Here is a 115,343-nt window from a genome sequence, read left to right on the forward strand (position 1 = left end):
GGGGTCGAGGCGGTCGAGGAACCAGAGCTGCTCCTGGGTGAACGACACCGGCTGCGAGCGGTCGGCGTTGCGCAGCCGCAGGGCCAGCAGCTGGCGCTGCTCCTCGGTCAGTGAGCTGGTCAGGTGGTCTGTCATGACTGGGAGATCTCCTGGGCGTCCCGCTCGCGGTCCAGTTCGGCCCGCAGCTCTTCCGGTGACATGTCGCGGATCTCGGCGAGCAGCCGGGCGAACTCGTCGTCCTGCTCCGGTTCGTGCGCCCGCAGCTGCTCGACCCTGGCGGCGAGCTTCGCCGGCGTGGGCGCCTCGAAGATCGCGCCCGCCGGCAGCACGACGCCGAGGCCGGCCGTGATCCGCGCGAGGATCTGGGTCGCCAGCAGCGAATGCCCGCCCAGCTCGAAGTAGTCGTCGTCCGGGCCGATGCTCGCGATGCCGAGCAGCTCCTGCCAGATCCCGGTGATCACGGCGAGGTCACCCGTCGCGGCCACCTCCCGCTCGCGCGCTCGCTCGACGACGACCTCGGCCTCGGCCTCGCGCGGTGCGGTACCCGGCAGGTCGACCCAGTGCCGCGCCCGCTCGAACGGGTACCCCGGCAGCGGAACCCGGCGGCGGCGCTCGCCGGCCGTCAGCGCGCCGAGGTCCACGTCGGCGCCGGCGATCCACAGCCGGCCCGCCGCGGCCAGCACGGTGTCGAGGTCGTGCCTGTCCTCGCGCGGGTGCCGCAGCGACCCGTAGGCCGCGCTGCCGGTCAGGTCGTGCTGCCGTGCCAGCGTGCTCAGGACGTTGCCCGGTCCGACCTCCAGCAGGTTCGCCGGGCCGTTCGCGAGGATCGTCGTCAGCCCCTCGCTGAACCGGACGGCCGCACGGGCGTGCCGCGCCCAGTAGCCGGGGTCGGTCGCCTCCGCGTTCGTGATCCAGGTGCCGGACACGTTGGAGACGAACGGGATCCGCGGCTCCCGCAGCTCGACCCGGCTCACCAGCGCGGCGAACTCGCCGAGCACCGGGTCGATCATCGAGGAGTGGAAGGCGTGCGAGGTGTGCAGCCTGCGGCTGGTGACCGCGAGGCTCTCCTCGAACCTCCCGACGGCCTCGAACGTGCCGGCGACCGTGCTCAGGTTCGGCGCGTTGCTCGCCGCGAGGCACACGTCCGGCGGCAGGTCCAGGTCCGCGGCGCCCAGCGGCACCGACAGCATGGCGCCGGCGGGCAGCGCGTCCATCAGCGCGCCGCGGGCCGCGACGAGCTCCAGCGCGTCCCGCAGCCCGAACACCCCGGCCAGGCACGCCGCCACGTACTCGCCGACGCTGTGCCCGAGCATCGCGACCGGCCGCACACCCCAGTGCTGCCAGAGCTTCGCGAGCGAGTACTCGACCGCGAACAGCGCCGGCTGGGTGTACTTCGTGCGCGTCAGCAGTTCGGCGTCGGCCAGCACCTCGTGGAGGTCGAACGGCAGGTGGGCGGCGCACTCGTCGAGTGCCGCGCGGAACACCGGCTCCTCGTCGGCGAGCTGGGAGGCCATGCCCGCGTACTGGGAACCCTGGCCGGGGAACAGGAACACCACGTCCCTGCGGTCGCCCGAGCCGGTCCAGGCCGCGGTCAGGTCGGCGCGGTCACCGGCCACGACCGCGAGCCGGTGCCGCAACGCACGACGGCCGGTGCGCAACGTGTGCGACACGTCCGCCAGCTCGTGCCCACCCGCGGCGAGGTGCTCCGCCAGCCTCTTCCTGCTCTGCTCCAACGCCTGCTCGCTCGCCGCCGACAACACCAGCAGGTGCCGCGACCGGCCGGGCGGCATCGGCTCCGGCGACGGCGGCTCCTCCAGCACGGCGTGCGCGTTCGTCCCGCCCATGCCGAACCCGCTGACCCCGGCCCTGCGCGGCCCCTCACCGGGCCAGGGCAGCACCTCGCGGTTGACGAAGAACGGGCTGCCCTCCAGCCCGGTCTCGGGGTTCGGCGCCGTGAAGTACGGGCTGGGCGGCACGACTCCGTGCCCGACCGCGAGCGCCGCCTTGACGAACCCGGCGACACCGGCCGCCGCGTCCAGGTGCCCGATCAGCGCCTTCACCGACCCGAGCGCGCACGCCGAAGGCGGGTGCACGAACGCCTGCGTCAGCGCGGCGACCTCGATCGGGTCGCCCAGCGGCGTGGCGGTGCCGTGCGCCTCGACGTAGCCGATGGTCGATGAGTCCACTTCGGACAGGTCGTGCGCGGCCCTGATGACCCGTGCCTGCCCGTTGACGCTCGGCGCGGTGAAGCCCACCTTGTCGGCGCCGTCGTTGTTGACCGCGGTGCCCTTCACGACGGCGTGGATCGTGTCGCCGTCGGCCATCGCGTCCTCGAGACGCCGCAGCACCACGGCGGCGACCCCGTTGCCCGCGACCACGCCGTGCGCGTTGACGTCGAACGGCAGGCACCGGCCGTCGGCGGCGAGGATGCCGCCCTCGGTGTGCTGGTAGCCCTCGTGCACGGGCGGCCGGATGGACACGCCGCCGGCCAGGGCGATGTCGCAGTCGCGGCCCAGCAGCGCCTGGCAGGCCACGTGGATCGTCACCAGCGACGACGAGCACGCCGTCTGCACGGTGATCGCCGGGCCGGTCAGGTCGAGGTGGTAGGCGACGCGGCTGGCGAGCGTGTCCTTGTCGTTGGCCAGCAGCAGGTCGAGCGGCTGCAGGCCACCGGGCACGGCCGGGTTGTTCCACAGGTGCCGCAGCAGGTACGTGTCGACGCTGGCCGACGCGTAGACGCCGACCTCCGCCTCGCCGCCGAGGTGCCCGGAGTGCTCCAGCGCGTGCCAGGCGCACTCCAGGAACACCCGTTGCTGCGGGTCCAGCACGGCGGCGTCGCGCGGGCTGTAGCCGAACAGCTTGGCGTCGAAGAACTCGATGTCGTCCAGCGCGCCACCCACGGGTACGAAACCCGGCTCCGCACGTCGCTGCGCGGTCACGCCCGCCGCGTCGAGCTCCTCGTCGGTGAAGCGGCGCACGCCGACCTCGCCGGCGAGCACGTTCTGCCAGAACTCCTCCACAGTGGACGATCCCGGGAAGCGGCCGGCCATGCCGACCACCGCGATCTCCAGCCCCGTGTACTCCGTCACGACTTCTTCCCCCTCGCCAGCAAAGCCTTCCTGCCACCGGCGGCACGCGTGCCGGTCTGACCGCCGCCGTCGAAGTGAGCGGCCAGCGCGCGGACGGTCGGGTAGGTGAACAACGTGACCGTCGGCACCTCCCGCGCGAACACCTCGGCCAACCTGCTGCGCGCCTTCACCAGCAACAGCGAGTTGCCGCCGAGGTCGAAGAAGTTGTCGTCCGCGCCGACCCGGTCCGTCCGCAGCACCTCGCGCCACACGTCGGAGATCGCGCGCTCGGTCTGGTTGCCGGCGGGCACCACCACCCGTTCGGAGGCCACCGACTCCGGCTTCGGCAACGCCCGGCGTTCGAGCTTGCCGTTGGGGTTGCGCGGGATGGTCGGCACCTCCACGAACGCCGACGGCACCATGTACTCGGGCAGCCCGCGCCGCAACGACGCCCGCAGCTGCGCCGCGTCGATCCGGCACCCCTCGGCGGCGACCGCGTAGGCGACCAGCCGCACGTCCCCCGGCACGTCCTCGCGGGCGATGACCACCGCCGCGCGCACGGACGGGTGCTGCGCCACCGCGGTCTGGATCTCGCCGAGCTCGATCCGGTAGCCGCGCAGCTTGATCTGGTCGTCCATCCGCCGCAGGAACTCGACCTGCCCGTCCGGCAGGAACCGCGCCAGGTCCCCGGTCCGGTACAGGCGGCCTTCCCCGAACGGGTCGGACACGAACCGCTCGGCGGTGAGCTCCGGCCGGTTCAGGTACCCGCGGGCCACCTGCACGCCACCGAGGTACAGCTCGCCCGGCACGCCGACGGGCAGCGGCTCCCGGTTCTCGTCCAGCACGTAGGCCGTGTTGCCGGTGATCGGCCGCCCGATCGGCAGCGGGCTCTCCGTGCCGTCGCACTCGGACGAGGTGATCCAGATGCTGGCCTCGGTCGGTCCGTAGACGTTGATGAACCGCCGGCCGGGCGCCCACGCGGCGGCGACCTCGTCCGGGCAGGCCTCGCCGCCCGCCATCAGCGTGCGCAGGCCGGGCACGAGCGCGGGGTCGGTCAGCCGCAGCACGGTCGGCGGCAGGCACGCGAAGTCGACGCGCTGCGCGTTGATCGTGCGCGCGAGGTCGGGGCCGGGTTGCAGGTCGTGCTGCGCGGCGAGCACCACCGTGGCGCCGGACCGCAGCGTCACCATGATGTCGGCGACCGACACGTCGAAGCTGAACGACGCGAACTGCAGCATCCGGTTGCCCGGCCCGATGCCGAGCATCCGCGCCAGCTCGTCGGCGAGGTTCACCACGCCCCGGTGCGGCAGCATGGCGCCCTTGGGCCTGCCGGTCGACCCGGACGTGTAGATCACGTACGCCAGGTCGTCCGGCTCGATCGTCCGCTGTGGACGGTCACAGGGCTGGCCGGAGAGGTCGGTCTCGTCCAGCGGCAGCGTGCCGGCACCGGGGAACCTCCCGGCGAGCGCCGCCAGCGTCACGACCAGGCGCAGCCCGGAGTCCTCGACCATGTACGCGAGCCGGTCCGCCGGGTACTCCGGGTCGAGCGGCACGTACGCGGCGCCGGACTTGAGCACGCCCTGCTGCGCCACCACGAGGTCGATCGACCGCGGCAGGCTGATGCCGACGAGGTCACCGCGGCCGATGCCGGACGAGCGCAGCAGGTGCGCGAGCCGGTTCGCCCGCACGTCCAGCTCGCCGTAGGTGAGCCGCTGGTCCTCGAACACCAGCGCCACCGCGTCCGGCGTGCGGTCCGCCGACGCCTCGGTGAGCTCGTGCACCAGCACACCGTCGAGCCGGCAGGTCGCCGGCGGGTTCCACACCTGCAGCAGCCGCACCCGCTCCGCCGGGGTGATCATCGTCAGCCGGCCGATCGGCGTCGACGGGGCGGCGAGACCCGAGCCGAGCAGCGTTTCCAGGTGGCCGAGCATCCTCCGCGCGGTGGCGGGGTCGTACAGCGCGCTGTCGAACTCCAGCAGCCCGGAGATCCCGCCCTCGGTCGAGGTGACGCCGAGCTCGAGGTCCCACTTCGCGGTTCCCGAGTGCGACGCGACCTTCTCGACGACGACACCGGGCAGCGAGAAGATCTCGTGCTGGCTGTCCTCCATGCCGACGACCGTCTGGACGACCGGCTGGTGCGCGGTGCTGCGGGGTGGCGCGAGCGCCTCGACGACCCGTTCGAACGGCAGCTCCTGGTGCTGCTGCGCGGCCAGCGTCGTGTCCCGCACCTGGTGCAGCACCGACAGGAAGCTCGCCCCGGGGTCGAGGCGGGTCCGCAGCGCGACGGTGTTGACGAAGAACCCGATCGCGTTCTCGACCTCGGCACGCCGGTTGCCCACGTTGGTGCCGACCACGACGTCGTCGGCGCCGCAGTAGCGGTGCAGCAGCACGTTCCACGCGGTCAGCAGCACCATGAACGGCGTCACGCGCTCCGCCAGGCAGAACTCGTCGAGCCGCGCCTTCAGCGAGGCGGGCCAGGAGAACTCGACCGCGCCGCCGCGCATCTTCATCACAGCCGGACGCGGGCGGTCCGCCGGCAGTTCGAGCACCGGCGGCACCCCGGCGAGCTGCCCCGTCCAGTAGTCCAGCAGCCGGGCGCCGTCCGGACCGGCGAGCCACTCGGTCTGCCAGCGGCTGAAGTCCAGGTACTGCGTCGGTTCCGGCCCGAGGTCGCGCCCCTCGTAGGCGGCGCGCCACTCGGCGAACAGCAGCTGCGTGCTCCACCCGTCGCAGACGATGTGGTGCATCGACACCAGCAGCAAGGCGTCGGTCTCGTCGAACACCACCAGCTCGGCCCGCAGCAGCGGCCCGTCCGCCAGCGAGAACGGCTCGCGGGCCGCTTCCGCCGCACGGGCCTTCGCGAAGGCGTCGCGGTCGCCGGCGTCGGCGTGCGTCACGACGAGCGAGAACTGCGGCTCCGGCAGGATCACCTGGCGCGGGTCGCCGTCGAGGTCCAGGAACACGGTCCGCAGCACCTCGTGCCGCCGCCCGAGAGCGAGCAGCGCCTCCCCCAGCGCCGTGCTGTCCACGGGTCCGCGCAGCCGGAAGGCGTACGGCACGTTGTAGACGGGGCTGCCGGGGTGCAGCTGGTCGAGCAGCCACAGCCTCCGCTGCCCGGACGACACGGGATGGACGTTGAACTCCTCGCCCCGTTCGGCGAGCCGCGCGAACACCTCCGCGCGCTTGTCGGGATCGAGCGCTCTCAAGCGCCGCAACACGTCCTGCACGAGTCCCCCTCCGGTCACAGGTCGAGCAGGTCGGCGACGGAGAGCGAGGGCCTGGCCCCTGCCCGGATCGCGCCGGCGGATACGGGTGTGGTGTCGCGCAACCGGTCGACCTCGGTCGCGATGCCCGCGACGGTCGGGTGGTCGAACAGCGACCGCATGGGCAGCCGGACCCCCAGCTCGCCCTCGATGCGCGACAGGATCCGGGCGGCCTTGAGCGAATGGCCGCCGAGGTCGAAGAAGTTGGTGTCGCGGCCGATCGACTCGGCGCCGAGCACCTGCCGCCAGAGGTTCGCGACGGCGACCTCGGTGAGCGTCCGCGGCTCGTCCGGCTCCTCGGCGGCGATCTCCGGGTCGGGCAGCGCGCGCAGGTCGAGTTTCCCGTTGCGGGTCAACGGCAACGCCTCCAGCGGCACCAGCGCGGACGGCACGAGGTAGGCGGGCAGCGCGTCGCGCACGTGCCGCATCAGCTCGTCGAGCTGCTCCTCGCCGGCCCGCTCCAGCACGACGTAGCCGACGAGGGCGACGTCACCGGCGGAGTCCTCGCGCGGCACCACCACGGCCTGGCGGACCAGTCCCGATGAGTGCAGGCACGCCTCGACCTCGCCCGGCTCGATCCGGAACCCGCGGATCTTCACCTGCCGGTCGGCGCGGCCCAGGTACTCGAACGTGCCGTCCGGCAGCAGGCGTGCCAGGTCTCCGGTGCGGTACAGCCGCGTCCCCGGCCTGCCGCCGAGGTGGTCGGGCAGGAACTTCTCGGCGGTCAGGGCGGGGTTGCCGACGTAGCCGCGGCCGACTCCGTCCCCGCCGATGCACAGCTCGCCGACGGCCATGGGCGGCACGGGTTCGAGGTACTGGTCCAGCACGTAGAGCTGGGTGTTGCTCAGCGCGCGCCCCAACGGGATGCGACCCTCCGCGCGGTCGCACGCGTGGCTGGACGCGAAGGTCGTCGTCTCGGTCGGGCCGTAGCCGTTCACGACGTGCTCGGGGCCGCCGGGGTGGGCGATCAGCGTCGCGATCGCGTGCTCGTCGGGCTGCTCCCCGCCGAACACGAAGTAGCGCAGGCCGGACAACGCGCCGGGCAGCTCGCGTGCCACGTGCATGGCGACCGAGGTGGTGAGGAAGAGCGTGTCGATCTCGTTGGCGCGCAACCACTCCCCCAGCGCCGCCGGGTCGAGGGCGACGTCCTTGGGCAGCCCGACGAGCCGGCCGCCGTTCAGCAGCGCGCCCCAGATCTCGAACGTCGCCGCGTCGAACGTCGTCGTGGACGCCTGCGCGACCCGGTCACCGGGCGCGAAGTCGACGTAGTTCGTGTCGCGGACGAGCCGGACCACGTTGCGGTGGCTGACGCAGACGCCCTTCGGCATGCCGGTCGAGCCGGACGTGTACATGACGTAGGCGAGGTCGTCCGCGACCGGAGTCCGCTGTGGACGGTCGGCGGGACAGGTGAGCACCATCGCGGACAGGTCGACGAGCTCGACCCCGGTCAGGGCCACCGGGCGGTCGGCGACCACGGCGGTGGCGGAAGCGTCGGCGCACAACGCCTGCAGGCGGTCGAGCGGGTACTCCGGGTCGAGCGGCAGGTAGGCGCCCCCGGCCTTGAGCACGGCGATCGCGGCGACGACCCAGTCCACGCCCCGGTCCGCGAGGAGGCCGACGGGCCTGCCGGCCACGCCGAGGGTGCCGAGGTGCGCGGCGAGGCGGTTGGCCCGCTGGTCCAGCTCCGCGTAGGTGAGCCGCACGTCGCCGAACTCGACGGCGACGTCGCCGGGGTACCGGTCGGCGGTCTGCTCGAACAGCTCGACCACGGTGGCGTCCGCCGGGTACGCCGTCGCAGTGGCGTTGAGGTCGCGGACGATCCGGTCGCGCTCGTCGCCCGACAGCAGCGACAGGTTCGACAGCCGCGCCCGCGGGGCGGTCGTGAGCTGGCCGAGCACGGTGGCGAAGCGCTCGGTCAGGTCGACGACGTCGGCACGGTGGTACAGCGCGGTGCGGAACTTGACCCAGCCGCGCATCTCGCCGCTGCCGGAGTCGGGCAGCTGCAGTTCGAGGTCGTAGAGCCCCTGGTCGCTCGTGCCCTGGGTGAAGGTGAAGACGCAGCCCCCCGCGGCGAGCGGCCCGGCCAGCGGTGGCGGGGAGGCGAAGACGATCTGGAAGACCGGGTGGCGGTCCACGTCGCCGGTCTGCCCGAGCGCCTCGCAGACCTCGTGGAACGGCGCGTCGCGGTGGTCGAGCGCGTCGAGGACGGTGTCGCGCACGGCGTCCATGACCTCGCCGAACGTCGGGTCCCACCCCGGGCGCACCCGCAGCGCGAGCATGTTGACGAAGTAGCCGACCAGGTCGTGGGTGTCGGCGTGCTCGCGACCGGCGGACGGCGAGCCGACCACGATGTCCGAAGAGCCCGTGATCCGGTGCAGCAGCACGGTGAACGCGCTGAGCAGCACCATGAACGACGACGACCGGTGCGTGCTCGCCGTGCGCCGCACCGCGTCCGCGAGCTCCTCCGGCACGACCAGCGGCAGCACCTCGGCGGCGAAGTCGGGCCGGGCCGGGCGGGTGCGGATCGCCGGCAGCTCCAGCGGTTCCGGCAGGTCGGCCAGCTCGGTGCGCCAGTGCTCGACGTCCCCGGCGAGCGGGGCGATGTCGCGGTAGGCGACCGCGGGCCGGGGCAGCGACACGTCCCCGCCGTCGACGGCGGCCTGGTAGCAGCGCGGCAGCTCGTCCTGGACCACCGCGACGGACGCGCCGTCGATCGCGATGTGGTGCACCAGCAGGAGGAGCCGGTGGCGGTCGTCCTCCAGCCGCAGCAGCACGACCCTCAGCGGCAGTCCGCCGGAGATGTCGACGCGGCGGGCGAGCTCACCGGCCACCAGCGCCTCGGCGCGCTCCGACCGCGCGGCGGCGGGGAGGTCGCGCAGGTCGTGCGTGGTGATCGACAGGTGCGCCTCCAGCGCGACCTCGGGCACGAGGTCGGTGCCGTCGAGGCGGTAGCTGGTGCGCAACGGCTCGTGCCGGTCGACCACGGCGGTCAGGGCGGTGGCGAGCGCGTACGGGTCGAGGTCACCGGTGATCTCGACGTGCACCGGCACGGTGTTGAACGTGGCGTCCGGCGCGAGCTGGTCGGAGAACCAGATCTGCTGCTGGCCACGGGTGGCCGCTGGTCGCTGCTGGGTCACTGCACACCTTCCTTGGCGGTCACCGAACGCACGACGCTCGTCACCGCCGCCGGGTCGTCCTTGAGGTAGAAGTGGCCGCCGGGCCGGACCACGAGGTCGAAGCCGGCGGCGGTGTGATGCCGCCACGCGCCGACGTCGGCCACGCTCGCGAGCGGGTCGTCGGTGCCGCAGAACGCGGTGATCGGCACGTCCAGCACGTCACGGGTGCCGTGGAACCCGGCGCACACGGTGAGGTCGGCGCGCAGCGTCGGCAGGAGCAGGCCGAGCACGTCCCTGTGCGCCAGCAGGTCCGCGGGAACGCCCCCGAGCGTGGTCATCCAGCCGAGCAGGCCGTCGTCGTCGAGCAGGTGCGGTTCGCCGCCGAACGGCAGGTGCGGCGCCTTGGCGGCGGACACGACCAGGTGCTCGGCCTGGCCGCCGAGCCTGCGGGCGACGTCGAACGCGATCAGGCCGCCCATGCTGTGGCCGAACAGCACCACCGGTGCCGCGATCTCGGCCCGGATCGCCTCGGCCAGCGGTTCCGAGATCCGCGCGGCCTCGGTGACCGCGGGTTCGGCGAACCGCCGTTCCCTGCCCGGCAGCACCGCGCACCACAGTTCGACGGACTCCCCCAGCAGGTCCGCCCAGTCCCAGAAGGCCGACGCGCCACCGCCCGCGTACGGAACGCACACCACCCGCAGCGCCGCCTCCGGCCGTGGCCGGGGGCGGACCAGCCAGCTGCTTGTCCCTTGTTCCTTCACGCGACGAAGCTACGAACCGGCCCTTAGCGCACCCTTCGGGAAACCTGATGGTGCTCTTATCCCTGGTGCCACCAGGGAAAACACAAGTGGGGCCACCCCGGCGGACTCTCGTCCGCGAAGGTGGCCCCGGTACCGGGAGATCCGGTCTCAGCCCGCCCGAAGAACTTCCGAACCCTTGGCGCCGAACAGGTCAGGCTCGACCGGCAGGACACCGATCTCGCGCATCTGCTCCAGGTAGACCTGGTACCGCCGGCGTGCCTCGCCGTGCCGTCCGGCCGCCCGCAGCGCCTTGACCAGCCGCACGTGCGCGCTTTCGTCGTAGGGGTCGAGCTCGAGCATCCGGACCAGGTAGCCGACCTGCTGATCGGGATCGCGCACCAGCTGCACCAACGCCCGCAGCACGGCCGTGTACCGCCCGCGGACCTCCTCGCGGGCCTGGACGGCCCACTGCTCGTAGGGTTCCTCGGCCAGGAACTCGCCGACGTGCAGCTCGTCCGCGTCGGTCAGCAACGACAACGCGGCCGGGTCCGCCCGCCGGTGTGCCGCCAGCGCCGCGTTCGCCGCGTCGAGGAACTCCGCCACGTCGAGGTCCACGAGGGACAGGTCGAGCGACACCGTGTCGCGGTCGGCGACGAGCGGCTCGGCGTCGGCGGGCAGGCCCGGCGCGGACAGCACGGCCCGCAACGTCGACAGCAGAACGGAGAGCCGGTTGGCGGTGCGGTCCGACAGGTCGTCCGGCCACAGCAGCTCCACCAGCTGCGGCCGCGGCACCGGCCGTCCCCTGTTGGCCGCCAGGATCTTCAGCAGGTCGCGCGCCTTCTTCGACTGCCACGACGCGGACGGCACGGGGGCGCCGTCGCGCAGCACCTGGAACCCGCCGAGCGTCCGCACGACGATCCGCGCGGTCCTCGGGGCGCTGGTCCCGAGCACGTCGGCCATCCGCACGTCCGTGCGCACTCCCCGAGCCCGCAGGGCGTTCTCCCACCGGGACACGTCCACCCCGGTCAGCCGTGCCGCCGCCAGTTCCGCGGCCGCCTCGCCCACCGGGTCCCCCGCCGCCCGCCACACCATCACGGCCTCGGCCAGCAGGGCCTCGCGGTCCGCCGAGGTCGCCGCCGCCAGCTGCAGCGCGTCCGCGAGCCCTGCCCGGTCGCCCCGGCGTCCCGCGAGCGCCCTGGCCGAGGCGGCGTCCGCCCGCGCGGTCTCCCGGTCGCCCGCCAGCACGGCGACCCAGCCCCGGGCGAGCAGCGCGGGCACCTCCCCCGACCGCAGGGCCTGGCTGGTGGCGACGGCGTGCTCCGCGAGCTCGCGCGCCCGGCGGACGTCCTCGCCCGCCACGACCCTCGCGAGCGTCGCCGGCACGAGCGGGTCGGTGCCGGGCAGCGCCAGTGCCTCGTCGAGAAATGCCTGCGCCTGACCGGGTTCGCCCCGCCGGCGGTGCACCTCCGCCTTGGTCACGAGGTCCTTCGCGCACTGCCCGGCGTCCCTCAGCGCGTCGTCGAACCGGCCGAGCCGGACGTTCGCCCGCGCCCGGACGCCGCGGCAGGCGAGCTCGTGCCCGGTGAGCCCCGCCTGCCTGCCGAACACCAGCACCTCGTCGATCTCGGCCACCGCCCTCGCCGGACCGGTCTCCACGAGGAACGACGCCCGTTCGCAGCGGATCGTCAGCTCCAGCACGCGGCAGCCCGCCCGCCGCGCCCGGTCCACGGCCTGCCCGTAGTGCATCTCGAACGGTGCCCGCTCGCCGTCGAACCCGGCGAGCAAGCCGAACGCCCTGCTGCTCCAGGCGAACGCGGCGTGGCCCGTGCACCTGCGCGCCGCCTCCGCGCACCTCTCCGCCAGCTCACGCGCCCTGTCGTGCCGGCCGGTCTCGCGGAACCAGCCCACGGCCAGCGACAGCAGCCGCACCTCGTCGAGCGAGGCGACGTCGTCGAACACCGTGCGTTCGAACAACTCCACGGCTTCACCGGTCTGCCCGGCGAGCGCGTGCAGCTGCCCCATCCGCCACGACAGGCGCACGCCGATCTCGCCCGCCTGCTCGTAGGAGTGCAGCGCCCCGAGCCAGTCACCCCTGTGCTGCAGGGCGAAGCCCCACACGAGGTGCAGGCGGGAGTCGTCGACCTCCAGCTGTTCCAGCGCGGCCAGCACCGCGTCGGCGTCACCGCCCGCGACGATCTGCTCGTCCCTGCGCAACAACAACTGCGCCACCAGGTCCCACCTCCGCACGGCGACCAGGTGCCGCAACGCCTCGGCGGGCGCGCCCGTGCGTTCGCAGAACACCGCGGCCTTGACCCGGACCTCCTCGTCCTCGGTGTCGCGCCGGAGCACCTCGGCGACGGGTTCGAGGACGCTCCACTCCGGTCCGCTGACCAGCCCGCGGCGAGCCAGCCCGGGCAACCGGTCGCGGACGTCGGTGAACCCGAGCGCCAGGCACAGCGCCGTGCTCGCGCTCCCGAGACAGGCGATGGCCCGCAGCAGGTCCCGGTTCTCCTCCGGTTCCGCCGCCAGCACGGCCGACACCAGCTCGGCCGGTTCGCCGCCGCCCAGCACGACCGCCGCGGGCCAGCCGCCGGTGCGCGCCAGCACCTCGGCGGGGTCGTCGTCGACGAGCGCGGCGATCTCCCGCTCGGTGAAGGCGAGCTCCCGCGAGCCGATCTCCGCGGCCGGTCCGGGATCGAACGCGAGCTCGTCACCGGTGACGAGCACCAGCCGCAGCAGGTCAGGGCCGCGGCGGCACAACGCCTCGAGCAGCCGCGCGCACTCGCTGTCCCCGCCGAGCAGCCCGGCGTCGTCCACCACCAGCACGAGGGGCTCGTCGAGGTGCGCGTCCAGCAGGCCGCAGACCAGCGCGGCGACGGTGTCGGCGCCCTGCGCGGTGGTCGTGACCAGTTCGGCGGGCAGGTGCGGCAACCGCTGCCGCAACGCCCGCAACAGCCCGCGCGACAGGCGTTCGAGGGAGGTGTCCGCCCGGTCGACGCCGAGCCAGCAGGCTCGGCGCGTCGCCGCCCACGCGGCCACCGAGGTCGTCTTCCCCCAACCGGGCCCCGCCTTCACGACGACCACCTCGTGGGCGGCCGCCGCGTCGAGCGCCGCGGTCAGCGCGGGCCGATCCACCAGCCTTGCGGGTAACGCGGGCTGCAGCATCTTCGAACACCACTTCCTCGCCGTTCGACCTGACGCGAGCAGTGCACCAGTACCGTGCATCCGTGCCGCATCGGTGACCGATGCACGGATGTCGTGCCTGGTCATCCGACCGAAGCGATCTCGCGCACGACCACCGGCCGCGCGCTCTCCGCGCCGCGGACGCACCGCATGCACAGCGCGCCGGGACGATCCAGGTGGGCGCGCGGGTTCTCCGCGTCCACCGCGCCGTCCGGGTACAGCTCGACGGCCCGTTCCCAGTGCAGGCGCGCCAGGGCGTGGTCACCCCGCCGGGCGGCGACGTGCGCGAGACCCTCGTGGGCCCGTGCCCGCACCATCGGCAGCGCACCGGTCATCGCCAGTTCCTCGGCCTCCCACGACAGCGCCTCGGCCTCGCGGATCCGGCCGGCGGCGAGGCAGGTCTCCGCCAGGCCGTTCAACGCGTCGCCCTCGGGTTCGCGCAGGTCCATGCGACGCGCGGACTCCAGGGCTTCGCGCCCCACCGCGAGAGCGTCGGCGATCCGGCCCTGCCTGCGGTAGGTGACCCCGAGCCACGCCAGGGAGATCCCCTCGCCCCGGCTCATGCCGATCTCGCGGCTCAGCCGCACCGCCCGTTCCAGCGCGACGACCGCCTCGGCGTCGCGGCCGCGCAGCTGCGCGAGCCAGCCCAGGTTGATCAGCACGACGACCTCGCCGCCCACGTAGCCGTCGAGCTGGTGCATCGCCAGCGCCTCGCGGAACCGCGCGTCGGCCTCGGCGTAGCGGCCGAGGTTGCAGTCGACGAACCCCAGGTCGATGGTCGAGTTCACCTCGGCGCGCTGGTCGCCGATCGACCGCGCGAGCGCCACCGCCTCGGTGAAGCTGCGGGCCGCGTCACCGAGCATGCCCGCCTGCACCCTGGCGGCCCCGAGGTCGCGCAGACCTCCCACGACCGCGGGCAGGTCGCCCAGCTCGCGGCTGATCACGATGGCGCGGTCGAGGAACTCCAGCACCTCGCCGTGACGGCCGGCCTCGCGCAGCGCGAACGCGATCGTCGTCAGCGCCATCGACTCGCCGCACCGGTCGCCCAGCGCCTGCGCCGCCCGCAAAGCGTTGCGGGACAGTTCGAGCACACCGGAGCGCTGGCCCACCCGCGTCAGGTAGGGCAGGAGCAGGCACGGCAGCTGCCACGCGTGGACGTGCCAGCCGTGCGCGCTCGCGTACTCGGCCACCGCGACCATGTTCTTGTACTCGGCGCGCAGCTGGCGGACGTCGTCCTCTTCGGACCGCGACGGCGGCAGCTCCGGCTCCCGCGCCAGGTCCGGCTCGAAGCCGCGGCGGCCCGGCAGGCTGCGGCGGCCCCGCACGTCGGCGAGGTGCAGGTAGTAGTCGAACAGCCGCCGCCGCGCACTATCCAGTTCGGACGGTGTGTGCGCCGCGTCGGCGAGGTCGCGGGCGCAGTCGCGGACGAGGTCGTGCAGGCAGTAGCGGTCGGGCCTGCGCTGCAGGAGCAGGTTGCACTCGACCAGTTCCTCCAGCACGTCCCGGGCGTCGGGCACGGGCACGCCCGCGAGCGCCGCCGCGGCGTGCGCGTCGAGGTCGGCGCCGGGGACCAGCGCCAGCAGCCGGAACAGCTCCTGCCGGTCGGAGTCCAGGTGGTGGTACGACAGCGCGAGCACCCCGGCCACGCTCAGGCCGTCGGCGGTGAACGCGCGGGCGCGGCGCTGCCGGTCGCGCAGCTGCCCGGCGAGGTGGGCGACGGTCCACGGCCTGCGGCAGAAGCGCGAGGCGGCGATCCTGATCGCCAGCGGCAGCCTGCCGCACAGCGCGACCACGTCCGCGACCGCCTCCGGCTCGGCGTCCGTGCGCGCCTCCCCGGCGATGCGGCGGAACAACGCGATGGCGTCGCCGGTGGGCAGCACGTCGAGCGACACGGGGACCGCGCCCTCGAGCGCCATGAGGTGGCAACGGCTCACCACCAGCGCCACGGTTCCGGGAGCTCCGGGCAGCAGCGGCCGGATCTGGGCCGCGTCGGCCGCGTTGTCGAGCACCACCAGCACCCGGCGCCCGGAGACCTCGGCCAGCCAGAGGTCCCGGCGCGCGGCGGGGTCGGCCGGGATCTGCTCCGCCGGCACGCCGATCTGGCGCAGCAGCAGCTCGAGCGCGGCCGGAGAGGTCATCGGCGTGGTGTCCGCGGTGAACCCCCGCAGGTCGACGTAGCAGCGCCCGTCCGGGAAGCGGTCCGCCAGCCGGTGCGCGACGTGCACGGCGAGCGCGGTCTTGCCGATGCCGCCCATGCCCTCGACGGTGACGACCGCGTGCTCCCGCGCGCCGACCATGCGCACCAGCCTGTCCACTTCGGACTCACGACCGGTGAAGTCGGGGATGTCGAACGGCAGGCAGGACCGGCCGGGTGCGGCCGGGACCGGTTCGGCGCGCAGGAGCTCGGCGTGCAGCCCGCGCAGCTCCGGACCGGGATCGGTGCCCAGTTCCTCGGCGAGCACCTGCCGCCCCCGCTCGAACACCGCCAGCGCGTCAGCCCGCCGGCCGGCCCTGTCCAGCGCCCGGATCAAGGTGGCGCGCAACGACTCCCGCAGCGGGTGCTCCGCCACCAGGCCCGTCAGCTCGCCGAGCAGCGAGGTGACCTCACCCAGCTCGAGACGCAACCCGGCCAGCCGTTCGACGGCCTGCAGCCGCTGCTCGTGCAGGCCCTGGGCGGCCGCGTCGATCGAGGGCGAGGCCAGTCCGGTCAGCACCGGCCCGCGCCACAGGTCGAGCCCCTTCTGCAACAGCGCCACCGCCTGCTCGGGCACGCCTTGCGCGGCAGCGGTCTCCGCGGCTTCGACGAGCGAGCGGAACACGTCGGCGTCGAGGGCGCCGTCCGGCAGGTCGAGGCGGTAGCCGTGCGTGCTGGTGGTCAGCCGGCCGCCGCCGCGCGTGACGACGCGGCGCACCGCGGCGGCCGCGTTGCACACCTGGCGGCGCGCGGTCTGGGGCGGGTCGTCCCACAGCTCGTCGATCAGCCTGTCGAACCCGACGACCTCGCCCGTGCCGAGCAGCAGGAGCGCCAGCAGCTTCTGCTGGCGTTCTCCCCCGAGTGCGACGGGACGCCTGGCGGACCGCAGTTCCAGAGGGCCCAGAATCCGATATTCCATTCAGCCGCACGCTTCCTTCCGGAGTACGACGGGTGGAGCCGGCGGGGACACCAGTGGCACCGCGACGAGAACATGAGATATCACCTTTAAGAGGACCCGAGCGGCGGAAAGATACGCGGATTCGCCTGTACCGATTCAGCCTGACGTGGAATCACGCAGCGGAACCGCCCGTACACGGCCCGTGACCAGTTGACGAACTGGGCAAACGCTGCGATATTCCCCTCCGCAGCGACGAGGGAGGGAGGTTCCTCGTCGCCTCAGGAGGGGGAAAGAAAAAGATGAGACGGGCCGGATTCTTTGGCGCACTGCTGGCGGCTGCCGCACTTGTCGCCGTCACCATTGCGAGTTCCGCTTCCGATGTGGAACCAGTCGATTCGAACAACGACACGGCACTCGTCATCGGGCCTTGCACGACCGGCGAGTGCTGACCGGCCGGAACAACCGTTCCCATGTCCGAGGAAATGGACGCCCGGACGCGTGCGGCGAAAGGCGTGGCCTTCACCGGTGCCGCACTCGGGGTGCTTCTCCTGGCGACCACGGTCGCGCAGCTCCCCGCCGATGTCGTCGGGCCGCGGGTGACCGCCCATCGGGAGAGTTTCCGGTTGTTCTGGCCGCAGGGAATGCAACTGTTCACCAATGCGGCGGGACGGGAGTTCACCGTCGGGTACCACCACGACGAGGTCGCGGGCACGTTCGTCCCGATCACCCGGACCGCGGGTGACCGGGACTACCTGGCGGGCCTCGACCGCGGGTCCTACGCCGACCTGGTGCGCCTGCTGGCCGCGGTGCGGGAGCTGCCCGCCGGCCACTGGCGGGACTGCGCGGCGGCGACCGTCTCCGGCTGCGCCGCCGTCATCGCCACAGCGCCGAAACTGACTCTGAACAGCTACTTCGGCGCAGAGAAGCCGTGCGGGCGCACCGTGTTCGCGTCCGAGCGACCCAGCCGGGAGACCTCTGTCCGGCACGTCGTCCGCGTCGCCGTCGTGGACCTCCCGTGCGCACCCCGGTAGTCCGCGCCCTGGCGTTCGACCACCGCACGCGCGCCTTCGGCCTCGCCCGCTCACTGGTCGCGCTGGCCGAGCTGACGGTGCTCGTGTTCACCTCGGACGCCGACCTGTTCCCGGCCGTGCCGAATGGCCCGGAAGGGCCGCGGTGCGACGGTCTTCGCGCCCTTTCGCTCTGGTGCGCGAGTTCGTCTCCCGGTTCTCAGACCGTTCTTCGTTTCGTCGTGACGGGCGTGCTGCTGATCGCCGCATCGGGTTATCGGCCTCGCTGGACGTGCATTCCGCACTGGTACGCCACGTTCAGCCTGGCCGCCGTGATGCACGTGCCCAACGGCGGCGAGAACGTCGCCCGTTTCCTCACACTCCTGCTCATCCCCCTGTGCCTCGCCGATGATCGGACATGGCATTGGAAACGGGCCGCGACACCGTTGCCGGCGTGGTGGCGCGGCAGCGCGTACACCACGCATCTGGTGATCCGGCTTCAGGTCGTACTCGTGTACGGGCAGGCGGTCTGGATCAAACTCGCCGAACACGAATGGCGCAACGGCAGCGCGATGCACCATGTGATGCAGGACGCGTATTTCGGAGTCAACGCCGACCTCCTGCCGTTACTCGAATGGAGCATTCTCACCTCCGCGATCACATGGGGGACGATCCTGCTCGAAACGGCGATCGTGGTGTGCGTGTGCGGAAATCCCGGCCTGCGCCGCATCGGGCTCGTGCTCGCCGTCGTGCTGCACGGCGGCATCGTTCTCGCACTCGGCCTGGTGAGCTTCGGGCTGGTGATGATCAGCCTGGTGGCGGCGGCGAGTTGCGGCCGTTCGGCGCACAGCGGCGCACCGGATGCGCCCGCAGCACGGCACGACGCCTTGACCGGCCGCCGGTTTCCCCGGCCGCAGCGGAAGCGGTAGCTCCTTCCGCAGCACTGCCCGGCCTCGGACGTGGTGGTCTAGACGGCTGCCGGCACCGTTGCGGCGACCGGGCGCAGCATCCGGCGCACCGCCGCGGCGATCAGCTCGGAGGGCGAGCCCGTCCCGTACGGCGAAGGGATCAGGCGCAACGCCTCCCGGTGCGCCGGCACGTCGTCCAGCCAGGCCAGCACCGCGCTGACGACCAGCGGGCCGGGCGGGACGAGCGTGCCGAACGTCCCCTCGATCTCCGGCCGTTCCGTGCTCCGCCGGACGACGACCACGGGCCGCTTCAGCACGCTCACCTCCTCCTGGATGCCCCCGGAGTCGGACACGACCACCGCGGACCCGTGCGCCAGGGCCAGGAACGGCCGGTACGGCTGCGGCTGCACGACCTGCAGGCCGTGCAGCAGCCGGCCGAGACCGAAAGCCTCGACGCGGGCGGCGGTCCGGGGGTGCAGGGGCAGCACGACCGGCAGGGGCAGCTCACCGAGCGACCGCAGGATGGTCTCGAGCGCGGCGGCGTCGTCCACGTTCTCCGGCCGGTGGACAGTGGCCAGCACGTAGCGGTCGCGCTTCAGCCCCAGCCCACCCAGCACCGCGTCCTCCTCGTCGGGAGAAGGCAGCGCGTGGGCCAGGGCCTCGACGACGGTGTTGCCCGTGACCGCGATCCGGGTGTGCGCGATCCCCTCGCCGAGGAGGTTGGAGCGGTTCAGCGAGGTGGGCGCGCAGCACAGGTCGGAGAGGTGGTCGATGAGCACCCGGTTGTGCTCCTCGGGCATCGCGCGGTCGTAGCTGCGCAGTCCCGCCTCCACGTGCACCAGGGGCACGTCGCAGGCGTTCGCGGCCAGCGCGCCGGCCAGGGCGGAGGTGGTGTCGCCCTGCACGATCACGACGGACGGGCGTTCGCAGGCGAACACCTCGTCGACGGCGGCCACGGCGCGGCCCAGGCCCTCGCCGCGGCGCAGGCCGCCGAGGCGCAGTTCGTGGAAACCGCCCGGTTCCGGCACATCCCGGCGGATGAGCGAGTACATCGAGCGGTCGTAGTGCTGGCCGGTGTAGATCATGGTGCACGCGCTGCCGAAGTGCTCGACGAGCGGCGCGAGCTTGATCAGTTCAGGTCTGGTGCCGCAGACGATCGTCACGGTGTTCGTTTCCCGCACGGCGGGAAGGTACTGAGCGATCTCGGCACATTCGGCCAATCCCGCCGCTGTTCACCCGAAGGTGTTGTCCGGGACATCGCTCGAAAGTGTTGCGGCACAAGCGTGTCGTACTGTGCGGCCTTCACTTGAAGGCGCGCCATCGCGTGTTCCCGCCGAACCTACGGAGAGTCCTTCGTGTCCGGTCATCTGGCACTTGCGGTGTCCACTGTGCTCTACGGGCTGGGGATAGTCGCGCAGACCATCGCCGCCCGCAGGGCCGACGAACGTCCCGGCGCGGGCGTGGGGCTGCTCGCGCGGCTGGCCGGGGACCGGTTGTACCTGCTGGGGTTCGCGGGGCAGGTCGGCGGGTTCGCGTTCGCGTTCCTGGCCCGCGAGGACCTGCCGCTCTACCTGGTGCAGGCCGGTTCGTCGTGCGCGGTCGGGCTGGCCACGGTGATCGGGGTGCTGCTGCTCGGCTGGCGCATCCGGCGCGTCGAGATCGCGGTGCTGGTGGCGATGGCGTGCGGTCTGCTGCTGCTGACGGGGGCCGCGGCGCCGTCCACGGCCGAGGAGCTGCCCCTGGTGCCCGCACTGGTCGTGCTGGGACTCGTCACGGTCGCGGTGCTCCCGCTGGCGCGGACGTGGAAGGCCGCCACGCCGGTGCTCGCCGGCATCGCGTTCGCGGTGGTCGCGGTGGCCGCGCGCAACGTCGCCGGCAAGCCGGTGCTCGAGCTCCTCCTGCACCCGCTGACGTGGGTGATGGTCATCGGCGCGTTCGTCGGGCAGGCGTGCCTCGCGACGGCGTTGCAGCGCGGGTCGGCGACGTCCGCGGTGGCCTCGATGGACGCGACCACTGTCGTGATCGCCTCGGCCGCCGGGCTCGCGGTGATGGGCGACCGGATCGCGGCCGGGCGCGAGTGGTGGGTCGTGCTGGGCGTGCTGCTGGTGGTGTCCGGGGTGCTGGTGCTCGGCGCCGTCGCCAAGCCCGCGCGGGAGCTCGTCCCCACCGGAGGTGAGCGGTGAAGCCCGTCGCCAGCGTCTCGCTGGACCTCGACAACCTGTGGGCGTACCTGCGGACGCACGGCGATCCGCGGTGGGAGGCCAGGCCGAGCTTCCTGCCGTCCGCGGTGCCGCGCCTGCTCGACGTCTTCGGTGAGCACGGGTTGACCACCACGGTCTTCGTCGTCGGCGCCGACGCGGAACGCGACGACGGCGCCGAGGCGGTCGCACGCGTCGTCGCCGCCGGGCACGAGGTCGCGAACCACTCGTTCTGGCACCAGCCGTGGCTGCACCGCTTCACCGACGAGGAGGTCGAGAAGGAGGTCCTGCGCGCCGAGGAGGCGATCACGGCCGCCGGTGCGCCGAAGCCCGTCGGGTTCCGCGGTCCCGGTTTCAGCGTCACACCCCGGCTGCTCGACGTGCTCGGCAGGCGCGGGTACCGCTACGACGCCAGCGTCCTGCCCACGTGGATCGGGCCGCTCGCCCGCGCGTACCACAACCGGTCGGCGGGCTCGACCGACGGCGGCGAGGACCTGTTCGGCGGGTTCGGCAGGGTGAAGGCGCCCAACACGCCGTTCCGCTGGCGGGGTGGCGGGATCGTCGAGCTGCCGGTGACGACCATGCCGTTGCTCAGGGTGCCGGTCCACGGCGCGTACCTGCTGCAGCTGCACCAGATCTCCCCCAAGCTCGCCCGCGGGTACTTCCGCACGGCGCTGCGGTTGTGCCGCGCCCGCAAAGTGTCCCCGTCGCTGCTGCTGCACCCGACCGACGTGCTCTCCGGCGCCGAGGCGCCCGGCATGGAGTTCTTCCCCGGCATGGCCGTCCCCGGACGCGAGAAGGTCGCGCTGCTCGGCTGGGTGTTGTCGTTGCTGCGCAAGGACTTCGAGGTCGTCGGCACCGGTGAGCACGTCGAGCGCGTGGCGGCGGCCGGTCTGCGTGAACGGGACCCGGTCGCATGGGGCTGACGGTCCTGCTGCGCGTCCTCGCCTGCGCGACGGTGGCCCTGGCGCCGCTGGAGGGCTACCTGCTGCAGGTGCACGGGCAGTCGGCGAAGGTCGTGCCCGCCGCGCTGATCGGCGTGTGGGTGTTCTCGCTGGTCCAGCAACGGCGTCTGCCCGCCCCGCACCCGCTGCACCTCGTGGTCGCGTTGCTGGCGGTGGTTCTTCTCGCGACCTCCGCGGTGCACCTGGCCGAGCCGTTCACGCTGGAGTACCTGGTCCGGTGGGTGCCGTTCCTGGTGGTCACGGTGGTGCTGGCCGACGTGGCCGCGCGGGAGGTGCCGGTCCGCGCGCTGCTCGCCGCGGCGGTCGCCGGCGCGGTCGTGGCGGCGGCCGGGGGGCTGCTCAGCGTCGTCAGCGGCGAACCGCGGGCGGCGGGGCCGCTGGAGGACCCGAACGACCTCGCGTTCTTCCTCGTGGCGGCGTTGCCGTTGCTGGTGGCGCTGCCCACCGGGGGCCGGTCGCGGATCGTGTTGCTGCTGCTGGGCGCCGTGCTGGTGGCCGGTGCGGCGGCGACGTTCTCCCGCGGTGGCGGACTCGCCCTGGCGTGCGCGCTGCTGTGGCTGATCGCCCGGCGCGGCCTGCCGGTCCGCGCGGTGGTCGTCACGGCGGCGGTCACGGGTCTGGCGGCGCTGGTCTTCGCCTCGGCGGCCCAGGCCGAGCTGGCGCGGGCGTTGCAGGAGAAGAGCCACATCGCGGGCACCAACGCCGACACCAGGATGCTGCGCTGGCAGGCCGCGGCGCGGATGCTCGCCGACGACCCGCTCCTCGGCGTGGGGCCGGGAGGGTTCCGCCAGCGGTACGCGGCGGCGGGCCACAACGCGGAGATCGACGAGCAGACCCCGGTGGCGCACAACCTGTTCCTCGAGGTCGCCGCCGAGCTCGGCGTGACCGGGTTCGCGCTGCTGGCCGGGCTCGTCGCGGTCGGCTTCGTCGCGAGCGAACGGGCGTTGCGCGTCGTGGCGGACCGCCGTGAGGCGCTGGCCCTGCAGGCGGCGCTGATCGCCGTGCTGGTCGCCTCGATCTTCCTGTCCGAGCAGTACTACCTGCCGCTGTGGTCGCTCGTCGCCCTCGCGGTGGCGGTCGAACGCCGTGCGCGGGAGGAGAGTGGGCGATGCGCGTCCTGCACGTGATCAGCGAGATGGGTGCCGGTGGGGCGGAGGCGCTCGTGGCCGGCATGGCGCTCGCGGGCGGTGACGTCGGCTGGGAGTCGGCGGTGGCCAGCGGCGGCGGGTTCCGCGCGGACGAGGTGAGCCGGGCCGGGCTGCCGGTGTTCGACGTGCCCGTCGCGCGCCGTTCACCGCTCGGTGTGGCGCGCGCGGCGTGGGCGACTCGTGCCGCTGTGCGCCGGTTCGCCCCGGACGTCGTGGTGGCGCACAACGTCTCCGCGTCGCTCGTGGCCCGGATCGCGGCGCCGCGCCGGCCCGTGGTGACGGTGTTCCACGGCGTGGCCGACGCGGACGTGGCCGGTGCCGTCCGGGTCCTGCGCCGCGTCTCGACCGTCGTCGTCACCGTCGCCGAGGCCGCCGCGCGACGGCTGCGCGACGCCGGGCTGGGCCCCGTCGTGGTGATCCCGAACGCCGTGTTCCCGTCGCCGCCGACCACCGACCGCGCGACCGTGCGGGCGCGGATCGGAACACCGCCCGACGTGCCGGTGGCGCTGTGCCCGGCGCGCCTGGAACCGCAGAAGCGGCACGACGTGCTGCTCGACGCGTGGGAGCAGGTGCCGGGCGACGCCGAGCTGTGGCTGGCCGGGGACGGCAGCCTGCGGGCGGCGCTGGAGGCGGGCGCCCCGCCGCGCGTCCGGTTCCTGGGCACCCGCACCGACGTCCGCGACCTGCTCGAGGCGGCGGACGTCACCGTTCTCACCAGCGACTGGGAGGGCATGCCGATCGCGCTGCTCGAGTCGCTGGCGGCACGCCGCCCGATCGTCGCGTCCGATGTGGACGGTGTGCGGGAGGTCCTGGCCGGTGGCGGCGGGGTCCTCGTGCCCCGCCGGAACCCCGAGCAGACCGCGAAGGCGCTGCGCGCCCTGCTGCACTCCCCCGCCGCCCGCTCGGTGGCGGCCTCGCACGACGGCCCGGCCGACGCGCACACCCTGATGAAGTCCTACGACGAACTGCTCCGTACCGTCCTGGAGGGACGATGAAGGCTTACCGAGCCGTGCTGGAGGGCCTGCTGGCCGCCGTCCTCGTCGGCGCCGCCGTGCTGCTGGCCGTCGCGCTGCGCGACGACGTGACCGAGGGCAGGCTGACCCTGCTCGCCACACCGTCCACACCGGACAGCGGCCAGTTCGGCGAGGTGACCTCCCTCGCCGCACCGGCCGTCGTCCAGCTGGTCCGCAGCCCGTCCGTGCTGGACGCGGCCGCCGAGGCGGCGGGCACCACGCCGGCCGCGCTGGCCGGCGCCATCGCCGTGGAGCTGGTCCCGGCCTCCGGCGTCGCCAGGATCTCGGTCCGCGCCGACTCGGCCGAGCACGCCTCGGCCGCCGTCACCGCGGTCGCGCGGGCCGTCATCGAGGCCGACCTGCTCGCCCCCGCGGCCCGCTTCCGCCTGGTCGACCCGCGCCCCGAGGCGACGCGGGTGACGCCGGACTGGCGCCTCGCCACGGGCCTCGCCCTGGTCGCCGCGGTGATCGCCGGTGCCGCCGTGATGGCGTTCCGGCGGCTGCGCTCCGACGCGGTGAGCCCCGCCCTGTCGTCCGCCGGCATCACCCACCCGGTGGTGGTGGCTTCCGACGACGACCCGGACCTGACCTCGCGGCTCAGTGCGCTCTGCGTGGCGGCCGCACGGCCTGTGCGGGTGCTGCCGGTCGCGCCGGAACTGGTGGACCGGGCCGAGCAACTCGCGCGAGCGTTGCCGGACAAGGCTTCGGAGCCCGCGGAGGGGTCGGCGGTGATCGCCGTCGCTCCCCGGGACCGGAGCCGCCGCCACGACCTCGCGACGGCCCTGGCGGTGCTGCCCGAGTCGGCGGTGCTGGTGGCGGTGGTGCTGGCGTGATCACGACGAAGACCGCGGTGGGTTTCAGCGCCGGGGAGAGGCTGCGCGCCGGTGTGGCGGCGCTGGCGGGTCTCCGGACCACCGTCGCCGCGCGGGCCGGAGTGCGTGCGGCGACGGCCGGGTTCGGCGCCGGGGTGGCCGCGATCGGGAAGTTCGGCACCGGCGGGGCGGAGGAGCCGAAGCCCCGGTCCGGTGAGGCGGACGCGCAGTCCGGTACCGACGTGCCGCGCAGCACCGACGTGCAGTCGGGCACCGACATGCGGTCGGGCACCGACATGCGGCGCAGCACCCACGCGCAGCCAGGCACCGATATGCAGCCGGGCACCACCGCAGAGCCCGGCACCGACGTGCGGCGCGGCACCACTGCGCAGCCCGACATCGACATTCAGCCGAGCACCACCGCACAACCCGGCACCGGCGCGCAGCCCGGCACCGGCGCGCAGCCCGGCACCACCGCACAGCCCCCCAGCGGTGCGGCAACCGACGCCCAGTCCGCCGACGGTGCGGCACCGAACGCGAAGCCCACCTCCACCACGCCCGCGAACGCACAGCCCGGCACCGGCGCGGCAGCGGGAACGACCGACCACGCCGGCGACGCCGCGGAACTGTCAGACCCGCCTGAGACGATAGGAGTGGGGGGCGAATCCCCCCAGGGGGCCTGCCAGTCCGAATCGATCCCGCTGACGGCGGTCCTCACGACCGCGGCCCTCACCGGCCTGATCGCCCTGGCCGTGCTCGTCGCGGTCGCGGCGATCTCGGTCGCCCTGGCGGTGCTGCCGGAATGATCACCACCACGAACCGGGCGGGTCTCGTCCAAGCCGTCCTGGTGGCCCTGACCGCGCTGGCCGGGGCTCTCAGCGCCTTCCGCGCGCTCAAGCCGTCCTGGGAGGTGCCCCTCCCCACCGAGGCGAACCTGCCAGAAGAGCGCATGCAGGACTTCCGCGACGCGCTGTACTTCCCGATCCGCGAGTTCCTCGGCGGCGGCAACCCCTACGACCCGGCGGTCATGTTCGACCACTGGCCGGTGCGGCAGAACTTCAACCTCTACCAGCCGTACCACCTGGTCCTGCACCTGCCGTTCGCGCTGCCGGACTACCGCGTCGGCGCGGTCTCGTTCGCGCTCGCGTGCCTCGTCCTGCTGGTCGTCCTCGCCGTGATGGCGGCGCGGACGTCGAAGCTGCCGCTCGTCGCGGGCACCGTCGTCATCGGCACACTGCTGGTGACGAGCCAGGTCGGCAAGGCGCAGATGTACATCGGCCAGGTCAACCCGCTGATCGCGGTCGCCACGGCCGGTGCGCTCCTGCTGCGCACCACCCACCCCGGCTGGGCGAGCGCGGCCCTCGCGATCGCCTGGCTCAAGCCGCAGTTCGGGCTTCCGCTGGCGCTCGTCCTGTTCGCCAGGGGCGATCGCAGGGTCGCCCTGCAGGGCACCGGCGTGGCGGCGCTGGCCAGCGTGCCCGTCGTGGTGCTGCTGGTCGCCAGGAGCGGCGTCGGCGAGTTCCTCGACGTCATCAAGCGCAACCTGGAGTGGGCCAGCAGCACCGGGTACGGCGCGGTCGACTCCGTGACGGCCCAGCGCGTCGACCTGCCGGCGGTGTTCTTCCGCACGACCGGGTGGCTGCCTCCCGCCGCGGAACCGCTGGCGCTGTGCGGGGTTCTCGCCGTCACCGCGTTCCTGGCGCGCAGGCTCGACCGGACCGCGGCAGGGTCGCGGATCGCGGACCTGCTCATCTGCCTCGGCATCGTGGTGGCGCTGGTGCACCAGCCGGGCGACGTCCTGATCGCGGTCCCGGCCATGACGGCGATGGCGGTGCTCTGCTGGCGGCACCGCCGGGACGGCCACTGGCGGTGGGCCGCGGCGGCGACGCTGCTGGCCGTCGTCCCGTTCGCGCACCTCTACTTCCTCGACACGGCGGTCAGGTCGCTGCTCGGAGCGAGGGCGAGCGTCACGCTGGACGGGGCGGCGCTAGTCGCGGCCTGGGTGGTGCTGGTCGTCTTCGCGGTGCGGCACACGCGGCGGCGCGTCGCATGACGGACGTGGCGGTGCGGGGGTCGCTGTGGCTCTTCGCGGTCAACCTGGTGAGCAAGAGCAGCCAGATCGTGGTGACCCTCGCGCTCGCCCTGTTCCTCGCGGAGGCCGACCTGGGCGCGGTCGCGCTGGTGGTGTCGGTGGTCAACATCGGCCAGGTCGTGCAGGCGATGGGCGTCTACGACATCGTCAGCCGCACGGCCCGCGACCCGCTCACGACGGCGGGGACCGTGCTCACGATGAGCGTCGCGGCGGGAACGGTGCTCGCCGCGGTGATCATCGCCGCCGCGCACCCGATCGCGGCGGTGCTGGGCGCTCCGGACGCCGCCGGGATGCTGCGGCTGGCCGCGCTCACCCTGCCGTTCACGGCGGCGGGCGGGGTGCAGATGGCGTTGATGCACCGCAACCTCGACTTCCGGCGCCGCATGCTCCCCGACGCGGGCGGCATGCTGCTCGGAGCGGTGGTCACGGTGACGCTGGCGGCGAACGGCACCGGTCCCGCGTCGCTCGTGATCGGCCTGCTCTGCACCGCGGTCGCCCAGCCGGTCCTCGCGGCCGTCGCGGGGGCGAGGGTCCGGCCCACCTGGGACCCGGCGTCCGCGGCGGAGGCCGGGAGGTGGCTGGCCGTCGTCGGCCCCGGCGCCCTGATCGCGGTGCTGCTGATCAACGTCGACTACCTCGCCATCGGCCACGTGCTCGGCCCGGAGGCGGTCGGCGGGTACTCGCTCGCGTTCCGCATCGCCTGGGTGCCGTACATCATGGTCGCGGTCGTGCTGGGCGGCGTGCTGTTCCCGCTCTGCGCCGAACTGGTCCGCAGTGGACGGAGCGACCGGCTCGCGGAGACGGCGGGGCGGTTCACCACCGCCACCCTCGTGGTCACCGGCGGCCTGTACGTCGTCGTCGCCCTGACAGCCGATGGGATCGTCGTCCTCGGTGAGCAGTGGGCGGACGCGGCACCGCTCCTCGTCCTGCTGTGCGGCTACGGACTCGGCCTCGGCCTGCTGCACGTCTGGTACCAGGTGATCAGGGCCGCGGGGCACGCCCGCCAGTACCTCGCCCTGGAAGCCGCCCACCTCGTCGCGCTGCTGACCGCGCTCGCCTTCACCACGCGCCACGGCGTGGCCGCGGTGGCGGTCACCCAGCTGGCGGTCGTGTGGCTGCTGGTCCCGGTGACGTGGTTCGTCCTGGCCCGCAACGGCCTCGCGTTCCCGCTGCCGCTGCGAGGCCTGGCCGGGGTCTCGGGGGGCGCCGCGGCGTGTCTCGCACTGAGCACGGTGCTGCCGGACGACGACAGCGTCGTGGCGGTCGTCGCCACCGGCCTGGTCCTCCTCCTCACCTACTGCGCCATCGCCCTGCCACCCACCCGCAGCGTCCTCATCGGACTGAAGGAGCGCGCGTGAAGATCGTCCACGTGACGCAGCCGGTCGAGGCCGGCGTCGCCGCCGTGGTCCTCGACCTGGCCCGTGCCCAGCACCGGCGGGGCTGGGACGTCAGCATCGCCTGCCCACCCCGGGGCCGGCTCCCCGAGGAGGCGCGCGAGGCCGGGATCCCGGTGCACCCCTGGCAGGCGACGCGCACCCCCGGACCGCGGACCGCGGGCGAACTCCGCGCACTGCGCCGGACGCTGCGCGAGCTCCGCCCCGACGTCGTGCACCTGCACAGCTCGAAGGCCGGCCTGGCGAGGCTCGTGCTGCGCGGCCGCACCCCGACGATCTTCCAGCCGCACCTCTGGTCGTTCCGCGTCGCCACGGGGGCGCTGAGCCGCGCCTGCGCCCGCTGGGAGTCCTGGGCGTCCCGCTGGACCCACCTCCTGCTCTGCGTCAGCGACGACGAGGAGGAGGTCGGCCGTGCCGCGAACGTCAGGGCACCGGCGGAAGTCGTCTGCAACGGCGTCGACACCCGGCGCCTGAGCCCGCACGTCAAGCAGAACCACACCCCCACGGCGGTCTGCGTCGGCAGGCTCGCCCACCAGAAGGGCCAGGACCTGCTGCTGCGAGCCTGGCCGCGCGTGCTGGCCCGGGTCCCGGACGCCGAGCTCGTGATCGTCGGCGACGGTCCGATGGCGGCGGAGCTCCGCGCGACCGGCCACCACAACGTCTACTGGTACGGGCACAGCGACGCCGTGGCCGGCTTCTACGCCGAGGCCGACGTGGTCGTCCTGCCGTCCCGCGCCGAGGGCATGGCGCTCGTGCCGCTGGAAGCGATGGCCTGCGGGCGTTCCGTCGTCGCGTTCGACGTCGAGGGCGTGCGGCAGAGCGTCGGCGACGCGGGCGAGGTCGTTCCCGCCGGTGACGTGGAGGCCCTGGCGCAAGCGATTGCGCTGCGGCTCGCGGACCCCGAGCTCGCCGCCGCGGAGGGAAAGCGCGGCCGGGTCAGGGCCGAGACCCTGTTCGACCGCGACCGCATGACCGACCACATCGTGACGCTCACCGAGAAGCTCGTGGAAGGACGACGATGACACGGATCGCCTACCTGCTCACCCAGGACAGCGGTGGCCCGGTGGACGTGACGGTGCGCCTCGCGGCCGCGCTGGCGGAGTCCGACGCCGCCGAGGTGCGGGTGTTCGGTCCGCGGCCCCGGCGCGGCGCGGGCCTCGTCGACCCGTTCTTCGAGGAGACCCTGGTGACGCGCAAGGGCGACATGGCGGCGGCGAGACAGGCCCGTGCCGCGATAAGGGCGTGGCGGCCGGACGTGGTGCACGCCCAGGACCGCAGGGCGGGGCTGGTGAGCGCGGGTCTCGCGACCACCGGCACCAAGATCGTGCACACCTACCACGGCGTGCCCGACGACGTGGCCGAGCCGTGGTTCCGCAACGTCCGCGGCGCCACCCCTCCCCCGGCCTACACCAGGGCCGTTCTGGCCGCGGACGCCGCGGTGGCCCGTGTCGTGCACCGGACCGTCGTCCCCGCCAGGGAGATGGGCAGGTTCCTGCGCGAACGGCTCTACGTGCCGCCGCACCGCATGACCCACATCGACAACTGCGTCGACGTCGGTACCGCGAACCCGCCCACCGGCCCCGTGCGCAAGCTGGTGTTCGTGGGCCTGCTCGTCGAACGCAAGGGACTGCTCGACCTGCTCGACGCCCTGGAGACCACGATGCCGCGGGACGCGACGCTGACGGTCGTCGGCGACGGTCCGCAGAGGACGCAGGCCGAGGGCAGGGCGACCCGGCGCGGCCTCGGCGACCGCGTGCGGTTCCTGGGGTTCCGCAGCGACGTCCCCGAGCTGCTGCTGGAGCACGACGCGCTGGTGCTGCCGTCCACGATGGAGCAGCAGCCGCTCGTCGTCGCGGAGGCCATGGCGGCGGGCAAGCCCGTGGTGGCGACCGACACCGGTGGCGTCGCGGACATGCTCGGCGTCCCGGGCGAGCAGTGCCCGCGGCCCGGTGACGTGGAGGCGCTCGCGGCACGGCTGCGCGCCCTGTTCGCCGACCCCGACCCCGCGAGCACGGGCGCGCTGCTCGCCACGAGGGCGCGGGAGCGGTTCACCGCCGAGGTCTGCGCGCGGCGGCACCTCGACCTCTACGGCAAGCTCATCGCCGGATCGGCCCGTTGACGAGCACCACGGCGTCGGCGGCGGGCAGGTCGAGCTGCAGCGGCACGGCTTCGCCCTTGAGCGTCACGAGGCCGGGCGGAGGGGTGAGCAGCGCGGAGGTCTTCGTCGGGTTCACGGCCACCCAGCCACCCGAGTAGCGGCGGTTCCACACCCCGTTGGGCAGGCGGTTGGCCGTCTCGACCGCCTGGCCGAGCCGTGCGTCCTGGTAGAGCGACCAGTACGGGTTCTTGTAGTCGGGCCGGGCCCTCGTCCAGCACGTGTAGGGGCTCGCGAGGAGCGCGGCGGAGGCGTACCCGACGCGTTCCTCCTTGTCGGACTTCGTGTGCGTGATCAGCAGCAGCCACGACTCGCCGAGCGCGGCCTGGGCGCGCTGCTCCTTGAACTGGTTGCCCTGGAACGTGATCAGCTCGCCGGTGCCGTCGTCGCCCCGCAGGCCGAAGTTCTCCTCCATCGCGCCGGAGTAGCGCGAGTGCGCCGACCACCTGCCCGGTGTCAGCTGCGACTCCGACACGTTGGGGACCAGCATCTTCCCCGCCTTCTCGAGCGCGTCGCCGGCGAGCTGGAGCATGCCGTCGAGCCCTTCGCGCAGCAGCCGGTCCGAGCCCGCGGCGTCGGGGGTGCCCGCGAGCACCGCGGACGAGTAGTACTTGAGCGAGCTGAAGTCGTTGTCCGCCAGGACGCCGTCCCAGCCCTCGCGGACCACCTCGCTCACGACCGCGTCGGCCCAGGCCTTCTGGTAGGCCGGGTCCCACACCGTCATCTGCCAGTGCTTCGGGTAGCCCTTCCACTCGATGCGCTGCCCGAGCGTGTCCTTGGCGAACCACGACGGCTGCCGCTGCTCGGCCGCGAAGTACCCGACGCCGGTGGGCAGGTACTTGGCGTCGCGGTTGCCCTCGACCGCGCCGAAGTAGTTGCGGGTGCTGGAGAAGTCCTTGTAGACCAGCACCTTGACCTCGGGGTTGAGCTCGTGGAGCTTGCGCATGGCCGCCGTCTCCCACGCGTTGAGCACGACGACGTCGTAGTGCTTGGCGGCGGCCTTGATCTCCCACTGCGTCGGCGAGTCGCCGATGCCGTACCACCACGCGCAGGGCGCGAGCGGCTTGGGCACCGGCCCGGTGATGGTCGGATCCGGCTCCGCGGCACTCACCGTGCACGCACTCGACAGGAGTACGAGGGCGATAGCGGCGAATCGACGTATCAGCGATTTCTCCGACAACACAACTCACCCGCCGTCATGAGTAGAATCCTCAGGTCGAGCCACAACGACCAGTTCGCGATGTAATAGTTGTCGTAGCGAGACCTGTCGGCTATTGAAGTGTCACCCCGCAGCCCGTGGACCTGAGCGAGTCCCGTCAAGCCGGTCGGAACGCGGTGGCGAGCCCAATATAGCTCGTGAATTGCGGAAAACTCGCGAACGAAACCCGGACGCTCCGGGCGCGGCCCCACGACGCACATGTCGCCCTTGAGCACGTTCCACAGCTGCGGCAGCTCGTCGAGCGAGGTCCTGCGCAGGAACCGGCCGACGGGACCGACCCTCGAGTCGCCCACCACGGACCACTTCACCTGGGAGTCGTCCTCGCCGGTCTGCCGGACGCTGCGGATCTTGTAGAGGGTGAACGTGCGGTCGTCCATGCCGACGCGGACCTGCCGGAAGAACAGCGGGCGGCCGCTCTCGACCAGCACCGCGAGCGCGCACAGGCCGATCACCGGCGAGAGCACGACCAGCGCGACCGCCGCCAGCACCAGGTCGGCGGCGCGCTTGACCCACCAGGTCGGCCTGCTGGTCGGGGCGGTGCCGAGGCGCATGAGCGGGTAGCTGCGCAGCCGTTCGATGCCGGGGCCGTCGGGGTGCAGCTCGTACATCCGGGGCACGACGAGCGTGGAGCAGCCGAGCCGGTGCGCGGTGATCGCCGCGTCGACCAGCGGGGACTCGCGGGTGTGCGAGAACGCGAGCACCACGGTGCCCGCGCGCAGCCGCACGATCGCGTCGGCCAGGTCGCCGTCGACGACCTCCAGCACGGGCGGCTGCCGGTCCGGGTCGGGACCGGAGTCGGCGAACGCGACGGGCCGCAGGCCGAACTGCGGGTGCTCGAGCATCGTCCTCGCGAGGTTCACGCCGACCTCGCCCGCGCCCACGATGATCGTGCGGTCGCAGCGGTCGAACCGCCGGCGGCACCACCGGCCGAACGCGAACACGCACCACCGCACCGGCTCGATGACCAGCGCGAACGCGATCATCGCCCACTGCGCCGCCGCCAGGTCGGCCGCGGGCGCGCCCCAGAGCAGACCGGCGCCGGACAGCAGCGCGAACGCGAGGGTGGTGCTCGCCGCGGAGCGCGGCAGGTCCTCGAGCCACGACAGCCACAACCGCCGGCGGTAGAGCCGCCAGGTACCCCTGATCGTGAGCACCGCTGCCCCGATCGCGCCGCCCCAGAGCCAGCCGAGGTCGCGGTGGACGCCGACCGCCACGAGCGTCGTGCAGTCCACCAGGACCAGCAGGACCGCGACCGCGTTCACCCGGCTGAGCAGGTCACGGCGGACCGAGGACGGCTTGAGGGGGCGCTGCGCGGGGCTCCGCTGCTCAGCCTCCCGCTCCGGGTGGGGTGCTGCGGGAACGGCAACCGCCGAGAATCGCCTCATTGAAGATCATCCGATCGAAGGAGTTGTGGCCACAAAACTGCACGAAAGGGTGAATGAATGCTGAGAGATCATCTCTTCGGGTATCAACATCCCTCTTCTGTGTTTCTCATGAACGCAGGTGGTGAGCATTCGACGTGGATCACGCCCTGAACTCACCCAGGGCCGCCTCAAAGCTTTAGCACGACCTGTCAATAATTCACGCCACCAACCACGAGCCACCGAAGAGGGGGCGCCAGAGTGAGAGTCGACGAACACGGCATCCGGCATTCGTCCGGTGAACCGGTCGCCATCGTGCAGAAGCCGATCCGCACGTGTGGCGACGTCCACGTCGTCCTGCCCGCCTACAACGAGGCCGTGGCGCTGCCGTCGCTGCTGCGCCGCATCGCCGGCACCGACCTCGCCGACCGGATCACGGTCTGGGTCGTCGACGACGGCTCGTCCGACGGCACCGGCGACTGCGTGGCCGACGTGCGCGGGCTCGACGTCCGCCTGGTGCGCCACCCGGAGAACCTCGGCCTCGGCCAGGCCGTCCAATCAGGACTGCGGGCGGCGCTCGCGGAGGCGGAGCCGGACCACGTCCTGATCGTCATGGACGCCGACGACACGCACGACCCCGACGTGTTCCCCGCGCTGCTGGCCGAGATCGGCGCCGGCGCGGACGTCGTCATCTGCTCCCGGTTCGTCGAGGGCGGCGACGACTCGACGGCGCCGCGCTGGCGCCGGCTGCTCTCCCGCGGCGCCCGCGTCGTGTTCGGCAGGGTGCTGCACTTCGACGGGGTCCGGGATTTCACCAGCGGCTTCCGCGCGTACCGGGTGAGCCTGCTGCGCCGGGCCACCACGCACTGGGGCGAGCGGCTCGTCGAGGAGCGCGGCTTCGCCTGCATGGTCGAGCTCCTGCTCAAGCTGCGGCACTGCGGCCCGGTCGTCTGCGAGATCCCGATGCGGCTGCGCTACGACCGCAAGCCCGGCGCGAGCAAGCTCCGCCTCGGCCGCACGCTGGTGCAGTACACGCTCCTGCTCACGCGTGACCGCCTCGCGCCAGTTCCGTTCCGGAAGCTCTGATGGCCGCACGTGCGGTGGTGGTCGGCGGGGGCATCTGCGGTCTCGCCACGGCGCACCGGCTCGCCCGCGGGGGCATGGCGGTGACGCTGCTCGAGGCGAGCGACCAGCTCGGCGGTCTCGGCACGTTCTTCACGTCGCGCGGCCGGACCGTGGAACGGTTCTACCACTGCGTGATGCCGACCGACGCGGCGCTGCTGGAGCTGCTGGACGAGGTCGGCCTGCGCGAGAGCGTCGACTGGCGGCCGACCAGCATGGGCATGGTCGTCGACGGCACCCGCCACTCGTTCAACTCCGCGCTGGACCTGCTGCGGTTCACGCCGCTGGGCCTCGTGGACCGGCTGCGGTTCGGCGTGGTCTCGTTGCTGCTGCGCAGGCTGGGCAGGGGCAGGGACCTCGACCTGACCCGCACCGAGGACTGGTTGCGCGGCCTGTACGGCGACCGGATCTGGGAGGTGCTGCTCGCCCCGATGTTCGGCGCCAAGTTCGGCGCCGCGTTCGGCGACGTGCCCGCGCTGTACCTGTGGCAGCGCCTGGGCCGCGAGAGCAACGAGTCGGTCCGCGGCTACCCGGCGGGCGGCTACCGGAGCGTGATCGACGCGCTGAGGGCCTCGATCGAGGCGCACGGCGGAGAGGTCCGCACCTCGGCGCCGGTCGCGCGGCTCGAAGCCGGACCGGACCGGGTGGTCGCCACACTGCCCGGCGGCGAGACGATCGAGGCGGACCACGCGGTCTCCACGGTGCCGCTGCCGTCGTTGCGGGCGATCGCCGACGCGGGCCTCGCCCCGCTGCTGCCCGAGGTCGAGCTGCCGTACCAGGGCGTGGTCAACGCGCTCTTCTTCCTCCGCAGGCCGCTGTCCGGTCACTACTGGGCGCCGGTGCTGCGTTCGGGGACGGACTTCGACGGCGTGATCGAGATGACGCCGCTCACCGGTTCGGAGCGCTACGACGACCGGCACCTGGTGTACGTCATGCACTACACCGGCCGGGAGTCCGCGCTGTACCTCGAGGACTCCGACAGCATCGCCCGCCGCTGGACCGAGCAGCTGCTGAACCTCCACGGTGGACTCACCGTGGACGACGTCGACGAGGTGCGCGTCTTCAAGGCGCCGTTCGTCGAACCGGTGTACCCGCTGGGCTACCTCACCCGGCGCCCGGCCGTCGTGGTCCCCGGCACCCGGCTGAGGCTCGCCACCACGGCCCACGTCTACCCCAACGTCACGAGCTGGAACTCGAGCGTCGAGCTCTCCCGCACCGTGACGGACGCGCTCCTGCGCGACGCCAGGAGCTCCCCGAACCAGGAGAACACCGCATGGCCGGCAGAATCGGCGCGGTGATCGCGGCACTCACGATCACCGCAGTCAACCTCGTTTCCTCGCAGCAGGTCCAGGCCGACCCGGCTCCCCTGCTGCCCGACCTCCGCCAGGCGCCCGTCGGCTGTCCGGGAGGCTTCTCCGGCTCGCCGCTGTCGTGCCGCGCCTGGGACGTGTGCCTCGTCGAGGACGCCTCGGCGCCGCGCGGCCAGTGCACGCACCGCGGCGGCCAGGCCAAGGCCGTCCGCCTGCGCTTCACGACGTCGATCGACAACGTCGGCGACGGCCCGCTGCTGCTGCACGCGCACCGCCCCAGCACCTCGACGCCGACGATGCGCGTGCGCCAAGCCGTTCAGTCCGGTGTGGACGGTTCGATCGCCGGCTCGTTCCCCGAGGCGCGGCGGGAGACGACGGCGAGCGCGTACTACGAGCCCGCCGCCACGCACGAGCACTGGCACCTGCTCAGCTTCGAGTACTTCCAGCTGCGCACGCCCGACGGCGGCATCGTCGTGACCGACCGCAAGAACGGTTTCTGCATCGGCGACCGGTACACGGTCGGCGACGTCCTCCTGAACAGGCCGTCGGACCCCGAGAGCCCGGCGGGCAAGCTCGCGCAGCGCCTCAAGGGGCACATGTGCGAGCACCACAACCCGTCCGCCCTGGACGTCATCTTCGGGATCTCGGTCGGTTCCGGCGACGACTACAAGCACGACGTCGACTTCCAGTGGCTCGACCTCACGAACGTGAAGTCCGGGATCTACGACGTCGTCAACGTCGTGAACGCCGACCGCGCGTTGCTGGAGAAGAGCTACGACAACAACGCGTCGGCGATCGCGATCTCCGTGCAGTGGCCGGGAGGGGCCGTGGAGCCTCCCGAGACGATCGAGACCCCGCCCGTGGTCCGCATGATCCGCAGTTGTCCGGGCATGGAGCGGTGCGCCAAGTCGCGCTCCTGACCAGATTCGCACCAAGCCCCGATCGGGGGTGTTCGCGCCCGCGAACACCCCCGTTTTCTTTTGTTCCGGAACAAACGGGCACCAAACGAACTCGATAGCAGACGGCCCCTTATCGCACAACGCTCACTCTGCGAAACCGGAGAAGTCCGCGCATAGCACACTCATACCCGCAGACACAATTGCGCACGTCGACCACCGGAAGCAGTCAAGTCAATAGCCCGAGCGGTGCAACCTTGATCACAGGACAGAGTGTCGCACGCAACCCTCTTGGCTCTTGACCTGGGCATGTGGCTGGTTGAGAGAATTCAGTTTGCGATTCCACCCCGTCAGGGATTGCACCCGACTGATTCCCGGCCGATCAGGAGTGCCCCATCTTGAGCGCGCCAGCCTCGTCTTTGCGTGATTTCGCCATTGGACAACTACACGACCTCCTGCGCGCCGTAGGTTTAGCGGAATCAGCCGAAAGCGCGACAAAACTGCTGGGTGAGGCATTGGGGCCCGGTAGCGGGCTGCCCCTCTCCGAAGCCCCCCATTGGCTCTCTTCCGTGGCCGACGACCACACTCCCGTCGAATTCTCGGTGGCTTTGGCCCGGAACGAGCACCCGGTCGTGCGAATGATCGTCGAGCCGCTCGCCGGGCAACCGGGCAAGCGGGCGAATCTGGGCGCCGCGCTCGACGTCCTCGACGGGCTGGCGGCACGTCACCAGGTGCGACTCGGATTGCTCGACCGGGTGCGCGACCTGTTCCTGCCCGAGGACCCGCAGGGCGAGTTCGCGTTCTGGTACTCGCTGATCGTCGGGCGCGAGGCGGCTCCCGGGGTGAAGGTCTACCTCAACCCGGACGTGCGCGGCCGTGGGAGCGCGACCTCCCTGGTGGCCGAGGCGTTGGCGCGGCTGGGGCTCGACGCGGCGCTGCCGTCCGTCTCCCGGAACGCCCTGCGGCGCGACGGCCTCGACCGGTTCTCCTTCTTCGCCCTCGACCTCACCGACGAGAGCCGGGCGCGGGTGAAGACCTACGTCTCGCACGAAGACGCCGTGATCGCCGACGTGGTGCGCGCGGCGCAGGCCGTGCCGGACGTGGACCCGGCGCTGCTGACCGACGTCTGCGAGATCGCCTGCGGCGGCGACGGTCCCTTCTCCCGCCGCCCGCTGATGTCGAGCTACACGTTCCTGTCCGGCGACACCGACCGGCCGAGCGGCTACTCCCTCTACATCCCGGTGCGGGACTACGTGCAGGACGACCTCGAGGCGTGCGAACGCGTGCTGGCGATCATGGTGAGGTGCGGCTTCGACCCCTCGCCGTTCTTCATGGCGCTGGCGAGCCTCGTCCGGCGGCCGCTCGCTGAGGGCGTCGGCCTGATCGCCCACGTCTCGCTGCGGCTCGGCAGACCCCGGCCGGGAGTCACGGTCTACCTGTCCTCCGAGGCGTACGCCGTGACGCCACCCCGCACCAGAGCACTGTCCGCCTAGAAAGGCAGCACGTGGAGCCGTACCGCATCAAGGTCGTCGAGCCCATTCCCATCACCACCCGCGAGTACCGGGAACGCCGATACGCCGAGGGCGGGTACAACCAGTTCAACCTCACCGCCGAGGACGTGACGATCGACCTGCTGAGCGACTCGGGCACCGGCGCGCTGTCGGCGGAGCAGCAGGCCGCCGGCATGCGCGGCGACGAGACGTACGCGGGAGCCCGGTCGTGGTTCCGGTTCCGCGAGGTCGCCGAGGAGCTGACCGGGTACACGCACATCTTCCCGGTGCACCAGGGCCGTGCCGCGGAACGGATCCTGTTCGGCGTGCTGCTGAAGCCGGGGCAGCTCTCGGTCGGCAACACGCACTTCGACACCACCCGCGCGAACGTGGAGCTGGCGGGCGGCGTCGTGCGCGACCTGCCCTGCCCGGAGGCCGCGGACCTCGACAGCGAGGCGCCGTTCAAGGGCGACATCGACCTCGTGGCACTGGAGCGGACGCTGTCGGGGCCGGAGGACGTCGGCCTGGTGCTCATGACGATCACCAACAACGGCGGCGGCGGGCAGCCGGTGTCGATGGCGAACCTCAAGGCCGCGAGTGCGTTGTGCCGCAAGCACGGCGTGCCGTTCATCCTCGACGCCGCCCGGTTCGCCGAGAACGCCTGGCTCGTGACGCAGCGGGAGGAGGAGTACCGCGGCCACAGCCCGCGCGACGTCGCGAAGCTCGCGTTCCGGCTGGCCGACGGCTGCGTGGCCAGCCTGAAGAAGGACGGCATCGTCCACATCGGAGGGATGCTGGCGCTGCAGGACGCGGACCTCGCCAGGCAGTGCGAGCTCGTGCTGATGGCCACCGAGGGGTTCCGCACGTACGGCGGGCTCTCCGGACGCGACCTGGACATGTGCGCCCAGGGCATGATCGAGGTGACCGACCCGCTGTACCTGCGCGAGCGGGCGGAGGCCACCGCCTACCTGGCGGAGTGCGCGCGGCAGGCCGGTGTCGACAGCGTCCGCCCGGCCGGCGTGCACGCGGTGTACCTCAACGCGGGCAGGCTGCTGCCGCACATCCCGCCGAGCAGGTTCACCGGCCACGCGCTCGCCTCGGAGCTCTACCTCGCGGGCGGGATCCGGTGCGCCGAGCTGGGTTCGCTCTACCTGGGTGAGATCGACGCGTCCGGTGAGCTGGTCACGCCGGCGCCGTTCGAGCTGGTGCGGCTCGCGATCCCCCGCCGGGTCTACACCCGCAGCCACCTGGAGTACGTGGCCGAGACGCTCGCGGGCATCGCCGCGAACGCCGAGGAGGTTCCCGGCTACCGGCTCGTCGAGGCACCGGCGATGCTCAGGCCGTTCCGGTGCCGGCTGGAGCAGGTCAGGCCGTAGCCCCGGAAACGGCTGAAGCCCTCGGTGGACGTCACCGAGGGCTTCAGCCGTCGCGGAGGTCAGGCCATGACGTCGAGCCGGTTCATCGCGTGCTCGATCACGCTGACGAGGACCTTCTTGCACGACTCGCGGTCGCGGGCGTCGCACAGCACCAGCGGCACGTTGTCCGAGACGTCGAGCGCCACGCGCATCTCCTGCGCCGTGTAGGAGTGGCTGCCCTCGAAGCAGTTCACCGCCACGATGAACGGGATCCTCCTGCGCTCGAAGAAGTCGATCGCGCCGAAACCCGCCTCGAGCCTGCGGGTGTCGACGAGGACGACCGCGCCGATCGAGCCGACCGCGAGCTCGTCCCACATGAACCAGAAGCGGTCCTGGCCGGGCGTGCCGAAGAGGTACAGCACGAGCTCGGAGCTGATCGTGATGCGGCCGAAGTCCAGCGCGACGGTGGTCGTGTTCTTGCCCTCGACGCCCGCGAGGTCGTCGATCTCCTCCCCCGCCTCGGTGAGCAGCTCCTCGGTCCGCAGCGGGGTGATCTCGCTGACGGCGCCGACCATCGTGGTCTTGCCGACGCCGAACCCACCGGCGATGACGATCTTGACGGACGAGGGGACGGAGAGGTCCTCCCGCGCCTGCTCAGATTGCACGGACACCATCGAGCACCTTCTGGAGTAGGTTCATGTCCACCGGGACCGCCGTTCTGGACGGGTCGCGGGTGATGACGTCACCGCGCTGGATGAGGTCGCTCAGCAGCACCTTCACGACCACGAGCGGTGCGTGCAGGTAGGCGGCGACCTCCGCGACGGAGAGCGGTTTCCGGCAGAGCTTGATGATCTCCAGGTGCTCGACCGAGAGCGTGCCCTGCTCGGAGTTCGTGCGGAGCGCCCTGACCTGGGTCGTGAGGGTCAGGTCCTCGCCCGCGGGCTTGGGTCTCGTGCGACCGCTCACCATGGCGTAGGGGCGGACCATGGGGCCCGCCGCCTCGTCGTACCACCAGTCGCCGGAGTGCTGGCTCATGACAGGCCAAGCGGGTTGGGCATCCGCGGTGACGCCAGTGTTCGGGGCGCCGACGACAGGTAGGCGCCCACGCGCTTCACGAGCATGTTCATCTCGTAGGCGATCATGCCCATGTCCGCGTCCTCGTCACCGACGACCGCGAGGCAGGCGCCCTGGCCCGCCGCGGTGACGAACAGGTGCGCGCGCTCCATCTCCACGATGGTCTGCCGGACCTGTCCACCCCCGAAGTGCCGTCCGGTGCCCCTGGCGAGGCTCTGGAACGCCGACGCCATCGCCGAGAGGTGGTCGGAGTCGTCCTTGGACAGCTCGGGCGATCGGGCGAGCAGCAGGCCGTCCGCGGAGAGCACCACCGCGTGCCGGGCGCCGACCACTCTCGCGACGAGGTCTTCCAGCAGCCAGTTGAGCTCGGGGTGCCCGCCGGTCAGGTCGTCCACGGAAATAGCCCTTTCAGTGTCGTAATCACGGTTCCACGACGTCGTCCGCCTGGCGGGCGTCACGCGTGCCACGCTGGAAGGCGGACATGCCGTTGCGGGTTCGTTCCGCCCGTTCCTCGGGGTTGAACTCGGCGAGGTCGGGCATCGGCCGGAGGTCGTCGTTGGCCAGCTGGGGCACGAGGTGCTGCTGCCGCCTGCGACGCGGCAGCTCCGGCCTGGTGTCCTGTCGCGTCGTCTTCTCACCTTCCGCCGGGTCGTCGGTCGGCCACGCACCGGCCAGGCGGTCTTCCCGGGGCAGCTCGATGTGACCGCTGCTGCTGTCCAGGTCCCCTTCCGGGCCTGGGTCCCCGCCGTTTCCCACTGCCCTCCCGGACCAGAACTCGTTGAGCTGGAAGGTCTCGGTGGGGCGGGAGTCCTTCGCGAGGTCGCCCTGCATCGGAACCGAGGGCTCCACCGCGGGGACGGTCTCCGCCGGCGCGACGGCCTGCTGGAGCGCCTGCTGCCGGAACGAGGGCTTGGGCATCTGGGTCGTGTCGACCGGTTCCACCACGCCCGCCTCGCCGACGACCAGCTCGGACGGGATGAGCACCAGCGCGATCGTGCCGCCGGACGGGCAGTCCCGCAGCTCGACCCGGACGTGGCGGCGCGCGGCGAGGCGCGCGACGACGAACAGGCCCAGGCGGGACTCGCCGCGCAGGCGCATCGCCTCGAAGTCGGGCGGCGCGGCCAGCATCTTGTTGTGCTGCTCGCGGTCCTCGCTCTTGATGCCGAGACCGTGGTCCTCGATCTCGATCACGAGGCCCTGCGGGACCTCGCTGCTGTGGATCTCGACCTGCGAGCGCGGCGAGGAGAACGAGGTCGCGTTGTCCACGAGCTCGGCGATCAGGTGGATGATGTCCGCGACCGCGGCGCCGACCAGCGCCACCTCGGGCACCGGGTTCACCTTCACGCGGGCGTACTGCTCGGTCTCCGCGACGGCGGCGCGCACGACGTCGAGCATGCGCACGGGCTTGCGCCACTGCCGGCCCGGCTGCTCACCGGTCAGGATGATCAGGTTCTCGGCGTTGCGGCGGGCGCGGGTCGCCAGGTGGTCGAGCTGGAAGAACGCGTCGAGGTGGTCGGGGTTCTCCTCCTCGCGCTCCAGCTTGTCGAGGATCTTGAGCTGGCGGTGCACCAGACCCTGGTTGCGGCGCGCGATGTCGAGGAAGACCCGGTTCACGCCCTCACGCGTCTGGCTCTCCTTCACCGCCGCGGCGACGGCGGTGTACTGCGCGGCGTTGAACGCGTCGGCCACCTGGCCGATCTCGTCGTTGCCGTAGTCGAGCGCGGGGACCTCGGCGGCGACGTCGACGTGCTTGCCGTCGCGCAGCCGTTCGACGATGTCGGGCAGCCGTTCGTGGGCGAGCTTGAGCGAGTCGCTCTTCAGGCTCGTCAGACGCACGATCAACGCCTTGTTGACCAGGCGGTTCGACACGCGGACGGCGACGAGGATGCCGACGATGACGGCGATCAGGGCGACGAGGCTGCCGATCAGCACCGAGGTGAACTTGGCCTTGCCGTTCGCCATGGCGAGGTTCACGGCGCCGTTGGACTGCTCCTCGACCATGGTGGTGAGCTCGGTGGACACCGCCCGGCTCGTGTTCTCCCAGTCGGCCAGCGTGACCTGGTTGCCGATGGGCCGTTCCGCGATCTGCAGCAGGCGGTTCTCCATGGTCGCCAGCTGCTGCCACTGCGGGCTCGCGACGATCCGCTTGTAGTGGTCGCGCACCTCGGGCAGCACGAACGGCTCCATGCCGGCCAGCGCGGACCTGTAGGACCCGACCAGCTGGGAGAACTCGCGGTGCTCCTCGGGCGTGAACCTGCCGGCCGCCAGCGCGGCGGCCGCCACCGAGCCGGACCGCGACATCGAGTCGACGGCCTGGAACGACTGGGGCGCGAGCAGCGCGGCCGTCACGGTCTCGGCGTCCGGCACGATGCGGGCCTGCGTCGTGAACAGCGAGGCGCCGGAGTCCAGCAGGCTGTTGTAGTAGCGGTAGACCTCGTCCTTGGACGCGGCGCCCGACTCGAGGCGCGCCCGCACGTCGGGGAGCTGGTCCAGCAGGCCGTTGAGCTTGCCGATCCCGTCGACGACCTCCTGCGGCGCCTGGGAGGCGAGCTCGCTGAACGCCGTCTTCATCTTCGCGAGGTCGGCGTCGGTCTCCGACTGCTGCTTCGCGAGCGCCGTCGTGCCCGTGCCGGGACGGCTCAGGCTCGTCATGCTGAGCTCGCGTTCCTTCTGCAGCGACGCGAAGGACTGGACGGCCGGGATCGACGCGTCCTTCACACCGGAGGCGACCAGCTGGAGGTACAGCCCCTCGAACACCGTGTAGGACGAGAACAGCGCCCACATGGCCAGGAGGACGATGCTGGGAACCACCACGACACCAGTGAGCCGGGAACGAATTGTCTTGTAATTCGTGTCCGGCACGTTCTTACGCTTCACAACGCTCCACGACCACCCGAATTGGCGACGGAAAGATAGCACTGCAAGATCAGCATGATCAACAGCGATGATCTTGAGGGGTGTGTGCAGACTACTCAGTCCCATGACCACCGCAACACCCCCATGGCGAGGTTCGCTCGGTCCGGGGGAACCGCCGTTGTGGCCCGGGAACGCGCTCCCGCTGGTCAAGGCCGCTCTGACCGAGCGGGCGAACCGGCCTTTCCCGAACCGGTCCCCGGAAACGCGGCGGCTAATCACCGGCAACTTGACAACGACATACTCGGACGTTCCAGCGGGACGCAGCGCGTCCGGGCGTCGCTTTCCGTCACTGCGTCCTATTGGTGAATTCGCGTGCCGGACGCCGCGACTCAGCGTGATCGCCGCAGTTCATTCGCCGGTCGCGATGGGGCGGACCGGCCTCCGGGCGGTGGCGCCGGATGGCCGTGGCGCCACTCGGCGTACGCACGAACGCCGGTCCGCCGCCTGGAGTCCGGCGCGCCACCGGAGAAGGTCGCAGTGGTCTCCGCCACAGACGGTCCGGATTTCGCCGTTTTCGGTCCGATTTTCGTCCGCTCGTGTCATTGACCGGGCGCCGATCATCCGCCCATCCTCGAGCCAGGTGCTGATTCGTCCATTGACGATCGATTTCGTCGATTGTCCTCTTCGAGACAGAATCCGCCGTGTCGCGGCCGCCTTTCCAAGGCACCGATCCACACCGCACTCGTTCTCACCCCGAGTGACCGCGGCAATCCACCGGGGAGGGTGATCACCACCCGTTCGCACAACGGGTGAATCGAGCCGGGCAACCGTGTTCCCACAGTTGAACAGTGCTTTCTCGACGGTCCACAGTGGAAATTCGCGCTGCCCGGCACGGCGATTCGGCTCACCGGGGACCGCAGGTGCCACTACGGTGAGTAGGTGTTCACAGCGTGTGGCTGATCAAGGCCTACGAGGGTCGCACCATCGTCGAGCAACCGGATCAAGGCCGGTCAACCGCGGGGCTGGTTGCCGCGTTCGCGATCCGCAGGGTCATCTGCTGCTGCGTGGCGTCCCGCGCCACCGGCGTGAACGAGTACGCGATCCGCCGCTGCTGGTCCCGCGTCGAGAACAGGCCCGCGTTGTAGCCGTACTGCTCCCCCGTCTTGCCCCACACCTCGACGCCGTTGATCGTGAACGTCTGCAGCCCCGTGCTGTACGCGGCCTCCCGACCATCCACCATGGACACCTTCGGCAACGTGAACATCTTGTCCAGCAACGGCGCAGGCAGCAGTTCGCCGCCGAAGAGCCCTTCGGCGAACCGGGTGAGGTCGCCGGTGGTGGAGATCATGTCGCCCTCGCCGTAGGACTTCGAGGTGTTGAACTCGCTCACGTCGACCAGCCCCCTGCCCGGCACGTCCAGGTAGCCGTGGACGTGGGCTCCGCGGATCCTGGTCTCGTACCGGCCCGGCACGTAGGTCTTGGTGAGTCCCAGCGGACGGGCGATGCGCTTCTCGACCTCGTGGCCGTAGCCGTGGCCGGTGACCTCCTCGACGACCATCGCGGCGAGCACGTAGTTGATGCCCCGGTACTCCTGCTTCGTGCCGGGGGTGAAGATCGGCTCGACGGCGGGGATCATCTTCAGCCGCCGGTCGGGCGCGTACCGGTCCCAGCGGTGCTCGAGCACCTTCTCCGGCGTGCCGAGGTCGGGGAAGCCGACCTCGTACGGGATGCCGCTGGTGTGGTCGAGCAGGTGACCGACCTCCACGTCCCGCAACGTCTCCGGCAACGCGGGCAGGTGCTGCCGGACGGGAGTCCGCAGGTCGAGCCTGCCCTCGGCGACCAGCTGCAGGGCCACCGTCGCGACGAACACCTTGGTGACGCTGCCGATCCGGAACCGGTCGTCCGGCCGGACCGCGCACCGCGTCCGCCGGTCCGCGACCCCCGCGGTGCCGTACCACTCGCCCGCGCTGCCGGACACCCGCAGCTGAGCCGACGTGGCGGCCGGGTTCTCCAGGTCGGAGATGGCCGCCTGCAGCAGCTCCGGCTGTGGCGGCGGTAAGGGCGAGAGCGCGACCACGGCCGCGACGAGGAGTGATTTCATGATCACAAATGTGCCGTGGCCTCCGGGCCGCGGCCATGGTGCCGGCCCCCGCTCGCGCGGTGGGGCCGGCACCAGGAACCACTACCTGACCGCGCGCACGCCGTTCTCGAAGAACGCCAGGCGCACCTCGCGGCCGACCGCCCGCTCGGGGTGGTCCATGAGCCCGAACGCGAGCCCGTCGGCGCTCGTGACCCCCGCGATGTCCTCGAACGACCCGTCGGGGTTCGAGTCCTTCTCGTACCGCAGCGCGACGCGGTAGCCGGAGGTCTCGCTGCCCGGGTCGAACCGGCCCTCGCCGTGCGCGCACGGGAAGGTCAGCGTCTGACCGCCGAGGCCGGTGAGCCACGGGCTGTCGTTGTCGCCGTCGACGACGTGCCGCTGGTTCTCCTCGTTGCGGAACGTGCCGGCGCTGTTGACCTTCAGGCCCACCTTGCCGAAGCAGCCGCCGCGCACCGCGATCTGGAACCCGTTGCAGATGCCGATCAGCGGACGGGTGCGGCACGCCTCGAACTGGTCCGCGAGGTGGCTGCGCAGCAGCACCGACGCGACGGCGCCGCCGCCCAGGTGGTCGCCGAACGAGAACCCCCCGGGGATGCAGAGGATGTCGGCGTCGTCGAGCCGCTCGGCGCCCGCCAGCAGGTCGGCCGCGAACCGCAGCCGCGGCTCCGCACCCACCTCGGCGAACGCTCGGACGGTCTCCTCCTGGCAGTTGGTGCCGGGCAGGTACAGGACGTTGACGGTCGGCTTCATGCGATCCTCGCCGTGAACGAGTTGAGCCAGCCGTCGCGCGCGGCCGGGGCGAACAGGTCGATGCCTTCGAGCACGATCCCGGTGCCCTCCAGCGTGCCTTCGAGCGTGCCGAGGACGACCGGCGAGAGCTCGGCGGGCAGGGCGGCGACGTCGTCGGGGGCGACCTCGACGACGGCGCCGACGCGGTGCTCGGCGAAGAGCGACTCGGTGGTCCCCGACTCCAGCTTCACGCCGATGCCGCTGGCCAGCGCGCCCTGGGCGAGCGTGGCCGCGACGCCGCCGGCGCCGATGCGGGCACCGCTGCGCAGCAGGTTCCTGCTCGCGGCGAGCGCGGTCAGGTAGCTGTCGACGGCGGGGAGCTCGAACTCGTCGAGGGCGCCGGCGGGCAGGCTGAGCTTGCGCGCGGCGACCGTGCCGACCGGGGACGGGGTCTCCAGGCCGACGCGCACGAGCACGTTGCCCGGCGTGGTCCACTGCTCGCGCAGCAGCCGGTCGGTGTGCGGGACCTTGCCGAGAGCGGACAGGAACACCGCGGGCGGAACGCTGACCAGGCCCTCGTCGGTCTGCACCGAGCCCGCGGAGGAGTCCTTGCCCGAGATCAGCGGCACGCCGAAGTGGCGGACCAGGCCGGCCAGCTCGTCGACCATGCCGACGAGCCACTCGCGCCAGTGCGGGGACAGGTGCGGGGTGTAGAAGTTGTCGCACATGCAGATGTCCTTCACCTCGACACCCGCGAGCACCTGGCCCGCGATGGCCGAGCAGAACATCTGGCGCGTGGCGGCGACCGGGTCCGCGTCGAACATCCACGGGTTGAACGCGGTGTTCAGCACGGCGGCGGCGGGCGATCCCGCGACCGGCGTGCCCGCCCAGTAGGCCGTCCGCACCGAGTGCACGGTGCCGTAGTGCGGGCCGTACCAGGTGTTGCCCTGGACCGTGGAGTCGTACTGCGAGTCCGCGTGGTGCTGCGAGGCCACCTCGGCGTCGGCGACGACGTCCTCCAGCAGCCCGGCGAGCTGCGTGGGCGCGAGCTCCGGCCACTCGGGAACGCCAGCCGGGCGCGGCGGCGGGCCGACCTCGACCCGTTCGACCTCGAGGTCGAGCAGGTCGTAGGCCACGTCGAAGCCGGTCTCGCCCCGGTGGGCGGGGACGGCGTCCGGCGCGGAGGCGATGAGGGCCTCCTCGGTCAGGTCCGGGGCGTGGAACACGTGGTAGCGACCCGTGTCCGCGAACCGGCCGATGACCGTCGAGCGCACCATGTGCTTGTCGAGGATCTTCTTCGCCCGCTCCTGGTGCTCCGGCGGCACGGCGAGCAGCATCCGTTCCTGCGACTCCGACAGCAGGATCCGCCACATCGGCAGCGCCGCGGTCTTCAGCGGCACCAGCGCGGTGTTGATCCACACGCCGCACGCCTCGCCGATCTCACCGACGGCGCTGTTCAGGCCCGCGCCACCGACGTCGGTCAGCGCGCTCAGGCAGCCCTCCTCGCGCAGCTCGATCAGCGCCTTGCGGAACTTGACCTGCTCCAGCGGCGCGCCGATCTGCACGGCCGCGGTGTCCATCGTGGCGCCGGCGGAGCTCGCGGACGCGCCGTGGATGCCCTCGTTGCCGGTCAGGCCGCCGATGAGCACGACGAAGTCGCCGGGCTTCGGGGTGCCGCGCTGGGCCGCCGACACCGGCAGCAGGCCGATGCTGCCGCCGAGCGCGAACGGCTTGGCGCGGTACGCCGGGTGGAACGTCATGCGCGACGACATCATCGGCACGCCGAAGGTGTTGCCGTACTCCTTGATCGCGCGGATCGTCTCGCCGGCGAGCCTGCGCGCGTCCGGACGGCCCTTGATCGGCGCGGGCGCCTCGGGCTCGCCGAGCGCCGTGTACTCGAAGCTGCCGATCGGGTCGGCGGACAGGCCCGTGCCGAGGATGTCGCGCAGCACGCCGCCGAGCTTCGTGAGCTGGCCGAAGTAGCCGGAGATCGCCGACGGGCCGTTGTGCGTCTCGGCCTTGATCGCGATGGCGTGGCCCTCGTAGAAGTCCCAGACGCCCGCGTTGTCGTGGAACATGCTCAGCACGTTCGGGTTGTCGACGTCCTTCGCGGCCTGGACCAGCCTGCCGAGGAGGCTGCCCAGCGACTTCCAGGTCGTGTGGGCGCAGTGGTCGCTCCAGCGCGCGTCCAGGGCCTCCAGCAGGACGTCGGTGACGTACTCGTCGCCGAGCGTCACCTGGACGTGCTGCACGTGCTTCATCTGGGCGAGCGAGAGGTTGCGGCCCCCGGCGGTGCCGAGCTCGGCGAGCGCCGCGTCGTCGAGACCGCGCAGGTCGAACTTCGCGGCCGACTCGTAGTGCCCCTGCGGCACGAGGGTGTCGTAGTGCGGTTCCTCGTCGTGCAGCTCTTCGATCGTCGCGTTGAACCGGGTGGCGACGACGAGGTCGCGCAGCCGCGGCGAAGCGGACCTGTAGCTGGTCGCGACCTTGCCCGCGCGCGCCTTGACGCCGAGCAGGGCGCACACGGTGATGATCGAGTCGCTCTCGTTGTCGACGACGCCGCGCTTGTAGGCGACCTGCACGGCGCCGGGCTCGAGCGGCTGGTCCACCGAGACCTCGACGTCGAGCTGGTCACCGAGCACCTGCGCCACGGCGGTCAGCGCGGCGGGCTCGGGCGCACCCTCGAACTCGACGTAGTAGTCGCGCCACACCTCTAGGTCGTCGAGCTCCCACGATCGGCCGAGCTCGCGGATGTCGGGCTCCGCGACACCCGCGGAGCGAACCGAGAACTTGTGGATCAACAATCCTCCTGGAGCTGAACGGTCGGGAGCAATTGTCCTGGGCGGCGACCGCGCCCCTGGAAGCACCCGTGCAACCAGGCGAGGCCGCGCTACGACACATGCAGCACCCTAGGCGTTGACCACAGCACGACTCGAATTCACGGTGAGCGATGAGCGTCACTCACCGGGCCGGGGACCACGTGGACCAGCACGACCTGTCCTGGGCGGACGCCGATCCCGGCCCCGGCCCGTTCCTCGGCGAGATCTTCACGCTCGTGTTCGTCCGCGACCTGGACCCGCTGGAGGCGCTGCGCCGGGCAGGCGGCCTGATGGACACGCTGGAGCCGCGCACCCCCGCGCAGATGCGGCGGTTGCACGACTTCGACTACGGCTACCCGGAGGTGGCGGCCGCCCTGCCGCTCGGCGGGTGGACCGTCCTGTCCCAGCCTGCCTCGTCCTCGCTGGAGTTCCTGGCCGACGCCCTGTCGCGAGGCACGGAGGCCGTCGTGGTCACGCGGCACGACTACGCCTCACCGGGCTTCGTCCACCACGTCGACGGCGAGCTCGCCGCCCACTTCAACCCCACCTGGCTCGACGAGAGCGGCGGCGACGGCCTGGAACGCCTGCTGCCGCTGATGCGCGAGGCCGGCTTCGACACCGGCCCGGCTGACGAGGACGACGACCGCTACGACGAGCCCATCACCCGCTCGCTGCGGCCGGCGGGCCTGCTCACCGGCGTCCTGCCCACGTTCGACCAGCTCACCGCCCCGTTGCCGAGCGCGCACTTCGAGCGCTGGTTCACCCGCACCCGTCCCGAGGTGGTGGACAACCCCCTGGCCACCGCCACCGAGATCGTCGCGGAGCTGTCCCTGGAGGACACCCCGGGCCTGGCGGCGGCACTGACGGCCGCCCGCCGCGGCGACCCGGTGGTCCTCACCCCGGACAGCGACCTGGGCCGGCACGTCCGCGAGTGGTCGGCGCTGTCGCGGCGGGCCGGCTGGTCGCTGAACCACGCCCGCAGCCGGATGACCGACGAGGAGCGTGCCATCGGCCACCGCCACGGGCACCTGCTGCACGCCCTCGCGGCCGCGTTCCGGGCGGACCGGGCCTGACGCGGTCAGCTGTGCGGGGCGGCTGGAACGCCCGGCCGAACTGCGGTGCGACCGGGTCGCCCGCGTCAACGGACCGCGCCGCGCCTTGTGGCTCGATCATGGAACACGCCGGAACCGTCCGGGGGACACGCCGAACGCTCTGCGAAAGGCGTTGGCGAAGGCGAACTCGGACCCGTAACCGACCTGACGCGCGACGAGGGCGAGGGGATCGTCGGTCTCCCGCAACAGCTGGGCGGCCCTGCCCAGCCTCCAGTTCGTCAGGTAGACCAGCGGGGGCTGTCCGACCATGGAGGTGAACCTGCGGGTGAACGCGGTCCGGGAGAGGCCGACCGCCTCACCGAGCTCCTGCACTGTCCACTTGCGACTGAATTCGCGGTGCACGTGCTGGAGTGCCTCGGCGATCGCGGGATCGGCCAGGGCGGCCCACCAGCCGGCGGTGCCGGCCGCGCGTTCGGCCTCGTCCTGCAACCACGCGCGGAGCGTGTAGATCACCACCAGGTCGATGAGCGCGGGCACCGCCGCGTCAGCGCCGGGGAGCGCGTCCGCCACGTCGGCGGCCAGGAGGTCGACCGCAGCACGCAACGCCGGGTGCCGTCCTGCCCGCGCAGGTACGTGGACGACGTCCGGCAGCGCCCGCAGGAACGGGTGCAGCGGTCGAAGTACCAGCTCATAAGCACCGCACACCATGTCCGCGTGCGCCACCGCGGGGTCGATCGGCACTTCCGGCCGCAAGACGGCTCCCGAGGGGAGGCTTGTCTCGCGGGGCAGATCCGCCAGTGGCCGATCCGGTCGCTCGCTCAACCCGTGCCGGGTGCCGTGCGGGAGGAGCACCACGTCGCCCGGACTGAGCGCCAACGGTGTCCGGCCGGGCAGCAGGAGCCAGCACGCTCCGCGCAGCAGCACGTGGAAGCCGGCGCCGGTGAAGTCGTCGAAGCTCCGTCCCCAGGCGCCGCTGCCGGAAGTGCGGCAGAACGCCGGCCGCCCGGCCCGGATGCTGCCGATCACATCACTGAACACGTCCACGCCGGAAAGCATAGGCACAATCACGTATGAATTCGGCGCGTACACGCATGGTATGTGCCAACCGAAGCCTCATACGGTGAAGTCGCGATCCATTCGGACCAGCCCTACCGAGGAGAAACACCGATCATGAAGGCCGTTGTCCTGAAAGCGTTCGGAGGCGCGGAGACCTCGTCCTCACCGATCTCCCCGATCCCCGGCCGCGACCGGGAGAGGTGCTGATCGAAGTCGAGGCGGCCGGGGTGGGACACGTCGACGTCATGTCGCGTCGAGGCGAGTTCGGCGGTTCCCCCTCCCCGGGCCTCGTGCCGGGCATCGAGGTGGCCGGTGTCGTCGTCGGGACCGGTGAGGACGTCGACGACGCGTGGGTCGGCCGGCGCGTCTACGCGATGCTGGACAGGACCGGTGGTGGCTATGCCGAGCTGGTCACGGCAGACGTCGAGGCTGTCGTCGCTCTTCCCGACCAGGTCGGTGCAGCGGAAGCGGTTGCGCTCGGGTTCAACGCGCTGACCGCTTGGACGTCGCTCGAACGTGCCGGGGTGCGCGCAGCGGACGAGGTCCTGGTTCGTGGTGCCGGTGGCGGAGTCGGGCTCATGGCGGTCCTGCTGGGCATCCACCTCGGCACCACCGTGACGGCGGTGACCAGCTCCGCTTCTCGCGGTGAACGGCTGGCAGCGCTGGGGGTGCCGACTGTCGTGAACCGTCTTGCCGTCGCTCAGGCGTACGAGGAATACGACATCATCATCGACCCGGTCGGCCGCCCGGAGTTCGATCACTTCCTGGAGAAGCTGGCTCCCAACGGCCGGTACGTGCTGTGCGGAGGAGCGGCGGGTTTCCCCGCGCCGGACTTCGGCTCGACCCTGCTCGGCCGGTTCCCGGCCTCCCCGGCCCTGCTCGTGCTCAGCCTCTCCTCGATCAGCCGTGCGGAGCTCCGCGCACGCATGGAGAAGCTCCTGGAACTCGTGGCCGGCAAAACCATCGCCAGTCCGGTCGACGGAACGTTCCCACTCGCGGCCGCGGCGCACGCGCATGACAGGCTCGAGTCCGGTGCCGCCTTCGGCAAGATCGTGCTCGTTCCCTGAAACCGCGGCACACCGCCCGCGAGGCGGTGGGGAGGCGGGCAAGGTGCGGGCTGTCGACTTGGCAAACCTCGAGGTGACGACCGAACGCTTCGTGCTGCGGCCGTGGCGGGAGAACGACCTCGGTGCCGGCGGAGGCCGCGACCGACCCCCGCATCACCTCGATCACGACGGTTCCTGCCACGTGCACGACCGAAGCGGGCCGTTCGCCGGCACCTCGTCGCCGGTGCGCGAGTCACCGACCCCGGCCGTGTAGTGGCGGGTCCGGCCGCTCCGGTCCCGGACAGCGCCCAGCGCTCCGGGGTGCCGGTCGACACCCACGAGCTTGTCCATGCCCTGCTGGAACGCATCGCGGCGCGGCTCCGCGGGGGAAGCCGGGACAGCGCCGACGAACACGAGAGTGCCCGCCGCGACCGCCGACGCGGCAGCGACGGTGACCATGCGGCGACACCGCGACGCGAAGGGTCGACGCGGTGTGGAGGAGGGAAGTTCCACGAGAAGGACAACTCCTGGGATTCGCGCGGACATCGGTCCCGCGCACGACGAGTCGCCTGAGCCTCTTGAGGTTCGTCCGGACGGACAATCCAGCCTGCTGGACAGTCGGAGTAGCCCTGGCGCCCCATGTTCCGGAGAGGTTCGTTGCGTGCCGGTGGAGGCTGCGCCGTTCGGATATGGTCCCGGCCCGGGAGGTGACATGGCACTGGTGCGGCAACGACTGCGAACGGCGCTCGATTCCGTCGTGCGCCTGCTCGGCGGCCTGGGCACGGCGCTGCTCGCGACGGCCGCCCTCGTGGTGCTCGGCTCGGTCGCGCTGCTCAGCCTCTTCGGTGTCGGTGTTCCCCTGCTCCCCGCAGCCCTCCGCACGCTGCGGTCAGTCGCGAACCGGGAACGGACGCGGCTCCCGGTGCTCGAGCCCGCTCCCGTGCCGCACTCGGCGCGTGCCGCGCTGCGCGACGTCGCCGTGCGGCGAGAGCTGGCTTGGTTGCCGCTGCACGTCATGGCCGGCCTCGCCGCCGGGTTCATCGGGCTCGCGATGTCGGCCACGATGGTGCAGAACGTGACGTACCCGTTCTACTTCCGCCTGTTGCCGCCTGTGGACAACACTCCCACCTTCCTCTTCTGGGACGTTTTCTGGGACGTCACGGACCTGGCCGGTGCGTTGGTCGTGGCGCTGTCCGGCGTGTTCTGCGCCGTCTTCATCGCCATGCTCGGACCGGCGCTCGTCCGGGTGCAGGAGTGGCCGGGCCGGCTCTTGCTGGCGCCTCCCGCGGGGGCCGATCTCTCGCTGAGGATCGCCGAGCTGACCGCCACGCGTGCCGCGGCTCTCGACGCGCACGCCGCCGAGCTGCGCCGCATCGAGCGGTCGCTGCACGACGGGACGCAGAACCGGCTCGTAGCGGTGAACGTGCTGCTCGGTGCCGTGCGGCGGGCCGTGGACCGGAATCCCGCCGCGGCCCACGCCGCGCTGGACCGGGCCCAGGACGCCGCCGAACAGGCGCTCTCCGAGCTGCGGGCCGTGGCGCGCGGCATCCTGCCCCCGGTGCTGGCCGACCGCGGGCTCGCCGGTGCGCTGGCCGGCCTCGCGAGCACCTGCGGCGTGCCGTGCGAGGTGGTGGTGGACGTCCCCGGCCGGTGCGCCGCCTCCGTCGAGGCCACCGCGTACTTCGTGGTGGCCGAGGGCCTGTCCAACGTGGCCAAGCACAGCGGCGCCGCGAGCGCCGTGGTGGAGGTGATCAGGAAGGACGACCGGTTGCTGCTGCGGATCGCCGACGACGGCCGGGGTGGCGCGGACGAGCGCGGTGGGTCGGGGCTGACCGGCATCCGCCGGCGGATCGAGGCCTACGACGGGCGTTTCACCCTGGACAGCCCGGCCGGTGGGCCGACGACGATGCGAGTGGAGCTGCCGTGCGGATCGTGATCGCGGAGGACGACCCGTTGCTGCGCGAGGGTTTGGCGTTGCTGCTGCGCGCCGAGTCGCTCGACGTGGTGGCCACCGCGGACACCCCGGGGTCGTTCCTGGCCGCGGTGGCCGAGCACGAGCCGGACGTCGCCATCGTCGACGTCCGGATGCCACCCACCCACACCGACGAGGGAATTCTGGCGGCCGTCGAGGCACGCCGCCGGCGGCCAGGACTCGCGGTGCTCGTGCTGTCGGCCTACGTCGAGCAGACCTTCGCCACCGAACTGCTCTCCGGCGGCGCCAACCGGCTCGGCTACCTGTTGAAGGAGCGGGTGGGGCGGGTCGACGAGTTCCTGGGCGCCCTGCACCGCGTGGCGAGCGGTGGCACCGCCGTGGACCCCGACGTGGTGGGCCAGTTGCTGGCCCGCAACCCGCACACCAATGCGCTCAGCAGGCTGAGCCCCCGCGAACGGGACGTGCTCGCGCTCATGGCCGAAGGCCTCGGCAACACCGCCATCGCCGAACGCCTCACCGTCACCGAAGGCGGAGTGCACAAGCACATCCGCAGCATCTTCGCCAAACTCGACCTCGCACCCGACGACCGCGCCGACCGGCGCGTCACCGCGGTCCTGCGCTACCTCGAGGGCACCGGATCGCGGTAGGGCGACCGCGTGCGAAGGGTCGGATGGTCACAACGCCGTACCTGTGGGTGTGACCGGCTCGGCAGTCCACATGTGCCGTCGCGACCTGGGCGGGCGTTCACGACTTCCGACCGGATGTGGAACGCGCCGTCGTGCGGCGGACAGCACCACCGGCCTCGAGGTGCGACCTGCTGTACCTGACACTCGGAAGCCCGCGGTATCGGCGACGCCGGCGAACGCAACCAACTTCTTCGTCATGAACCCGCTCACCCGCAGCCGCGCCTTGCTCACGACGGTCCTCGTAGGCAGCGTCGCGGCCAACATCGCCACCCAGGCCTTCGGTATGAGCCTCTACATCAGCGCGGCTTTCGGAATGATCGCCATCGCCGACGGCATCGCTCTCCACTCCAGCTACCACCACCCGCAGCCTTGCCGACGAGACGGGAAGAGGCGTGCGGAGCAACAACTTCAGGTCGTGGTCCTGTGCCGTGACGGTTCACTGCCGGACGCCGCGAAGCTTCTCGTCGACTCCTGCCTCACCGAGACGTCGCGGGACCCATCGCCCGCCGGGCGGTCACAGCTTCTTGAGCCGCCGCCGGTTCACCGCCAGCACCTCGTCCGACAGGTCGGGGGCGGCGTCGGCGACCGCCCGGGAGAGGACCAGCGCGCCGACCATCTGGCTGAACATCGCCACCGCGCGCTCGCGGGCCTCGGCCGCACCGAGCTCGGTGCCGGACTGGCGGGCGCGGTCGAGCAGCATGTCCGTGATGGCGGCGAAGTAGCCGTCGAGTCCGCGCCGGTACTCGGCCTGGGCGGCGGCACCGTGGCGGCCGGCGTCGGTGACGAAGGCAGCCGAGGCGCAGCCGATCTCGGGATGGTCGCGGTGCTCGGCGTTGACGTACTCGTCGACCATGTCGTGCAGGGCCGCGCGCGCCGAGCGGGGATGCGCTTCGCGGATGGCGCCGAGCGCCGCGAGCGAGTCGGTGAAGCCCTGGTGGAGGACTTCGAGAGCGAGGTCGTCCTTCGAGGCGAAGTGGTTGTAGAAACCGCCGTGCGTCATGCCGGCCGACTTCATCAGCTCCTCGATGCCGACGCCGTCGATGCCGCGCAGCCGGAATCCCGCGCCGGCGGCGTTGACGATCTTCTCGCGATTGAGCCGCTTCTGCTCTTGCGTGATGCGGGGCACGCCGACCACCTTCCTGGCGAGATCGCTTCCGATGATAGCCATCATCAAACCGGGCGTCCACGGAGGAGTCCGGCTTGACAGTCGATGATGACGCCTACAATCATAATTAATGATGACGGACGTCATCGAAGACTGGAGGGACGGTCATGGACTTCGGAACCATCGGCGCCGGGACGGTCGCGCAGGCGATCGCCCGTCACCTCGTGGCGGCCGGCCACGAGGTGACGCTCAGCAACAGCCGCGGCCCGGACACCCTGCTCGACGTCGTGACCCGGCTGGGGCCGCTCGCGAGCGCGGGGACGACCGAGGAAGCGGCCGCCGCCGACATGGTCTTCCTCGCCGTGAGGTGGCCGCAGGTCGGTGACGCGCTGGCCGGACTGTCCGAGTGGGACGGTCGAATCCTGGTCGACACCACCAACAACCTCGAGTCGATGCGGCCGAACCTCACTGAGCTCCGGGTGGAGACGGCGAGCGAGTTCGTGGCCGACCGTGCGCCGGGCGCACGCGTGATCAAGGCCTTCAACACTCTCCACGCCCAGTACATCGCCGCCGACCCCCGGCATGCGGAAGGGCGGCAGCTGCTGTTCTACGCCGGTGACGACGAGGCCGCCAAGGCGGATTTCCACGCCGTCGCCGACACCATCGGATTCGCGCCGGTCGACGCCGGGACGCTGCGCGACGGCGGCCGCCTGATGCAGATCGGCGGCCCGCTCTCGGCGCTGCACGCCCTGAGGCAGGACTGAAGCCGTGAAAGCGCTCACCTACGAGAAAGCGCACGAGCTCGACGCGTTCGCCATCACCCTGACCGAGGTCACCGAGCCCCGGCTGCGTGACGGTGACCTGCTCGTCGAAGTCCGTGCGATCGGCATCAACCCGGGCGAAGCCGCGATCCGGCGAACGCGCAGCGCCGAGCCCGGCGGACGGCTCGTGCTCGGCTGGGAGTTCGCCGGGGTCGTCGTCACGGCCGGGCCCGCGGCCACCGGGTTCGCGGCCGGGGACCGGGTGATGGGCACCGGCGACTTCACCCGCGACGGCAGCTGGGCCGAGCGCGTCGCGGTCGACCACCGGGTGGTGGCCGAGATCCCGGACCGGCTCTCGTTCACCGACGCCGCCTCGCTGCCCATCGGTGTCCTCACGGCCTGGGAATCGCTGTTCCGCGACCAGGACGTCCTGCCGCCCGGCGTCAGTCGCGTGCTCGTCATCGGCGGAGCAGGTGGCGTCGGGTCGATGGCCACGCAACTGCTCAAGGCCATGACACCGGCCTTCGTGATCAGCACGGCCTCGCGGCCCGAGTCGCGGCGGTGGGCGACGGCGATGGGCGCCGACCTGGTCGTCGACCACCGCGGCGACCTGGCAGGACAGCTGCGCACGGCGGGGATCGACCACGTCGACCTGGTGCTCTCGACCTCGGGCACCAGCGGCCACCTGGCGGCGATCGTCGAGGTGCTGCGCCCCTTCGGCCACCTGGCCCACACCGACCTCGCCGGCCCCCTCGACCTGGGCGCGTTCACGGAGAAGTCGCTGTCGCTGCACAGCGAGATGGTGTTCAGCAAGATCGTGGCCGGCGGCGACGTGGCCAGCCAGGGCCGGATCCTCGCCAGGGCGGCGGACGACGTCGCGGCGGGCCGGCTGCGCCCGATCGTCACCACCGCGCTGGACGGCCTGACCGCCGAGACCATGAAGACGGCGCACGCCCTCGCCGAGAGCGGACGGACCACCGGAAAGACCGTGATCCGGGTGACCGGCTGAAACCGGCAACGCCGGAAATCGCTTCCGTGAAAGGAAACTCTTCGAAATGACGAAGGATCTGCTCGACGGTGAGTACGTCCCCAGCGCCGACGCGACGACCCGTGACCAGGTCGAGCTGTACGAGCGCACCGACGGCCGGGAAGGCGCGACGATGGGGGGCGGCCCGGTGGTCGTGGTGACCATGCGCGGCGCCCGTTCGGGCAAGCTGCGCAAGGTCGCCCTGATGCGCATCGAGCGCGACGGCGTCTACGCCATCGGCGCGGCAGCCGGCGGCCAGGCCCGCAACCCGGGCTGGTTCCACAACCTCGTGGCGCACCCGACGGTGCAGCTGCAGGACGGCCCCGATCGCCGGCTGATGACCGCCAGGGTGGCCGAAGGCGCGGAGCGGGAGAGCTGGCTGGCCTACACCGACGAGCTCTACCCGTTCTTCGCCGACTTCCGCGCCCGTGCCGCCGAAGCGGGCAACCGCGAGGTGCCACTGATCCTGCTGGAGCCCACCGAGAGCTGACCGCACCCACCACGGGCGCCTGGCCTCGCACCCCGGGCGCCCGCCACCGTGCCGACGCCGGACGACCATCCGGTGCATCCGAGCCGAAGGCAGGGCTGCGAGCAACGTCCTGTCCCCAGGCTGTACCGCGTGAGCGGTGAACGAGACGCGACTCAGGCGTTCAGCGCGGCGATCAGGTCGTCACCCGGCAGCTCCACGCCGAGCTGCCCACCGGGGTTGATCACCAGCACCCCACCCGCCAGTACCGCGGCCAGCTCACGCCCCGTCGTCTGCATCGGTGCCACGACCTCCCCTGGCACGTGCCCCGGCGCCGACCACACAGCCACGAGGCGCTGCCCGTCCGCCGTGACCCCCATGCGCAGGTTGCCCTGCCCATCGGTCTCCACGATCAGGTTGGCCTCCAGCACCGCCGTCAGCAGACGGTGCTGCGACGCCCACCCGGCCGCGACGCAACCCAGCACCACGTCCAGGTCCGCGAGGGGCTCGGGGAAACCGCGCCGCCGCGGACCTAAGCGCGCTCCTCGCCGCCTTCCCCGCGTGCGCCGCCACCGTCTACTTCGCAGACAAGATCACCGAGTAGGCGCCCACGACCACGTGCCCACCAGTGCCCCGTCTTCGACGGGGCCACTGGTGGGCGGACAACCTGATCGCACGAGGCTCGAACCGGTTCCAAGCAGGTTGGGCTTCAACGGCTGATCGCTCGCGTGGTCTTGGGCCCGTACCGGACGCGACAATCCTTGTCGCCCTTACCAGTCGATGTTCTGACTGAGGCCTCGAGGCTGAGGGTGCCGACTTCGGACAGGCTTGCGGCGGTGTTGTAGCAGAGCCGGATGACGGCCTTTTCGCGGAGCTGCATGAAGTCCTTGCCCTTGCAGGTGCCGAGGACCTTCTTGGTCGTCACAAATGACGGCGATGAGCTCTTCTGCGACTTGGGCTGCTTCAGCCGCTCCATCGGTACCGCCGACGCTTGCACCACCATGACATCGCCGCCCAGCGACGAGATCCACGAAGCCTTCCTCGGCCTCGCCTGCTCGATCATCTGCCGGCGATGCCTCTTACTCCGGTTCTTTCGCGATCATCGCGGACGCGGCATCTGCCCAGAATTGCTCGGAGATCGGACTCTTCTCCATCATCTCAATTACCGCTCCGCCGGCAGCCGGACCATCAAGATAAACCCAACGCAGCGGATCTTGCGGCCTGTTCGTGCCCGCGAGCGTCGACATGCCGAGCCCTGCGAGTCGGGCGCTCTGCCCGTCGAGATCGGTAACCAAAAACCCTAGGTGGTGCAAGCCCTCGCCGCGTTCAGCCAGAAATTTTCCGTGCGGCGACTGGTCATCCAGCGGCTGCAAGATCTCCAGCAATGTTCCGCCAAGTGACATGAAGCCGACGCGGAGGTTGAGCCGACGCGTACCCCATCGCATAGGCACGTCAGGCGTTTGGAATTCGAGCTTTGTGGTGTCGGCGCGACCAAGCAACGCCGAGTACGTGGACAGGGCGCGGTCGAGATCCATGACAACAAGTCCCACGTGGTGGATGTCACCAAGCCCCAAACTGTGGATCTCATCAGGTTCCGTGCGGTACATCACAGCTTCCATTCCAGGTGCGGTGGGACTCATGACCTTGACGCAGCAGAAATGCCACTTCCTGCGCAACCACCGAGCCGTCACGGCGGCATCACCGCCAACCAGAGATGCGGAAAGCCGTGAGTTGCGGCTGTGTTGCACAAGCTGCCGCTTCTATCCGCAACTCAGCCCGGTGACACAAATGGTCACCCATGAGCTGATTACTTCTTGAAAGCTTCCTCGTCACCTGGAAGCAGGCGAATGTGGTGGCGTTCGAGCGTTTCCTCTATGGCCTCGAACTGCTCTTCAGTCCACCACACGGCGATGTTGTCCTCGGTTGCCTCCTCTCCCACCTCCAGCCAGAACTCCTCCGCGCCACCCGGCGTGAAGAAGACGAGCATTTTCGCCGTCTCGCTGCCGACGTTCATGTAACCGTGCCGCGTACCTCGGGGAATGAAGACGAAGTCGCCGGCGCCGGCGCGGTGCACGGTGTTGCCGTTGATGATGTCCATCTCACCGGAAACCAGGTAGAAAGCCTCGTCCTCGGCGAGGTGCGCGTGCGGGTTGGCACCGATGCCAGGTGGGACGTCGGCCTCGATGAAACCCAGTGACCCGGTCGTGAGCGCGGAACGGAGCTTCACGGTGAACACGTCACCGTTGATCACCACCGTTCGGCCCCCGTCAGCCGGGACGAAGATCGCTCTGTTCGCCGCCCAGGCGGGATCAGCGGGATCGGCGGGAAAATCCTTGAACGTCATCGAATTCCTCCAGGAACAACACAATCAGATTCGTCATCACTTCCGGCTTTTCCTTCCGCACCCGGCGGCCTGTTCCGGACACAACCTGGGCGCCGAGAAAATCGGAGCCGTCTCGGACCGGTCACAGGACCATCCCCAGGGCCCTCGCCGAAAGAGCGGGGACAAGGCTCGCCACATTCGAGAAGGGCTTCGCGCAGCCCTTCCGGCAAAGCGCCGATGGTTCTACGGGACGGGAATCGCCACGATCTTGAAGGTGGCGTCCGGATTGCCGATGTTGGAGAGGTTCTCGCCGAGGTTGGCATCGACCACGTAGAGGCGGCCTCCGAACAGGGCCCCGGTGCTCGCGAAGGCGGCTCCCGGCACCTCGGTGACGCTCAGGACCCTCCCGGCGGTCAGCTGACGGGCGAGCTCGACCTCGACCACTCCGTCATGCGTCACGACGTAGAGCGTCCGTCCGACGAGGACCAAGCCGTCGGCGGACTCCAGGTCACCCTGGAGACCGATCTTCCGCGCCAGGGCCACGTCGCCGGTGGTGGAGGGCACGAGGTACAGGGCAGCACCGCCACCAGCGGCAGCGGTCTGGCCGACGACCAGGTTCTCACCGTCGGGCGTCGCCGTGATCCCGTTGGCGTTGATGGGTCCGCCGGGCACCCACCCCCCACCCAGCACGATCTTCTCGGGCACACCTATCCTGCCGTTGGTCCCGATCGGCACCCGCACGAGAGCGGCCGGGTCTGCGCTGTCGGTGAACCAGGCCGCGTCGCGGGTCACCTCGACGTCGTTGATGAACGAAGCCTCGGGGACAGGGACGTCGGCAAGCTTCGCGCCAGACCTCGTGTCGTACAGGCGGAAGCTGCTGATGACGCCGGGAAGCGGGCCTCCGTGACCGCCGCCCGCCACCCAGAGCCGGCCGAATCGGTCGACGTCCATTCCGACCGAGATCTTGCCGGAGCCGGGCGACGGGGCGAACTGCGTGGTCACACCGGTTCGCAGGTCCACGCGCCGGATCGCACCGGTGGCCAGCGAACCGGTGTAGGCGGTCTTCCCCTCAACGGCGATGCCTTCGGGCGAGAACCCGTTCGGCAGGTTCACCACCGCGGGGAACCGCTTGGCCGGCACCGGCGCGGCGGCGGCCGGCGCGGCCAACAGGCCGGCCGTCACCAGCAGGGTCAGAAGGGTGCCCATGAGCTTGCGCACGCGCATCGAAGTCCTTTCCTCACGAGTTGTCAGGCACACCGCGCAGCACAGCCCGGCGCGGCGTTCGTCGTCCGATGGGCTGAGCTCAGGCACTTGCCTGCTTGCGACGATCGGACAGCGTCGGCAGATGCCCGGTCGTGCCGCCGTCGACGTAGATCAGCTGACCGGTGATGAACTTCGACTCGTCCGACGCCAGGAAGACGACCGTGTTGGCGACATCGGCTTGCTCCCCGATGCTGCTGAGCATCTGGGAGTCCAGCAGGAGTTGCAGTGGCGCCACGGCCTCGAGCTGGTGCGCCCCGGCGGCTGCCTGTCTCACCGCAGGTGTCGGGATCAGCCCGGGCGCCAGCGCGTTGCTCCGGATACCGAGGTGCCCGAACGAGGTGGCCACCGACTTCGTCAGGTAGTTCACCGCCGCTTTGCTCGTGCCGTAGGCGACGAGGGCCAGGTCTCCGCCCGCGGCCTGGACCGACGAGGTGTTGATGATCGAGCCACCCCCGGTCTCGGCCATCGCGGGAACGGCGTACTTGCTGCCGAGGAACACGCTGACCGCGTTCACCTCGATGGTGCGCATCAGGAAGTCACGGCTGACCTCGACCACGTCGGTGTCCTGGTTGATCCACTCGCCGCTCACCAGCCCGGCGTTGTTCCACAGGACGTGGAGTCCCCCGTAGGTCTCCTTGGCGCGAGCGACGACTCCGGCCATGTCGCTCTCGGAAGAGACGTCACCGACGTGCGCGGTGACGTCGAACCCTTCCTCCGCGAGCTCCTCCGCCCGGTCGTGGACAGCCGGAGACAGGTCCATCATCACGACTCGAGCGCCCTCGGCCGCCATCGCTCGCACTCCGGCGTACCCCAGGCCGCCTGCCGCGCCGGTGACGATCGCGGTCTTGCCCGTCAAGCGATCCATCGAAGACCACTCCTGTTTAGTTGAAATTTCAGCATGGGGTCACTGTAGCACCCGGTGCTGAAATTTCAACTACCTGCGCGAGGTCGCTCCGGCGAGCAGAGCGCGACCGGACCGGCAGGTCAACCGCCAGCTCCCGCCACCACAGCGGGTGCGTCACGCCACCGGCGGCCTCGGCGGTCCGGCGGTGCCGAACTGCTCCGCAGCGACGATCTGCGGCGCGGGCCAGGTGATGCCGCCGGGTGACCGCTACCGCACCAGATAGCGGGCCGCGGAAAGCAGCCCTTGATGTGCACTGCTCGTCGCCGCGACAATGCCCGCGATAGCGCCCTGGACAGCCAAGTAGACGAGAGCGGAGTTGTCCCACGCTGCCGCCCACACCTGTGCGCCCGTGATTCAGACATCCACTACGGACACCAGGGGCCGATCCCCGGCAACGTGCTTCTTCACGTCGTCCCCCCGGATGGCGGTGTCGGATCCGCGTATCCGACTACTGGCCGGATATGGAGCGGGACCTGCTGACGGGCGCCCTCGTCGATGTCATGCGGAGCCGGCAGCGTCGATTCATGCCCGGAACGGAAGACATCCCCAGGGAAGTTGAAAGTTCAGCTTCTGCGGCACCTGGCAAAGCGTGCTGAAATTTCAACGATATAGAGGTAACCGTTGCCAGGGACCAGGTGTTGAACGAGCAGGAGCTGCGAACATGGCGGAGCTTCCTGCTCACCTCCCTGTTGCTGCAGGCTCGACTGGAGCGGGAGCCGAAGCGCGAGACCGATCTCTCGTTCGCCCACTACGACGTGCTGTCCCGGCTGTCGGAGGCGCCAGGACGACCGATGCGGATGGCGGACCTGGCCGCCGACTCGGTCTTCGGCCGCGGCAGGTTGTGCCACACGATCGATCGGCTCGCACGCAACGGATGGGTGCGCAGAGGGCGGTGTCCGACCGACCGAAGGGGTCATCCGGCAGAGCTCACGGACGAGGGCATGGCCGTCGTCCGGCGGGCCGCACCGGCTCACGTCGAGCAGGTGCGGCCGTTGGTCTTCGACCGCCTCACCCTCGACCAGCGCAGGACCCTGCGCGAGATCAGCGAGAAACTGGTCACGAGCGCGGCCGATCCCGCGAAACCCGTCTCGACGAGCCGCCCTGCCGACCGCTGAGGCGCGGCGGCACTGCTTGCGGAGGCCGCCGGGGGATACCGCCCCGGTCAGCGCCTCACCCGCGACACCGGCCGGAGCCCGGGAATCACTTGCCCGGCCACCCCATCCTGGTCAGCGCCGCGTCATCGGCCATGCCCGTCGCCAGCAGTCCGCTGATCTCGCGCAGTGACTGCTGCTGCTCGTCGCTGAGGCGGTCGAAGACGAGCTCGCGAACCTGCTCGACGTGGTGCCGCGCGGCACGCCTCACCTCCTTGACCCCCTCCGCGGTGAGGACGGCGCACTGTCCCCTGCCGTCGACACCCGCGTCCTCCCGACGAACCCAGCCGTCCCGCGCCAGGCGGTCGATCGTGTGGCTCAGCCTGCTGCGATCGAACACGCACGCCGCGGCGAGATCCGCCATTCGCATCGATCGGCCTGGCGCCTCCGACAGCCTCGACAACACGTCGTAGTAGGCGAAGGAGAGCCCAGAGCGCTGCTTCAGGTCGCGCTCGACCCGGTCCATCATGAGCTTGGTGGCAATGAGGAAGCTGCGCCAGGTCGCCTGCTCCTCGTCGTCCAGCCATCGGGTCTTGGGCATCGTTGTCCTCCGCGACTGCGTCCTCGGCATCCGGAGCAACTCTACCGCTTGCGCTGAAGTTTCAATTATCCCGCGCAGGCGAGCACCGTGGAAACATTGAGCGGAACCACCGCACCGACGTCATCGGGAAGAAGCCAGCGGACCGGACACGACCAAGGCTTGCAGCGGGTGATCGTGGACGGACCGTTGGGCAGAGTCCTGATCGTCCGGCCATCGGAGAACGAGGAGGTGGAACGAGAGATCTCCGGCATCGCCGCGGTGGTGACCAGCCCGGCCCTCGGCCGGGATGTCAGGCAGAAGAAGCTATCCCCGCGGCTGCTCCAGGAAGCCACCCGCGCGGAGCCTTCGCGCACGAACCGGATCCTGAACGCGGTGCGCGACCTGAGCGAAGATGAACAGGAAGTCCTGTTCGACCTGCTGGAACGCATCAAGCTTGCCTCGGTCGCCCAGGCCGCTCAGACGATCGCGGACCGCTCCGACTTCCCGGACGGTCTGCTGCATGCCGACGAGACCAAGACCGTGTTCCGTGAGGTCGATCAGCTCCACCCAATGCTGGTGGACGAGCCGTGGATCTTCGGCGACGAGTGGAGCCTGGCGCTCTCGAAGACGGGGTTGACCCGCGTCGTGCGCACGCGGATCACCGAACGCGACGACGTGGAGTTCGCGTCGAACCCGGTGGTGCTGCCGTCCGCAAACGGGAGCGCGTGGACATGGTGTTCTCCCGCCACCTACCCGAGAGCGAACGTACCCGGCACTTGCTCGTCGAACTCAAGCGCCCGATGCGGCTCACCATGACCGAGTTCGGCCAGACCAACGACTACGCGTCCGCCATCACGGCCCATCCGGAGGTCCTCGGCACGCCGCAACACCGGGACTTCTGGCTGGTCCGCGGGAGCGAATGGCGCTGTGCCGTGTTCCGAGGCCTGCCGGCAGACCGACGCGCCAGACGATTTTCGCGTGTCCTCAGCGTACGGCAGCCGTGTTCCGTGCGGCTCGCTCCTGACCGTTCTTCGCAAGCAGACATCGACGGCGAGGGACGGCGCGCCGATTACACCCCCAGAGCCAGCGGGCTGATCCCATCAGGACGACAAGATTTGAGCCTGCGACCCCTTGACCCCAGGGTGGATCGGATCACGAATCGACCTGCGGAAACCTCGAACCGCCAGTTCGCAACGGTGCAGTTGGATGCGCTGGAGCGCAGCTCAATCCTGTTGCCACACCTTGACTTCTCTCAGATTATTCCCATCCTCCTCCCACGACGGTTCCATGCCGACCGCTGGGGCGTCGAACGCCTGCGCGTGATTCAAGTGACCAGAGTTGTCACCGGCACCAGGAGTGCTGCGGCCACGACATCTCTCTCCTCCTCCGGTGGACATGGCTTGATCGACGAGCACAGCAACGCGAGGCCGGCCCTTGCCGCACCCGCGCCGGCGACACGGGGCACGACCGTGGACCGGCCCGGCCTGTCCGCAGCACTTTGCGTGTCGCGTCCGCGTGTACGTTCGCCTGCCGCAGGGCATCCGGTCCGGTGTCAACCTCGTGAAGGCGGTTCGGGTGGATCCATGGCGTGACAGGCTTCGTGTGGCGGTGGTCGTTCATCCGGGCGCGGTGGTGGACCACTCCGGGTTGCGGGACCTGATATCTCGTACCGCCCGGGACCGCGGCTGGTGCGAGCCGCAGTGGTTCGAGACCACCTGTGACGATGCCGGGACAGGGGTGACGGCACTCGCCCTGCGCAACCACCCGCGGCTGGTTTTGGCGTGCGGCGGAGACGGCACGGTGAACGCGGTGGCCGCCGGGCTGGCGCACACCGGGGTGGCGATGGGAATCGTGCCGATCGGCACGGGGAACCTCGTGGCCCGGAACCTGGGAATCGGCAGTGGGGTGGAGGACGCCGTCACGTCGGCTTTCGACGGGGCGGACCGCCGCGTCGACATGGGCCTGCTGGACGGACGCCCTTTCGTCGGCATGGGTGGGATCGGTCTGGACGCGGAGATGGTCCGCGACACCTCGCCCAGGATGAAGCGCCTCCTGGGGTGGCCCGCATATGTACCAGCGGTTCTCAAGGGTCTGAGGTCGGGCGCCAGCCGGGTGACCCTCCGGTTGGACGACGGCCGCTGGCTGACCCGCCGCGTTCTCGGGGCGGTCGTCGGCAACATAGGCGCCTTGCAGGGCGGGGTTTCCCTCCTGCCGGAGGCAGATCCCGCCGATGGGCTCCTGGACCTGGCATTGCTGCATGACGTGCGCACCAGGGGTTGGCTGGTCACGGCGGGGCGCCTGATCGGTTCCCGCCGGGTGGACGGGCCGGCGGTGGAGCGGTTCCGGTTCCGGCGCTTGGAGTTGCGCAGCAGCCGCACCAAGCCGTTCGAGGTCGACGGAGAAGTCTGCGGGACAACCAGGTCGCTGAAGGTCGAGGTGAACCCCGGAGCGCTCGTCGTCAAGGTGCCGGCATGAACTCGGCGACCCCGTCCCGAAAGCTGTCGTCGGTCGCTGGCTGTGATCCGCATCCCGGACGACCGCGGGAGTGCCGGTGCTGCGCGAGCGTGACGGCCTTGTGCGTGCCGAGAAGTACGTCCGCGCAAGTCAGTGAGGATCGGAGTGTGCCGGTCACCGTCCGGCGTGATCACGGGTGTGCTGGTCCGCTTCGCCTACCTCGCCGTGTCTCAAGCCTTCGCCGCGCTACGGCCTGTGCGCATGCCCGATCGAGACCGGCAAACGCAGATGCCTGCGGACTTGCACGGACGTACTTCCCGGCACGTACAGTCCACCGGCATCGACTGGAACCAACCTGTAGGACGGGCCGCGGAGCAAGATCGTCACGCGAACCCGCACCGCGCTAACCGGACCCGTGCGGCCGCTGGCTGCTCGACGACACCGCTCAGCCTGCCAGACCACTCGCGCGGTCCTGACCGCGTCCAGGGAAGCCTCGGACCCGGCAGCCCAGTACCACCCAAGCTTCGCTTGATATTCCTGCGAAGTCCTCGAAGCGACGTGCGGACGTCTGGGCCGGTTCGGTCACGGCTTCGGTGATCGTGATCACCGCGTGGTGAAGCCGCGTCCCCTGCGAGCGGTCACCGGGACACGCGTTCGGCTCGCGCTGTTCAGCGGGTTTTCGCCATCGCGGCGGGGTCGAGCTCGCCGTTGATGAGCGCCTTGGCGATCACCGGCACCGGACTGCCGTGCTGGCGGGCGTAGGCGGCGATCAGGTTCCGCGCGTCGTCACGCCGACATCGAGGGTGCCCGCGACCAGGCCGGCGGCGTGCGCGAGGTGCATGCCGTCGTTCAGCGTCGTCAGCGAGCGCTCGGTCGGCCGGTGGACGCGTGTGGGGCCGGTGTCCTGGGGCAGGCCCAGGACGGCCGGAACTGCGGGGATCTCGGCCAGGCGGGCTGCCACGGATCCAGCGCGGTGGGCTCCCGGTAGAGCGGGTTCAGCCCACCGACGACCTGTCCGTCAGGTCTCCCACCAGCACCGAGCCACCGATGCGTTGCTTACACCGTGTCTGCCCAGTGCGCACGGAACCGATGATCCCGGAGGAGGCATCCGCTGAGGAACGCATCGGCGAGGACACCGGTGAACTCGGAATCGCCTGGCGTTCCGCGGTCTATTGTGGACAGTCTTGTTCGTTGCGAGCAGGCCACCTGGGTCAGCGGTCGGTCAGGAGCCGATGCCGGTCAGACGACCGGCCTGCGGGATCCACGGCGCCCGGCCGTCGATACCGGTGGCGAATGCGAAGGCGGTTTCCTGCCGCTCACAAGGTCAGTTCGCCGCTCTTGAGCCAGCGCGCCAGCACGACGGAGGCGTCGTCCTGCAGAACGCCGTTCTGGTGTGCCAGCACGGCTTTGACCAACCGCCGGGCCGTCTCCGGTGGAGGGTGCCCGGCGGCGGCTTCCCGTTCGAGGAAGTCTGTCAGCCTGGTGTCGCCGAACTGCTCTCCGCTGGTGTCGCGTGCTTCGGTGATGCCGTCGGTGTGCAGGACGAGCCAGTCGCCGGGTTGCAGGGTTTCCTCGGCGATGGCGAGCTCACCGGTTCCCAGGCCGAAGGGCAGCCGTCGTCCGCCGGTGAGGCGTTTGACGACCTTGCCGGATCGCAGCAGCAGCGGTGGTGGGTGACCGGCGTTGAGGTAGCGCAGCCGACCGCTCTCGAGGTCGAGTTCGGCCAGGACACCGGTGGCGAACGCGCCGTCGGGGATCTGGCCGCTGACGGTCTCGTCGATGGTGCGGGCCTGTTCGAACAGGCCGTGGCCCGCGCGGCGGTTGCTGCGGCAGGCGGCCAGTGCCGCCGCGGCCACGAACCCGCTGCGCAGGGTGTGCCCGACGGCGTCGAAGATGGCCAGCGACGCCGTCGTGGGCGACAGCGCGTAGTCGAAGGCGTCGCCGCCGACCTCGTAACAGGGTTCCACCAGCCCGGCGACGGCGAAGCTCCCGGTGGCCGCGGTCAGCGGGGGCAGCAACTGCCAGATCAGGTCCGCCGCCGGGCTGCGCTGCCGCCTCAGGCGCACCGCGTCCAAGCCGTCGCCGTAGTGGGTGCTGATGGTCACCAGGTGACCGATGAGCGCGGACAGCCACCGGCACCGCAGGTGCAGCTCGGGATCGTGCAGGTCTGTTCCCTCTGGCGGGGTCACTTCCAGGACGCCGAGGCGTTCCACCCCGTCGAGCAGCGGCACCCACAACCGCTGGTGCCCTGGCAGCGTCTGCACCGTGCAGAAGGCTCGTCCCGGCAGGCTCGCGTCCACCCCGAGGGGAACGCGGCCGGGGTCGTCCGGGTCGGGCAGCGGGTGCAGCATGTGCTGTTCGTAGTCGACGAGGTAGATCGAGATCCGCAGGCCCAGCGCCCTGCCCGCGCGCTCCGCGGCCGCGGGGAGGTGCTCCGGTGGTGCCTGGTGCATGCCGTCGAGCAGGTCCACCAGGCTCGCCAGCGGTCCGGTCCGCGGGCGGTTGCCCGGCGACGGGAACGTGTAGGGCACGCGGTGCGGCCAGGTCGGCTCGTCGAGGTGCTCGTTGATCGCGTGCGCCAGCATGTCCCCCTGCAGCGCGGGCAACGGCATCAGGCCGTGCAGGTACGCCTCGACCTCGACCAGTCCAGCCGCTCCGCCGAGGGCGAAGTACCGCATCCACAACTGCTCCAGCGTCAGGCCGGTCCTGCCGAAGGCGAGCGCCAGCGCGCGGCGCTGCTCGTCCCGCTGCGAGGCTTGCTGATCAGAAGACATGGCCGTCAGCGGTTCCGGCGGGTGGTAGAGCGCACGAACGCACCGGCCAGGTCACGCAGGCTCTTGCGCTCTTCATGGGCGTTGCGCGCCAGCAAGGTGAAGGCGGTTCCCTCGTCGACGTGCTCACGCGCCATGACGATCCCCTTGGCCATGTTGATGACGTCGCGGCCGCGCATCGCGTCGGTGAGCGAGTCGCTGAGCTTCCTGGCGTCGTCGTAGGACCGCACATTGGCCAGCAGGATCGCGGACTGCGCGGCGAACATGGTGAGCAGGTACTCGTCCCGTTCCCCGAAGAGGCTCGGTTCGCGGCCGTAGACCTTGATCGCTCCCAGCGCGTCGCCCCCGGCGACCAGTGGCGCGCTCAACGCCGACCGCATCTCCGCCCCTCCGACAGCCACCGACCAGCGCGGCCACCGGCCGTCAACAGGAATGTCGTCGACCTTCACCACGTGACGCTCTTCCCAAGCGGTCAGGCACGGACCCTCCTCCAGGTCGTACTGCAGCCCGTCGAGGTGTTCGACCACCGGGTCGGTGGCCGCCGCGGTCGTCCGGCGACCGTGCTCGTCGAGCAGCGTCACGCCGGCCCCGGCCGCGGCGGGAAGCGCTTCTCCCGCCAGCGACGTGACGAAGTTCAACGCCGTGCCGACCGTCTCCCTCGACAGCAGCAGACCCGACATCCGCGCGGACACAGCCGCCAGCTCGTCGGCCAGCGGCAGCTCGTGGTTCATTCGCGTCACACCTTCGGCACCGATTCATCGCCTCTCCGGTGGCAGGCGTCCACCGATGCATCCGGCTTCCCCTCCATTGCGCCCCCAAACCGAAAGCGCGGGTCACTGTCCGCAAGGGAATGCCGGTCTGCGCCAGGGTCATGTGGTCTGTGGTCTTCCCGTGCCGAACAGCGACACCCGCCCCGGACAGCGTTTGTGATGGACGGGGTACACCGGACGTCGCACGATGATCCGGTTCAGCCAGGAGCCGGTGGGAACGGTCCCGCCGTGCACCTCGTCTCGGAGTCCTCGTCACTCGGCGAGGAGACGACCGTGACGACTTCCAACCAGGTCGGCCCGCCGCTGCCGATCGTGCTGGACGAGGTGACCACAGCGCTGGCGCATCTCTCGGAAGCACTCCGCCGCGAGGACGACCTGCGGAAGCTGATGCACCAGGTCTGCGAACAGGTCGTGCGCGCGGTACCGGGCCTGGACGAGGCGACCGTGACACTGCTCGACAACGGTCGGCCGTTCACCGCCGCGAGCACGAGCGACCTCGTCACCCAGCTCGACGGCGTCCGGTACGACACAGGCGCCGGCCCGTGCTTGGCCGCCGCCGCGACAGGCCGGTTGGCGCGCGCGACGGTCGAGGAAGCGCAGGAACGGTGGCCCGCGTTCGGCGCCGAGTCCCGTTCGGCCGGGATGGTGAGCTTCCTGTCGGCGCCGCTGGTCGTGGACAGCAAGCACTCCGGCGCGATCAACGGCTACTCCAGGCAGGGACACGGCTTCCTGGAGCTCGATGCTCCCCTGCTGGCGCTCTGCACCACCGCCGTGGAAACGGCCCTGCGCAGCCACAGCATGTACCTGCGGGCGTACCAGCTCGCCGGGCAGCTGCGCACCGCGTTGACGACGCGCGCGGTCATCGACCAGGCCAAAGGCGGTTCTCATGGCCGCACACACGATCACCGCCGACGAGGCCTTCCGGCTGCTGGTCCAGCAGTCGCAGCGCGAGAACGTCAAGCTCCACACACCCGCCGAGCGGTTCATCGCCGATATCACCGGCCGCACCACGCCGCCGGAACCCCGTTCAAGGGAAGGCGAGTGATGAGCACGCGGACCGCGTTCGCGTCCGGTCACAGCGGCAGCAGCCTCTACGAGTCGTAGCCCCGGGACTTGCACGAGCGTTGGCCGGGCACGGGCATGAAGCCGTGGTCCACACCCCGCGAGGAAGTGGTGGTCGAGCAGCGAGCCGCCCCGCCGATCGAGCGGGATTGAACGGTCTGACGAGGGTATCCGGGACGCAACGTCGAGCAACCGGCGATTCGAGACCGACTTGTCCGCGGATGCCTTGTGCGGCGCGGACTCCGACCCCACGGACCTCGCCATGCCTTTGACACCTCGCCCTGACCGCGGTGCGGTCGTCCTCTACCTCAACCCGGACGTCCTGCACCCCGTTGCCGTCTTGAGCGGGTGGTCCTCGGGCCTCATGTGGTCGATCCGGAGACCTCGCACCTGTGGGTGCCGGTGTTGCTGCGCGACAACACCGTGTCCGTGCTTGACACCGTGAACATCATGCAGGTCGAGCCACCGGGACATCCGACCGATCACGCGCGGAAACCGTCTGGATGACCAAGTCTTGTCCAAGCGACGCCGTTGCTGCCAGACCGACCGCTTGGTGGTCGTTCCCGACCTCGGCCTTGTGGAAGCCGAGGCGTTTATCCGCTTCGAGTGAGGCAATCCACCGGCATGTCCGATGAGCTTCCGTTCGAGACACCGCGAGGCCGCCTGTCGCCTGAAGATCTCGCCGCCATCACCGAAGCCGTCGCAGCCCGGCCTGAGCTGTGGGAGGACGAGCTGAACCAGACCACGGCGGAACGCACCTACGCCGACGTGTTCACCAACGAGCACCTCGGTGTGTGGGCGATCTCGTGGATGGCCGACGAGCACGACACCGGTTTCCACGACCACGACCGGTCCAGCGGCGGTGTGCACGTCGTGCGCGGCCGCATCCGGCACGAGCACCTGCGCATGGGCGAACGACCGTCCGGCACAGCGGTCGAGGCGGGACAGTCGTTCTGCTTCGACGGCACGTTCATCCATCGCATGCGCCGCGACTCCGGTGCGGGCCCGACCATCACCATCCACGCGTACTCGCCACCGCTGACACGGACCGGCCAGTACGGCGAGTGCGACGACGGTCTGCTGCACCGCACCCCGACGGACGCCGAAGAGCAGCTCAAGCCGCACGGCTACCAAGGCACTCCCACCGATCGGCAGCAGTTCGCGCGGTCCTCGCAGGGGTGACAGCACGACGCCGGCACGGCCGGCCTGCGGGCCGAACTCAGGACCACACTGGTGATCACCGCCAGCGCGGATGATCATTTCCCGCGCCGGCGTCCTGCTGGAAAGGCCTTTCCGCCTTGTACAGCAGCAATCCGAGTTCGTCCGAACCCGTTGGTTGGACCGGCGGAAGGAGGGAAGACCACCACTGACCACCGGTCGATCCGGCACTCGTCGCGAGCACCCCGGCCGGTCAAGACCGAGGAGGACCGAGCCCCATGGCCATCGCCGGATCAGCTGATCACCACAAGGGAAGGCGATCACGGCCGTGGTTGCGCATGTTCCTGGTCGGACTCGCACTGTGGGTGGCCACCGTGGTGATCACCTTCGGCACGCGCAACACCAACCTGATCCCCACCATCGTGCTGCTCGGCAGCTTCCTGGTGCCGGCCACCTTCGTCTCGTGGGCCTTCCAGCACCGGCACTCCGGCGAGGTCACCGGCGAGCTGGTCTTCCGCACCTTCGCCGTCGGCGGCGTACTCGGCGTCCTGGGCGCCTCACTGCTGGAGAGCTACCTGCTGCACCCTTCGCCGTGGCTGTTCGCCGGTGTCGGCCTGATCGAGGAGGCGGTGAAGCTCGGCGCGCTCGCGCTGCTGACCCGGCACCTGCACGAGAAGTCGTCGCGCGACGGGCTGGTGCTGGGCGCGAGCGTCGGGTTCGGGTTCGCCGCCTTCGAGTCGGCCGGGTACGCGATGACCGCGCTGTTCACCCAGAACGGCCTGTCACTGCTGGACCTGGTGACGACCGAACTGCTGCGCGGCCTGCTGGCCCCGTTCGGCCACGGCCTGTGGACCGCGATCCTCGGCGCCGTGCTGTTCTCCCGCAGCACCCGCGACCACTTCCTGCTCACCGGCCGCCTGCTCGCCGCCTACCTCGGGGTGTCGCTGCTGCACGCGCTGTGGGACTCGATGAACACCATCGCCGTCCTCATCACCCTGGTGCTGACCGACCAGCCGTGGCAACAACGAGCACTGGCAGAGGGCTACCTCCCGCAGCCCACTCCCACGCAGGTGCAGCTCTTCACCGTGTTCACCTGGACCGGGCTGGCGTTGATCTCACTGGCCGGGCTGCTCTGGCTGGCGGTGCTCGTGCGCCGTTCCCGCCGGCAGGTCGTGCCCGTGGCCGTGCGCGGCTATCCGCTGGCCACCGACGCCCGCTGGTGGCCCGCCGGCCGGAGGCCACGAGGATGAGGAGGCGAGCAGTCCCCGTGCGCCCGCGGCGTGCAACGTGGTGAGCGCGGAGGTGTACGCCGCGGTGAACCGGGAGTCGTCGGCCAGGTCGCCGAACAGGTCACGTCGGCGCAGGAAGGCCAGCGGGTCCTCCGGCCACCGCCTCGCGGCCGCGGTCAGCGACGAGCTGAGGCGGTCCACCACGTCGACAGGAGCACCCTGTTCGTCGACGCCCTCGGCATAGCGCGCCCAGGCCGCCACTACTGCGGCGGCGTGCTCGACCTCTCCGCCGCGGGCGAGGTTCTCCCGCGCGACCGGCAGGAGGAACACCGGGATCCGGTCGGACGTGTCGGCGCACAACCTGTCGAGGGTGTCGCTCACCTCCGCGTTCGAGAACCGCTCCAGCAGCTGGTCCACGTAGCGCCCGACATCGATGCCGGGCACCGGCCGCAGCGTGGGAATCGCCTCGAGGGTCATGTACCGCCGCAGGAACGACGCGAACAGCGGGTCGCGGCAAACCTGGTGGACGAACCGGTATCCCGCCAGGCGGCCGAGGTAGCACAGCGCCTGGTGGCTCGCGTTGAGCAGCCGCAGCTTCATCAGCTCGTAGGGCTCGACGTCGGCGACCAGTTGCACCCCCACCTCCTCGAGCGGCGGCCTGCCCGCCGTGAAGGAGTCCTCGACGACCCACTGGGTGAACGGCTCGCACACGACGGGCCAGCGGTCCTCGACGCCGTGGCACCGGGCGAGCTCTTCGCGGTCCTCGGGTGAGGTGACCGGCGTGATCCGGTCGACCATCGAGTTGGGGAAGCTGACCTCCCGCCGCACCCACTCGCCGAGGCCTGGATCGCGCAGCGCGGCGAAGGCGGCGAACGAGCGCCGCGCCACGTCTCCGTTGCCGAGCAGGTTGTCGCACGACAGGACCGTGAACGGCGGCACACCGCACTCGCGGCGGCGGGCCAGTGCCTCGACGACGAAGCCGAACACGGTGGTCGGCACGGCGCCCGGTTGGAGATCGGCCCGCACCGAGGCGTTCGCGTCGTCGAAGCGGCCGGTGGCGCTGTCGAGGTTGTACCCGCCTTCGGTGATGGTCAGCGAGACGATGCGGGTCGCCGGGTCCGCGAGCTTCGCCACGACCGCCTCAGGATCGTCCGGGGCGAACAGGTACTGCACGATCGACCCGATGATCCGAGGTTCGCGGGTGCCGTCGGCGTGCTTGACCACGACGGTGTACAGGTGGTCCTGCGCTTCCAGCGCCTCCTGCATCGACCGGTCACCCGGCAACAGGCCGACGCCGCAGATCCCCCACTCCAGGGCCTGCCCGCGACGCATCAGCTCGTCGAGGTACACGGCCTGGTGGGCGCGGTGGAACCCGCCGACGCCGAAGTGCACGATCCCCGTGCGGACTCGGCCGCGGTCGTAGGTGGGCGACGGCACGCGTGTGACGTGCTCGTCGAGCGTGCGGGTGCCGAGGAGAGACATGAGCGGTCCATTCAGCGGCGGGTGGCCGCCGGTCAGGAGGTGAGGCGTTCCAGCAGCAGCGGCATGAACAGGTCGTTGTCGACGTGGCCCGCGATCATCACGGGGCTGACGGCCGGCAGTTCCAGGTCGCCGCGCAGCATCTCGTCGTTCCACGACACCATGCGCCCACGGGTGAGCCTGCCACGCAACTCGACGTCGACGTAGGCGGTGCGGGTGGTGATGACCCTCGGGTCCAGCAGCGCCGCGAGCGCGAGCGGGTCGTGCAGGGCGCACCCGTCCTCCCCGAAGCGCTCCGCCAGCCACGTGATCCACGGGCGGGCCATCCGTCCGAGGTAGGACGCGAGCGGCGTGCCCGCGGCGTCGAGCACGTCGACGTCACCGAGTCGCATGAAGGTCCGGAGGGTGACGTCCAGCGGCACGATGAGCAGCGGCGCGGCGCTGTTCATCACGATGTGAGTCGCCTCGGGGTCGTAGGCGGCGTTCAGCTCGTGCAGCACGTTGCGCACGTCGAACGCGCCTGCCATCACGACGAGTTGCTTGATCTTCTGCGACCACTCCGGGTCGATGGTCATGGCGGTGGCGATGTTGGTCAGCGGGCCGATCGCCAGCACCGTGATCTCCCCCGGCCGCTCGTTCACCCGGTCCACCAGCACGCGGGCCGCGGAGGTGGGGTCGGCGGCGAAGGTGGCGGCGGACGTGCGCACGTCGTGCCAGTGGCGTTGCGCCGACTCCTCGTCGCGGCGGCCGTCCAGCCGCCTGCGCCAGGCGGCGGGGTCCTGCATCAGCGGCCGCGCTGCACCCCGGTGCACGGGCACGTGCGGCGCGTCCGCGGCCTCCAGGATCTCCAGAGCGGACCGCACACCTTGGTCGACGGACACGTTGCCCGCCACGACCGTGATCGCTTCCAGTTCGATCTCCGGCGACCGGAGCGCCAGGCCGATGGCCAAGCAGTCGTCGACATCGGCACCGGGAACCCCGTTGCCGGGGTCGGTGTCCAGGATCATCCTCATCGAAACGCAACCTGATCTTCTCGGAGCGGGGTGGCGGGCGGCGCGAAGCGCACAAGCCTCTGCCATAGAACGCACCGAGGTGACCCATCGACAAGAGATGTGACCACGATCACGTTTGAATGCGGACAAATGTGGTCGAAGTCGCGTCGGGTGTCAGCCGTTGATGCCGGACGTCGTCAACGACTGGGTGAAGTAGCGCTGGAAGAAGAGCACGATGAGCAGCGGAACCACCGCGGTCAGTACCGCTCCGGCGAAGATGGCGCCGAAGTCCACCCCGTGCTCACCCGAAAGCTGGGCAATCGCGACCGGCGCCACCTTCATGGCCGGGTCCGGTGCGATGAGCAACGGCCACAGGTAGGCCTGCCACTGGAACACGAACAGGATGAGGCCGGCGCCGACCATGGCCGGTTTCGACAGCGGCAGGTGGACGCGGCGGAAGATGCCCCACCAGTTGAGCCCGTCGACCCGCGCCGCGTCGACGAGGTCCTTGGGCACGGCCAGGAAGAAGCCCCTCAGCAGGTAGACGGCGAACCCGTTGCCCACCCCCGGTAGGACCAGCCCCAGGTAGGTGTTCTGCAGTCCCGCGTCCTGGAAGGAGGACCACAGCGGGATGGCGATGGCGTCGAAGGGGATCAGGAACGACACGACCATGACCGCGAAGATCGCTGTTCGACCCGGGAAGTCGAGCACGGCGAGCGCGAAGGCGGCCGTCGAGCAGACCGCCAGCCCCAGCACCAGCGTGGCGACGGTGACCACGACGGAGTTGAGCATCGCCCTGCCGAAGTCGCCCTGCAGCAGCCTGAGGAAGTTGTCGACGGTGGCACCGCGCGGGACGAGCGTCCAGACCGACACCGGTGAGAGCGCTCGGAAGGTCTCCTCCTGCGAGCGCAGCGCGCTCGCCACCGTCCACCACAGCGGCACGACGAAGAGGAACGCGGTGAACGCGCCGAGCAGCACCAACCACGCTCGGAAACCACCACGCCCCGCGGTCGCGGTTGACGACGCCATTTCAGTCCTCCCCCTTGGCGAGCAACCGGAACTGGACGATCACGATGATCAGTGAGATGAGCACGAGCACGACCGTCGCCGCGGCCGCGCCACCGACGTCGGCCTGGAGGTAGGCGCGCTCGAAGATGTCGTTCATGATCACATCGGTGCTGCCTTCCGGCCCGCCCTCGGTCAGGATCTGCACCGGGGCGAACAGCAGCAGGTTGGAGACCGTCGCGGCGACGAGCACGAAACCGATCTGCCGGTGCAGTTGCGGGAGGGTCACGTACCGGAAGCGCTTCCAGCGGCCGGCGCCGTCCAGCGCCGCGGCGTCGTAGAGCGCCGGGTCGATCTGCTTGAGGCCGGCGACCAGGAACATCATCCAGTAGCCGACCCCGATCCACGACACGACCAGCATGATCGACGGCAGCGCCTGCACCGGTGAGGTCGTGTACCGCTGCGCACCGATGCCGAACAGGGCCAGCGTGCCGTTCAACGGTCCGTCCGGCCTGAACGCCACCGCCCAGATGACGGCCGAGACGCTCTGCGGGATGGCCACCGGGAGGAACACCAGCGTCCGCATCAGTCCCACGCCGCGGATGCGTTCGTTGAACAGCGTCGCCAGCGCCAGCGCCACCAGGATCTGCAGCGGGTTGACGACGGCGTTGAACAGGACGGTGACCCAGAGCGAGTTGAGGAAGCCGGGATCGGTGAACAACGTGCGGAACTGGTCGAGCCACACCCAGGTCGCCGGCTCCGCGCCCAGCGGCGTGCTGTGCAGGCTGTCCCACAGCGCCCTGCCGGTCGGCGCGAGCCTCAGCAGCACGGCGGTGACGATCGCGGGCGCGAGGAACACCAGGGCAGTCGGAAGGTCGCCGAACCGGCGCCTCCCACGCCGTGTGGCCGCCATGCTCACCTGTTCCGGTACTTGGCGAGGACCCGGTCGAGCTCCTGCGCGGCCTCGTCGAGGCGCCTCGCCGGTTCACTGCCGTTGCGGATGTCGGCGAAGACCTTGTTCATCACGGTCTCGAAGTCGACGTAGCCGGTGGTGACGGGCCGGGACACGGCGTTGGTGGCCAGTTCGTGCTCCACGACGGCCGCCAGATCGACGGACCGCCCGCCCTTGTCGCGCAGCTGCTTCAGGTACTGCTGGTAGGCCTCGCGCTGCACCGGGATGTTCCTGGACTGCGCCTGCAACGCGCCCGTCGGGTCGGTGGTCATGTACGCGATGAACTTCTTGGCCGCCGCCTGGTTCTTCGAGAACGGGCTGACGCCGGTCGCCCACGAGCCCGTCGAGGAGGCAGGCTTGCCGCCCGCGAAGACGGGGAAGGGCGCGATGCCGTAGTCGAGGTCGGCGACCTTGTCGAAGATGTCCGCGTTCCACGGGCCACCGGCGAAGAAGGCGGTGTCGCCCGCGGTGAACAGGCCGGGTGTCTGCTCCACGGCGACCCCTCGCGGGGCGACGCCGTCGCGGAAGATCGAGGCGTACCAGCCGGCGGCCTTCGTCCAGCCCTCGTTGGTGATGGCGGGGGTGAGCAGGCCAGGTCCGGAGAGGCCGGGCCCGGCGCCGAGCGACTCCGGCAGTGGTTGGAGCTGGTAGTAGCGATCGACCTGGTCGAACACGAGACCCCACTCCGCGCCCGCGGACTGGGCCTTCTTGCCCGCCGCGGTGAGGTCCTCCCACGTCGCCGGAGCGGCGGGATCGGAGCTGGGCGCGGCGACTCCGGCCTTGGCGAGCACGGCCTTGTTGTAGAAGAGCAGCTGAGTGGAGGTCCACCTCGGCATCGCGTACTGCTTGCCGTCGTAGCTGGTCGCGTCGAGCACCTCGGGATCGATGGCGTCTCCGGCTTGTCGACGCAGGTCGGAGAGGTCGAGCAGGAACCCGCGGGCGGCAAACGACGCCAGGCGCGGTTCGTCGACGTCGAACAGGTCGATGCTGGCGTCCTTGGAGCCCAGCCGGGACTGCACGGCCGAGTTGAGGTCGTCGAAGGGCAGCACCTGCTGCTCGACCTTGATGCCGGGGTTGGCCTGCTGGAAACCGGCGATCACCTCGTCGAACGTGCCGGGGTCCTGTGCGTTGACGAAGGTGAGGGTGGCCTGGTCCGCGTTGCCCGCACCGCCCGCCGGGTCACCGCCGCACGCGGCGAGCAGGACCACCGCTGTGGCGACCGCAGCGGTCACCGATAAGTTCTTGTGGCGCATGAGTGGTTCCTTCCTGTCCGGTCAGGGGGTTGCGGCTTCCAGGGACGTCCACGTGGCGGCCAGCACCTCGTGCAACGCCTTCCACAGCGCACCGGAGGCCGCGAGGACGTCGCCGCTCGCGGGCCAGGTGCCCGGCGTCGGGCCGGTGAGGTCACCGGTGGTCCCGCCCGCCTCCTGGACCAGCAGAACGCCCGCGGCGCAGTCCCAGGGCTGCAGGCCGGGCGCCCACACGGCGTCCGCCCGGCCGGTGGCGACCTGCGCCAGCGCCACGGCCGCACTGCCGCCACGGCGCACATCACGCACCCTCGGCACCAGGGCGTCGATCGTCCGGCCTGCCAGCACGCGCTGGGGCGGGCGCCCGAGGTTGAGCTCCACCAGTGCCCGTGACAGGTCGTGCTGCGCGAGGGCGGTGACCGGCGTGCCGTTCGTGACGCAGCCACCGCCGAGCCGGGCCGCCGTGGTCCTGCCGAGCACCGGCTCGACGACCACACCGGCCAGCAGCGCGTCATCGGCCTCGTTCGCCGCGGCCACGCTGACCGCCCAGTCGGACCGTCCGTAGAGGTAGTTCGTCGTCCCGTCGATCGGGTCGACGATCCAGCGCACGCCTCCCCCGCCGGCGGTGACGCCCATCTCCTCCCCGAGCACGGCGTCGTCAGGGCGGCGACGGGCCAGCACGGCACGGATGGCGTGCTCGGTGTCGCGGTCGGCCTGGCTCACCAGGTCGTCCGAGGCCGCCTTCTCCTCCACCACCAGCGCGCGTCCGCTCCACTCCAGCGCCGTGCGCGCTCCGGCCCCGGCCGCCTCGAGAGCGACCGACAGCAGTGCGTCCAGCTCCTCAGCGGGTCGCACGAGGACCCCCGGACCGCACGGCGCTCCAGGTGGCTTCTCCGACCACGGCGTGGGCGACGGGGACGAGCACGGCGCCCGCCGCGGCGCGGACGCGCCGGGTCCCCGTACCGATCGTGTTCAGGCGCTTGCCGCTGAAGACCAGGTAGGCGGCCATCAACGCGAGCCAGGGCAGCACGGCGAACGCCGGGCGGGGCACGGCCGAAGCGACCAGCGCGGTCCACTGGACCGCCGCGCCGCCGAGCACCACCGCGACACGTCCCCTCGGGACGAGGATCGCCGCGAGGGCGGCCATGCCACCGAGCACCGCCGCGAGGACGGCGTGGCCGACCGGCACGGGCCCGGTGAGCAGCGGTCCGGTCAGCCCTGCCGCCGCACCCGCCAGGACCAGCGCCAGGTTCCACGGCGCTGTCAGCGAGGTCCGGCCGCGCAGCGCGGCCCAGTCGGCGGGATCGCGCTCGGCGGTCCGTGCCGGAAGCCACCGCACCAGGCCCAGCAGGTGCTCCCGCGCCTGTTCCGCGCGAGCGGTCCAGACCAGGCGGCCGTCGTCGATCCTGGCGAACGCCAGCGCCTCCAGCGCCCACCTGCTGGTGACGAACGAGATGCCGAACGCCCACAGCGCCACGGTGGCCGCGACCAGCGCTCCCGGCCGGTCGCCCAGGTCCCCGGCGAGCACCAGCCCGATCATCCCGCGCAGCGCGTACCCGGCGCCCACGACGATCCACAACGCGACGAGCCGCGGCCTCAGCGGCGCGGGCACCTGGCCGGTCCGGCCGGTGCCCGAGCGCAACGCCTCGTAGACGACGGCGATGCCGAACACGCCCACCGTGATGGTCAGGAGCAGACCGCCGAGGCGCAGACCGGGCAGCGCCAGCGCCAGGCAGGCGACGGCCGCCAGCCTCGCCAGAGCCACGACGCAGCTCGCGGTCACGTGCTGCCGGGCGCGGTCGAGAGGCCCCGGCAACCGGCCCCGGTCCTTCTCGCCGGGGTGGTGCTGGTCGGCGACGAAACCGCGGACGTCGTTCCACTGGTAGCGCGCCGGGTACACGAGCAGTTCCAGCGCGATCCACGCCACCAACGCCCGCAACACCGTCTGCCCGTCCCAGTGGCCGCCCGCCAGCACACCCAATGCGAAGGTGGTGGGCATGAGGAGCCCCTTGACCAGATCGCCGGGACGCGGGACGAGCAGGTAGCCCAGCAGCGTCCGGCCGCCCTTCTTCGGTCGCGGCCGCTCGGCGGCACCACCGTCTCTGGGCGTCGGCACGTCGTGGTCGCGGAACGGGGCGGTGTCCACACCGAGCCGCGTGGCCGTCGTGCCCGCCGCGCGAACCCCGTTGCGCCTGTTCACAGCGCCACCACCGCGGTGTCCAGGAGGTGCTCCGCGAGTCCCTGCCAGGACTGCACCACCCGCGGTACCCCGGCCAGGGTCAGAGCCTCGACGCGGTCCGCCCGCTCGTCCTCGGGCACGAACTGCACGATGCCCACCGTGGCGATCCCCGCGGCCACCGCCGAACCCGCACCGGTGACCGAGTCCTCCACCGCGACCGCTTCCTCCGCGCCGATGCCCAGCTGCCGCAGCGCGTGCAGGTACACGGCCGGGTCCGGTTTGCTGGTGGGGACGGGCAGGCTGTCCTCGGCGCTGAAGCGCGCGTCCTCCGGGAGGAACTCGTCCAGCCCACTGGCTCGGATGCAGGCCGAGATGCGGCTCAGCGCGCTGGAGCTCACCACGGCCAGCCGATACCGGCGGGACAGGGCCGCGAGGCAGTCGCGCACGTCCGGCCGTGGTTCCAGAACCCGGCCGAGGTGCGCGGTGACCTCGACCTTCTCCCGCTCGACCCACGCCTCGAGCTCGTCCGGCTCGATGGACACACCCTGGCTGGCGAGGAGGTCCTGGCCGGTGGTGCGGAAGTTCTTCCCGGTGGTGGTGCGGCGCAGGTGCTCCGGGTCGAAGTTCCCGGTGAGGCCGAACGTGGTGGCGAAGTCCCTCGTGACCCCGGCCGACGCGGCGAACGCCGGTTCCTCGGAGGGGAACAGCGTGCCGTCGGCGTCCAACAGCAGCGTGGTGACCCCCGCGAGGTGGGAGGAAGTGGAGCCGGACATGTCTCTCCTGTCGTCAGAGCGGATCAGCGGTTGTCGCGAAGTGACTCGGCGCAGCCTCGGACACCGTCCCGGTCGAGGGCCGTCAGGAACCGGCGCAGATCGGCGACGCAGCCCTCGTCTTCTGCCAGGTCGCCGAAGATGTCGGTGAACCCGAGCAGCGCCGACGGGTCGTCGCCTCCGCACTCGGCGGCGGCGCACAGCTCGTCGGCGCGGGCGTCCTGCACCTCGATCGGCTCGCCGTCGAGGTCCACGCCGCGCAGGTAGCGAAGCCACGCGGCCACGGCGAAGGTCAGCCGCGCCCGCGGACGCCCCTGCGCGCGTGCCTCGTGCAACGAGGGCAGCAGGTAGTCCGGCATCTTCGTCGAACCCCGCCGGCACAACCGGGACAGCCGGTCACCGATGGCCGGGTTGCGGAACCGGTCGAGCAGGGTTCCGCAGTACGCGTCCAGCTCCATGCCGGGAACGTCCGCCGGCAGCAGCGGGGCGATCTCCTCGCGCATCAGCTCCTCGACGAAGCCCGCCACCACCGGATCCGCCATCGCCTCGTCGGTGCTGCAGTGACCCGCCAGGGCACCCACGTAGCCCAGGGCGCAGTGTGCGCCGTTGAGCAGCCTGCCCTTGATCCGCTTGTAGGGCGCCACGTCCGGCACGAAGGACACGCCGACCCGGTCGAGCGGCGGCCGGTCGTTGCAGAAGGAGTCCTCGACCACCCACTGGCTGAACTGCTCGGTGATCACCGGCCACCGGTCGTCGACCAGGAACTCGCGCTCGATCTCCTCGCGGTCCTCCAGCGTCGTCACCGGGGTGATCCGGTCCACCATGCTGCCGGGAAAGGTGACCCTCTCGGTGATCCAGTCCGCGAGAGCGGGATCGCGGCGCCGGGCGAGCGTCATCACCGCGTCGCGCGTCGCGGCGGCGGCGTCCGGCAGGTTGTCGCACGACAGCACCGTGAACGGCGCGTCGTGGGCACGGCGGCGTGCGTCCAGGGCGTCGACCAGCAACCAGAACACCGAGTCGCGCGCCTCGCCCAGGTCGTCGGGCACGCGGTAGCCGTCCGCGGTGATCGTGAGGGTGACCAGCCGGATCTCGGGGTCGATCAACCGTTGCCGCACCGCGTCCGCGCCGTCGGCCAGGAGCAGGTACTCGACCATGCTGCCGACGACTCTCGCCGCACTGGACCGGGAACCGCGCTGCACGACGGTGAAGAGGTTGTCCTGCGCCCTGAGCACGTCCCCCATCTCCGGATGGCTGATACCCACCCCGATGACGCCCCAGCGACTGAACCCCAACCCGGCCAGTTCGTCGAAGTACACCGCCTGATGTGCGCGGTGGAACCCGCCGACGCCGAAGTGGACCACCGCTGGACGCAGCCGTGAGCGGTCGTAGGCGGGGAGGAACAGGCGACCGTTGCGGACGTCCGCCGGTTCGGCGGGAATCGTCGCTGATGGGTTGTTGTCGAGCATGACGATCCTCGCTGAGGTTGGTCGTTGCCACGCCAGCACACCAACGGGTGATGCCGCTCTGTGTTCGCTCACAGAGGGATCGCGTCCGTTGGTCCCGCCCCTTCGGTTCGGGACAGCACTGGCAGTGGTCTCGTGTGGACGTTGTCAAGCTGACTGGCCGCTGACGCACCAGTCTCTGGTTCGGACCGGAGGCGGCACGCTGCTCGACCGTTCCACCGAAGTGACGACTCGACATCTGCTGAACAGATTCCGAGGTCAGGGCCGGGATACCACTCTTCTGAGAGGCCAAACGTTCGATCGAGCCAGGTGTTCTTCCGTCCGAACCGCCCTGTCGCGCACCTGCGAGGTGATGCGCCACAGGGCTGCGTTCGTGCGGTGTCAGCTCACGCGTCGCAGAACGAGCAGCGACCGCGCCGGCAGGGTCAGCTGCCCGGTCGCGGCGACCGGCTTCTCGCTCTCGCCGACCTGGCCGGTCGTCGTGTCGACCACGACAGTCCATTCCGGACCGTACTCGGCGTCGGGCAGCGTCACCTCGATGTCCTCGTGGTGCGCGTTGAAAGCGATCAGGAAGGAATCGTCGACCACCTGCATCCCGCGCGCGTCGAGGTCGGGGATGCCCTCGCCGTTGAGGAAGATGACGATGCACTTGCCGAAGTCGTCCTCCCAGTTCTGCTCGGTCATCTCCTCGCCGGACGGGGTGAACCATGCGATGTCGCGCAGCTCCTCGCCCTTGCGGATGGGCCTGCCCGCGAAGAAGCGCTTGCGCCGGAACACCGGGTGCGCCTTGCGGAACGCGATCACCGCGGAGGTGAACTCGGCGAGTTCGGCGTTGTCGTCGAGCAACGACCAGTCAACCCAGGAAACCTCGTTGTCCTGGCAGTAGGCGTTGTTGTTGCCGTTCTGCGTGCGGGCGAACTCGTCGCCGTGCAGGATCATCGGCACGCCCTGCGACAGCAGCATGGTCGCCATGAGGTTGCGCCGCTGTCGCGCCCGCAGCTCGAGCACCGCGGGGTCGTCGGTCGGGCCTTCGGCCCCGCAGTTCCACGAGCGGTTGTGGCTCTCGCCGTCGCGGTTGTCCTCGCCGTTGGCGTCGTTGTGCTTGTCGTTGTACGACACGAGGTCGTTGAGCGTGAAGCCGTCGTGCGCGGTGACGAAGTTGATCGACGCGTACGGGCGGCGCCCATCGTTCTGGTAGAGGTCCGAGGAGCCTGTGACACGGGAGGCGAACTCGCCCATCGTCGCGGGCTCACCGCGCCAGAAGTCGCGGACCGTGTCGCGGTACTTGCCGTTCCACTCCGTCCAGAGCGGGGGAAGTTGCCGACCTGGTAGCCACCGGGACCGACGTCCCACGGTTCCGCGATCAGCTTCACCTGCGAGACGATCGGGTCCTGCTGCACGACCTCGAAGAACGTCGACAGCCGGTCGACGTCGTAGAACTCGCGGGCCAGGGTGGCGGCGAGGTCGAACCGGAAGCCGTCGACGTGCATCTCGGTGACCCAGTACCGCAGCGAGTCCATGATCAGCTGCAGCGTGTGCGGCGAGCGGACGTTCAGCGAGTTCCCCGTGCCCGTGTAGTCCACGTAGAACTTCGGGTCGTCCTCGACCAGCCGGTAGTACGCCTCGTTGTCGATGCCGCGCATCGATAGTGTCGGCCCGAGGTGGTTACCCTCCGCGGTGTGGTTGTAGACGACGTCGAGGATGACCTCGATGCCCGCGTCGTGCAGGGCGCGGACCATGCCCTTGAACTCCTGCACCTGGTTGTGGGAACCGGCCTGCGAGGCGTAGGCGTCGTGCGGGGCGAAGAACCCGATCGTGTTGTAACCCCAGTAGTTGCCGAGCCCTTTCTCCATCAGGGTGTGGTCATTGATGAACTGGTGCACCGGCATCAGCTCGACCGCCGTCACCCCCAGCCGGGTCAGGTGGTCGATCATGACCGGGTGCGCGAGACCCGCGTAGGTCCCGCGCAACCGCTCAGGGATCTCCGGGTGGGCGATCGTGAGTCCGCGGACGTGGGCCTCGTAGACGACGGTCTCGTGGTAGGGCGTATTCGGCGATCTGTCGTCCGCCCAGTCGAAGAACGGGCTCACCACCACGGACTTCGGCACGAACGCCGCCGAGTCCGCGTCGTTGCGCTCGTCCGGCGAACCGAACCGGTAGTCGAACACCGACTCGTCCCACCGCAGGCCGTCGCTGATGGCCTTGGCGTACGGGTCGATCAGGAGCTTGTTGGGGTTGCAGCGCGGCCCGCGTTCGGGGTCGAACGGCCCGTGGACCCGGTACCCGTACCGCTGACCGGGCCCGACGCCGTGCAGGTATCCGTGGTGGACGAAACCGCTCACCTCGGAGAGGTGAACCCTCGTCTCGGTGCCGTCGTCGTCGAACAGGCACAGTTCGACGCGGTCGGCGACCTCCGAGAACAGAGCGAAGTTGGTGCCGACGCCGTCATAGGTGGCGCCGAGCGGATAGGACGTTCCAGGCCAGGCTTTCACCGGCGAGGTATGCCCACCAATGCCGGGCTCAACCGGGGAAGGAACAGGTTGTGGGTCTCAACGCCCTTCGGGCGGCGAGATCGGCCTTTGCTCGTGCCACTCGCCGGGCGGTTTCTCGTCACCTCCGGCGTCATGGCGCCGTCCCGAATGGGGCTGACCGCCGCTCTCACAGCCGTGCACCGGCGTCGGGTCCTGGTCCGTCCTCCCGATTCGGACTTCAGGTGAGCTTTACCCGGTGCCGGGGCCTTGAACCAGGGCCGCCGGGTCGCGCATGAGGCAGTGGCGTGGAGGTAGCCGACGATCTCCTGACGAAGGAGGGCCGATGGCAGGCGCATGGTTGCTGGGAGAGGGAGCGGAGCGGACGACAGCTCCACGTGCGGTGCTGGTGGCGGTGCGGAACGACCGGACCGCCGGTGCGTCCGGCACGGAGCTGTCGTCGACGGAGCTGCGGCGGTTGGCGGACACGGACGGCCTGGACGTGGTCGACACCGTCGTGCAGTCGCGCGAAGGCCACCTACGTCGGGGCCGGCAAGACCGGTGAGCTCGCCACCGCCGCGAAGCAGGCGCACGCCGACCTCATCATCGCGGACGGCGAGCTCACCGGGCGCCAAGCCCACACGCTCGAAGAGCGCACCGGTGTCCGCGTCCTCGACCGCACCGCCCTGATCCTGGACATCTTCGCCCAGCACGCTCGCAGCAGTGAAGGACGCCTGCAGGTCGAGCTGGCCCAGATCGCCTACCAGTTGCCGCGCTTGCGCGGCCAGGGCGAGGCCCTTTCCAGGGTCGCCGGTGGCGCGGGCATCGGTGGGCGCGGCCCCGGCGAGATGCGCCTGGAGACCCAGCGCCGCACCCTGCGCCGGCGGGCCACCGCGTTGCGTCGACGGGTCGCGGCACTCACCCGCCGCCGGCAGCGCACCCGCGAGCGACGCGCGCGCAACCGCGTCCCCTCGGTGGCGATCATCGGGTACACCAACGCCGGCAAGTCGGCGCTGCTCAACCGCCTGTCCGGCGTCGGCGTCGCCTCAGCGGACGTCCTCTTCACGACGCTCGATCCAACCGTGCGCCGGATCAGCGACGAGGAGGTGACGCTCACCCTCACCGACACGGTCGGCTTCATCCGGCACCTGTCGCACCAGCTCGTCGACGCCTTCGAGTCCACCCTGGAGGAGGTCAGGCAGGCCGACCTGGTCCTGCACGTCGTGGACGCCTCGGCTCCCGACGCCCTGGGCCAGATCACCACGGTCCACGGCGTCCTGCACGAGATCGGCGCGGGAGACGTACCGGAGCAGCTGGTGCTGAACAAGACCGACATCGCGCCCGCCGACTGGGTGTCGGCGCTGCTCCGGTGTCATCCGGACGCCCTCGGGGTCTCCGCGCTCACCGGCGACCACGTCGGTGCGATGCGCAAGCACTTGGCCGACTGGGCGCGGGAGCACACCCGCTGACCGACCTGCGCTCTCCACCGGGCCACTCGCCCCGGACAGCTGGTCGTTCGCGTGGTCAGGCCGGCCCGATACCGGTAACCGGGATGTCGGGCCGGCCGGCCACTCACTCGACGTCGGCGGCGCCCAAGCCGATGCCGTCGTTCGCCGGCGGATCGCTTGGTGGCCGCTTCGACACCTCGACTTCCGTGTCGGTGAGTGGTGCCCCGCTCGCCTCCTCGGCGGCACCACGCTCCGTCTGCTCATTCTCGGCCGGTTCCGTCACGGCACGCTCCTCCCGGGCTCGTCCTTCGTCCGTGCGGCATACCCGGCACAGGCGCGGTGAATCCGGCCCGTGGAAGAGCGCCCCGCCCGGTAGGCCGCCAGCGCGACACGGATCCCAATGTGCGATGAGACGCAATCCGAACACCTGCGGCTCCTGGCGTACCGCGGAAGGTTCCGACTTCGGTGCGGCCTCCTCAGAGTCGATGCTCGGTCTCTCTTCCCCGCTGCCTGCGCTGCTGCAGCTCGATTCCGATGCAACGACCCATGAGCCCGCCGAACAGACCGGCCGCGAGGCCACCCACCAGGGCGGCGGGCAGCAGGTCGACGACAACAGCCGGAACAGCTCCCGCCACCAGCGCTGCGGAGATCCCGCCGATGTTGCCGGCCTTGGCGCTGCTCATGGGCTCTCGCCGCGGCGGCTCGTGGTCGTAGTCCACGCCGACGACAACCTCGTCCTCGTAGTCCTCGTAGTCCTTGACGTCGTCGTAGTCCTCGGCGTCCTCATAGCATTCGATGTCGGCAGGCGAGGAGTCAACGTCGGACTGCCACACCTCTTCCGGAAGGACCACGTAGTACGAGTTGTAGGACGGCTTGGTGTCTTCGGCGAACTCGTCCTCCGCTGTGGAGGACCCGTAGTCGTCGAACGGCAGTCGTTTCGTGGGCATGCCGCTCACCCGCTGTGCGCCGACGACGACACGGTGATGGTCACCTTCTTGCCGGACTTGTGCTTGCTGGTGTGCACCTTCAGCCGCTTCTCCATGTCGGGTGAGGTCTTCACCGTCAGCACGGGCGCGACCGGCGGCTTGGGCTTGCTCGCCTGCTTCTTCTCCTCCTTCTTCTGCTTCTGGATCTTCTTGATCTCGCCCTTCTTCTTCTCGTACTCCTTCTTCGCCCCGGCCAGCTCCTTCTCGGCGTGCTGGACCTTCTTCTTCGCCTCGGTCGCCTCCGACTTCGCCTTCTTCAACGCCTCATCCGCAGGCGAGGGCTTCTTGACGGAAACGGGAGCCGAGGACGACGTGTGCACGACGGCCTCTGCCTTTCCCGTCCCGCTCGCCTGCACTTGGGCGCTTGCGACGACCGGCAGTGCGAGCGGCTGGGGGTTGACGGCGGCCACGGCCGGTTGCGGCACCATCGGCTTCGCCACCACTGGCTGCACCACGCGCGGCGCGGCGGGCTGCGGGGCCGGGCGCGCGGCCACCGGCGCGGGCGCCTCCGCCTGCGGCGCGGGCGCCTCCGCCTGCGGAACGGGTGCCTCCGCCTGCGGAACGGGTGCCTCCGCCTGCGGAACGGGGACCGGTTTCGGTGCCGGGGGCGGTGTGGGCTCCGCCGGCTTCGGGGTGGCGGGAGGCGCGGACTGAGCCGCCTGCCGCTGCTCCGGCTTGGTGTCCTCCGCCGCGAGCACGTTGATCGCCGACGCGCCGATCGCGGCCGTCATCAGTCCCGCGACGCCGTACAGCGCTGCCCGCTTCAGGTTGCTGCCGTTGCCCGACTCTTCCATGACTCCTCGCTTCGGTAGATACCTGACGAGATGGTCACACCGGCCGGTGCAAAACGGGTGCGAGGGGAATGAATCGCTGCTGGACACCTCCTCCCTACCGTCGCCCACAGAGAGGTGACGGAGGTGACCGAATGCTGTTCCGCGTACTGGGGCCGCTCGAAGTCGTCCACCTGGACGGCCGCAAGGCCGACATACCGGCCGGGGCGTCGGAACACGTCCTGACCACGTTGTTGTTGCGCCCCAACACCTGGGTGAGTGCCGACAGCCTCGCTGAGACCGTGTGGCCCGACCGGACCTCCACATCTCCGGCCAAGGAGTTGTGGCCGTACGTGCACGACCTGTGTCGGCGCACACCGCTTTTCGGCGAAACGTCGGCGCGGATCGAAAGCATGGGCGGCAGGTACCGGCTCAACATCGGCGAGGGCGAACTCGACAGCGTCGTGTTCGAACAGCTGGTCCACGACGGGCGCGCGTTGCTGTCCACTGACCCGGCATCGGCCGCCCACTGCTTCCGCGCCGCGGCCGACCTGTGGCGCGGCGCGCCGTTCTCCTCGCTGACCACCTACCACAGCCGGACCGAGGCGGACCGGCTGACGCGGTTGCGGTGGGCGGCGCTGGACCACCTCGTGGACGCGCTGATGGCGTTGGACCACACCGCCAGCTCGGTGACGCTGCTCCAGGCGCTCACCGCGGAGGACCCGAAACGGGAACGCACCTGGCTGCGCCTGGTCGAGGTGCTGACCCACGCCGGTCGGCCGCTCGAGGCCGCGGCGGCGTCGCGCAAGGCGGCCCGCGAGGTCGGCGCACCGATGCCGTGGGGTGCGCGATGAACAGCGGAGACGACTTCGACCTCATCGGCACGGGCCCCGCGGCCACGGTCTACGGCGGCCTGTACCTGGCGCTGAAAGCGTATCCGCCAGTCGATGAGGATGTGCTCGACTCGTTCAGGCGCGAACAGGAGGCTCTGGCCCCGTTGTGCGGCGAAGCGCCGATTCTGCCGGTCGACGACGTGGTGCGGCTGGGAGACGGCAAGCCCGCGGTGCAGATGGAGCTGTGCTCGGCATCGCTGGCGGGACTGGTGGCGGACAGCGGGGCGCTGCTCCCCGCCGACGCGCTGAGGGTGGGCCACGCGGTCGCCACGGCCGTAGCCGCGGCGCACCGCGTCGGTGTCGTCCACGGTGGACTGACACCGCACAACGTGCTGTTCCACCCGTCCGGCGCACCGGTGGTGGCGGACTTCGGCACGTCTCTGCGTCGCGCGTTCCCGCCGGCCGCGACCAGGTACACCGCCCCGGAAACCCGGCACGACGGCACGATGGACGAACGATCCGACCTGTACGGGATCGGCGGTGTGCTGCACCTCGCTCTGACGGGTGCCCCGCCGGACGACGGGGCACCGTGGCCGGACGTCCCGGCCGACCTGGCGAAGCTGGTCCGGCGCCTGCTCGCCGAGGACCCCGCTGACCGCCCGTCGACGGTCGAGGTCGTGGTCCGGCAGCTCACCGAGCTGCTGGCACCGCAGAGCGAACCGGTCCCACCGGAGCATGCTGCGCCGGAACCCGAGGCGGGCGATGCCCCCACGCCCGAGCAGCGCGGGCGGCTGCGCGCCCGGACGGTGGTCATCGGGGTCGTTGCCGCCGCCACGGCTCTCGTCATGGTGCCGGTTCTCGTGGACGGCAAGCCGGCCGCACCGCGGTCGGCGGCGTCCACCACCTCGGTCGCGGCGAGCTCGGCCACCGCGCCGGTCACGCTCACGCTCGGCGATCCGGTCGACGGCGGGGCGCACGTCGACCTGACCTGGCAAGCCCCGGACGGCTTCACCTTCGCCGTCGTCGTGGCGGCGGAGAACCAGAACCCACAGGTGTTGATGGCCCACAACCGCTCGATGCGCGTCCCGGTGGACGGCGCGGGCAAGTACTGCTTCCTCGTCCAAGCCACCGATGGCAAGCGCGTGCTGGAAACCGCGCCCAAGTCCATCCGCGGGGCGCGCTGCAAGACCTGACCCGCTGTGTCATCAAATCCTCATGGTCCCCCTGCGACAGTTCGAACCGTGATGGCAGGGGAGACCGGAGGTGCGAAGGTGCTGTTGCGCGTGCTGGGGCCACTGGAGACACGGGTGCCGGGTGAGGACGGGCCGCGGCGGGTCGCGCGCAAGCCCGCCGCGCTGCTGGCCAGGCTGCTGCTGAACAGGGGCGAATGGGTGGACTGCGGCCGGCTGGTCGAGGCGATCTGGCCGGACCGGGTGCCGCCGCGCTCGGCGCTGTCGAACATCAAGAGCTACGTCTGGCAGCTCCGCCGCGATCTCCTCCCCGCACACGACCGCGGCCCGACGATCGAGGCACGGGCGGGCGCGTACCGGCTGTGCGCGGACCCCGCCGAGGTGGACGTCGAGTGTTTCCGGCGCCGCACCGCGGACGGGCGGACCGCCATGGCGCGAGGAGACGCGACTGACGCGGTGCGCCACCTGGAGGCCGCGGCCGCGCTGTGGCGGGGAACGCCCTTCGCCGAGCTGCCGGACGAGGTCGTGGCACCGGTGGTGGCGGAGTTGGAGGAACTGCGCTGGGAGGTCCGCGAGACCCTGGCCGACGCGTTGACCGCCGTGCGGCGCCACCGCGAGGCGATCGCGCTGCTGCGCGACCTGACGGCCGCGGACCCGCTGCGCGAAGGGCCGTGGGCGCGGTTGGTGATGACCCTCGTCCGGGCGGGCCGCCGCAGCGAGGCGTTGGCGACGTACGACGACGCGCGGCGCGTGCTCGCCGATGAACTGGGCGTCGACCCTGGTCGAGCGCTCGTGGAAGCCCACAGGCACGCTCTCGCGGAGCCGGCCGCCCTGCGCGTCCGGTGCGATCTCCCGAGGAACGTGCCCGACTTCACCGGTCGCTCCCTCGAAACGGCGAGGCTGACCGAGCTGAGCCGGTCGGCCACGACCACCGTGCCGGTGGTCGTGGTCGACGGGATGCCGGGTGTCGGGAAGTCCGCGTTCGCGGTGCACGTCGCCCATCGGATCGCCGGGGAGTTCCCGGACGGACAGCTGTTCGTCGACCTCGCACCCGATGGCGAACCACTCGGCGCGGACGTGCTGCTGGCGCGGCTGCTGCGTAGCACGGGGGTGCGCGACATCCCGGAGGCTGTCGCGGAACGGGCGGCGGCCTGGCGCGCACATCTGGCTGGGCGGCGTGTGCTGCTGGTCCTGGACGACGCGTCGAGCAGCGACCAGGTCCGCCCGCTGCTGCCCGGCAGCGCCGGCTGCATGGTCCTGATCACCGCCCGCACCCGTGTGCTTCACCTGGACGCGATCGAACCGGTGACGCTGACACCTCTGCCCGCGGCGCAGACCGCCGCCTTGTTCCGCTCCTGCACCGGGGCGTCCGCCGACGACGTCGTGCGGGAGGTGGTCCGCCGGACCGGGGGTCTGCCCGCCGCGGTGCGGGCGGCCACAGCCCTTTACCGCACACGTCCACAGTGGACCTCGGAGCAGTTCGTCACACGTCTCCGGGAGGAGACCACCCGCACCGCGATCACGTTGGTCGAGCCGGCCTACCGCGAGCTGGACGACCACCAGCGCCGTCTGCTGCACGCGGTCGCCGCCGAGCGGGACTGCGGACTGAGCGACCGCGAGACCGGCCGCGTCCTGGAGCACCTGGTCGACCACCACCTGGTCGTGGCACAGTCGCCGGGCCGCTACGCGGTCCACCCCGTGGTGCGCGACTACGCCCGCCACGTGACGCCGGCACTGCGGCAACTCACCGCGGTATGACCGTCCACGATGGGCTTCGACTACCGGGGAGCGCAAGTCCTCACCGTGGTGGCAGGTGAGTGAGCGGCTTCGGCCAGAGAACCGCGGACGTGGCGTGGACGGTCCACAGTGGAAGTCAGGAACAGCGGTAGCCGAAACCGCGCACGGTCTTCACCACCGCAGGAGGGCCGAGTTTGCGGCGCAGTGCGGTGATCACGAAGTCCAGCACGTTCGACGTCGGCGGCACCTCGGGGTCCCAGGCGGCCGCGATCAGGTCGTCGCGGCGCACCAGGTGCCCGCTCGCGGCCACCAGGCGTTCCAGCACCGTGAACTCCTTGACCGTGAGGCTCAGCGCCCTGCCCGCACGGGTGGCGGTGCGCCTGCCGAGGTCCAGCTCCAGATCGCCGTGCCTCAACACCGGCGGCGGTGCGACCGCGGTGAGGCGGCACAGGCTGCGCACCCGCGCGATCAGCTCCGGCATGGCGAACGGCTTGACCAGGTAGTCGTCGCCGTAGGGCAGCCCTTCGACCGGGTTGTCGATACCGGTCAGGAACAGCACGGGGGCGTCCCAGCCGTCCAGGCGGCGGTGCTTCACGTAGTGCAACGCGTCGCCGGACGGCAGGACGCGGTCGAAGACCACGCAGTCGTAGGCGTTCACGAACAGCGCCTCGTCGGCCGCGGGCAGGTCGGTGGCGATGTCGACGGCGAAACCCGCGCCGCGCAGTGAGGTTTCCACGGCGAGACGGGTCTCGTCGTGGTCTTCGGTCACCAGTACTCGCACAGTGACCGAAGGTAGCGGATCAGCCGGCGTGGTCGAGCAACCAGCCGCGGTCGGCGGCCTTGGCGCCTGCCTGGAACCGGCTGCGCGCCCCCAGCCGGTCCATCAGCTGGGACACCGTGCGGCGCACCGTGCGCACCGAGATGTTGAGCCGCGCCGCGGCCGCCTCGTCGGTGCAGCCCGCGAACAGCAGCGTGAGCAACTCCCGTTCCCGGTCGGTCACCTCCCCCGCGGACGCCACCGCCGCGGTCAGCGGCACCGCGGCCTGCCACACCCGCTCGAAGAGCTCGACCGTGGTCGTGACGACGCTGGCCAGCTCGAACGCGGCGACCGAGTCGCGGCGACCGGCGGGCAGCACGGTCAGCGCGCGGTCGACGATCAGCGCGTCCAGCGGGACCTTCGGCATGGTCCGGATCTCGGCTCCCGCCAGTGCGAGCGCTCCCAGCTTGGCCGAGATGCCGTGCGCGGTGCGGGCGCGGTCTGGCACCAGGACCCGGTAGCGCACGCCACGGCGCAGGTTGTCCTGGTCGACTCGGCGGAACACGATCGACCGGCCGGTCAGCGAGGCCGCGATCATCACCTCGCCGGTGGCGGAGGCCAGCTTCGCTTCCACGCCGGCACCGGCCGGCGAGTCCGGGCGCAACAGAGACAGCGTGTTCACAGGGATCCCCCTTCAACGGGCAAGGTGGCGGCGACCGCACTCGCGTGCCGTCCGACGAGTCGTTCCAGGCGCACGCCGTGACGCGCGCCGACGTGCGAGAGTTCGGCTGCCGCGCTGGTGATCGCGGCGTGGGTGGTGGCGGCTGCCCGGAGGACGGCCCCGCCCCCGGGACCGGTCGTCACGGCCGGTGCCGCGCCGAGCAGCTCGCGTGGCAACGGCCACTTGGCGCTGCCGGTGTCGCTGAACCCGGCGAGCCGGAAACCGGACCGCACGACGGCCGACCCGTTCACCAGGTGGTGGTCCACGAGGTTCTCCAGGAGCGCGCGGGCGTCCCGCCGGTCGACGCCGAGCTGGTGGGCCGCGACCGCCTCCGCGCACCTGCCCGCCACCGCGTCCCGCAGCGCTCCGGTGACCGCGAGGGGGTCGCCGACGCGGCTGCCGTCGCCGAACGGCGGCAGCACGCACCTGAGCCGGTACACGTACGTCTTCCGGTTCGCCTTCGCCGCCGCGGGCACGGCATGTTCCGGCCACGTCGCGCGGACGAGCTCGTCGGTGCGCACCCGGGCGTTAGGGTGCAGCAGGAGCACCCCCAGCACCGTTCCCGCCTTGCGGGTGCCGAAGTCGACGACCGCGCCGGTGGAGGAGTGCGATCCGAGTGGGCCGAGCACGTGGAAGATCATCGGTGTCACAGTGCCAACCATCTCCGTGACCACATGAGGATTTGATGACACGACCGGTGGGAGGGGTTCCTCCGCGCGTGCTGCTCGTCGAGGACTACGAGGACACGCGTGTCGCCCTCGTGGTCGAGCTGCAGGCCGCCGGCTTCGACGTCGACGACGCGGAGGACATCGCGGGCGCCGACAGGGCGTTGCGGAGCAACGACTACGACTGCGTCGTCTTCGACCGGCTGCTGCCCGACGGCGACTCGATCACGTACGTGCACCGCCGTCGCCGCGAGGGCTGGGCCACACCCGTGCTGTTCCTGACCCAGCTGGACGGCGTCGCCGACCGGGTCGCGGGGTTCGACCACGGGGGCGACGACTACGTGGCCAAGCCGTGCGACATGGCCGTGGTGACCGCGCGCGTCCGGGCGATGTGCCGCCGGGCGGGGCGTGCCCGTCCGTCGGTGCTGCGCCACGCGGACCTCGAGGTCGACTGCGCGCGCAGCGAGGCGCGCCGGGGTGGGGCGCTGCTGGCCCTCAGCCTCAAGGAGTTCGCCGTGCTCGAGCACCTGATCTCGCGGGCGGGCACGACCGTCACCAGATCCGCACTGATCGAGCACTGCTGGGACACCAGCACGGATCCGATGTCCAACGTGGTCGACAAGGTCGTGAAGCGGCTGCGGCGCAAGCTGCTCGAACCGGAGCTCATCCACACCGTGCGCGGGGTGGGTTTCCGGCTGGAGGCCCAGTGATGATCACCGGGGCCGCTGCACGGCTGCGCGACCTGAGGTGGTTGCTCACCGGGCTCTTCACTGCGCTGAACGCCACGGGGGTGCTGTTGGTCGCATGGCTCATGCTCGACCTCGACGCGCAGAAGGGTGAGCAGGCGCTCGACGCCGACCTGGGAAGAGTGCCCCCGCTGGTGGCGCGGCAGCTCGAGCTCACCGATGGCAGGCTCGACACGAGCGGCCTCTTCGGCGACTCGATCACGGTCGAGTGCCCGCAGTTCGCGGTGCTGCCCGCCGGTGACGGCCGGTTCGAGCCCTATCTGAGCGGCGCGTCCTGCGTGGAAGTCGATTTCGCCGTGCTCAGCGAGCTCGCGGCTGACGCGGTGCGTGCGCGCGTACCTCAGAGCGCCTATGTGCGCGCGGTGGACGGCAAGCTCGTGCGGGCCTACGCCCAGCCGTTCACCAGCGCGGACGGGCCGTACGTCGGTGCCGTCGTCGCGCAGGCGGACGCGCAGCAGGAGAAGGACCGCCGCGACCGGCGGGTGCTGTTGGTGGCGCTGGGCTGCGTGGTCCTCGTCGCCGCGCTCGGCGGCACCGGCCACTTCCTCTCCGGACTCGCGATCAAACCCGCGGCGCACGCACTGGACCAGCACGAGGAGATGCTCAACGGCATCGCGCACGACCTGAGGAGACCGGTCACCGGACTGCGGGCGCTCGCGGACACGGCGATGCGCAATCCCGACAGCATGGGCACGGTGCTTCCGCGCATCATGCGCCTGTCCAAGTGGATGGGCGGGATCGTGGGCACTCAACTCATGCACGCCAAGTTCGAGGCCGGTGTGCAGCAGCTGAACATCCAGTCGGTACAGCTCGACCAGTTCGTCTCCGCCGTGGTCGAGGACGTTCCCGCGGAGGGCGCCCGCATCACCTTCACGGCCGTGCCGACCAGGGTGGACGCCGACCCGGTCATGATCGGGCGCGCCGTCGAGAACCTGATCGGCAACGCCATCCAGCACGGCCACCTGCCCGGCACCGCCCCGGTCGTGCACGTGAGCGTCGGCGACGGCCGGGTCGTGGTCGCCGACGAGGGGCCGGGTCTCGACCAGGCGGCCGCGCAGCGGGCGTTGCAGCGGTTCACCAGCAGCGGCGGGTCGACGGGACTGGGTCTCTACCTCGTGCAGCGGATCGTGCACGCGCACGGCGGCACGCTCGGCATCTACCGGTCCGAGACGGGCGGGGCGATTTTCGAGATCGCGCTGCCCTCCGGACGGCAGTGAATGTACCGATCCCGGATGTTTCGTGTACCGGCGTGGTTACCCTGAGTGCCGTGAGCGAGCGCAAGCACTCCCGCTGGCCGCTGGTGGGCCTGGTCGTCGCCGTAGTCGCGATCGTGACGCTGGCGCTGACGGGCGCCGCGAAACAGGTGCCCGGCCTCGAGTTCATCACGTCGGGGCACTGGATCGCGAACTCCGACCTCGGGCTGGTGGTCCGCGTGGACGGCGCCACCAAACAGCCCGACACGCAGGTGTCGGTCCCCGGTCTCACCCCCGGCAGCCAGGTCGTGCAGGACGAGACCCGCGGCTACGTCGTCGGCGAGGACGACGTGACGATCTTCGGCAAGTCGACGCTGTCCGTGGAAGCCACGGTGCCCGTGCCAGTCAAGGGCGAGCGGCCGGTGCGAGTCCAGACCGCGGGCGGGGCCTACCTGGTCTTCCGGCAGAGCGGCCAGATCGTGCGGATGGGTCTGGAGCCGCAGGTCCTCTCCGCCGGCGGCCCGGTCGGACCACCGGTGGCGACCAGCGACGGCACGGTGTGGGTGCACCGCACGGATTCCGGGGCGATCTGCACGGTGCGACGCGGCGCGGCCGACCTCCCCTGCCCCGCCGTGGCGCCCGCCGGGCACTCCGGCGCTCTCACCGTCAGCGGCGGCCGGGTCGTGTTCGTGGACACCACCGCGGACACGATGAGCGTGGTCGAGCAGAAGGGTCTCGGTCCCCCGGTCAAGATCGGGGTCGACGCACCGCCGAACGCGCGGATCGCTCCCGCGGACGCCGCCGGCAAGGTGGCCGTGCTCGACCCGTCCGGGAACCGCATGCACCTCGTGGAGGCGCGGGTCGACGACAAGGGCGCGCTCGCCGAGCACCGTCCTCCTGCGCAGACCGTGCCGCTCCCGGCCGGTGAGTACGACGGTCCGTCGGTCAGCGGGGAGTCCGTCGTGCTGCTCGACCACAAGAGCAGCTCGGTGCGCACCTACGACAACCAGGGACGCCAGAAGCACTCCACGCCGATCCCACCGGAAAAGGGCAGGCCCGAGCTCGTCCGCGGTGAGGACACGCGCGTGTACGTCGACGGCGCCGAGGGCAAGCACGTCGTGGTCGTGGACAAGGACGGCTCGGTGCAGCCGGTGCCCGTCATCGGCGGGAAGCCGGACGAGCGCAGGCAGCCCGTGCCACCCTCCGCCGAGCCGACCTCGGACCGGCCCGCGACCCAGCCCCCGGACACGCCGGTGGCGCCGCCGAGCACCGTCAGGCCCGTGCCACCGCCCGCACGCACCAACCAGGCCCAGCCGCCACCTCGGACGCCGGCCCCACCGCAGACACCGCCACCGATCCCGGTGACGCCGCCCGGCATGCCTGCGAACCTCGCCATCGCGATCACGACGAAACAGGTCGACGCGACCGTGACGTGGGCTGCCGCGCCCGCCAACGGCGCGCCGGTGACCGCCTACCACATCTCGTGGCAGAGCGAGGGAGGCCACTCAGGCACGGAGACGGTCGGTGCCGGGACGTTCTCCTACGTCGTCAAGGGCATCTGGCAGGGTGCCGACCACCCGTTCACGGTCACCGTGGTCGCGCAGAACAGCGCCGGCCGGGGAACACCCGCGACGGCACGCCAGGTCCCGCCCCAGCGAGTCAAGAACATCACGCTCACCAAGGGGCCTCGAGCACCCGGGTGCAAGCAGTCCGGCTGCTACTGGATGCACATCGTCATGACCGGCTTCGCGTCGGAGACCAGGTACACCGTGATGCCTCACTCGACGTCCCCCACATACGAAAACGAAGGCCACGGCGTCACAACCGACGAAGATGGTCACGCCGAGTTCAACGCCTTCTACTACAGCGTCGCCGGCGACACCGTGTGGGTCACGACCGGCGGCGTCGAATCCAACCGCCTGGAATGGACGGAATGAACCACATGCGTGCCTCAGCGGTGTTCTCGGCGATCTCCGACAACGTCCAGATGGTGATCAGGGGCAAGCAGGACGTCGTGCGCCTGGCGGTCGTCGCGCTGCTCGCCGAGGGCCACCTGCTCATCGAGGACGTGCCCGGTCTGGGCAAGACGACGCTCGCGCGGTGCCTCGCGCGCAGCATCGGCGGGAGTTGGAGCCGCATCCAGTTCACCCCCGACCTGCTGCCCGGTGACATCACCGGCGTGACCGTGTACCACCAGAAGGAAGAGCGGTTCACCTTCCACCCCGGCGCGGTCTTCGCGAACGTCGTCGTGGCCGACGAGATCAACCGCGGCACGCCGAAGACGCAGTCGGCGATGCTGGAGGTGATGTCGGAGCGCCGGGTCACCGCCGACGGGACCACGCACGAGGTGCCGTCGCCGTTCCTGGTGGTGGCGACGCAGAACCCGATCGAGATGGAAGGCACCTACCGGTTGCCGGAAGCGCAGCTCGACCGGTTCCTGCTGCGCCTGTCGGTGGGCTACCCGGACGTCGCCGACGAGGTGTCGATCATCATGAACAACTGCACGGGGATGAACGCCGACCGGTTGCGGCCGGTGGTCGAGATCGCCTCGCTCGTGGAGGCGATCGACGAGGTCCGCGGGTTGTTCGTCGACGGGGCGATCTGCGAGTACGCGGCCCGCATCTGCGCGGCGACGCGGATCCACACCTCGGTGCGGTTCGGCGCGAGCCCCCGCGGCAGCATCGCCCTGGTGCGCGCGGGTCAGGCGCTGGCGGCCACCGCGGGCCGGTCCTTCGTCACAGCGGACGACATCAAGTACGTCGCGGTACCCGCACTCGCACACCGGCTCGTGCTGACGGCGGAGGCCGAGCTGAAGCAGCGCTCCGCCGCGGACGTCGTGGCGGAAGTGCTCGCGACCACCCCGGCGCCCACGATGAGCGCCGCGGGCCGTTAGTCATGCGACTGACCGTGCGGGGCACCACGGTGCTGGTGGTGTCACTGGGGCTGGGCGCGGCCGGGTTCTGGGGGCGCTACCCGTTGTTCCTCATGCTGGCCGCGGCAGGGCTGGTCGCTGTGGTGGCCGCGGTGCTCGTGACGCTCCGCCGGGTGGACGTCGAGGTGACGCGGGACGTCTACCCCGACCGCGTCGAGCGCGGGTCGCAGGCACTGGGAAAGCTGAAGGTCCGCAACACGTCCGCGAAGTGGCAGCGCGGGTTTCTCGCCGTGGACACCGCAGGCGGGTTCCACCGCACCGTCCGGGTGCACGGCCTGGCGCCTGGCTCGTCCCGGCCGTACGACTACCAGCTCCCGACGCCGGTGCGGGGCAGAATGCCCGTCGGCCCGCTGACGTTGTCCCGCACGGACGCGTTCGGCATGGCCCGCAACAGCCTGACCGTCGGTGACACGGTGACGCTGTGGGTGCACCCGCGCTCGTACCCCGCACTGGCGCGGACGGGCGGTTTCCCGCGGCACCACCACGAGGGCCGGTCGAACGAGCGCCTGCGCGGTTCACTCGACCTCCGTGAGCTGCGCGAGTACCAGCCGGGGGACGAGATGCGCGAGATCCACTGGAAGGCGACCGCGCGCACCGGCCGGTTGATGGTCAAGGAGTCCGCGGATCCGGACCAGCCCCGGCTCACCGTCGTGCTCGACACGCGCGCTTCCGCGCTGCCGCCGTTCGCCTTCGAGGAGGCGGTGGACGCCGCCGCCTCGCTGCTGCGCTCCGCCGCGCTCGCCGGGCACCACGCGCGGCTGCTGACGTCGTGCGGCACGGACGTCGCCACCGCGGGCGGGCCGCTCGCCGCACGGCAGCTGCTCGACCAGCTCTGCCTGACGCGGCAGAGCACCGAGGCCGGGACGCTGTTGTCGGCGGTCCGGCACCAGGGTGGTTTCCTCGCCGTGGTGACGTCGGGGACGGCGGACGTGGCCGAGCTGTCCGGTTTGCGTTCCCGGTACTCCTCGATCTTCCTGCTCGCGCTCACGCCGGACGGCGGCGCCGCTCACGTGCCGGGTGCGCGAGTGCTGGCCGCCGCGGACGCCGCCGGTGTCGTGGGGTTGTGGAACGAGGTGCGGACGTGAGAGAGCGGTTGCCCGTGACGCTGGTGGTCCTCGCCGCCGCCGTGGCCGGACTGTGCTTCGCGCCTGTTTTCGGTGTGAGCGCACTGCTTCCGGTCATCGTCGTCGTCGCGGTGGTGACCGGTGGCGCCGCACTGCTGTCCCAGTCGCTCGTCGCCTGGCGCCCTCTCGTCGTCACCCTCGCCGGACTGCTGGCCGTCGTGGAGGTGCTGCTGTTCCCGACGACGCTCGCCGGGCTGCCCACCGGCACGACGGTCGCGCTGCTGACCGAGGGCGTCACCGACTCCTGGCAGCTCACCCTGCAGTCGACCTGGCCCGCCAGGCCCGACCCGCGGCTGGTGCTGTTCGTGCCCCTGCTCGTGCTGCTGGCGTGCGTGTTCGGCCTGGAGGTGTTGCTGCGGCTGAAGAAGCCGGTGCCGGCGCTGACGCCCAGCTTCGCCGTCGTCGTGCTGAGCCAGGTGTTCGGTGCTCTCACCGGGCTCGCCGCCGTGGTGGCCGCGCTCGCCTACGTCGCCGTCGCCGCGGGCGTGTTCGTGGTGAGCCGTCCGTCGAACGAACACCAGTCGGCGCTGTCGTTCCTGCCCGCGCCGCTGGTCGTCACCGCGGTCGTGGCGGTGGTCGGTCTGCTCGCGCCGATGCCAGGCCCCTCCTACTCGCTCAAGCAAGACCAGCTCGTGCCGGTGTCCGCACGGATGACCAACCCGCTCGACGACGTCGCCCACCGGCGTGCGCGTCCCGACGCCCCGGTGTTCAGCGTGCGACCGTCATGCGAAAGATGCCTGCCCGACCGATGGCCGGTCGTCGTGCTCGACACCTACAACGGTGTCACGTGGACCGCGGGCAGCCGGTACCGCAGACTCGGCAGCGAACTCCCGCCACCCGACCTCGACGTCCCGGTGACGCGCAGGGACGCGGTGATCAGCCTGCGCGAGGCGGGCACCAGGTGGCTGCCGAGCCAGCCGTGGCCCGCCGCCGTGAGCGGAGCCGATCCCCTGGTGGAGGAGTCCGAGGGCAGCCTGCTCGCCCCCAGTCCGCTGAGGGCGGGCGTGGGGTACGGGCTGAGCTGGTGGGAGCCGGAGGTGGGCGGCTCGCTCGACGGGTTCGCGATCGACCCCGCGCTGGGCGGCCAGGACGGTGTGGGCACCCCACCACCCGGCGTCGCCGAGCTCGCCACCGAGGCGGTCAAGGGGGTCCGTTCGAGCTTCACCTCGGCGTTGCAGCTCGAACGGTTCCTGCGCGAGAACTACCGGCGGGTGGACGGTTCGGGCGGGCAGAGCTGGCCTCAGCTGCGGCGGTTCCTGCTGGACACCAAGGAAGGCACGAGCGAGCAGTTCGCCTCCGCGTACGTGCTGATGGCCAGGATGCTCGGCATTCCGGCCCGTCTCGTCGTCGGATACCGCACACCGGAGCGCAAGTCCGGCGGTGAGCACGTCGTCCACAACGACGACGTGCTGGCGTGGCCCGAGGTCGCGGTCGCCGGCGTCGGCTGGGTGCCGCTGGACCCGGCCGGAGCGGCGACGCGCGGCGCGGGCGAGGACAGCGGCCTGACCGCGGCGACGCAGAAGGCCAGGGACACGTTGCCGACCGACCCGTCGGACCCGCCGGTGGGGCCAGGACCCGCCGCACAGGCCGACCCGGACGAGCGGGGATCACCGTTCCCCCTCGTCGCCACGGTGATCCCCGTCGTGGTCCTCCTGCTCGGGTGGCTCGCCGGTGTGCCGGCAGCGAAGTGGGTCAGGGCTCGCAGGCGGCGGCGCGGGCCGGGAACCGCCGCGGTGCACGGCGCCTGGCTGGAGGCACGCGACCGGTTGCGCGAGCACCGGGTGCCGCTCACGGCAGGCATGACCCCGCTGGAGACGGCGGCGGCAGCGGCAGGCGCGGGCCTGCCGGCCGCGGCGGACGGCGTGCGCAGGCTAGCGGCCACAGTGGACTTCGCCATGTGGTCGGGGGCCGAGCCGGGCGCGCAGGCTCGCGACGACGCCTGGGCTGCCGTGCGCGCCGTACGACGAGGTCTGCGGGCACGCGGACTCACGGCGCGACTGCGAGCCGCCGTCGACCCGCGAACGCTGAGGCCGTGACGTCAGAGCTTGCAGGTGGCGCCGCGCAACCCTTTGGGCTTGCTCTCGTAGACGTGCAGGCCGTCGGTCCCCTGCACCAGGAAGCAGTACTTGCGGGTCGGGTCGACCTCGACCTTGAACGAACGGTTCCGCTGGGCGTACTTGGCCTGGGGCTTCTCGCCCTCCGCCGCGACCATCACGAAGAACTCCAGCTGTTCCTCGCTCTCCCACCGCAGGTCGACGTGGTCGACGTTGTCAACGGGGTCGGCCAGCTGGAGCAGGACCGCCTTCGCCGGGGTCGGCGGCACCCCGGTGGCAGCGGGGGCGTCTCCGCGCACAGCGGGATCGCTGCGCATCAGGAGCACTCCCAGCGCCACGACGAGGAGCAACCCGGCCGCACCGCCGATCACCGGCAACGCGGGGTGCTTCCTCGCGGTCGTGCCGGGTGCGGACACGAACACGGGCACGCTGTGCGGCACCGGCGGGCGGGGCGGCGCGCCGGAGACGTCCGCGAAGTCGTCGAGCTCGGCGACCGACCGCGCGGGTGCGGACAACCTGCCGAGCCACGTCGCCACCTCCCGCGTGCTGCCGGGGCGGATCGCCGGGTCCTTCGCGAGCAGTGCCCGCACCATCTCGGCGAGCTCGTCCGGCAGGTCGGGGCGGTCAAGGCGGGGCACGGCCGAGCCGAGCACGCGGAGCTTGCGGTCGTCCGGGTGCTCACCGAGCCGCGCGGGGTGCGGTGAGCACCCGGACAGCGCCAGGTACAGCACGGCGCCCAAGCCGTAGAGGTCGGAACGTTCATCGGCGGTGCCGTGTTCCAGGGTCTCCGGTGCGAGGAAGTCGACGCCGTCGCCGCCGTCGTGGGGGAACGCCCGGCGCAGCGTGACGCCGAAGTCCGCGAGCACGGACTCACCCGAGGGCCGGAAGAGGACGTTGCCCGGTGTGACGCCACCGTGCACGATGCCCGCCTCATGTGCTGCCGCGAGCGCTTCGGCAAGCGTCCGGCCGAGCGAGATCGCTTCCTCGACCGGCAGCGGGCCTTCCTGCTCCACCACCTCGGTCAGCGACTCGGTGCACAGCTCCATGCGCAGCGCGGTGCGGTCGCCGAGGTCCTCCAGGCCGTCCGCGACCAGTACGGACGCCTGGGCGCGCAGCGGCGCGAGGCGGGCGAGCTCGCGTTCGACCTCGGTGCGGGTACGACGCGGCAGTTTCGCGCGGAACACCTTGAGCGCGACGGCCTCTCCGGTGCCGGCGCGGATTCCCGCGTACACCGTCGCTCTAGGCCCGGTGCCGCGCGGCACCAGGTCCCCGAACCCGTGATCAGTCCCCATCGCGGGTCCCATCCTAGAGAAGTGCTCCCGTGTGGCCGCTACCTGGCGAACCGGTTCCACGCTGGTCCCCATCCGGCGATCGTAGGTACGTGCATGAACGATCAAGCCCTCGCGGCAGGAAGCGGCCTCTGGAGAGGGTGGGGAAACGATGACGACAACGGGCGGGTCAGGGCGACCACCGCCGCACCGGGCCTGCTCGCTCACGCGAGCGGAGAGCTCGCCGACGCGGGCGTGGAGCACGGTGGCTGGATGCTGCGCCGCACGAACGGCACAGCCTGGACTCGGCGCTTTCCCCCGTCTCGCACCGAGTTCACGACGGCGAGGTGCCGCACCTGGTGCCTCGCCGGCTGGACTGACCCGACTCGAATACGACGACACGGCCGATGCGGTCTCGACAGGCGCTCGCGCACGAGTGCGCTGTGGGGGCTGGTCACACCAGACGCGCGGCGCGGCCGCCGCTACCCAGGAGCACGTCGTGATCGCGGCGAAGGCGAGCACCCCGATCCTCTTCATCGTGCCGCGAGCGTGATCGCCGTGCCCTGCCCGTCCGGGTGAGCTGGCAGGAAGAGGTCAGCGGGCGGCGCCGGGTGGTACCACGGCCATAGCGTGATCCCATGCCGACCAGCCAGGACAGAAGTCGCGTGGCCGCGACCCGGCTGCGCGAGATCGCGGGGCCGGACCTGTACCGGCGCAACCCGTTCCGCGTGATCGGGCTCGCCACGAACGCCAAGCCGGCGCAAGTGCGCGCACAACGTCATCTGCTGCTCGGCGCACTCGAGCTCGGAAGCGGCACGGTCCCCGGTGACCGGCGGTTGCCGTTGCGGCGCCCGCCTTCGGCGCAGGAGGTGCGCGCGGCGTTCGACGCGCTGGAACGTCCTGATCACCGCTTGGTGGACGAGCTGTTCTGGTGGTGGGGCGAACCGGGTGCCTGCGGATGCCCGGCGGAGGTCCACGAGGCGCACGACGACGCGGTCGAGGCGCACGCGAAGGCGCTCGACGCCGAGACGGACGAAGACCTCTGGGTCGACTCCGCGGACGCGTGGATGGACGCACTGGACCACCCGGAGTTCTGGGACCACGTGCGGCACCGGATGACGACGCTGTCGGACCGCAGGATGGAGGAGTCCACGGTAGACGGTCTGCGGAGCGCCCTGCCAGGGGCGCTGCTCGGGCCACAGGTCGCGCTGGCCGGCACCACACCGGCGCTCGCGGCCCTGCTCGACACGTGGGACGTGCCCGCCGGGCTGATCGACGACGCGCGCCGCACCGCCGCCGAGCCGACGTCCAGGAGGATCGACGAGCTGGTCGACGATGTCCACCGGTTGTTGGCGGACGGGGTGAACGGCAGGGCGGCCGACCTGGTCGCCGAACTGCCCGAGCTCGCCGACCAGCTCGAGGAACTCGCGCCGCACGAGCGGTACCGGTGGTCGGCGAAGCAGCGCAACAGGGTCGCCGTGATGCTGAACAACTGCGGACTGGCGCTGAAGGCGGCTGACCGGCACCGCGCGGCCGACCTGATGGAGCTGGCACTGTCGTTCGTGGTCGAGCCGAGCGACCGGGAGACCATCGAGGACAACCTGGCGGCCACGCCGGTCCAGTCCTGGCAGGTGGATCGCGGAAGGCAGAACGGGGTGACGCGAAGTCCCGTGCGGCTGACCACGGCTCCCGCCCCGCTGCTACCGCCCCGCTGGCCGTCGAACCTGGCGGTCTTCGCCCTCTTCGTCGCGGCGACGACCACCTGCGTGGTGGGCCTGCTCGACGCACCGACGTGGGTCTCGGTGGTCGCGACCGTCCTGTTCTCCTGGGCGCCCATGGGAGTCCTCACCGCGGACTGGTACCGGTCGTCGATGGGAGATGTGGCGACCTACCTCGTGGGCGGTTGCGCGTTCGTCCTCGGCTGGTGGGCGGTCAGCTCGGCACCCTGGGACGCGGTGGCGCCGTTCCTGTGGTCCGGCGTCGCCTTCCTGCTGGTCTCCCCGTTCGTGTACGCGCTGTTCGCTGATCGGCAGGACCGCGGATGAGCAGGTGGACGAAGTGGCGCGGGCAGAGGCGGTTCCACCGCGAGTTCCGGATCGCCGCACCACGCTGGCCGGACCCGGTCTCGCTCACCTCGGTGGTCGAGCAGCTCACCGCGCAGGCCGTCGAGGATGCGGACTGCCCGGCACTGGACGAGAAGGACCTCGCCGACGCCGCCACGAACCTCTGGCGCGCGCAACGCAGACTGTCCCGCCTCGCCGAAGAGGACTCACGTGAGGCCAAGCGGGTCGGCCGCTACCTGCAGGCGGCCCAGCGCGCGCTGGACGAGGCGGGCCTGCTGATCCAGGACCACGACGGGACGAACTTCCATCCCGGCCTGTCGCTGGAGGTGCTGACGATGCAACCGGATCCGTCGCTGCACCGAGAGATCGTGCGGGAGACCGTCCGCCCGTCCGTCTACCTGGCAGGCAAACGCATTCAAATGGGGCAGGTCATCGTCGGCTACCCCGGTGACGTTCTGGAGGAAACCGATGCGTGACACCATCGACTTCGGCATCGACCTCGGCACCACCAACAGCGCGATGGCCGTCGTGCGCGACGGCACCGTGTCGGTGGTCAAGAACAACGAGGGCTGGGACTACACGCCTTCCGCCGTGTGGATCCCCAAACCCGGCGTCACGCACGTCGGGCGCAGCGCACGTGACCGAATTCCAAGCGACCCCGCCAACGTGCACATCGAGTTCAAGCAGGAGATGGGTCTCGCCGGCGCGGCCAGGCAGTTTCCGAAGGCGGGGCTTTCCCTGACACCGCAACAACTGTCCGCCGAGGTGCTGAAGTCGCTGCGGGCCGACGCCGCGCACGTGTTCGGCGAGGCACCGCCGGCGGCGGTCATCACCGTTCCCGCCGCGTTCCGCCTGCACGAGAACAACGCGACCGGTGAGGCGGCGGCGCTGGCCGGGTTCGGCAACTGCCCCCTGGTCCAGGAACCGACGGCGGCGGCGTTCGCCTTCGGCTTCCAGAACGAGAGCACCGACGCGTACTGGATGGTGTTCGACTTCGGCGGCGGCACGTTCGACTCCGCGATCGTCAGCACCCACGACGGCGAGCTGCGCGTGCTCGACCACGCGGGCGACCCGCACCTCGGCGGCAAGCTGATCGACTGGGCGATCGTGGAACGGCTGCTCGTGCCGGCGGTGGAGGCCGGTCTGGGCGTACGTGACGTGCGCAGGGACGACCCGTTGTGGCGAGGCAACTTCGCGCTGCTCAAAGACGCGGCCGAGAGGGCGAAGATAGCGTTGTCGCGCAACGAGGTCGCCGAGGTGGACGTCGAACTCGAAGTCGGCGGCCGCAAGGTGGTGTTCGACCACGCGCTGCACCGCGACGAAGTCGACCGCGTCGCCGAGCCGTACTACCTCCGCGCGATCAACCTGTGCCGCGAAGCACTCACCGCGGCCGGACTGGGCACCGGTGACATCGACAAGTTGCTGCTGGTCGGCGGGACGACGTTGGCTCCGGGCCTGCGCGAACGGCTCGCGGATCCCGCGGTGGGCCTCGCCATCGACCTGGATCACAGCCAAGACCCGAGCACGGTGGTCGCGCGCGGCGCGGCCGTGTTCGCGAGCACCGTCCCGCTGGACCGCCCGAAAGCGCGCGCGATCGCGGGCGAGTTCACCGCCGACCTCCGCTATCCCCGCACCACGAGCCTGGACATCGTCCCGGTCCAGGGGAGGTTCGAGAGCACGACCGAGCAGGACTGGTCGCGGTTCCACGTCGTGCTGGACAACGAAAGCGGCACACCGCCGTTCCGCACGCCGCAGGTCAGCCTCGACGCGCAAGGCACGTTCGTCACCGAGGTGAAGCTGAACGAGCGCACGACATCGGCGTTCGCCTTGCTGCTCATCGATGCCGATGGCATGCGGTACAAGGTGAACCCGCCCGTTGTGTCGATCACGCACGTGACCAACGAGCTCGGCGGGCAGGTGCTGACCAACTCGCTCGGACTGTCCGAAGCGGACGGGACCTTCGCTCCGATCCTGCGCAAGGGAGCCCGCCTGCCGGCCGCGATGTCCGGCACCTTCTACACCACGATCGCCCTGCACCGCACCGACTCCGACGCGGTCATCCGCATTCCGCTCGTCGAGGGCGAGCGAACGCGCGCCGACCGCAACCTGCGCATCGGCCTGATCGAGATCCGGCCCAAGGACGTCCGCGTCGACCTGCCGAGCGGCAGCGAGGTCGAGATCACCGTCGAGGTGGACGAGTCGCGGCGAGTCACCGTTGTCGCCGACGTGCCGCTGGTGGACGAGCAGTTCGAAGCCGAGATCGATCTCTCCCGCGTGCGTCCGCCCGACGCCGCCGCGCTGGAACGCGAGCTGCGCGAGGTGCACGGCCGATTGGCCGCGTTGCAGGAGAACGGCCGCGTGCCGGCGCAGGCCCGCCGGAAGCTCGACCAGTTGGAAGGCGAGCAGATGCTGCCGCTGGCACGCGACGAGGTCCGTGCCGCAGCCTCGGACCACGGCAGCGCGGCAGCCGCGGACCAGCGTCTGCGGGACGTCCACGCCGTGCTGGACGAGGTCGAGGAGCAGTGCGATCTGCGCGCCCTGCTCGACGAGCTGGACGAAGAGATCACGCACTGCCGGGAACTGCTCGACCGCAAGGGTGCCGCCGACGACCACCTGGAACTGGCCGACGTCGAACGCCGCGCAGCCGACCTCCGCTCCGATCCAGACCGCGCCGCCGTCGAGGAGCTGCTCAACCGAGCCGTCCACCTCGCGACCACGGTGATGAAGCGCGACGAGACCTACGACATCGCCATCTTCCAGCACTTCCGCTCCAACCTGCCGAGGCTGTCCCAGCCGGTGCGGGCCCGAGCGCTGATCGCCGAAGGGAACCAGGCGCTCGCCGAGGGCAACTGGCGCATCCTGCCCGTGATCAACCAGGAGCTGCGCGGGCTGTGGCCCGCCGGTCGGCAGGACCGCTCGCCGGGTGGCGTCCGCAGCATGAACGGACGGCAACGATGAACGCCGTTTCCCACGCACGCGACGTCGACCGGGCACGAGCCGCGGATCTGGCACGGGTAGGTGATCACGCCGCGGCGAAGCTCATCCTCAACGGCCTCGGACGTGATCCGGCCACGCTGGACCTGCTCGCCAGAGTGCACGCCCAGCGAGGCGACCTGGCCGAGGCGGCGGCCGTGTGGGCCGAGGTCCTGTCCGTGGATCCGGAACACGCCTCGGCACTGGCCGGCACGCGGTTGATCTCCGACATCACCAGGGGAGGACGCCGTGCCCACCCGGTGCCGGTCGCCCTCATCGGCGGCTCGCTGGCGCTCGTCACCGCCGCGCTGGCTGCCGCACTCCTCCCGATCACCTCCACCCACGACGAGCAACCGCCCGACGCCCGCACCTCGACACCGGCGGCAACCCAGCAGGTGTCCACCACCCCGGTCTCCCCGGACCCGGCGCTGATGGCCTCGCTGGCGACCCCGGACGTACGCGTCGAACCCACCGGCACCGGTGTCCGCGTGGTGTTCCAGCAGGGGATGTTCCTGCCCGACAGCACCTCGCTGAGCCCACAAGGGCGGCGGCAACTGGAACGCTGGGGACAGGTGCTGCGCGGCAAAGAGGTTCGCGTGACGGTGCTGGGGCACGGTGTGGCGGTACCCGGTGGTCCTACGACCGGCGGATCGGCGACGGCCGTGGCGAGGGCGGCCGCCGCCGTCGAGGTGCTCGCGGTGGCGGGCGAGCAGCCGCCGACCGCGTTCGTCCTGCGGTCGGCCGAGCAGTCGAGCGCCCCGCACGCGGGCGCGGACCCCGCTCTGAACCGGACGGTGACTCTTCAGGTCGACCCGCGGTAGCCACTCAGTGATCAATCCGGAATGAGTGCGCGCAGGCAGATGATCGAGCAGGCGAGGCTGAGCATGGCTTGGTGGACGCCGTCTCGTCGTTCGGTGCGGACGCGGAGTCGTCGCAAGCCTTTGAGCCAGGCGCAGGTGCGTTCGACCGGCCAGCCAGCGGACTGTGCCGAGACCGGATCCGTGTGCGACGCCGCGTCGGGCGATGACGGGTGTGATGCCGCGGTCGCGGACCAGGCGCCGGTACTTGTCGTGGTCGTAGTCGTGGTCGGCGTAGATCCGCCGGGGCCGTCGGCGTGGCTTTCCGACGACTCCGTGGATCAGTGGGATGGCGTCGATGAGCGGGATGAGCCGGGTGACGTCGTTGTGGTGGCCGCCGGTCAGGGGCGCGGCCACGGCATCCCGGTGGCGTCGCTGACCAGGTGGTGCCGGGGACCGGGCTTGCGCCGGTCGACCGGGCTCGGGCCGGCGTGGGTCCCCCTGTGAGGGCGCGCGGGGTGGGTGAAGTCGACCAGGGCCGCCGACAGGTCCAGCCCCGGTAGCGCCACCGAACACGTCCGCGACGTGTATCCAGAGTGCCTCGGGGCGCCGTCGTGCACGACGAGACCTGAAGCTGGGCGAGTTCGCGATCGGGATCGGTGATGCGGAGCGCAGGCACGAGCTGCCGTCCGTACCGAGCGACGGAATGCTGTGCGCGGACTTCGCGGCGCTGCCGCCGCTCGCGCGCTCCTGCCGGTCACCGAGAACCACTCGGCCTGCGCGTGGGCGAGTGCGACGCACCCGGCGTACCGAGCAGGTAGGACTGATCCGCATCCCCGAGGTGAACGGTGGCGACGATGACGAGCCGGATCGGGAACCCGTCCGAGACATCAAGAACCGACGGGCCGAACCAAGGCTGAGCGCACTGGGCTCACCACTGAGCCGGCGACTCTTGAGGAGCAGGCCGACAACCGGTGGAACCCTGATCTGCTTCGCCTCCTGCCGGTCAACAGGAGCGATCTCGAAGAACCGCCGGAGGCACCGCAGCGGCTCGCCGCTGGCGGTGTAGGCGTCCAGCCGGCCTCGGTCGGCCGGTCGAACCGGACCGGACCGTCGTGCTCTCCCAGCCGCTGTCCTGCTGCTCGGCCTTGCCGTCCTTCGGCAGGATCACGGCATAGCCAGTAAGCGGTTCGCTGTGGTTGCCCGCCATCAGCGTCCAGCGTTCCTTGGCCCGCTCCTGGATATCCGGACTGCCGAGGATCTCACCGCCGGTGGACAACATGGAGTCGCACACGACGACCACCGCGTCCTTGTGCTCGGTCGAAACCGCGACAGCCTTGGCCTTCACTTCGGCGGGAACCGTGACGAGGTCGTGGTGGCTCACGTCCGGCGGCACGGCCTGGATGGCGTCCCCGTCCAAACCTGACACCTGGACGACAGAGTCGGTACCGGCCTGCCGGAGCACACCGAGCCGGGCGGGGATGCTGAGGCGAAGATGAAGCGCACGCTGCCGGGTTACGCATGGACAGGCGATGTACGGGAAATGCACCGCGCCGGGCAACAGTCGGGTCATGACAACCTCGAAGGTGGACCTGCGCAGGATTCTTCTCTACTCGATGTCCGGCGGGGTGCTGACCGCGGCGTTCGGGGTGCTGGGTTCCGGAGTGGCGGATGCGGAGCCTCGCAACACGGCCACAATTGGCAACCACCGCGCACCTGCCAAGCAACCGTCGCGGAGTGCCGGTGATCAGCGAAAGCTGGATGCGAGCCAGGCGGGCAACAACGAAAAACTCCACAAGATGCGCCAGAAAGCACAATCCCGCAAGGCAGCCGAGGACAAGCGGAAAGCCGAACTGCGAGACACCAAAGGCATGCAGCAAAAGCTGGACGCCAGCCAGGCCGGCAACAACGAAAAACTCCACAAGATGCGCCAGAAAGCACAATCCCGCAAGGCAGCCGAGGACAAGCGGAAAGCCGAACTGCGAGACACCAAAGGCATGCAGCAAAAGCTGGACGCCAGCCAGGCCGGCAACAACGAAAAACTCCACAAGATGCGCCAGAAAGCACAATCCCGCAAGGCAGCCGAAGACAAGCGGAAAGCCGAACTGCGAGACACCAAAGGCATGCAGCAAAAGCTGGACGCCAGCCAGGCCGGCAACAACGAAAAACTCCACAAGATGCGCCAGAAAGCACAATCCCGCAAGACAGCCGAAGACAAGCGGAAAGCCGAACTGCGAGACACCAAAGGCATGCAGCAAAAGCTGGACGCCAGCCAGGCCGGCAACAACGAAAAACTCCACAAGATGCGCCAGAACCAGGCGGCCAGGGCTGCGGCCGAGCGGGAGCGCAAGAGAGCGTTGAAAGCCGAGGCCGATGAGCACGCTGGCCGGGGTGGCGCCCCGCCCGCGCCTGGTTCGAAGACGCTTCGGCAGGCTCTGCGTGAGCAGCAGGAGCGGAAGCAGGCCCAAGGCAGGCTGCGGATGGGGAACCCTGACGCCTTCCCCGCCCCGGCGGCACGTCCGCCCACTGCGCAGGAGCGGATCACCGCCGGATACCGGCACGCGGCCACCGGAATCGGGAAGAACATCAAGGACGACTACAAAGACCCGGCCAAGCACCTGATGATGAACATGGGTGTGCTCGCCGAGGTCCCTGGTGAACTGAAGGCTCAGCACAGGGAGTTCCGGAACCAGCAGGGGATGAGGCCCGACCGGAATCTCGCGAGGGAGGCGACCAGGCTCACCCGGATGGGAGCCATCGGCGGCGCGGTCGGCGCCGGGATGGGCTTCGCCTATGACGTCGGCAACGGAAAGCCGGCGAGCAAGGCGGCATCAGGAACCCTGGCCGGAACGCTAGGTTCCTTCGGCGGGAAGGCCGTGGGGTCGAAGGTCGCGGCGAAGGTGGCGACGAGCGTGCTGGCTCGCGTGGCAGCCAGCGCCGCGACCGGTGCGACGGTAGGGGCAATGGGCGGCCCTGTAGGTGTCGTCGGCGGCGTTGTCGGAGGTGCGTTGGTTGGTCTGGCCGCGAGTGCTGCCGCCGAGTACGCCTACGACCAGATCGTGGGGCCGGAAACCGAGTGATCACCTGTGGGGCGTCGCGTCCGCGAGCAACGCCCCAGGCGAGGCGAGCACCTGCTCGCCTCGCCGCGACGGCGGCGCGGGGGCTGCTGAGCCCGATCTCGTGGCCGCATCATTGGATGTGGGTGGTGCCGCACCGCTCACGAGTCATATTCGAAGGCGATCAGGCCAGGTCACGCCGATTCGGCACCGTTCAGCAAGTTCACCCGTTCGTGGTGACCCCTATTTGCCCTCAGTCAAAACGCAGGAGCCAGTGACTCCTTCTTCACTCCTTCATCCGCCTTTAGATCATGGAATGTTGATCAAGCGGAGATCGTTTCAAGCACACGAAAAACCCCGCTGACCTGGGCTTCACCCAGAACCAGCGGGCTGATCCAGACCGTCGGGACGACAGGATTTGAACCTGCGACCCCTTGACCCCCAGGGTGGGGCCAGACAGCAACCCGACCTGCAGAAACGCAAAACAACAGATCGCGGCGGCGCAGTTGGATGCACTTGAGCGCAGCTCGATCCTGTTGCCATACCTTGACCTCTCCCAATTTCCTCCCGCATTCCTCCCATTGCGGACAGGTATCGACCGCGACCTTTTCGAGCGGTACAGGATCGATGCGATGCGGAAATGCTCCTGCGAGGGAGGTGATCGACAACCCTTCAACAAGACCCACGTCAAGATTCGATCACTTGAGTCGAACGGCACTACCCATTCGATTCGAAACGCGAAAACTCAGGGATTCCGACTCAAGGGCAGTCTCGGCGGCGCAGATGTCGATACCACCCAAATGATCGCCCACCCGTACCACTCCATGGACAGTTCGATAACTCACGAACCGCCGAGCGGAAGAAGGCATGTAACGATGCCTTGGCAGCGAGCTCGTCGATCAGTGGATCATCTACCGGCGGGCGAGGTCCACATGTGCTGCACGCACACGATCGGCACGATCGCCTGAGCTTCGGCGACCTGGTCTGCAGTGGCGTCGGAAACGCCGGGCGCCGGATCAGCCGTGTTGCCGGAACTCGACCAGGGTGCCGTTACTCCATGACCGCCAGCAGAGCGAGCGTCGGGTCACCGAGCTTCTCGTGGGCACCTCACCTCTCCCGCAATCACCTGCCCACACAGCGGGGCGGACCTCCTCGCTGGCAACCACGCCCAGCATCGCCTCGACACCGAAGGGGCGAATCAGCAAGTTAATGCCCTGCGAACCCTTATTCATATCCATGAATCAGCCAGGTGGTCGCCAGGAAGTCACGTCGCGCTCGCGCAATCAAGGCGCGCGGTGTTCATAACCGTGAATTTTATTGCCAGTCGTGCAACGTTGCGCAATACTCGCTGGGAGCGTTCCCAGCGACGCCGCCACAGCGATAAGTCGCTGGGAATCCGTCAGACAGTCCTGCTCGCAAGGAGGCGACGCAAGAATCTGCGTACGGACAAGCGCGCGACAAAGCGAATCACCGGCTTTCCGCCGGTATTGCCGCCGCCTCCACCTCGAGTTCGACCTCCGACGTCGCCCAGCGGTGATCAACCCGGTGCGGCAGGGGCGTCGTCTGCTTGAAAGTACCGACCGAGCACACCGCCGCGAGTGCGACCACACCCGTCCAACCTTCGAAGACGCAGGAGACGAAATGAAACGATCAGTCGCATGGCGGATCCCCGCAGTCGTGGCCGCGTTGGCCGTCACGACCTCGACCAGCGCGGTGCTGGCGATGTCACCGGCGTCGGCGGCGGCCGGCGCCGCGACCGGCTACGCGTCCCAGAACGGCGGCACCACCGGCGGCCAGGGTGGGGCGACGGTCCGGGCCACCACGGGAACCCAGATCCACCAGGCCCTGTGCAGCCGGGCGAGCAGCAGCACGCCGATCATCATCGAGGTCTCGGGCACGATCAACCACGGCAACACCGCCAAGGTCTCGGGCAACAGCTGCGAAACCGCTGCCGGCGTGATCGAGCTCAAGCGGATCAGCAACGTCACCATCATCGGCGTCGGCGGCGGAGCCGTCTTCGACCAGCTGGGCATCCACATCCGCGAGTCCCGCAACATCATCATCCGGAACGTGACCGTCCGAAACGTCAAGAAGTCGGGCTCTCCCACGTCCAACGGCGGCGACGCCATCGGGATGGAGAGCAACGTCCGCAACGTCTGGGTCGACCACGTCAACCTTCTTGCGTCGGGCGGTGAGTCGGAAGGCTTCGACGGCCTGTTCGACATGAAGAACAACACCCAGTACGTGACCCT

General features: G+C 70.8%; 95 protein-coding genes and 3 pseudogenes (2 of these 98 cut by a window edge). 47 read left to right on the forward strand and 51 right to left on the reverse strand.

The window, feature by feature from the left end; all coding sequences use genetic code 11:
- From V1227_RS16155 to V1227_RS16185, 7 genes are all read right to left on the reverse strand, one after another.
- Positions 1 to 135, reverse strand: the beginning of a protein-coding gene (locus V1227_RS16155) for a condensation domain-containing protein (protein WP_329793385.1). The gene continues 5,595 nt to the left of window position 1, outside the view; 135 of the gene's 5,730 nt are visible here — the first part of the coding sequence; the start codon lies at positions 133 to 135; its stop codon lies beyond the left edge, outside the window.
- On the reverse strand, positions 132 to 3,089 hold the full coding sequence (locus tag V1227_RS16160) for a type I polyketide synthase (RefSeq protein WP_329793386.1): 2,958 nt from the start codon (positions 3,087 to 3,089) through the stop codon (positions 132 to 134). Before V1227_RS16160 ends, V1227_RS16155 begins: the two co-directional genes overlap by 4 nt.
- A complete protein-coding gene (locus V1227_RS16165; protein WP_329793387.1) occupies positions 3,086 to 6,313 on the reverse strand; it encodes a non-ribosomal peptide synthetase in 3,228 nt (1,075 codons plus the stop codon). The genes V1227_RS16160 and V1227_RS16165 overlap by 4 nt, the downstream gene beginning before the upstream one ends.
- Positions 6,310 to 9,468, reverse strand: a complete 3,159-nt coding sequence (locus V1227_RS16170) for a non-ribosomal peptide synthetase (RefSeq protein ID WP_329793388.1) — start codon at positions 9,466 to 9,468, stop codon at positions 6,310 to 6,312. The genes V1227_RS16165 and V1227_RS16170 overlap by 4 nt, the downstream gene beginning before the upstream one ends.
- Entirely contained in the window at positions 9,465 to 10,208 is a 744-nt protein-coding gene (locus V1227_RS16175; protein ID WP_329793389.1) for a thioesterase II family protein, read from the reverse strand. Before V1227_RS16175 ends, V1227_RS16170 begins: the two co-directional genes overlap by 4 nt.
- A gap of 147 nt (positions 10,209 to 10,355) precedes the next feature.
- The gene (locus V1227_RS16180) at positions 10,356 to 13,322 is read right to left on the reverse strand and encodes a BTAD domain-containing putative transcriptional regulator (RefSeq protein ID WP_329793391.1); all 2,967 of its coding nucleotides are present in this window, start codon (positions 13,320 to 13,322) and stop codon (positions 10,356 to 10,358) included.
- A 131-nt stretch (positions 13,323 to 13,453) separates the two neighbouring features.
- Positions 13,454 to 16,483 (reverse strand): AfsR/SARP family transcriptional regulator, encoded by a 3,030-nt coding sequence (locus tag V1227_RS16185; RefSeq protein WP_329793392.1) that lies wholly within the window; start codon positions 16,481 to 16,483, stop codon positions 13,454 to 13,456.
- Positions 16,484 to 16,932: 449 nt separating this feature from the next.
- Here V1227_RS16185 and V1227_RS16190 point away from each other — a divergent pair, with 449 nt between their 5' ends.
- Positions 16,933 to 17,493, forward strand: a complete 561-nt coding sequence (locus V1227_RS16190) for a hypothetical protein (RefSeq protein ID WP_329793393.1) — start codon at positions 16,933 to 16,935, stop codon at positions 17,491 to 17,493.
- Positions 17,478 to 18,398, forward strand: coding sequence for a sporulation-delaying protein SdpB family protein (locus V1227_RS16195; protein ID WP_329793394.1), 921 nt, complete (start codon positions 17,478 to 17,480; stop codon positions 18,396 to 18,398). Before V1227_RS16190 ends, V1227_RS16195 begins: the two co-directional genes overlap by 16 nt.
- A gap of 38 nt (positions 18,399 to 18,436) precedes the next feature.
- Here the strand turns inward: V1227_RS16195 and wecB are convergent, their stop codons facing one another.
- The gene (wecB, locus tag V1227_RS16200; RefSeq protein WP_329793395.1) at positions 18,437 to 19,558 is read right to left on the reverse strand and encodes a non-hydrolyzing UDP-N-acetylglucosamine 2-epimerase; all 1,122 of its coding nucleotides are present in this window, start codon (positions 19,556 to 19,558) and stop codon (positions 18,437 to 18,439) included.
- Positions 19,559 to 19,732: 174 nt separating this feature from the next.
- Here wecB and V1227_RS16205 point away from each other — a divergent pair, with 174 nt between their 5' ends.
- Genes V1227_RS16205 through V1227_RS16250 form a run of 10 tightly spaced genes read left to right on the forward strand, consistent with a single transcriptional unit; the run spans position 19,733 to position 30,118 of the window.
- Complete coding sequence (locus tag V1227_RS16205; protein ID WP_329793396.1) at positions 19,733 to 20,560, forward strand: hypothetical protein; 828 nt, start codon at positions 19,733 to 19,735, stop codon at positions 20,558 to 20,560.
- Complete coding sequence (locus tag V1227_RS16210; protein WP_329793397.1) at positions 20,557 to 21,501, forward strand: polysaccharide deacetylase family protein; 945 nt, start codon at positions 20,557 to 20,559, stop codon at positions 21,499 to 21,501. The genes V1227_RS16205 and V1227_RS16210 overlap by 4 nt, the downstream gene beginning before the upstream one ends.
- Positions 21,492 to 22,667, forward strand: a complete 1,176-nt coding sequence (locus V1227_RS16215) for an O-antigen ligase family protein (protein WP_329793398.1) — start codon at positions 21,492 to 21,494, stop codon at positions 22,665 to 22,667. The genes V1227_RS16210 and V1227_RS16215 overlap by 10 nt, the downstream gene beginning before the upstream one ends.
- Positions 22,649 to 23,683, forward strand: a complete 1,035-nt coding sequence (locus tag V1227_RS16220; RefSeq protein WP_329793399.1) for a glycosyltransferase — start codon at positions 22,649 to 22,651, stop codon at positions 23,681 to 23,683. Before V1227_RS16215 ends, V1227_RS16220 begins: the two co-directional genes overlap by 19 nt.
- On the forward strand, positions 23,680 to 24,534 hold the full coding sequence (locus tag V1227_RS16225) for a hypothetical protein (protein ID WP_329793400.1): 855 nt from the start codon (positions 23,680 to 23,682) through the stop codon (positions 24,532 to 24,534). The genes V1227_RS16220 and V1227_RS16225 overlap by 4 nt, the downstream gene beginning before the upstream one ends.
- On the forward strand, positions 24,531 to 25,319 hold the full coding sequence (locus V1227_RS16230; protein WP_329793401.1) for a hypothetical protein: 789 nt from the start codon (positions 24,531 to 24,533) through the stop codon (positions 25,317 to 25,319). Before V1227_RS16225 ends, V1227_RS16230 begins: the two co-directional genes overlap by 4 nt.
- Positions 25,316 to 26,566 (forward strand): glycosyltransferase family 87 protein, encoded by a 1,251-nt coding sequence (locus tag V1227_RS16235; protein ID WP_329793402.1) that lies wholly within the window; start codon positions 25,316 to 25,318, stop codon positions 26,564 to 26,566. Before V1227_RS16230 ends, V1227_RS16235 begins: the two co-directional genes overlap by 4 nt.
- Positions 26,563 to 27,963: an oligosaccharide flippase family protein gene (locus V1227_RS16240; RefSeq protein ID WP_329793403.1), complete on the forward strand. Its 1,401-nt coding sequence runs from the start codon at positions 26,563 to 26,565 to the stop codon at positions 27,961 to 27,963. Before V1227_RS16235 ends, V1227_RS16240 begins: the two co-directional genes overlap by 4 nt.
- The gene (locus V1227_RS16245; protein WP_329793404.1) at positions 27,960 to 29,021 is read left to right on the forward strand and encodes a glycosyltransferase family 4 protein; all 1,062 of its coding nucleotides are present in this window, start codon (positions 27,960 to 27,962) and stop codon (positions 29,019 to 29,021) included. The genes V1227_RS16240 and V1227_RS16245 overlap by 4 nt, the downstream gene beginning before the upstream one ends.
- Positions 29,018 to 30,118: a glycosyltransferase family 4 protein gene (locus tag V1227_RS16250; protein ID WP_329793406.1), complete on the forward strand. Its 1,101-nt coding sequence runs from the start codon at positions 29,018 to 29,020 to the stop codon at positions 30,116 to 30,118. Before V1227_RS16245 ends, V1227_RS16250 begins: the two co-directional genes overlap by 4 nt.
- On the opposite strand, the gene V1227_RS16255 is transcribed toward V1227_RS16250, so the two are convergent.
- A complete protein-coding gene (locus V1227_RS16255) occupies positions 30,096 to 31,265 on the reverse strand; it encodes a putative glycoside hydrolase family 15 protein (protein WP_329793407.1) in 1,170 nt (389 codons plus the stop codon). The two genes, V1227_RS16250 and V1227_RS16255, sit on opposite strands and share 23 nt — an antisense overlap.
- A 50-nt stretch (positions 31,266 to 31,315) precedes the next feature.
- Complete coding sequence (locus V1227_RS16260) at positions 31,316 to 32,758, reverse strand: sugar transferase (RefSeq protein WP_329793408.1); 1,443 nt, start codon at positions 32,756 to 32,758, stop codon at positions 31,316 to 31,318.
- Between the two features lie 237 nt (positions 32,759 to 32,995).
- Here V1227_RS16260 and V1227_RS16265 point away from each other — a divergent pair, with 237 nt between their 5' ends.
- From V1227_RS16265 to V1227_RS16285, 5 genes are all read left to right on the forward strand, one after another.
- The gene (locus V1227_RS16265) at positions 32,996 to 33,820 is read left to right on the forward strand and encodes a glycosyltransferase (protein WP_329793409.1); all 825 of its coding nucleotides are present in this window, start codon (positions 32,996 to 32,998) and stop codon (positions 33,818 to 33,820) included.
- Positions 33,820 to 35,154, forward strand: a complete 1,335-nt coding sequence (locus tag V1227_RS16270; RefSeq protein WP_329793410.1) for an FAD-dependent oxidoreductase — start codon at positions 33,820 to 33,822, stop codon at positions 35,152 to 35,154. The genes V1227_RS16265 and V1227_RS16270 overlap by 1 nt, the downstream gene beginning before the upstream one ends.
- Positions 35,130 to 36,086, forward strand: a complete 957-nt coding sequence (locus V1227_RS16275; protein ID WP_329793411.1) for a lysyl oxidase family protein — start codon at positions 35,130 to 35,132, stop codon at positions 36,084 to 36,086. The genes V1227_RS16270 and V1227_RS16275 overlap by 25 nt, the downstream gene beginning before the upstream one ends.
- A gap of 491 nt (positions 36,087 to 36,577) precedes the next feature.
- Positions 36,578 to 37,555: a tryptophan dimethylallyltransferase family protein gene (locus V1227_RS16280; protein ID WP_329793412.1), complete on the forward strand. Its 978-nt coding sequence runs from the start codon at positions 36,578 to 36,580 to the stop codon at positions 37,553 to 37,555.
- A gap of 11 nt (positions 37,556 to 37,566) precedes the next feature.
- The gene (locus tag V1227_RS16285) at positions 37,567 to 38,928 is read left to right on the forward strand and encodes a tryptophanase (RefSeq protein ID WP_329793414.1); all 1,362 of its coding nucleotides are present in this window, start codon (positions 37,567 to 37,569) and stop codon (positions 38,926 to 38,928) included.
- 59 nt (positions 38,929 to 38,987) lie between these two features.
- On the opposite strand, the gene V1227_RS16290 is transcribed toward V1227_RS16285, so the two are convergent.
- The 7 genes from V1227_RS16290 to V1227_RS16320 all read right to left on the reverse strand — a co-directional run bounded on the left by V1227_RS16290 (position 38,988) and on the right by V1227_RS16320 (position 48,468).
- Positions 38,988 to 39,581 (reverse strand): GTP-binding protein, encoded by a 594-nt coding sequence (locus tag V1227_RS16290; RefSeq protein WP_236219676.1) that lies wholly within the window; start codon positions 39,579 to 39,581, stop codon positions 38,988 to 38,990.
- Entirely contained in the window at positions 39,562 to 39,942 is a 381-nt protein-coding gene (locus V1227_RS16295; protein ID WP_090099341.1) for a DUF742 domain-containing protein, read from the reverse strand. The genes V1227_RS16290 and V1227_RS16295 overlap by 20 nt, the downstream gene beginning before the upstream one ends.
- Complete coding sequence (locus V1227_RS16300) at positions 39,939 to 40,376, reverse strand: roadblock/LC7 domain-containing protein (RefSeq protein WP_090099343.1); 438 nt, start codon at positions 40,374 to 40,376, stop codon at positions 39,939 to 39,941. Before V1227_RS16300 ends, V1227_RS16295 begins: the two co-directional genes overlap by 4 nt.
- A gap of 25 nt (positions 40,377 to 40,401) precedes the next feature.
- Positions 40,402 to 42,792 (reverse strand): sensor histidine kinase, encoded by a 2,391-nt coding sequence (locus V1227_RS16305; RefSeq protein ID WP_329793415.1) that lies wholly within the window; start codon positions 42,790 to 42,792, stop codon positions 40,402 to 40,404.
- A gap of 1,045 nt (positions 42,793 to 43,837) precedes the next feature.
- The gene (locus V1227_RS16310; protein ID WP_329793416.1) at positions 43,838 to 44,938 is read right to left on the reverse strand and encodes a serine hydrolase domain-containing protein; all 1,101 of its coding nucleotides are present in this window, start codon (positions 44,936 to 44,938) and stop codon (positions 43,838 to 43,840) included.
- Positions 44,939 to 45,019: 81 nt separating this feature from the next.
- Positions 45,020 to 45,688 carry a phosphoribosylformylglycinamidine synthase subunit PurQ gene (locus tag V1227_RS16315; RefSeq protein WP_329793417.1) on the reverse strand — a complete coding sequence of 223 codons (669 nt, stop codon included), beginning with the start codon at positions 45,686 to 45,688 and terminating at the stop codon, positions 45,020 to 45,022.
- The gene (locus tag V1227_RS16320) at positions 45,685 to 48,468 is read right to left on the reverse strand and encodes an AIR synthase-related protein (protein ID WP_329793418.1); all 2,784 of its coding nucleotides are present in this window, start codon (positions 48,466 to 48,468) and stop codon (positions 45,685 to 45,687) included. The genes V1227_RS16315 and V1227_RS16320 overlap by 4 nt, the downstream gene beginning before the upstream one ends.
- 149 nt (positions 48,469 to 48,617) lie before the next feature.
- On the opposite strand from V1227_RS16320, the gene V1227_RS16325 reads away from it, so the two are divergent.
- A complete protein-coding gene (locus V1227_RS16325; RefSeq protein WP_329793419.1) occupies positions 48,618 to 49,559 on the forward strand; it encodes a DUF6461 domain-containing protein in 942 nt (313 codons plus the stop codon).
- A 96-nt stretch (positions 49,560 to 49,655) separates the two neighbouring features.
- On the opposite strand, the gene V1227_RS16330 is transcribed toward V1227_RS16325, so the two are convergent.
- Positions 49,656 to 50,582 (reverse strand): AraC family transcriptional regulator, encoded by a 927-nt coding sequence (locus V1227_RS16330; RefSeq protein ID WP_329793420.1) that lies wholly within the window; start codon positions 50,580 to 50,582, stop codon positions 49,656 to 49,658.
- Between the two features lie 212 nt (positions 50,583 to 50,794).
- Between V1227_RS16330 and V1227_RS16335 the strand changes: the two genes are divergently transcribed.
- Positions 50,795 to 51,661 (forward strand): quinone oxidoreductase family protein, encoded by an 867-nt coding sequence (locus tag V1227_RS16335; RefSeq protein WP_329793421.1) that lies wholly within the window; start codon positions 50,795 to 50,797, stop codon positions 51,659 to 51,661.
- Between the two features lie 162 nt (positions 51,662 to 51,823).
- Here the strand turns inward: V1227_RS16335 and V1227_RS16340 are convergent, their stop codons facing one another.
- Positions 51,824 to 52,099 (reverse strand): hypothetical protein, encoded by a 276-nt coding sequence (locus V1227_RS16340; protein WP_329793422.1) that lies wholly within the window; start codon positions 52,097 to 52,099, stop codon positions 51,824 to 51,826.
- Positions 52,100 to 52,352: 253 nt separating this feature from the next.
- Between V1227_RS16340 and V1227_RS16345 the strand changes: the two genes are divergently transcribed.
- Positions 52,353 to 53,576 (forward strand): sensor histidine kinase, encoded by a 1,224-nt coding sequence (locus V1227_RS16345; RefSeq protein ID WP_329793423.1) that lies wholly within the window; start codon positions 52,353 to 52,355, stop codon positions 53,574 to 53,576.
- Positions 53,564 to 54,220 carry a response regulator transcription factor gene (locus V1227_RS16350; RefSeq protein ID WP_329793424.1) on the forward strand — a complete coding sequence of 219 codons (657 nt, stop codon included), beginning with the start codon at positions 53,564 to 53,566 and terminating at the stop codon, positions 54,218 to 54,220. The genes V1227_RS16345 and V1227_RS16350 overlap by 13 nt, the downstream gene beginning before the upstream one ends.
- Before the next feature lie 553 nt (positions 54,221 to 54,773).
- Here V1227_RS16350 and V1227_RS16355 read toward each other — a convergent pair.
- Entirely contained in the window at positions 54,774 to 55,385 is a 612-nt protein-coding gene (locus tag V1227_RS16355) for a TetR/AcrR family transcriptional regulator (protein WP_329793425.1), read from the reverse strand.
- A 146-nt stretch (positions 55,386 to 55,531) separates the two neighbouring features.
- On the opposite strand from V1227_RS16355, the gene V1227_RS16360 reads away from it, so the two are divergent.
- From V1227_RS16360 to V1227_RS16370, 3 genes are read left to right on the forward strand one after another with little or no spacing between them, the layout of a single operon-like run.
- The gene (locus tag V1227_RS16360; RefSeq protein ID WP_329793426.1) at positions 55,532 to 56,128 is read left to right on the forward strand and encodes an NADPH-dependent F420 reductase; all 597 of its coding nucleotides are present in this window, start codon (positions 55,532 to 55,534) and stop codon (positions 56,126 to 56,128) included.
- Positions 56,129 to 56,132: 4 nt separating this feature from the next.
- A complete protein-coding gene (locus V1227_RS16365) occupies positions 56,133 to 57,134 on the forward strand; it encodes a zinc-binding alcohol dehydrogenase family protein (protein WP_329793427.1) in 1,002 nt (333 codons plus the stop codon).
- Between the two features lie 46 nt (positions 57,135 to 57,180).
- Positions 57,181 to 57,642 carry a nitroreductase/quinone reductase family protein gene (locus V1227_RS16370; protein ID WP_329793429.1) on the forward strand — a complete coding sequence of 154 codons (462 nt, stop codon included), beginning with the start codon at positions 57,181 to 57,183 and terminating at the stop codon, positions 57,640 to 57,642.
- A gap of 152 nt (positions 57,643 to 57,794) precedes the next feature.
- On the opposite strand, the gene V1227_RS16375 is transcribed toward V1227_RS16370, so the two are convergent.
- The 6 genes from V1227_RS16375 to V1227_RS16400 all read right to left on the reverse strand — a co-directional run bounded on the left by V1227_RS16375 (position 57,795) and on the right by V1227_RS16400 (position 62,069).
- Entirely contained in the window at positions 57,795 to 58,106 is a 312-nt protein-coding gene (locus V1227_RS16375; protein WP_329793431.1) for an SseB family protein, read from the reverse strand.
- 221 nt (positions 58,107 to 58,327) lie between these two features.
- Entirely contained in the window at positions 58,328 to 58,681 is a 354-nt protein-coding gene (locus V1227_RS16380; RefSeq protein ID WP_329793432.1) for a hypothetical protein, read from the reverse strand.
- 16 nt (positions 58,682 to 58,697) lie between these two features.
- On the reverse strand, positions 58,698 to 59,225 hold the full coding sequence (locus V1227_RS16385; protein WP_329793434.1) for a VOC family protein: 528 nt from the start codon (positions 59,223 to 59,225) through the stop codon (positions 58,698 to 58,700).
- Between the two features lie 200 nt (positions 59,226 to 59,425).
- Complete coding sequence (locus tag V1227_RS16390; protein WP_329793436.1) at positions 59,426 to 59,854, reverse strand: cupin domain-containing protein; 429 nt, start codon at positions 59,852 to 59,854, stop codon at positions 59,426 to 59,428.
- 330 nt (positions 59,855 to 60,184) lie between these two features.
- Positions 60,185 to 61,165, reverse strand: a complete 981-nt coding sequence (locus V1227_RS16395; RefSeq protein ID WP_329793437.1) for a superoxide dismutase — start codon at positions 61,163 to 61,165, stop codon at positions 60,185 to 60,187.
- Positions 61,166 to 61,244: 79 nt separating this feature from the next.
- On the reverse strand, positions 61,245 to 62,069 hold the full coding sequence (locus V1227_RS16400; protein ID WP_329793438.1) for an SDR family NAD(P)-dependent oxidoreductase: 825 nt from the start codon (positions 62,067 to 62,069) through the stop codon (positions 61,245 to 61,247).
- A 677-nt stretch (positions 62,070 to 62,746) separates the two neighbouring features.
- Between V1227_RS16400 and V1227_RS16405 the strand changes: the two genes are divergently transcribed.
- Positions 62,747 to 63,223, forward strand: a complete 477-nt coding sequence (locus V1227_RS16405) for a MarR family winged helix-turn-helix transcriptional regulator (RefSeq protein WP_329793439.1) — start codon at positions 62,747 to 62,749, stop codon at positions 63,221 to 63,223.
- 85 nt (positions 63,224 to 63,308) lie between these two features.
- On the opposite strand, the gene V1227_RS16410 is transcribed toward V1227_RS16405, so the two are convergent.
- A complete protein-coding gene (locus V1227_RS16410) occupies positions 63,309 to 63,800 on the reverse strand; it encodes a MarR family winged helix-turn-helix transcriptional regulator (RefSeq protein ID WP_329793440.1) in 492 nt (163 codons plus the stop codon).
- 228 nt (positions 63,801 to 64,028) lie between these two features.
- Here V1227_RS16410 and V1227_RS16415 point away from each other — a divergent pair, with 228 nt between their 5' ends.
- Genes V1227_RS16415 through V1227_RS16425 form a run of 3 tightly spaced genes read left to right on the forward strand, consistent with a single transcriptional unit; the run spans position 64,029 to position 66,254 of the window.
- Entirely contained in the window at positions 64,029 to 64,595 is a 567-nt protein-coding gene (locus V1227_RS16415) for a hypothetical protein (protein ID WP_329793441.1), read from the forward strand.
- Positions 64,556 to 65,371: a hypothetical protein gene (locus V1227_RS16420; protein ID WP_329793442.1), complete on the forward strand. Its 816-nt coding sequence runs from the start codon at positions 64,556 to 64,558 to the stop codon at positions 65,369 to 65,371. The genes V1227_RS16415 and V1227_RS16420 overlap by 40 nt, the downstream gene beginning before the upstream one ends.
- 40 nt (positions 65,372 to 65,411) lie before the next feature.
- The gene (locus V1227_RS16425) at positions 65,412 to 66,254 is read left to right on the forward strand and encodes a diacylglycerol/lipid kinase family protein (RefSeq protein WP_329794045.1); all 843 of its coding nucleotides are present in this window, start codon (positions 65,412 to 65,414) and stop codon (positions 66,252 to 66,254) included.
- Between the two features lie 748 nt (positions 66,255 to 67,002).
- On the opposite strand, the gene V1227_RS16430 is transcribed toward V1227_RS16425, so the two are convergent.
- The 3 genes from V1227_RS16430 to V1227_RS16440 all read right to left on the reverse strand — a co-directional run bounded on the left by V1227_RS16430 (position 67,003) and on the right by V1227_RS16440 (position 69,735).
- Positions 67,003 to 67,194 carry a hypothetical protein gene (locus V1227_RS16430; RefSeq protein WP_329793443.1) on the reverse strand — a complete coding sequence of 64 codons (192 nt, stop codon included), beginning with the start codon at positions 67,192 to 67,194 and terminating at the stop codon, positions 67,003 to 67,005.
- A gap of 355 nt (positions 67,195 to 67,549) precedes the next feature.
- A complete protein-coding gene (locus tag V1227_RS16435; protein ID WP_329793444.1) occupies positions 67,550 to 69,007 on the reverse strand; it encodes a PP2C family protein-serine/threonine phosphatase in 1,458 nt (485 codons plus the stop codon).
- A 5-nt stretch (positions 69,008 to 69,012) separates the two neighbouring features.
- A complete protein-coding gene (locus tag V1227_RS16440; RefSeq protein ID WP_329793446.1) occupies positions 69,013 to 69,735 on the reverse strand; it encodes a GAF and ANTAR domain-containing protein in 723 nt (240 codons plus the stop codon).
- A gap of 312 nt (positions 69,736 to 70,047) precedes the next feature.
- Between V1227_RS16440 and V1227_RS40655 the strand changes: the two genes are divergently transcribed.
- The 3 genes from V1227_RS40655 to V1227_RS16460 all read left to right on the forward strand — a co-directional run bounded on the left by V1227_RS40655 (position 70,048) and on the right by V1227_RS16460 (position 73,244).
- A complete protein-coding gene (locus V1227_RS40655; protein ID WP_442916499.1) occupies positions 70,048 to 70,878 on the forward strand; it encodes a GAF domain-containing protein in 831 nt (276 codons plus the stop codon).
- 582 nt (positions 70,879 to 71,460) lie between these two features.
- A complete protein-coding gene (locus V1227_RS16455) occupies positions 71,461 to 72,018 on the forward strand; it encodes a hypothetical protein (protein WP_329793447.1) in 558 nt (185 codons plus the stop codon).
- A gap of 314 nt (positions 72,019 to 72,332) precedes the next feature.
- Positions 72,333 to 73,244 carry a PrsW family intramembrane metalloprotease gene (locus tag V1227_RS16460; RefSeq protein WP_329793449.1) on the forward strand — a complete coding sequence of 304 codons (912 nt, stop codon included), beginning with the start codon at positions 72,333 to 72,335 and terminating at the stop codon, positions 73,242 to 73,244.
- Between the two features lie 45 nt (positions 73,245 to 73,289).
- Here V1227_RS16460 and V1227_RS16465 read toward each other — a convergent pair.
- The 10 genes and pseudogenes from V1227_RS16465 to glgX form a co-directional block, all read right to left on the reverse strand.
- Positions 73,290 to 74,705: pseudogene (locus V1227_RS16465) on the reverse strand (mannitol dehydrogenase family protein); the annotation flags it as partial.
- A 32-nt stretch (positions 74,706 to 74,737) separates the two neighbouring features.
- Complete coding sequence (locus V1227_RS16470) at positions 74,738 to 75,715, reverse strand: nucleoside hydrolase (RefSeq protein WP_329793450.1); 978 nt, start codon at positions 75,713 to 75,715, stop codon at positions 74,738 to 74,740.
- A gap of 153 nt (positions 75,716 to 75,868) precedes the next feature.
- Complete coding sequence (locus tag V1227_RS16475; RefSeq protein WP_329793451.1) at positions 75,869 to 76,723, reverse strand: carbohydrate ABC transporter permease; 855 nt, start codon at positions 76,721 to 76,723, stop codon at positions 75,869 to 75,871.
- 1 nt (position 76,724) lies between these two features.
- Positions 76,725 to 77,558, reverse strand: a complete 834-nt coding sequence (locus tag V1227_RS16480; RefSeq protein WP_329793452.1) for a carbohydrate ABC transporter permease — start codon at positions 77,556 to 77,558, stop codon at positions 76,725 to 76,727.
- Positions 77,559 to 77,614: 56 nt separating this feature from the next.
- Positions 77,615 to 78,883 carry a sugar ABC transporter substrate-binding protein gene (locus V1227_RS16485; protein ID WP_329793453.1) on the reverse strand — a complete coding sequence of 423 codons (1,269 nt, stop codon included), beginning with the start codon at positions 78,881 to 78,883 and terminating at the stop codon, positions 77,615 to 77,617.
- Between the two features lie 42 nt (positions 78,884 to 78,925).
- Positions 78,926 to 79,753 (reverse strand): inositol monophosphatase family protein, encoded by an 828-nt coding sequence (locus tag V1227_RS16490; RefSeq protein ID WP_329793454.1) that lies wholly within the window; start codon positions 79,751 to 79,753, stop codon positions 78,926 to 78,928.
- Complete coding sequence (locus V1227_RS16495) at positions 79,740 to 81,098, reverse strand: hypothetical protein (protein WP_329793456.1); 1,359 nt, start codon at positions 81,096 to 81,098, stop codon at positions 79,740 to 79,742. The genes V1227_RS16490 and V1227_RS16495 overlap by 14 nt, the downstream gene beginning before the upstream one ends.
- Positions 81,095 to 81,850: an HAD family hydrolase gene (locus V1227_RS16500; protein ID WP_329793457.1), complete on the reverse strand. Its 756-nt coding sequence runs from the start codon at positions 81,848 to 81,850 to the stop codon at positions 81,095 to 81,097. The genes V1227_RS16495 and V1227_RS16500 overlap by 4 nt, the downstream gene beginning before the upstream one ends.
- A 23-nt stretch (positions 81,851 to 81,873) precedes the next feature.
- Positions 81,874 to 83,313, reverse strand: coding sequence for a mannitol dehydrogenase family protein (locus V1227_RS16505; RefSeq protein ID WP_329793458.1), 1,440 nt, complete (start codon positions 83,311 to 83,313; stop codon positions 81,874 to 81,876).
- A gap of 378 nt (positions 83,314 to 83,691) precedes the next feature.
- Positions 83,692 to 85,802, reverse strand: a pseudogene (glgX, locus tag V1227_RS16510) (glycogen debranching protein GlgX).
- 413 nt (positions 85,803 to 86,215) lie between these two features.
- Here glgX and hflX point away from each other — a divergent pair.
- Positions 86,216 to 87,247, forward strand: a complete 1,032-nt coding sequence (hflX, locus tag V1227_RS16515; RefSeq protein ID WP_329793459.1) for a GTPase HflX — start codon at positions 86,216 to 86,218, stop codon at positions 87,245 to 87,247.
- 103 nt (positions 87,248 to 87,350) lie between these two features.
- Here the strand turns inward: hflX and V1227_RS16520 are convergent, their stop codons facing one another.
- From V1227_RS16520 to V1227_RS16530, 3 genes are all read right to left on the reverse strand, one after another.
- Positions 87,351 to 87,509, reverse strand: a complete 159-nt coding sequence (locus V1227_RS16520; RefSeq protein ID WP_329793460.1) for a hypothetical protein — start codon at positions 87,507 to 87,509, stop codon at positions 87,351 to 87,353.
- Between the two features lie 193 nt (positions 87,510 to 87,702).
- Positions 87,703 to 88,173: a hypothetical protein gene (locus V1227_RS16525; protein WP_329793461.1), complete on the reverse strand. Its 471-nt coding sequence runs from the start codon at positions 88,171 to 88,173 to the stop codon at positions 87,703 to 87,705.
- A gap of 5 nt (positions 88,174 to 88,178) precedes the next feature.
- Entirely contained in the window at positions 88,179 to 89,006 is an 828-nt protein-coding gene (locus tag V1227_RS16530; protein WP_329793462.1) for a hypothetical protein, read from the reverse strand.
- Between the two features lie 131 nt (positions 89,007 to 89,137).
- On the opposite strand from V1227_RS16530, the gene V1227_RS16535 reads away from it, so the two are divergent.
- The 3 genes from V1227_RS16535 to V1227_RS16545 all read left to right on the forward strand — a co-directional run bounded on the left by V1227_RS16535 (position 89,138) and on the right by V1227_RS16545 (position 92,763).
- Entirely contained in the window at positions 89,138 to 89,836 is a 699-nt protein-coding gene (locus V1227_RS16535) for an AfsR/SARP family transcriptional regulator (RefSeq protein WP_329793463.1), read from the forward strand.
- Complete coding sequence (locus V1227_RS16540) at positions 89,833 to 91,008, forward strand: protein kinase domain-containing protein (RefSeq protein WP_329793464.1); 1,176 nt, start codon at positions 89,833 to 89,835, stop codon at positions 91,006 to 91,008. Before V1227_RS16535 ends, V1227_RS16540 begins: the two co-directional genes overlap by 4 nt.
- Before the next feature lie 78 nt (positions 91,009 to 91,086).
- Entirely contained in the window at positions 91,087 to 92,763 is a 1,677-nt protein-coding gene (locus V1227_RS16545) for an AfsR/SARP family transcriptional regulator (RefSeq protein ID WP_329793466.1), read from the forward strand.
- A gap of 115 nt (positions 92,764 to 92,878) precedes the next feature.
- Here V1227_RS16545 and V1227_RS16550 read toward each other — a convergent pair whose 3' ends face one another.
- The 3 genes from V1227_RS16550 to V1227_RS16560 are packed head-to-tail and all read right to left on the reverse strand — an operon-like array spanning position 92,879 to position 94,861.
- Positions 92,879 to 93,523, reverse strand: coding sequence for a response regulator transcription factor (locus tag V1227_RS16550; protein ID WP_329793467.1), 645 nt, complete (start codon positions 93,521 to 93,523; stop codon positions 92,879 to 92,881).
- Between the two features lie 19 nt (positions 93,524 to 93,542).
- Positions 93,543 to 94,181 (reverse strand): helix-turn-helix transcriptional regulator, encoded by a 639-nt coding sequence (locus V1227_RS16555; protein WP_329793468.1) that lies wholly within the window; start codon positions 94,179 to 94,181, stop codon positions 93,543 to 93,545.
- A complete protein-coding gene (locus V1227_RS16560; RefSeq protein ID WP_329793469.1) occupies positions 94,178 to 94,861 on the reverse strand; it encodes an AfsR/SARP family transcriptional regulator in 684 nt (227 codons plus the stop codon). Before V1227_RS16560 ends, V1227_RS16555 begins: the two co-directional genes overlap by 4 nt.
- A gap of 44 nt (positions 94,862 to 94,905) precedes the next feature.
- Between V1227_RS16560 and V1227_RS16565 the strand changes: the two genes are divergently transcribed.
- From V1227_RS16565 to V1227_RS16590, 6 genes are read left to right on the forward strand one after another with little or no spacing between them, the layout of a single operon-like run.
- Entirely contained in the window at positions 94,906 to 95,595 is a 690-nt protein-coding gene (locus tag V1227_RS16565; RefSeq protein WP_329793470.1) for a response regulator transcription factor, read from the forward strand.
- A complete protein-coding gene (locus V1227_RS16570; RefSeq protein WP_329793471.1) occupies positions 95,595 to 96,848 on the forward strand; it encodes a sensor histidine kinase in 1,254 nt (417 codons plus the stop codon). Before V1227_RS16565 ends, V1227_RS16570 begins: the two co-directional genes overlap by 1 nt.
- Positions 96,849 to 96,898: 50 nt before the next feature.
- On the forward strand, positions 96,899 to 98,761 hold the full coding sequence (locus tag V1227_RS16575) for a fibronectin type III domain-containing protein (RefSeq protein WP_329793472.1): 1,863 nt from the start codon (positions 96,899 to 96,901) through the stop codon (positions 98,759 to 98,761).
- Positions 98,758 to 99,717 (forward strand): AAA family ATPase, encoded by a 960-nt coding sequence (locus V1227_RS16580; RefSeq protein WP_329793473.1) that lies wholly within the window; start codon positions 98,758 to 98,760, stop codon positions 99,715 to 99,717. The genes V1227_RS16575 and V1227_RS16580 overlap by 4 nt, the downstream gene beginning before the upstream one ends.
- A 2-nt stretch (positions 99,718 to 99,719) precedes the next feature.
- Positions 99,720 to 100,841 (forward strand): DUF58 domain-containing protein, encoded by a 1,122-nt coding sequence (locus V1227_RS16585; RefSeq protein ID WP_329793474.1) that lies wholly within the window; start codon positions 99,720 to 99,722, stop codon positions 100,839 to 100,841.
- Positions 100,838 to 102,916 (forward strand): transglutaminase domain-containing protein, encoded by a 2,079-nt coding sequence (locus V1227_RS16590; protein ID WP_329793475.1) that lies wholly within the window; start codon positions 100,838 to 100,840, stop codon positions 102,914 to 102,916. Before V1227_RS16585 ends, V1227_RS16590 begins: the two co-directional genes overlap by 4 nt.
- Positions 102,917 to 102,918: 2 nt before the next feature.
- Here the strand turns inward: V1227_RS16590 and V1227_RS16595 are convergent, their stop codons facing one another.
- Positions 102,919 to 104,226, reverse strand: coding sequence for a protein kinase domain-containing protein (locus tag V1227_RS16595; protein WP_329793476.1), 1,308 nt, complete (start codon positions 104,224 to 104,226; stop codon positions 102,919 to 102,921).
- 614 nt (positions 104,227 to 104,840) lie between these two features.
- Here V1227_RS16595 and V1227_RS16600 point away from each other — a divergent pair.
- From V1227_RS16600 to V1227_RS16615, 4 genes are read left to right on the forward strand one after another with little or no spacing between them, the layout of a single operon-like run.
- Entirely contained in the window at positions 104,841 to 106,247 is a 1,407-nt protein-coding gene (locus V1227_RS16600) for a hypothetical protein (protein ID WP_329793478.1), read from the forward strand.
- Positions 106,244 to 106,741 carry a hypothetical protein gene (locus tag V1227_RS16605; RefSeq protein ID WP_329793479.1) on the forward strand — a complete coding sequence of 166 codons (498 nt, stop codon included), beginning with the start codon at positions 106,244 to 106,246 and terminating at the stop codon, positions 106,739 to 106,741. The genes V1227_RS16600 and V1227_RS16605 overlap by 4 nt, the downstream gene beginning before the upstream one ends.
- On the forward strand, positions 106,734 to 109,223 hold the full coding sequence (locus V1227_RS16610; protein ID WP_329793480.1) for an Hsp70 family protein: 2,490 nt from the start codon (positions 106,734 to 106,736) through the stop codon (positions 109,221 to 109,223). The genes V1227_RS16605 and V1227_RS16610 overlap by 8 nt, the downstream gene beginning before the upstream one ends.
- On the forward strand, positions 109,220 to 110,059 hold the full coding sequence (locus V1227_RS16615) for a hypothetical protein (RefSeq protein WP_329793481.1): 840 nt from the start codon (positions 109,220 to 109,222) through the stop codon (positions 110,057 to 110,059). Before V1227_RS16610 ends, V1227_RS16615 begins: the two co-directional genes overlap by 4 nt.
- 11 nt (positions 110,060 to 110,070) lie before the next feature.
- On the opposite strand, the pseudogene V1227_RS40660 reads toward V1227_RS16615, so the two are convergent.
- The 3 genes and pseudogenes from V1227_RS40660 to V1227_RS16625 form a co-directional block, all read right to left on the reverse strand.
- Positions 110,071 to 110,199: pseudogene (locus V1227_RS40660) on the reverse strand (IS5/IS1182 family transposase); the annotation flags it as partial.
- 237 nt (positions 110,200 to 110,436) lie between these two features.
- Positions 110,437 to 110,604 (reverse strand): hypothetical protein, encoded by a 168-nt coding sequence (locus tag V1227_RS40665; protein WP_442916500.1) that lies wholly within the window; start codon positions 110,602 to 110,604, stop codon positions 110,437 to 110,439.
- Positions 110,605 to 111,041: 437 nt separating this feature from the next.
- Positions 111,042 to 111,608 (reverse strand): Maf family protein, encoded by a 567-nt coding sequence (locus V1227_RS16625; protein WP_329793482.1) that lies wholly within the window; start codon positions 111,606 to 111,608, stop codon positions 111,042 to 111,044.
- Between V1227_RS16625 and V1227_RS16630 the strand changes: the two genes are divergently transcribed.
- Positions 111,607 to 113,115, forward strand: a complete 1,509-nt coding sequence (locus tag V1227_RS16630) for a hypothetical protein (protein ID WP_329793483.1) — start codon at positions 111,607 to 111,609, stop codon at positions 113,113 to 113,115. The two genes, V1227_RS16625 and V1227_RS16630, sit on opposite strands and share 2 nt — an antisense overlap.
- Positions 113,116 to 113,414: 299 nt before the next feature.
- On the opposite strand, the gene V1227_RS16635 is transcribed toward V1227_RS16630, so the two are convergent.
- Complete coding sequence (locus V1227_RS16635; protein WP_329793484.1) at positions 113,415 to 113,777, reverse strand: hypothetical protein; 363 nt, start codon at positions 113,775 to 113,777, stop codon at positions 113,415 to 113,417.
- A 955-nt stretch (positions 113,778 to 114,732) separates the two neighbouring features.
- Between V1227_RS16635 and V1227_RS16640 the strand changes: the two genes are divergently transcribed.
- A protein-coding gene (locus V1227_RS16640) for a pectate lyase family protein (protein ID WP_329793485.1) crosses the window boundary here: on the forward strand, positions 114,733 to 115,343 show its 5' portion. It continues 493 nt past the right edge of the window; 611 of the gene's 1,104 nt are visible here — the first part of the coding sequence; its start codon is at positions 114,733 to 114,735; its stop codon lies beyond the right edge, outside the window.

Source organism: Lentzea sp. DG1S-22, from assembly GCF_036321065.1.
Classification (GTDB): Bacteria; Actinomycetota; Actinomycetes; order Mycobacteriales; family Pseudonocardiaceae; genus Lentzea; species Lentzea jiangxiensis.

Bases quoted from the DNA above. Each gene is read 5' to 3' on its own strand.
- V1227_RS16185 (WP_329793392.1), bottom strand. From the start codon at position 16,483: ATGGAATATCGGATTCTGGGCCCTCTGGAACTGCGGTCCGCCAGGCGT.
- V1227_RS16190 (WP_329793393.1), top strand. From the start codon at position 16,933: ATGTCCGAGGAAATGGACGCCCGGACGCGTGCGGCGAAAGGCGTGGCC.
- V1227_RS16215 (WP_329793398.1), top strand. From the start codon at position 21,492: ATGGGGCTGACGGTCCTGCTGCGCGTCCTCGCCTGCGCGACGGTGGCC.
- V1227_RS16220 (WP_329793399.1), top strand. From the start codon at position 22,649: ATGCGCGTCCTGCACGTGATCAGCGAGATGGGTGCCGGTGGGGCGGAG.
- V1227_RS16225 (WP_329793400.1), top strand. From the start codon at position 23,680: ATGAAGGCTTACCGAGCCGTGCTGGAGGGCCTGCTGGCCGCCGTCCTC.
- V1227_RS16235 (WP_329793402.1), top strand. From the start codon at position 25,316: ATGATCACCACCACGAACCGGGCGGGTCTCGTCCAAGCCGTCCTGGTG.
- V1227_RS16240 (WP_329793403.1), top strand. From the start codon at position 26,563: ATGACGGACGTGGCGGTGCGGGGGTCGCTGTGGCTCTTCGCGGTCAAC.
- V1227_RS16250 (WP_329793406.1), top strand. From the start codon at position 29,018: ATGACACGGATCGCCTACCTGCTCACCCAGGACAGCGGTGGCCCGGTG.
- V1227_RS16260 (WP_329793408.1), bottom strand. From the start codon at position 32,758: ATGAGGCGATTCTCGGCGGTTGCCGTTCCCGCAGCACCCCACCCGGAG.
- V1227_RS16270 (WP_329793410.1), top strand. From the start codon at position 33,820: ATGGCCGCACGTGCGGTGGTGGTCGGCGGGGGCATCTGCGGTCTCGCC.
- V1227_RS16275 (WP_329793411.1), top strand. From the start codon at position 35,130: ATGGCCGGCAGAATCGGCGCGGTGATCGCGGCACTCACGATCACCGCA.
- V1227_RS16290 (WP_236219676.1), bottom strand. From the start codon at position 39,581: ATGGTGTCCGTGCAATCTGAGCAGGCGCGGGAGGACCTCTCCGTCCCC.
- V1227_RS16295 (WP_090099341.1), bottom strand. From the start codon at position 39,942: ATGAGCCAGCACTCCGGCGACTGGTGGTACGACGAGGCGGCGGGCCCC.
- V1227_RS16310 (WP_329793416.1), bottom strand. From the start codon at position 44,938: ATGAAATCACTCCTCGTCGCGGCCGTGGTCGCGCTCTCGCCCTTACCG.
- V1227_RS16315 (WP_329793417.1), bottom strand. From the start codon at position 45,688: ATGAAGCCGACCGTCAACGTCCTGTACCTGCCCGGCACCAACTGCCAG.
- V1227_RS16325 (WP_329793419.1), top strand. From the start codon at position 48,618: ATGAGCGTCACTCACCGGGCCGGGGACCACGTGGACCAGCACGACCTG.
- V1227_RS16340 (WP_329793422.1), bottom strand. From the start codon at position 52,099: ATGGTCACCGTCGCTGCCGCGTCGGCGGTCGCGGCGGGCACTCTCGTG.
- V1227_RS16345 (WP_329793423.1), top strand. From the start codon at position 52,353: ATGGCACTGGTGCGGCAACGACTGCGAACGGCGCTCGATTCCGTCGTG.
- V1227_RS16360 (WP_329793426.1), top strand. From the start codon at position 55,532: ATGGACTTCGGAACCATCGGCGCCGGGACGGTCGCGCAGGCGATCGCC.
- V1227_RS16370 (WP_329793429.1), top strand. From the start codon at position 57,181: ATGACGAAGGATCTGCTCGACGGTGAGTACGTCCCCAGCGCCGACGCG.
- V1227_RS16380 (WP_329793432.1), bottom strand. From the start codon at position 58,681: ATGATCGAGCAGGCGAGGCCGAGGAAGGCTTCGTGGATCTCGTCGCTG.
- V1227_RS16385 (WP_329793434.1), bottom strand. From the start codon at position 59,225: ATGTACCGCACGGAACCTGATGAGATCCACAGTTTGGGGCTTGGTGAC.
- V1227_RS16395 (WP_329793437.1), bottom strand. From the start codon at position 61,165: ATGCGCGTGCGCAAGCTCATGGGCACCCTTCTGACCCTGCTGGTGACG.
- V1227_RS16400 (WP_329793438.1), bottom strand. From the start codon at position 62,069: ATGGATCGCTTGACGGGCAAGACCGCGATCGTCACCGGCGCGGCAGGC.
- V1227_RS16410 (WP_329793440.1), bottom strand. From the start codon at position 63,800: ATGCCCAAGACCCGATGGCTGGACGACGAGGAGCAGGCGACCTGGCGC.
- V1227_RS16435 (WP_329793444.1), bottom strand. From the start codon at position 69,007: ATGTCTTCTGATCAGCAAGCCTCGCAGCGGGACGAGCAGCGCCGCGCG.
- V1227_RS16440 (WP_329793446.1), bottom strand. From the start codon at position 69,735: ATGAACCACGAGCTGCCGCTGGCCGACGAGCTGGCGGCTGTGTCCGCG.
- V1227_RS16455 (WP_329793447.1), top strand. From the start codon at position 71,461: ATGTCCGATGAGCTTCCGTTCGAGACACCGCGAGGCCGCCTGTCGCCT.
- V1227_RS16460 (WP_329793449.1), top strand. From the start codon at position 72,333: ATGTTCCTGGTCGGACTCGCACTGTGGGTGGCCACCGTGGTGATCACC.
- V1227_RS16470 (WP_329793450.1), bottom strand. From the start codon at position 75,715: ATGAGGATGATCCTGGACACCGACCCCGGCAACGGGGTTCCCGGTGCC.
- V1227_RS16475 (WP_329793451.1), bottom strand. From the start codon at position 76,723: ATGGCGTCGTCAACCGCGACCGCGGGGCGTGGTGGTTTCCGAGCGTGG.
- V1227_RS16500 (WP_329793457.1), bottom strand. From the start codon at position 81,850: ATGTCCGGCTCCACTTCCTCCCACCTCGCGGGGGTCACCACGCTGCTG.
- V1227_RS16505 (WP_329793458.1), bottom strand. From the start codon at position 83,313: ATGCTCGACAACAACCCATCAGCGACGATTCCCGCCGAACCGGCGGAC.
- V1227_RS16525 (WP_329793461.1), bottom strand. From the start codon at position 88,173: ATGCCCACGAAACGACTGCCGTTCGACGACTACGGGTCCTCCACAGCG.
- V1227_RS16530 (WP_329793462.1), bottom strand. From the start codon at position 89,006: ATGGAAGAGTCGGGCAACGGCAGCAACCTGAAGCGGGCAGCGCTGTAC.
- V1227_RS16535 (WP_329793463.1), top strand. From the start codon at position 89,138: ATGCTGTTCCGCGTACTGGGGCCGCTCGAAGTCGTCCACCTGGACGGC.
- V1227_RS16540 (WP_329793464.1), top strand. From the start codon at position 89,833: ATGAACAGCGGAGACGACTTCGACCTCATCGGCACGGGCCCCGCGGCC.
- V1227_RS16560 (WP_329793469.1), bottom strand. From the start codon at position 94,861: ATGATCTTCCACGTGCTCGGCCCACTCGGATCGCACTCCTCCACCGGC.
- V1227_RS16565 (WP_329793470.1), top strand. From the start codon at position 94,906: ATGACACGACCGGTGGGAGGGGTTCCTCCGCGCGTGCTGCTCGTCGAG.
- V1227_RS16570 (WP_329793471.1), top strand. From the start codon at position 95,595: ATGATCACCGGGGCCGCTGCACGGCTGCGCGACCTGAGGTGGTTGCTC.
- V1227_RS16580 (WP_329793473.1), top strand. From the start codon at position 98,758: ATGAACCACATGCGTGCCTCAGCGGTGTTCTCGGCGATCTCCGACAAC.
- V1227_RS16585 (WP_329793474.1), top strand. From the start codon at position 99,720: ATGCGACTGACCGTGCGGGGCACCACGGTGCTGGTGGTGTCACTGGGG.
- V1227_RS16595 (WP_329793476.1), bottom strand. From the start codon at position 104,226: ATGGGGACTGATCACGGGTTCGGGGACCTGGTGCCGCGCGGCACCGGG.
- V1227_RS16600 (WP_329793478.1), top strand. From the start codon at position 104,841: ATGCCGACCAGCCAGGACAGAAGTCGCGTGGCCGCGACCCGGCTGCGC.
- V1227_RS16605 (WP_329793479.1), top strand. From the start codon at position 106,244: ATGAGCAGGTGGACGAAGTGGCGCGGGCAGAGGCGGTTCCACCGCGAG.
- V1227_RS16610 (WP_329793480.1), top strand. From the start codon at position 106,734: ATGCGTGACACCATCGACTTCGGCATCGACCTCGGCACCACCAACAGC.
- V1227_RS16615 (WP_329793481.1), top strand. From the start codon at position 109,220: ATGAACGCCGTTTCCCACGCACGCGACGTCGACCGGGCACGAGCCGCG.
- V1227_RS16630 (WP_329793483.1), top strand. From the start codon at position 111,607: ATGACAACCTCGAAGGTGGACCTGCGCAGGATTCTTCTCTACTCGATG.
- V1227_RS16625 (WP_329793482.1), bottom strand. From the start codon at position 111,608: ATGACCCGACTGTTGCCCGGCGCGGTGCATTTCCCGTACATCGCCTGT.